Below are 95,129 nucleotides of genomic sequence, written 5' to 3'. Positions count from 1 at the left end.
GTATATTTATTCACTAACTCCAAGCTTTATTATATTTTCCTCTTTTAATTTATTGTTTAATTTACTTTTAGGGTTTTTTGTTGGTTCTGTTCTTTGTGGTTATAAATATCGAGATTTCATTGATTTTATAACGTCAATTCTAGTTTTTATTTTTTGTATTTGTCTTTTCATTTTTAGATCTTACGTTGCTGAATTAATAGGTTATGAGTTAAAGAGCTTTATTCTTATTGTTTGGGGTATCATGCTCTCAGTATTAATATTTATTTACTTTAGATTGTATCTAATTGTGGGTGGATTTAGTAACTTTTTTTCTAGATTATGCTTGATTGCTGTATGTGCTATGTGGATATTAATGGCTGTAAGAATTGCATCCTCTGAATCACTTAAGTTAATCAATAATATTTATTCAAATGGAGTGGTATTGTTAAAAGATTCTAAAAATGATTGGGGTATTGTTGAGATGAATGGAGATAAAATTCTATTAATTGGTAAAGCAGAAAAAGGTTTAAAATATAAACTAGTTGAGTATAAAGAGGTTTTGGAAATAAAAGCTGTGAAATAAGTATATGTAAATTTTATGAGGCTATATTTTAGAGTTGAATTTGGAAGCATAAGTTATGTGGGGCTATTTAGTTAGTTTTTCGACGTGGGCTGAGGGTAACTCAGGACAGATTCAGATAGTCATTGCTGTGGTAGCATTGATACTTGCAATTTTCGGTTATAAACAATTAATCCAACAAAGATCTTTCGAACTGAGAATAATGTTAAGCACAAGAATTTCTTCTAATTTTATTGAGTTAAGAGAAATTTTGGATTCATGTAATAAATTGAGTCAAAGGCTCTATGCATTCTCACTAGATGTTCAGAAGAATCATCCTGAAAGCTTTGCAGCAATTGATAGTATGGTAACTGCTAACAGAGAACCAATAGCTAAGTGGTGGGAATTTATAAACGATGAGTTTAATAAGAATAAAGAATATAAAAAAGTCAAAACTGATTTCAAGGAGATGGAAATGATAATAGAGCAGCTTGAGTCAAAACAGAATGAATATAATGTAATTTGGAATGGGATTAAGAATATTAACAAAACAATTGATTCCCTCTGGATACCATTGAATAGTGCTGATCTGTATGAAGCTAATAGACGATTGAACGAACTCAATTAATCACCCAACAAACCGCTACACGAAACCCTGCACATTAGCCCTATCAACCAATGATGGGGCTTTTTTATGGCTACTACACCACGCAAGACACAAACACCGGGTGCAAAAAAAGAAACAACGACCACGGCGCAGACCTCAACAGATGACGTAATGGATGCTGTGCTGGGGAAAGCTGATGAATCTAAGACGACAGAGCCAACGGGTGATGATGCCGCGTTAGGCGAAACCCAAGACGGTCAAGATCCAACAGTCGAAGCACCTGAAGGTTTTATTTCTGTAGAGCAATTTGATGCAGTTGCCGCACAACTTGCCACTAAGGAAGAAGAACTAAAAAGCGTAACGGCTGAGCTTGTTGCTGCACGTAAGCAAGTCGTAAAGCTTACTGGTGGTCAAACACAGCAACCAACAACCCAAGCAGTAGCACCAGTGCGTAAAAAGCCTGTACTTACCGCTAAAGGCTGGTCAGTGGAGGATTAACCATGTGCGGCAAACCAAAAATCGTTCAACAAGATCCTGAAGGTGATGCACTTAAAGCTGCTGAAAAAGCGACTGCTGAAGCAAACGCTAAACGTGCTGGTCGACGTACTGCAAATACAGACAGCCGAAGTGTTCTTGGTTCCAAAACTGAAAGCAAAACAACTCTAGGCGGTGGCTAATGGAAAATGACGCTCGTATCTATTGTGCTCGCTTAGGTCAGCTTAAATCTGCGCGTGCGTTACATGAATCACATTGGGCAGAATGCTATCGATACGGAGCGCCTGAGCGTCAACAAAGCTTTAGTGGTTCAGATGTGAAGAATCAGCGCGAGACTGAACGTGCTGATAGCGCATGGCAGAAGCTACAGAACATGCTGAAACAAGCACGTGCTATCAATGGTCAAGAACGTCCAGCACAAGACTTTGCAGCAGATTACACCCCTAATTTGATGGGGGTACGCTACTAATGAAGCAAGTCATCACTAAAAATAACTTCAGTGCTGGGGAGCTATCACCAACGCTGTATACACGCACAGACATTCAACAGTATGGCAATGGGGCGAAGACACTTAAGAATGTGATTCCACTTGTTGAAGGTGGGGTACGAAAAAGACCAGGCACACTGTTTTTATCGGAACAGGTTGGTGCAGTACGTCTCATTCCGTTTGTGGTCAATTCAGACAATGCATTTCTAATTGTTTTTAAGCCGAATTTGGTCGAGATTGTTAACCCGAAAACACTTGAAGTACTTGAAAGTATTGTTTCTCCATACACAGAGAGTCAGATACATGACATCCAGTTTGTGCAGTATCGGTATGAAATGTATCTCACACATAGTGAAGTGCCAGTACATCGCCTTTTATGTGATACAGCCTTTGATAACTGGCAGTTGAATCCGTTTGTTTACACCCATTTGCCGACCGACTCTGAAAATGCACGGTTTCCATTCCGAAAAGGAAAGCCCTCAGGTAAAGACATTGGTGCACTGGTATCTTTCACGCTGAGCTCATATAACAACTGGGTGAGCACACAGGCTTATTTAGCAGCAGATGTAGTTATTTATGCTGGTAATTACTATCAGGCATTACGTGACAATACAGACAAGCAACCGAACGAAAGTGAACTAGATTGGGCACAGGTTTGGGATGTTATGCGTTTAGCTGATCCTGTTGTCGATCGCAAAGGCAATCAGTTGATGTCTGCACGTTCAATCTATGAAATTCCAGATGAAAAGTTATTAGCCTTTGGTGATCCGCAAAGAGTGCGTGATGAAGTAGCTTCAAGCTTTCAGGCTCACTTACTGGATGAACAAGGCATGGCAGTGGTTGAGGCTGGGTTGCGTGAAAGAACGTTCATGAGTGCAGGGCAAAAGAAAGGCACGGCCATGGGGGAAATTACCAAGTCCATGCTTCAATTTAAATCTTTTCCTGCAGCTTTCTTAATGCGGCACGGAAGCCGTGCAATGTCATTTGAGAAAGGCACTTCTAAGGCGGCTTATGGTGGTTTGCTTATTGCTATGACAACTTTGCTTGGTGGGCTAGTAGTTCAGCTAAAAGAACTAGCCAATGGCAATGATCCAGCAGAAATGTGGGATGGTGAGAAATGGTACACATTAGGTGCAGATTCTGACTTTTTAAAACGCTCATTTGTTGCAGGCGGGGGCCTATAGCTGTATTAAAAATGGAAAATGGAGCTGAATTATCAAAAACTATAGAGCTTACTAGGATTTTCCCTGGTGTAGATACAGAAACACTTAAAGAATTTCTTTCGGAATTTAAAACTAAATCTGATGTAAACGAACAAAGCGTGTTAGATAAAATAACAAAGTATGGATTTAATGCGTGGGTGATCTACTGCTGGCCTAACACTCAAATCTTGCACCAAGGTACTACAGATGCGGATGCTTATAAGTGTTCAAAAGGTACACGTGATGTTCTTGAGAGACATCCTTTGTGTACTGGTAATCCTAATGTTGCTATTCGCCAAGGCGAGATTGAACGTTGGTTTGTAGAAGGCACACCAGACGTTCGTTACGGTACTATGCTGGCAAAAGGCATCTTGTCAGGTGTTACAGGACATCGTGCGCACTTCATCCAAAACGATGACGTTGAGACACCACAGACCACGGCAAACCCTGAGCAAAGAGAGAAGCTACCTAAAAAGCTATCTGAACAAACGCACATTGCTATTCCTGGTGCAAAACGGCTTTGGATCGGTACACCACACACCCATGATTCGCTTTATGAAAAAATTAAGAAGCAGCGAAAAGTTAGTAAGCTGATTCTTAAAATGTTTGAGCATGAGAAACGTGTTGAGGACAGTGTCAAAGGTCAAAAAGTATTACTCGACTTCGAACCAATACATGCATTCTCAGGCATTGGTGTAGGTGCGAAATATCTAAGAAAGGGTGAAAACTACGAATGTAGAAAATTAAAGAATGCTTGGGAAGTAACGTTTTTAGAATCAAATTACATTGTCGATTTTTATTCTAAGGGTATTTGGGAAGAACGCTTTACGCCTGAAGAAATGGAGTTCCGCCGTGAAGAATGTAAAACACTGAACGAATGGGATTCACAGTATCAGATGCATGCCAAGCCAATTGGGGATGTTCGTCTTGATCCTGACAAAATCCTTGCCTATGACTGTGAGCCCGTGCTGAGACGTGCAAATGGTCAATATCTCATGATGCTAGGTGAGCGCCGTATCGTGGGTATGTCGGCGAAATGGGATCCATCTAGCGGCAAGCTTAAATCTGATATTTCATCTGTAGCTTTATTTTTACATGACGATTTAGGAACGAAGTACTGGCATCGATCAATTGCTTTAACAGGCCCTGACATTATTACCAACGATGATGGTGAAATTGTTGGGGGGCAAGTTTGGCAACTTTGTGATCTTGTTGAAAAATACTATGTGCCTAAAATTGTGATAGAAACTAATGGTATTGGTGGCTTTGCTGGATCTTCACTCAAGGCAGCTTTGAAAAAGAGAAAGTTACGTTGTGGTGTAGAAGAAAGGCCTTCGACATCGAATAAAAATAAACGGATTCTTGATGCTCTTGAGGGGCCGTTAATGTCTGGGCTTTTATGGGCGCATATATCAGTACTTGTTAAGACTGGTGTGAACGGTGACGAAGAAGATTCGGTAGTTGCAAAGCAAATGCGGGAATGGAACCCTGCGGTTTCAAGTCAACCCGATGACTACCTAGACTCAGCAGCAGGTGCAATTACTGATCAACCTGAACGTGTCGGAAAAATACACAGAACTAATGAAGTGAATGAGCGTCCTAATTGGAGAACAGACGGTGGTGTTGCAGAAGCCACCTTAGATTTTAACGATTAGGGGGCAACTATGGCTGTACCAGAGCAAATACCGTACAAAGAATATGTAGCTAATGAGGTCACTAAGGTATTTTCATTAGAATTTGATTGTAAAAAACAGGATCATTTAATTGTAAAGGTTGATGATGCTGAACCATCGGTGGGCAGTTGGTCATTGAGCAGTGGTGCTGTGGTTTTTAATACTGCACCAGCCAATGGCAAAAAAATTAATATTCAGCGAAGTACACCAGTTTTACGTTCAACTAATTTCCAATCATTTAATAACTCATTTCGGCCTGAAACCCTTAATGAGGATTTGGATAGTGTTTGGTTGAGACTTCAGGAAGAAGAAGTTTCTAAATTCCTTCTGAACCAATTAATTAACATGAATTATGAAGATTTGGATGAGAAAGGGAGAAATATTCGAACAGAGCTTATTAGTGAATTAACGACTCAAGCTAATAGTTTTGATCAAAAAATTCAAACTACGGCTAACGAGCTTAACAGTCAAATTATTCAACAAGGCGTATCACAGCAACAATTGCAAAATTACTATTCATTCTTACAAAGCCAAATGGCTAATTTGAGTAGTAATAAAAATTGGGTAGCTAGTCTTATTGCGGATGCGAGTGGTAAAAATCAGCAGGAAGTTAATGACGGTTTTGATTCAAAACTAAAGCGTGAAAATACATCTGTGTGGGATTTTTTCACTGGTCCAGAGATGCTGACTTATAGTATTGCAGAGGCGAGCGGCTCTTTGCAGAACTTTGATGCGTATCGACCTTTGCAAGCGTTTGCTGATTATATTGCAGCTAAGGATGTTGGAACCGCATATTGCAGCGGTACACTCTATACTACTAGGGGCATCTTGTTGGGTGGTGCAGAAGGGTGCGCGACAAAAGCGGTAATAGGTAGGCTTAACATTCGAGCAAAAGAAGGGTCTGCAGGTCATACGCTTTTCGCAATGCAATGTGGTACGGATTTTAAATGGGTTGGGTCAATAAATCCAACTGGGTTAGGCGGTGGTGTCTTTAACAACCGTACATGGCGCAGAGGATTGGTGCTGGGTGGTGAATATCAGTGTGCGCACACCTATATTAACAGCGCATATGGGTATGGGTTTTTAGAATACGGTGTTTTAATCGACAATCTAACAACAAGCTCAGATATCGCAGACATTCGTGTTTCGCGTTGTGGTTCGGGATACAAGTTGCCTTCTCAGACTGAAGAGAATAATACATGGTCAGATAAAACCAAATTTACTCTCGTTTCCGAAAATATCACAACTGGAACAACTCAAAGCTCGACTATTCAAGTTGAAAAATTACCGCTAACCGACTTGCGATTTAATCCGACTCTGTATATTGCTGGCGATCTGTATCATGTAAGTAATATTGACTATGAAGCATCACAGATTACGTTCTTCCCGCTCTTGAATAGAAACCTAACATCCGGCATAGCTCGTTATGTTTTTGGTGGTGGCGTTTGTACAGCAGGAAGTGACGCATCAACAGTTCGGATTGGGAAAATTAACGCAACAAACTGTAGTGTTATCTATCATTCTGGCGCTCTCTACCCAGCAACAATTTATGGGACGCAGACCGGGCAGTCTAATTTCATTGATGTCCTTCTAGGTGGAAACTCCGTTTCCCAAGCGCATGTTGGCGGTGCTGTAATTAGTCTTTACTGTGAGGATTCTACATTTAACATTGTACGTAGAACTCGTGCGCAACTAAGCTATGCAAATCTTACAAATGTGGCACTAAATCTGGCCAAAATTTATGATTTGACACGGGTTCGAAATCCAACAACGAACGAATTGGATAAAACATCTGTTGGTTTAGAAGGGATCATGCTTTCTGAAAATGGCCGATGGCTAATTAAAGAAAACCGAGGAATTGCTGCAAATGACGTTAAGAATATTGATGTTACTGATACAAATCGCAGCGAATACTGGCATTACGGAATTTCAAAAACTTTCAATATTTTAGCTCCAGATATGCCACGTTTGGAATTACTAGGCTATAACCGCAAATCGTGCATCGTCATGGGCCCAACCAACGCTGGAAATCCGACAGGGGATATTATTTTTAATGCACCCGCTGGATATACGGTGAACGGGCAATCTAGCGTTACGTTTAAAGGCTTTATGCAAGCTGCAAAGTTTGATGTCTATTTGCAATATGAGAGAAGTAATTTTGTTGTTTTCTGTGCAACACTCGACCCATCAATCCTTTCAACATCTGTAACTTACGACCCTGAATCATTGTCAGCAAATGAAATAAAGTATTGGAACGTTACATTAACAGGCGCAAAACTTGGCGATATGGTTGCTTGTTCATTCGATAAAGCACTAAATGGAACAAGAATATGGGCAGAGGTAACTTCTGCAAATTTAGTGACTGTTTATCATCAGAATCCAACTTCTAGCGTAGTTGATTTGGTAGTTGGAATCTTAAAAGTCAAACTACTATAAACAAAAAAGCGTTTAACACCCAACAAACCACTACCAACCCTAATCTCTAATAAAGATCAGGGTTTCTTATTATGAACAGAAAATGATACTTAAAAAGTTAGGAGTGGTCTATGAATGACCCATTAAGCATTAAGGGCCTACCATGGCTTTTTAAAATTATAGCTGCAGTGGTTGGGGCAATCTTTGCCCTGACATTATCGGGGGATATCGACACTGAGGGGCGAATTAAAATCACTATAGGGGTGATTATGAAGTTCACCTTTAGCGTAGCAATTAGTTTGTATGGAGGATCAGCGTTCATTGAATATTATGGTTGGCATGTCTATTCACATATGACACAAGGCTTTGTGATGTTAATTTTTGCGATCTTCGGAATGCTGTTAATTGGCATCTGGTATCAAGCGATTCAGCTGCTACGTGGTAAAACCATTGGTGAATTGATCTTTGAAATTCGATCAGCTTTTAAAGCAATGTTTAAGTGAGTAAGTGAAAATGAAACAGATATTTGATTTTTTAAGAAAGATCAGCGGCGGGACACTTACTCAAAAACAAGTTGATGCTGCGAATCAAGTAATTGCCACAGCTACAGATGCAACAGTGGCTGATATGTTGGGGCTTGCGTTCGACCAGATGGTGGTTAGTCTTTTTGGTGTAGATCTCATTTGTAGTTTTGAGGGAAAGCGACTTACTGCCTATGACGACGGTGTGGGAGTGTGGACGATTGCTTTCGGTACCACGGTTTATCCGAACGGCATTAAGGTCAAGAAAGGTGATACCTGTACTGAAGCACAGGCTAAGGCATACATGGCGCACGATTTAAAGAAATTTGAAGCTTCTGTAAATAATGCGGTAAAGGTGCCACTGAACCAAAATCAGTTTGATGCACTGGTATCACTTGCCTACAACATCGGGGCTAATGCATTTAGTGAATCAACTTTAGTGAAAAAGTTGAATGCTAATAATATTCGTGGTGCCGCGGATCAGTTTGATGTATGGATTAATGCAGGTGGTAAACGTATGCAAGGGCTTGTTAATCGGCGTGCTAAAGAAAAGGCTTTGTTTCTATCATGATCAAAGTCTTAATGCTGTGTATCCTGCTTTCAGGCTGCACAGCACATTCGATTTCGACAAGGGTGCATGTCACTGTTTGTGTGCAATGTGTGAATTGAAAAAGTCCTCACAATGAGGACTTTTTAATACTTATATTGAGTTTCAATGTGCCTTGAACACCTCATCATAAATTGGTGAAATTAGTTTTGATCCAAAAATGCTTAAATGATCATCATCAAAATAAAGAGGTATACCTTTAGAATCTCCATAACAATAATTCTCATCACATAAGTATGGTGTAGGATCTAGAATTCTGACACCACATTTCCTTTTAGCTTCATCTTGCATTCCGTATGCTAATTTTTGTCTATTTAAAAATTCGTCTTTAGTAATTTTAATTGTAATTAAATTACCAGTAACTGTTCTATGCCTAAACATTCTAAGAGGTACGTTTTCTTTCAATTCAGGGGTGGGTCTAACCATATACACTGGGTTGTTTTTAGAAAAAGCACAAGCTGTATCAATCATATGGCCAATTATATTGTTTTGATATGCTTCATTTCTTTCATCAAAAGTCATATCAACGAATACAGTAGGTTTATTACTCGCTTTGGGGTTATTCTCATTTAAACCATGTAAGTGCTGTGAAATTCGATTAATTATAATTACAGGAATATTGGGGTACTCTTCTTTTGCTAATTTAATTGCATTTGATACTAACTTACCGCAATTGTAATCCGCATTTAAGGTATGAGGGTTTTTCCTATATACATTTTCGATAGTTTGGCAACCAGATAGACCCAAGCTTAGTATGCTGCCTCCATACATTTCGGCTCTTTTCCCAATTGCTATGTTTTGTGCTTGAGAGTGACTATCTCCAATTACTATGGCTTTTACTGGTCCTGATCCATATAGACACTTTGGTGACACACCATTGATGACTAGACCGCATTTAGGCTCTCTAGGATCTCGGTTTTGTTGCTTTTGAATTAGAAAGGCTTCATTCGAGAGCCTAAAAGAAGTTAGATTGCTTGAGAAAGACTGAATAGCGGTTCCCATTAAAGCCACTATGCCAGCAAAGTACAGAGGTTTACACTTTAAATAGCTGATTAAATTAGGAAAATTATTTGAAAACTTAATTTTCTCAATATATTTATAACTCAAAAATCCGAGAGCTACAGAAAGTAAGATTCCAAAATAGCTGTAGATTGGGTTGAGTGCGAATATATAAATAGCCACAACTATTGGCCAGTGCCAAAGATAAATAGAATATGACCAACTACCTATTTTTTGTGAAATTATATTGCCTGTAATGAAGCTATTATTTCTTTGTGCTTGAAGAATAAGGTAAGAGCCGATTACTGGAAAAATAGCAAGATAACCCGGCCAAGGATTATCATCCGATATCAAGAAGTAGGAAGTAATGATAAGGAGTAAACCAAGCCATTCTACTAGTCTTTTTCTATTTTCTTTTATGCTGAGAGGGTATAGATACGCAACGCCACCCAACATCATTTCCCAAGCTCTTGCTGGAATTAAATAATAAGAAGGGTCTGGCCATTTGTAAGTGGCAAAGGCACTAAAAACAAAGCCAATTACTGTGCTTATTAGAAGAATTGGTTTTAAGCGTCTTAAAGGAAGAAACTTGCTTAAAAGTACTAAAAGGATTGGATAAATTATATAAAACTGCCACTCAACAGAAAGTGACCAAGTATGTAACAACCATTTTTCATGTGAAGCTGCGTCAAAATAGCCAGATTCTGTCCAATATGTAAAATTTGAAAAAAAGCCAACACTACTAGCGACATGCTTGCCCAAACTTACATACTCATTTGGGGTTAAGCAAAACCATCCAATGACTAATAAAACAGAGCATAGTATTGCTAGGGCAGGAATAATTCGATTGGCGCGGGCAACATAGAAGTTAAGAATTGAAAAATTATTTTGTTCTAACCCTCTAAAAATAATGCCTGTCATTAAAAAACCAGAAATTACAAAGAAGACATCAACACCAGCAAAACCGCCTGGAACCCAAGAAGGGTTAAAATGGAAGAGTACGACTGCTGCAACAGCTATTGCTCTGAGTCCATTTATATCTTTTCTGAAAGTCATCAATGCGTACCAAGTCGTAAGAATAGGTTTCTTTTTAGTTTTTCGGGGGGGAGATACTAAAAAAGAAGCATTATAGTGATCTTTAAAAAAAATCAAATCAACAAAGCTTTATTTTTGAAAATTCTTCCTGACTGATAAAGTATTATTTGCTTTCATAAACAACATACAGTTCATAGGTATAACTGCAACACATACAATATTCCGAAGCTATAATATGGTGGTATAGTGCTCTTGCAGATTAGCCGACCCAAGAGAATTTTTGAGTCGGTTTTTTGCGTTTAAGATCTGTGGATAACTCATTTGTAACACCAAAAATACACCAATAAGATGCAACTTGCTGATTATTATAAGGAGTATCTATACAATGATTTTAGTGACTGGTGGTTTAGGCTTTATAGGCTCTCATATTGCTTTGAGCTTTATGGCGCATGGGCAAGAGGTCATTATTGTAGACAATTTATCCAATGCGAACTTACAAACTCTTGAACGATTAGAATTTATTAGTGGCATGTACGTGCCTTTTGTCAAAATTGATATACGAAATACGCCTGCTTTAAACAAAGTTTTTGAGCAGTATTCCATCGATGCGGTGGTGCATGCTGCAAGTTTTAAATCGCTTGAAGAATCTGTACTGAAGCCTTTGGAATACTATAACGATAATGTCAGTTGTATCATGAGTTTACTGCGTGCCATGCAGCGCACAGGTGTCCGAACTTTGGTTCATCTTTCAAGTCTTGCGGTCTATGGTGAATCCAGCCTACATTTAGAAGAAGATTTAGAACTGAATTACGGCTATCCAAACCCGTATATCAAATCGCAGCAAATGGTCGAAGAAATTATTCGAGATACAGCAAAAACGGATAATGAATGGAAAATTGCAATTTTAAGAATGGGCAATGTTGCTGGTGCATTTGAAAATGCGATGCTCGGAGAACTGTTCCCGCCTTTACCGAAAAATATTATTCCACTGTTGATGCAAGTCGCTGCAAAACAGCGTGATCATATTGAACTTAGAAAAAGTGCACAAACCACAGATCATACCGTAGAGCGTAGTTTTTTACATATACTCGATGCCTGTGATGCGATTGCTGCTTCGTTACAATGGTTAAGTACTCAACAGTTTGCTTGTGATGCTTTTAATATTGCAGGTCAAAGTGTGTCGATACAGCAGTTGGTTGAAAAAGTTGAAAATGTGACGCAAAGTGATATTGCTACAGTCGATGTGAAGGATTCGAACATCGTGGAATTAGATCAGGTCGCAGCCGAGTGTAGTAAAGCGAAAAACGTTTTACACTGGCAAGCGAAGCGCAGTTTAGAACAAACCCTTGAAGATGGATGGCGTTTCTACCGACAAAGTCTAGATGGTCGTTAATTAATTTAATGATAATAATTATCATTTACATATTTTTGCTTAATCATTAAGATAAGGAAAACAAGCGCAAAATAATCATTTTGCAATTCACTTAAAAAGGAAGAGGTTAAAATGCAAACACGTATTGAACATGACACGATGGGCGAAGTTGAAGTACCGAGTGAAGCACTTTGGGGTGCTCAAACTCAGCGTAGTTTGCAAAACTTTAAAATTGGTAGTGAACGTCTACCACGTCCAATGATTCGTGCCATGGGCTTAGTGAAAAAAGCAGCAGCATTGACCAATGCTGAGCTCAACCAAATTCCACAAGAATTGGCGCAATACATCGTCGGTGCTGCGGATGAAGTGATTGCAGGGCAGTGGGATAGTCAGTTTCCTTTGGTGGTATGGCAAACTGGTTCAGGCACACAAAGCAACATGAACTGTAATGAAGTGATTGCCAATATCGCCAATCAGAAACTTGGCAATCCCTTAGGTGCACAAAAACCTGTACACCCGAACGATCACGTGAACCGTGCTCAGTCGACCAATGACTCCTTCCCAACGGCGATTCATGTCGCAGCAAGTATTCAGATCAATGAATTACTGATTCCTGCGGTGACACAGCTTCGAGATACTTTAGAGGCAAAGTCTCAAGCATTTGCTGACATCGTCAAAATTGGCCGAACTCATTTACAAGATGCGACACCCTTAACCTTAGGCCAAGAATTTAGCGGGTATGTTTCTCAGCTCGATCACGGCTTAAAGCGTTTACAACAAGCACTTTCAGGCTTGTATGAGCTGCCTTTAGGTGGAACCGCTGTAGGTACAGGATTGAATGCTCATCCTGATTATGCAGAAAAATCAGCGGAGCAACTGGCACAGTTGACAGGACTGCCTTTTGTGACTGCACCAAATAAATTTGAAGCATTGGCTGGGCGTGATGCAGCAGTGTTTGCTTCAGGCGCATTAAAAACGCTTGCGGTAAGCTTGAACAAAATAGCCAATGACATTCGCTGGTTGGCAAGTGGTCCACGTTGTGGTTTTGGCGAGTTACGTATTCCTGAAAATGAGCCAGGCTCAAGTATTATGCCGGGGAAAGTGAACCCGACTCAAAGTGAAGCGATGACCATGGTGGTGGCTCAAGTCTTAGGCAATGACACCACGATTAATGTTGCGGGTGCATCGGGTAACTTTGAGTTGAATGTATTCATGCCAGTGATTGCGTTTAATTTGTTGCAGTCGATTCAGCTTTTGGGTGACGCATGTAATAGCTTTAATGATCACTGTGCAGTGGGTATTGAGCCAAACCGCGAAAAAATTGACCACTTCTTACATGACTCATTGATGTTAGTTACGGCTTTAAACCCAGTGATTGGCTATGAAAATGCAGCGAAAGTTGCCAAAACAGCGTATAAAGAAGGCAAAACCCTAAAACAAGTGGCTGTGGAGTTGAACTTGGTCACTGCTGAGCAGTTTGATGAAGTGGTACGTCCAGAGCAAATGATTTCCCCAAATGTAAAATAGCCCTTGACCCAGATGCTCAACTAAAGAGCAAATGAACATCAGCGGTTTTTATCTTTGGGCGAAGTCGGTACAATGGTCGACTAAAGATAAACTGCTGATGAGTTACCATGCTTGATATTTATTTGACAGATGTTCAGAAAAACGTGCAATTTAACGATTATCCGGGTGAACATCCAGTTAAATTTGTTTTAAATTTCAAAAAGATTTTCCCAAGTGTTATGGAGTTATTGCTTCCTGTACTACCTGAAAATGAAAATCTTGAAGAAATGACATGGGAATCAACCACGACTGACTTTGAACTTTTCAAACTGTTGTTGAGTGGTTGGGGCGTGATTGAATTACGCTTAAACGCGATCAAACAGTTTAAAGATAAAGATTTTGCAGATGCTCTAGTGAAACGTGCACAACAAAAGCGCAAAGACTTTGCAAAAGCACAGCAACAGTTGAAAACAGTTGAACTTGATTATTTATTTATGCATGAGATTCATGCATTGATCGATGCAGAATTGGTTGAACTGGGTGAAAAGTTCTATTTACCCGTTCTTCGTGACTTATGGAAAAATAAAATTCCAACTCAAGTCTTAGAAGCCAAATTTTAAGTCATTCAAAAAATCCTCCAAATGGAGGATTTTTTATATCGATAGCAAAACTATGTATTTGCGAGCATAAGAAAGTATTTAAACTGCATCTAAAGCACTAAATTTTATTATTTGGTCAAATATTGGAATTAATATTGCTTGATACATTGCGTCATCATTCACCGTATAGTCTTAAGGATTTTATAATATGTCAAATCAGTTCATCGACTTAATCACAAAGCGTCGTACCATTTATGCCATTGGTAAAAAGGTCGAGCACAGCCCTGAATTTTTAACTGATTTGATTCAAACTGCCATTAAACAAAGCCCATCATCGTTCAATTCACAGTCATCTCGGGCGGTAATTTTATTTAATGCGGAACATGAAAAGTTCTGGACTTTTGTGGCTGAAAAACTGAAGTCTTATGCTAAAGATGCAGAAAACGCGGCTAAAACAACGACAAAAATGGCCAGTTTTGCAGCAGGTATAGGTACAGTTTTATTTTTTGAAGATTTAGATGTAATTCAGAACCTACAAGAGCAATTTCCATCTTATGCTGAAAATTTCCCAGTATGGGCAGAGCATTCAACTGCAATAGCACAGTTTGCAACTTGGACTGCATTACATACCTTAGGTTTAGGTGCATCTTTACAGCATTACAATCCAATTGTAGATGAAGAAGTCCATGCTGAGTGGAATGTGACTGCAAGTTGGAAACTGCGTGCACAACTGGTCTTCGGCTCGGTTGAGGGGGAAGCTAAAGAAAAAGGCTTTGTGGATGATGCTGTACGCTTTAAAGTCTTCAAATAATCAATCAAAAAGCTGCTTCATATGGAGCGGCTTTTTAGACTTAGTTTTTACAGATCGGCTACTTCTTCATTTTTCGGTAGTCACTCGGGCGAATAGGGCGAGTGCCGCGCCATAAACCTTTCTTATGTTTTTTCGCATGACTTTGTAAAGCATTCATATGTTTCAAATGCTTTTTATCCTTAATATAGTCCTCATAGACCCATGCTGCACCACGTTTGACCATTTCTTCATTCATACTTCTCCGAAAACGGTAGATTTCACCTACACAGCGACCATAACGGTCAATGTCTGTAATGCGAACACGAACCACTTTCCGATAAACCATTTTTTTGATTAAGCGTTTTGATTCAGGCCCATAGCTTTGAGTCGACTCAGGCGCATCAATATAGGCAAAGCGTAATTTGGTTTCAGAGCGTCGAAAGTTAAAGCGATAACATGTCAGTGTATCACCATCACTTATAGCCGTAATTCGACACCAATAGGTTTTACCTTTTTTAAAAGGATGGAGAAATTGGCTGAGAGCATTTTGTATTTTATAAAAAGTAAATACCAGTATCAGGCAAAGGACGAAGCCAATACCGATGAGCCAGCTATTGGACAGGTGATCAAACATAGAGGAGATCAATAGAAAATAAAAATATCAAAAAGACATTGTATGGCAGATACGCTATTTAAAATGCTTTAAGTGATCTCAAGTGTTTATTTTTCATAAGAAAGTAGATGTTTAATTAAACAAGTAAACAGGAACAAAGTTCTGGCGAAATAAAAAAAGAAAATAGCTAGTTTATTTAGAAATAGCCTAAGCAAATTTATGAGATATAAAAATAGCCTAAGCAAAAATTTTATAAATTTCACTCCTTAAAAAATGGTGTCTTTTATTTTCCATTAAATTTTTATGCCAATAAATTCCAATATTCATTTGCGGCAGTTTCACAGGAACATCAAAAATATTGAGTAAAGGGGAAACATGTAAATGGCTCAAAATATTTTGAGGAATCGTTAAAATTGCATTTGGATATTGCTCTAAAATTTGTAGCGCAGTGGAATAGTGCTGACAACGCAAAAAAACCTGTCTAGACAGTTGCTTACGATTTAAATGAACATCTTCAACCAAAACACCAGTACGCCGCGAAGATACACCAATATGCGGTGCAGCCAAATACAATTCAGCATTGATTTGCTCGAGCTGAGTACAAGCCACAAACTGGTCTTTGACTAAGCTCTCAAATTGAATTTTATCGCCAAAATTTTGTTCCAAATCAATCACAAAATCAATTTGTTGAGAAACTAAATCGGCATCTACTGTTTTACGGTCCAGCTTACTACTCATGAACTGAATACTTAATCCAAGTTTCTGAAAGTGAGCGACTAACTTTGGGAAAACAATTGGTTCGATTTCATCATGAATCGCAATTTTTAGGCTTTGAACCATGTTCGGGTCGAAGCTTTGCTGCTGCATAGAAATACTTTGGATTGCAATTAAAGCATTTTTAATAATCAGATAATTTTGTTCTGCAAAAGGTGTTGGAAGCATTTGGCTGCCAGAGCGAACAAATAAATCATCCTTTAAATGGCTACGTAGACGCTGCAAGGCATGACTGGCAGCAGACTGCGTAATCGACAAGATTTGAGCTGCTTTTGAAATACTTTTTTGCTCATAAATTGCAATAAAAAGCGGGTATAAATTGATATCGATGCGATGAAAAAGGCCCATATCAATGGGTGACTTACTATGAATGTTGTTCATGCTGATCTATAAAATAAAATCATTTTGTTCATATTAGTTTTCAGGTTATGTTGATGTAAAGCGAAAATATCAAAATAGATCGAAGGAAGTAGCCATGTTTGAACTCTCAGCACGTGCTCAAGATTATGTAGAACGTACCAAACAATTTATTCAAAACGAAATTGAGCCTATCGAAACTGACTTTTGGCATGAGGTACATGAACTGAACCAAGGTGGTGACTGGACCAAATGGCGGTGGCCCGCACAACTTGAAACGCTAAAAGCCAAAGCAAAAGCTGCGGGTTTATGGAATATGTTTTTGCCTTGTCCTGAATTGGGTCAAGGTCTATCGGTTCAAGAGTATGCTCATATTGCAGAACTCACAGGTCGTAGTCTTCTTGCGCCGACCGTATTTAACTCTAATGCGCCTGACAGTGGCAACATGGAAGTATTGTGGCGTTATGGCTCTGAAGCTCAAAGGCAAGAGTGGCTTACGCAGCTTTTAGATGGAAAAATTCGCTCTGTTTTCTGCATGACAGAACCAGCTGTTGCTTCATCCGATGCGACCAATATGCAAGCAACAGCCGTGATCGAAGGCGATGAAATTGTGTTAAATGGCCGTAAATGGTGGTCTTCAGGCTTAGGTGACCCCAATGCCAAAATTATTATTTTTATGGCACATACACCAGATGAAACCAAAGATCGCCACCATCAACACTCGATGGTTTTAGTGCCTGTTGAAACGGCTGGAGTCAAAATAGAACGAATGTTACCAGTCTTTGGTGACTACGATGCACCCCATGGTCACGGTGAAATTAGCTTTAGTAATGTTCGTGTTCCTGTTTCCAACTTTATTGGTGGTGCAGGTCAAGGTTTTGAAATTGCCCAAGGTCGTTTAGGCCCGGGTCGTATTCATCACTGTATGCGCTGCATTGGTGCTGCGGAAAAATCTTTAGAGTTGATGATCGATCGTGGTATGAGTCGTACTGCATTTGGCAAAGAAATTTTAAAATTAGGTGGGAACCTAGAGCGCGTGGCTGATGCACGTGTTGCAATTGATCAAGCACGTTTATTAACCTTGTATGCTGCGTATAAAATGGATACTTTAGGGAATATGGCAGCGTTAACTGAAATCTCTGCCATTAAAGTCGTTGCGCCAAGTGTGCTTGAAAAAGTGGTCGATATGGCGATTCAAATTCACGGCGGAGCAGGTGTGTCGCGTGATACGCCTTTGACAGGTTTCTTCGCTCAAGCACGTTCACTGCGTTTGGCCGATGGACCAGATGAAGTGCATAAAGGCATGATTGCAAAATTAGAACTGGCAAAACGTGGCTATAGTACGCGTCGTAAAAAATAATAGAGGAGAAGATCATCTCTTTAATTCATCGTGTTGAAATAAGAATAGATGATCTTCTAAGTTATAAAGAAAAGATTGATAGTTTGGGAAAAAAGAATGTCAGCGATTGATGTAGGTGGAACAGTTCGGGCGGGTGAAGAACTGGATGCTGTAGCTGTAGAAAACTGGCTCAAAGCACAAGGAGTCGACCTACAAGGGCAGGTTGAAGTCACGCAATACTCAGGCGGTGCATCTAACTGGACGTATAGATTGAAATACGACAATGTCGATCTAATTCTACGCCGCCCACCCAAAGGTACCAAAGCTAAATCTGCACATGACATGGCACGTGAATATCATGTGCAAAAAAATTTAACCCCTTTTTATCCTGTACTTCCCAAAATGGTTGCATTGTGTCAGGACGAGTCTGTTCTTGGCTGTGACTTCTACGTGATGAAACGTGTAGAAGGCATTATTCCACGGGCCAATTTACCGAGAGAGTTAGATTTTAAAGAAGCCCAAGTTCGTGAGTTGTGTATCAATGTGATTGATAAACTGATCGAACTTCATCAAGTCCCGTACCAAGGCACGGAGCTTGAGAACCTTGGTAAAGGTGAGGGTTACTGCCGTCGTCAAGTGGAAGGTTGGGACGCTCGTTTTGAAAAAGCCAAAACCATTAATGTCCCTTCATTTAAATATGTGCGAAAGTGGCTGAAAGATAATATTCCAGCAGACTCAAAAACCTGTGTAATTCATAACGATTGGCGGTTTGATAATGTCATTTTAGATCCGAATCATCCGACACAAATTATTGGTGTCTTGGATTGGGAAATGGCAACGCTCGGTGACCCACTGATGGATTTAGGTTCGGCTTTGGCATATTGGGTTGAAGAGTCAGATAGTGCACTTTTTAAGGCGACACGTCGTCAACCGACAAATCTTAAAGGCATGTTCACACGTAAAGAAGTGGTCGATTATTATTTAGAACAAATGGGTTTAGAAGTCGAGAATTGGACCTTTTATGAAGTCTTTGGCATTTTCCGTTTAGCCGTGATTGCCCAACAAATTTATTATCGCTATCACCATAAACAGACCAATAACCCAGCTTTCAAAGATTTTTGGATTTTAATTCATGCTCTCCATATTCGCGCACTTAAATTGATTGGTTTACAGAAAATTGAAGCCAATGAAGTCGCTCAAAAATACATTGTTAAAATGAAGGAAATATTAGGCAAATGACCACTATTTATTTCATTCGCCACGGGCAAGCATCTTTTGGTGCAGAAAGTTATGATCAACTCTCTCCCAATGGCGAACTCCAAGCCAAAATTTTGGGTCAATATTTTGATCAGATCTTAAAAGAAGCGCCTGTGGTGGTGTCAGGCTCCATGCAGCGACATCAGCAAACGGCATGTATTTCTTTGGCTGAATGCTTTCCTGAAGTAGATGTCTTAACAGATTCTGCATGGAATGAGTTCAATCATCAGCAAGTCTTTGCCCATTACGAACCGCGTTTTAACGAGCCACATTTACTAAAAGCCGATGTGGCTAAAGAATCCAATCCACGTGCATATTTGGCCAAGATATTTGAAGGGGCAATTGAACGCTGGACGGGGGGTGACTATCACCATGAATACGATGAATCATGGCCTGAGTTTAAAAGTCGAATTGAAGTCGCTTTACAAGATTTGTGTGATGAACTGGCTCAAAGCAAACCTCGTTATGCTGTGGTGTTTACTTCAGGCGGTGTGATTTCAGTGGTTGCAGGCAAACTTTTGGGTTTAAGTCCGAATAAAACCTTTGCGCTTAATTGGGCTATTGCTAACAGCAGCATGACCACATTACGACTGGTGGGCAATGAACCGCAGCTTTTAAGTCTCAATGAACATCATTTTATTAAAGCCGAAAACTCAAACTTACTGACATGGATCTAAGGACAGGATTAAGACATGGCTAAAACAATTTTAATTACAGGGGCAAGTTCTGGCATTGGTGCAGGTATGGCGCGCGAATTTGCACAAAAAGGCTATAACTTGGCAATTTGTGCAAGACGCATAGATCGCCTTGAAAGCCTAAAAGAGGAACTTGAGAGCAAGTACGGCATAAAAGTCATCCCTAAAGTTTTAGATGTGACCAATTACGATCAAGTGTTTGAAGTCTTTCGTGCATTTAAACAAGAATTTGGCCATTTAGACCGTGTGATTGTAAATGCTGGAATTGGAGATGGACGTCGAATTGGTAAAGGCAGTTTTGCGATTAATAAAGCCACGGTTGAAACCAACTTTATTTCAGCTCTAGCGCAGTGTGAAGCTGCAGTTGAAATTTTCCGTGAGAAAAATGCAGGGCATTTGGTTGTTATCTCGTCTATGAGTGCAGTCCGCGGTATGCCAAAACATTTGACAGCGTACGGTGCAAGTAAAGCGGGTGTTGCACATTTGGCCGAAGGTATTCGTGCAGAACTTCTCAATACCCCAATCAAAGTTACCACGATTTTCCCTGGCTATATTCGTACAGAAATCAATGAGGGTGCAAAACCACTACCTTTTGAAGTGGATGAAAAAACAGGTTCACGACTGTTGGCAGCAGAAATTGAAAAAGCCCCTGTAAAAGCCTATGTCCCTAAATGGCCGTGGTTACCACTAGGTTTAGCAATGAAAATTTTACCGCTGAAATTGGTCAATAAACTGGGCTAATGATTGAAATAAAAAGGCTATCAATCAGCCTTTTTATTTTTAACTATGTGAGTGCCTTCTAAACATACGTTGCTGTTTACAGATGATCATTTGAGTGCATTCATGAGTTGGTCATAAACCCGAGGTAGCATTGAAGAAAAAGGTGATTAAGATGTCCACACAATTCGACTTTGTTTCAGTTAGAAAAAAGCCCAATGTCCATTTTGGTGGGCGCTCAATTAGCCATGTTATTCAATGTGAAGATGGTTCACAAAAGACCCTTGGCGTTATTTTGCCTACAGATCAACCACTGACTTTTGAAACGCATGTCGCGGAGCATATTGAAATTGTTTCAGGTCAATGCCAAGTTAAAATTGGGCTACAGACTGAAATGAGGCTGTATCATGCAGGTGAAAGTTTTGATGTTCCTGCCAACAGCCGCTTTAGTATGATGGCAAGTGAAGTCGTAGATTATATTTGTCACTTGGAAAAATAGCCGAAGACAAAGACTAAAAATGGCTAGAATAACATTAACTCTTGTAACTTTATGATTATATGTATTTTTTATCATTAACTTTGAAGCAATATTTCTGAAGACTATTTAAGTCAGTGTATAGACGCAATTCAACGTATACTATTTTCATCTCTCAGCTAGCTTAGACCCAGTCACTGAATATGCGATTAAAAATTTATACGCTGGCTTTGATTCCAGTCATTCTTTTTCAAGGTTATGCCGTCAAAAAAAATACACCAAGATTGGCTGAACCCGAAGGAGAGCGCATTGGACAAAAGGGCGTGGGTAAGTCGCTTGCTTTGCTCATTTTGGGGGATTCAGCAGCTGCAGGTGTCGGTGTAAATGCTCAAGATGATGCGTTATTGGGTTCAATTTTAAAAGAACTGTCATCTGAATTTAGTATTCAATTTTATTTACACGCAACGACGGGATTCACCACAGATCAGGTCATTCAGTCCATCCAAATGCTTGAGACACAGCATTTTGATGTCATCATTACTTCTGTGGGCGTAAATGACATTACAAAATTCACATCGCCGCAGGCTTGGATCGCAAAACAGAAGCAGCTTTATGACATACTCAAACATAAGTTTAGTCCACAACTAACGATTGCATCTGGTGTCCCCCCGATGGATCAGTTTCCCGCACTTCCAAACCCACTTGCATGGTTGTTCGGTCAATATGCTAAAGCGATGAACTTAGAATTAGGCCAATTTGTCGCACAGCACAATCAGATGGAGTGGATAGAGTACGATCTAAAGAAGTTTTTGGCTTTAAACTTAGCTATGGCCAAAGACGGTTTCCACCCCAGCAAAGAAATTTATCAGTATTGGGGTAAACAAGTGGCTGAAAAAATACGCCAATCTTTTTAAAATGCAATAAAGACAAATTTTTTATAGCTTATGACACATTCAGTTGAAATTGAAAAACATCCACTTGAACCGTTCCTGCCATCTAATGCCAAATTATTGATGCTGGGCAGCTTTCCACCGCCCAAGGCCCGCTGGAAAATGGACTTTTACTATCCAAATTTTCAAAATGATATGTGGAAAATATTTGGCTTGTGTTTTTTCCAAGATAAAAATTATTTTCTCAATATCGAGCAGAAGACATTTAAAGAACAACAGATCCGTACATTTTTAAATGAACGGGGCATTGCGATTTTTGATACGGCCTATGAAGTGATTCGCCAAAAGGGCAATGCTTCAGATAAGTTTTTGCACATTATTACCCCAACCAATGTGCAACATTTACTTGAACAAATGCCCAGATGTCATAGTGTGATGACCACGGGCGATAAAGCCACTGATACGCTTATGCTGTCTATGCCTACAGGTACGTTAAAACCACAAATTGGCATGAAGTCCGAGACACATTTTGCTGGGCGAGACCTGAGGCTTTATCGGATGCCATCTTCTTCTCGTGCCTATCCTTTGGCTTTAGAGAAAAAAGCCGAAGCTTATTACAACTTATTTTCTGAAATAGGCTTACTTTAGGTTACTATTTGGATTATCCACATGACTGAATATTCCAGCCATTCGTAGATGGTTGGTCTGCTTTAGTCTTCGTACTCAACATAGTCCCAGAGATTAAGCCGCGCTTTAATCTGTTTACGTAGTTGTGGCAGCATAGGAAATAATGTTCCATCAATCCATAGGCTGAGTGCACCTGCCGAAAGTGGCTGTTGCGATTCATCGATCAATTGTGCACCTTTCACCAAAACAAAAGTCTCTTCGCTTGCAGCTGTTTCGATCCCTTTAAACTGAACCAAAAGTTCATGGCCTGTATCTTGGATTAGCCACTCCAGTTCAATTTGGATATTTTGATTGGATTTTAAAACGACTTGCCCTTCAACCATGTCATTGTCACTCAAGCAGTCATGCTCAACACGCACTTTACTTAGAAACCATTCTTGTCGAGCAAGATCTTCTAGTGTTTTGTAAGGGGGTAAAATATTACTGAGATTAAACTGACGACTTAAATCAAAAAATTGCATTACTAAACTTTGTAAAGGGGAAATAAAAAAGAAGGGCTGCATGTTAAATCAAAGTGTCTACTGAGTAAAACCTTTCAAGCCCTTGAATGAATTTAGGTATCAGATCCAATTATTCTGTTCGAGTCTTATATTCAACGGTGTTTATTAAAAATAGCAATAGATAAAGTATTTTTAAGCTGAGCCTAAAAAACAAAGCACTCAGCCTAAACAGAAAGCTATCATACATTAGAGAATATGGATAACGTCATTCACCTGTAATTACATCATCCATTCAATGGGTAGGTATGACACGGCTTTCATCATAAAACGCTGAAATTTTGTAGTTTCGGGTTCTTTTTGATGTTCAATGACAGTTCCATCTTTTTGATGTTCAAGCCAAATGATATCGCCTTGAGGATTAAGCTTTAACTCATATGCAATATGCGGGAGAAATTCATCTAACTTGTGTGAGATTGCATTTTGCAATTGATCTGACTCCACCACTAAGCCGACTTCTGTATTTAAATGGGCTGAGCGTGGGTCAAAGTTAAACGAACCGACAAAGACTTTTCCGTCTATATCAAAAAATTTGGCATGGAGCCGTGAGGAACTTCGACCTTTAGCTGGAATCACATGCCCAGTTGCTACTTCATACCATGTGTATTTTTCTCGTTCGATATAGGGTTTAAATTCATATAATTTGACGCCATTTTCGAGTAAGCCACGGCGATATTTTTTATAAAATGCATGCACAATGGCAACATCATTAGCTAATAACGAATTGGTTAAGACCCGAACTCGAGTTCCATTTTTTGCCAAATTGGAAAGGTAGTCAGCACCTGCTGTGGTTGGAACAAAATATGCGGAGACCAACTCCATATGCTTTTCAGGCTTGCCCATCAAATCGAACATTTGTTTGACAATGATTTCATCAGGCTTTGCTTCGCCGCGAATTTTATTGGGAGAATCGGCAATGAAATGAGCCTTTGCCCAGTTAACAGGATGTTTAGTTAGTTCTGAATCGACTTGTATCCGAGCCAAATCAATTTTCCGTTCAATCACATTTTTATCTAAGGCATCCGCTTCATAGTGCTGTTTTAATTGAGCCAGTTCTTCTTTTGTTCCACGACCCACTAATTGGGGAATTGTATAACTGAGATCATCATTCCAGAAATTTAGAAATACACTGTTAGCATGTTCTACAGCTTTCCCATAAAACAAAATGTCCAAATCGGTAAATTGGAATTTTTCACTGGCATCAAAGTATTCACTGCTGATGTTACGACCACCAGTTACCGCAATTGCACCATCAGCAATGATCAGTTTGTTATGCATACGATGGTTAATATGATTGAAGCGAAAAGCATAATCAATCACACGTAAATGACGGTATTTGTAAGGGTTAAATAATTTGATTTCAAAATTGGGGTGAGCGCTCAGTTTTTTGAGAGTTTCATCAAGTGCCGTGCCGTTTTGGTCATCAATTAATAAACGTACTTTCACCCCACGATCCGCAGCATTCAGCAGTTCGTGCAACATCATATGGCCTATAAAGTCATCTCCCCAAATATAGTATTGGACATCTAGACTGTGCTTGGCCTCTCGTATCAAGTGTAAGCGTGAGGCAATGCTCATAAATGCTTCGTCCAACGCCAAATAAGCCGTAAGTCCCTGTTTTTGCTGTGCAGATACATCTTGACCCTTGAGCCAATGTTCTGCATATACCTCTACAGGGGCTGAAGGCTTAGCCTGATTGGGGGCGAGCTGGCATCCCGCGAGTGTTAAAACGGTGCTCAGCAAAATCAGGGGTCGACAATGAGTTGGTATCGCCATATTTCTTTTAAAGACCTAATTTTTATAAGTTATATATTTCACATGTTATAGGTTGAAACAGAGAATAAAAAGCGGTTACTGTAGCGCATCTGTTAAAGACCTGTTAAGGATAGCGAAAATGAAATCACGTGCAGCTGTTGCCTTTGGACCTGGACAACCTCTGGAAATTGTAGAAATTGATGTTGCTCCACCGCAAAAAGGTGAAGTTTTAGTCAAGATTACCCATACAGGTGTATGCCATACCGACGCATTTACTTTATCTGGTGATGATCCTGAAGGTGTTTTTCCAGCAGTTTTAGGTCATGAAGGTGCGGGTATCGTAGTTCAGGTCGGTGAAGGTGTAACCAGCGTTCAGCCGGGTGATCATGTTATTCCACTGTATACGGCTGAGTGTGGCGAGTGTTTATTCTGCCAGTCAGGCAAGACCAATCTATGTGTTGCAGTTCGAGCTACGCAGGGCAAAGGTCTGATGCCAGATGGTACAACGCGTTTTTCTTATAATGGACAACCGATTTATCACTACATGGGCTGTTCAACCTTTTCTGAATATACCGTTGTCGCAGAAGTGTCTTTGGCTAAAATCAATCCAGAGGCTAACCCTGAACACGTCTGTCTATTGGGTTGCGGCGTGACCACTGGTTTAGGTGCAGTCAAAAATACAGCTAAAGTACAAGAGGGTGATACCGTTGCAGTCTTTGGTTTAGGCGGTATTGGTCTAGCTGTTGTACAAGGTGCAAAAAAAGCCAAAGCCAGCCGTATTATTGCGGTTGATACGAACCCTGACAAATATAAATTAGCAGCAGAATTCGGAGCAACTGATTTTGTAAACCCAAAAGATCATGACCGTCCTGTACAAGAAGTCATTGTTGAAATGACTGGTTGGGGGGTTGATCACTCATTTGAATGTATTGGTAACACCAATGTCATGCGCTCAGCACTTGAATGTGCACACCGTGGTTGGGGGCAGTCGGTGATTATTGGTGTGGCAGGTGCAGGCCAAGAGATTTCAACGCGTCCATTCCAACTGGTCACTGGCCGTACCTGGAAAGGGACAGCTTTTGGCGGTGTAAAAGGTCGTTCACAACTGCCAGGTATGGTTGAAGAAGCAATGACTGGCGACATTCGTTTAGCTCCATTTGTTACGCATACCATGGGTCTCGACAAAATCAATGAAGCCTTTGACTTAATGCATGATGGGAAATCAATCCGTACTGTGATTCATTTTGAAGACTAATTCGCTGTAATATGTTTAAAAAACCAAGCTGCGGCTTGGTTTTTTGTTTTTGATTAGAAGAAAAGTGAATTGGCAAAACCGTTCATGTTGTTAGACAAAAATGATAAAAAATGTCAATTCGTTAGATTTTGTCCTTTTATGACATAGTCGAAAATAGGTTCTCACCTTATCTTGATGTCTCAATAATGCACACTTGTATAAAAATAAACTAAAGCAGAGGGTGACTATGGGAAAGCATGTTGAATACCGTCCTGAATGGGTGCGTGAAGATTTCATCGATTTTCTGGCTGAAAAAGTCAATCCGCTATGGGCATGGAAAAAAGCCAAAGCGCGGATTGTTGCAAAACATCACTTGTCAGATGACTTCCTGTACATGCAGTTACAGCCAAATCATCATTTTAAAGCAACCGACTATCAAGCTGGGCAAAGTATCTTAGTGACAGTACTCATTGCTGGTGTACGTTGGCAGCGCAGCTATTCGATTGTCGAGATTTTAGAAAATGGCAATCTTGTGATTGCTGTCAAACAACAGGGCAAAGTCTCAAATGCGCTCACTCAACAGCCTGTAAAAAGTGTAGTTGAAATTTCCCAAACGCAGGGCGAATTTGTTTTGAAAACTCAGCCTCACTCTGCACTGATGATTGCCTCGGGAAGTGGTATTACCGCAATTTACGCATTGATTAAGGCTGTATTAAAACGCCCACAAACAGTTTCCAATATCGATTTAATTTACTTTACGCGGGATGATAGCTTTCATGCAGAACTGCAACAACTTACTGAACATTATCCGCAGTTTAAATACCATCATGTCAATACACGGACTCATAAACAACATCTGAGCCAAGAGTTGCTTAGCCAAAAGATTGAAGGTTTTGAACAACGTGAATGCTATGCTTGTGGTGCTACCAATATGATGCAAAGCCTGACAGAAATTTATCAGGCTTTAGACCTAGTTGACCATCTCAATACCGAATACTTTCAAATTGTTGTCGATCATACTCAGAGCGCTCAACTGGTCACGTTTCAACGTTCGCAGCAACAGTTTCAAGCTCAAAGTAATTTATTAGACAGTGCAGAACAGGCGGGTTTACGTCCCGCGCATGGCTGCCGTATGGGCATTTGTAATACTTGTTCATGTACCAAAGTTCAGGGTGTGGTGCGGAATCTGCTCACAGGCGAGCTTGATCAAAACAATAACACACAAATTAAATTATGCATTTCACAGGCGGTTAGTCCTGTTGTGATCAACCTTTAAGAAGGTATAGATATGAATCTTCCCGTTTATTTTAGTGAAAGCAGTAAATCCAAATATTTAAGTGCTGCACAAATTGAAGAGTTTGGTGCGAAAGTTGAAGCGATCCGTCGTGAAGTGATGGAAAACCTCAATGAAAAAGATGCTCAGTATATTTACAAAATCCGAAATTTTGTGCGTTATAGCGAAATAAGCGCACGTGCAATGCTGATGTTTGCAGGATGGCTGCCTCCAGTATGGCTTTTGGGCACAGGTTTATTAGGGGTATCTAAAATCGTAGAAAATATGGAGCTTGGGCATAATGTCATGCATGGTCAGTTTGACTGGTTAAATGACCCGAGTCTCAATGGGACAAATTATGACTGGGATACTATGGCCACAGGCCCCGACTGGAAACATACGCATAATTATATCCACCATACCTACACCAATATTGTTGGTATGGATCATGATGTCGGCTATGGCTTAGTCCGTGTGAGCAATGCACAGGTCTGGGAACCTCGCTTTTTGTTGAATCTACCTTTAGCTGCACAATTGATGGTGTTTTTTGAGTGGTATGTTGGTATACAAAATCTGCATATAGAGGATGTGGTCGCCTATAAAACAAAAACTTGGCGCGAAGTTTGGGCAGAGTCATATGATTTTAGGCAGAAAATGAAACGCCAAGTGATTAAGGACTATGTCTTTTTCCCAATCATTGCTGGGCCAAATGCACTGCCAGTTTTTGCAGGAAATGCGGTAGCCAATGTTATTCGTAGTTTATGGGCATCCGCGGTGATTTTTAATGGTCACTTTACCGAAGACGCTGAAAACTTTGAAATGGACAATATCGACAATGAAAAACGGGCCGAGTGGTATCTGCGCCAAATTAGAGGCTCAAGTAATTTTAGTGGGACACAGGGCTTACATATTTTAAGCGGGAACTTGAGTCATCAAATCGAACATCATCTTTTCCCAGACATGCCAGCCAATCGCTATGCACAAGTCGCGCCCAAAATTAAAGCATTGTGTGCAGAGTATGGAATTCATTACAATGAAGCGAGTTTTATCAAACAGTTTTCATCTGTTTGGGTGAAATTGGCTAAATACTCGCTGCCAAATGAATGTTATGAAAAAAGTGACCCTACACAGTCTTTTCTGAAACACAATCTGAGTTTATTGAAAAAAAGAATCTTTAAATCATAGCTCACTAGTATGTACCAGAGCAGAAACATTATTGGATAATATTTACCAATCACGCTTCTGCTTTTTTTTGCACAAAAGTAGGGCGTAAACCCCCTCTATATGATGTCTTTGTGTAAGTATGATTAAATTTAATCATTATGTGAATAGTCGGTATTTACTTAAAATAAATTATTGTTAATATTAGTTTTTCACTGAAAGTTGTTTAGCTTTGCAGTGTTGCTCAAATGAATGCTCATTTGCTATTGAAAACAGCTCTCAGTTATTTGTCTAATTTGTGTAATAGTTGCAATTTTTCATTGGTATACGCTTATATAAGTTGTATATGATGCATATTGTGATGGTAATCACGCAGCGTCATTATACTTATTATTTACTTTTTGTTTTTTTATTGTTTTTCATGACTTTGCTTGATTTCTTTTTTAAACAATATGTCTGGTTATGGACTAAACCAGCAAGTTTAAGTTGCAGATAATTATTATGTCGCGAATCCATTCACAGCCTAAGAATAAATCTAAAAATATTGCTTATGATCAACAGGCAGGAAAGCGTTCTACTTTAAAAAAAGACCACCATCTGATTGATACTATTCCTCAGCTTTTTTGGATTCATAATGACGTCTGCAAATATATAAATTTACCCTTACGTCAGTATGTGGGAGGAATGGATTTATCCGCAGATAGCTTCAATTTGGTCGAATATATTCATCCAGAAGATGTGCCAGCATTAGATGAATTTTTGCATCACCCGATAATTGCCGAGCTCACATTTGAAAAAACCTGCCGTATTCGTAATCATCAGGGCCAGTATCATTGGTTCTTAGTCCAAGGTGAAATGGATCGCTCTACGGCTGGATTTCAACTGAGTTGCACTGATATTCATCAGGGCATGAAAATTTATATCGAGTCTTTGGCGCTGTTACGTGCCCATTCGGATATGTTAAATGCCAGTGTAGACTGCATTATTGTGGTTGAGCCAGATGGTACGGTCACACATATGAATAAGTCTGCATGTGTCATGTTATTAGGAAGTGCAGATGTTAAAGACTTTGGTATGTCTTGGGTCGAACTTTTGCCTCCTGCTGTGCGTAAAAAAGCCAAAAAAGCATTGCATGATGCGGGCCAAGGCCAAATTTCGCGTTTTAATGGCACGAGTTTATCGGACGGTAAAGTTTATTATTGGGATAATGTTCTGACACCTGTACTTGATGTTGACGGAAAAACCCAGAGTATTTTATGTGTTTCACGTGATATCACGCTGCAATATCTGACCGAACAAAAATTAAAACAAGGCAGTGAACGTGATGAATTAACCGGTTTAAATAACCGGCGTGCGTTTAAAGAAAAAATCAGAAAACTGTATAACAGCGCACGTGATAAAAAACAAAAGTTAGCCGTCATGCTGATGGATTTAGATCACTTTAAAACTATCAATGACACACTGGGTTATGCTGCAGGCGACCACCTTCTGAGAATTTTATCGAAACGCTTAAAACAAATTCTAGAAGGACGTGCTTTCTTGGCTCGTCTTGGTGGGGATGAGTTTGGTGTGATTGTTCCGCATGTGCAAGATATAGGTGAGCTCAATCAAATTGCCCAGCAGATTTTGCAACAGCTCGAGATTCCCATCACATTTTCAGGGAACTACATCAATGGTGGCATGAGCATTGGATGTGGCCTCTATCCAGATGATGCTAATGACCTCAGTGAGCTACTCAAGTGTGCCGACACAGCCCTTAATGATGTTAAAGCACAAGGGCGCGGTGGTATGCGCATGTTTGATCAGGATATGTTTAATGCGGTACGGGAGCAATCGGAACAACTTAATTGTGCACATCAAATTATCCGTAATGTTGCCATCGAGGCTTTCTTTCAACCGAAAGTCTGTTTAGATTCAGAAAGAATTATCGGTTATGAAGCGCTATTACGCTGGCGTGATGATCAAAATAACATTCAAAGCCCTGCACGAATCGCAGCAGCTTTTAATGATTATGAGTTATCCAGCCGTATTGGTGAGATTATGCAGCATCAGGTTTTCAAGCAGATTACTGAATGGCGGGCAAAAGGCTTACAGATTGTACCCATTTCAATTAATGCAGCACCTGTTGAGTTTATGCGTGATAATTTTGCAGAGATCTTTTTAAAACGTCTCAAAGCCTACCGCATCCCCTCGAAATTTGTTGAAATCGAGGTTACTGAATATCATTTGGCTGAACGCGGCTATGAATACGTGGTTCGCGCCTTAAAAAAACTCAAAGCAAATGGTGTGCGAATAGCACTGGATGATTTTGGTACAGGGCATTCTTCTCTGACTCATTTACGTGACTACCCTGTTGATATTATTAAAGTTGACTGCTCTTTTGTACAACGTTTAAGTGATGATAAATCGATTTATGCCATTGTCGAAGGGTTAGCCAAACTTGGCCCGATTTTATCAATGGATATCGTTGCTGAAGGGATTGAAACTGAAACGCAATTGCAACTTTTAAGAGATATGGGCTGTCATATTGGGCAAGGCTATCTGTTTAGTCCGCCTGTTTGTGCTCAGCAGGCAGAAATGCAGTTGCTAAAATTACACTAGGTATGGCTCTATAGAGTGTTCGTTCTCATGAACTCAAATATGATGAGGCAATTGAGCTAAAGGCGAAGACAGCAACTTAAACAGGGTGGAACTGAATTTTTGCATAAAAAAGTGTTGTAAAAGCAAAAAAATCAGCGTATTTTAAATTTCAGATAACATATTTTTGAAGATATAAAAATGTTAAAGCAACCTGTAATTTCTAACGCAAATTATTACTTTTGGCAATTTAGATAATTGCCTGAACGCGTTCGGGCATCAAAAGGTTGCCCACCTAGTTAATACCTGATCGGCAACCCTGGTCAGGTTTTTTTTATATCTGCTGTTTTAATAAATTTTGGAGTACTTCATGAAAACAACTAACTATTCATACTTTAGCAACTTTTATTGGTTTTACTTTAGTCAATTTATGACTTTAGCCCAGCAATCCATTAGACCCATAACGCTCAAATAAAAGATCGGACTGAAGACCACAGTCCAAAGGATACAAACCAATGAATGCTCTAAATACTGCACTACAAAGTCCTCAAACGACAGTTCAAGAAACACTTTTAAGTTTGCCACAGCAACTCAAAGCACAGTTGCCACTTTCAGCGCCATTAAAACTACAAATTGCTGAACAGCGTCAAACCATTCAAAATATATTAGAAGGCAAAGACCATCGTTTAATGGTCATTACTGGCCCGTGTTCCATTCATGACCCTATTGCGGTTTTAGAATACGCTGAAAAATTAAAACAACTACAAGCCAAAGTTTCAGATCAGATTTTCTTCGTGATGCGTGCTTATATTGAAAAACCACGGACTACAGTGGGTTGGAAAGGTTTTCTATACGATCCTCTACTCGATGGATCCTCCAATATGCAGTTGGGATTAGAGCAGTCTCGAGCATTGTATTTAGCGATTCTTGACATGGGCCTACCGATTGCTACAGAAATTTTAAGCCCAATGGCGACTGCTTATTTCGATGATCTGTTGGCATGGGGAGCCATCGGTGCGCGTACCAGCGAGTCGCAGATTCACCGTGAAATTTCGAGTCATATGCCGTTCAGCATTGGTTTCAAAAATGGTACAGATGGTTCAATTCAAATTGCTCTGGATGCGATTCAGTCTGCATCAAACCCTCACCAGTTCATGGGAATTGGGCAGCAAGGCATGGCATGTATGCTTCAGTCCCAAGGAAATCCGAAGCCACACTTGATTTTACGTGGTGCAAACTCGGGGCCTAACTATGCTTTAGCCGATATTCGTCATATGCAAGATAAAGTCAAAGGTGAATTACCTGCTTTGGTGATTGACTGTAGTCATGGTAACAGTAGTAAAAATCCACTCAATCAACCTAATGTATTGCGTAGCATTGTTGCAGAACGTACGCAAAGCAATGTGTGTGGTGTCATGCTTGAAAGTCACTTGGTTGATGGTAATCAGAAAATTTCAGATGACATGGTCTATGGTCAGTCTGTTACCGATGGTTGTTTAGGTTGGGAAAAAACCGAGCAAGTCCTTTTAGAGGTTGCCGACACATTACGCAGTCACGCCGTTCAACGTAGTGCTTAATCAACGCAGCCAAAAAGACCTTTCAATGAAAGGTCTTTTTTTTGTGATGTAGTTCAATAAATGAAGATAATAAATTGAAAAATAAGCTAAAAGTTATTTATCAAACGATAAATTAGGTTGAGATAGAGCAAAAACTTATGCAAAATCAGAAGCCTGAAAGAACACGATAAAAAATTGTATTTTGAATAAAAGAAATGCTTTTTAAGTCAGCTATTTGCACTAATTTTTAGAGAACACTATGTATTCTGCAGAACTTTTAGAAGAAGCCCGTCGGATGATGTTTCACATGCTCAGCAAAGTGGTTGAGTATGGTGGTTCAGACTTATTTATATCTGCAGACTTTCCGCCAAGTATTAAGCATCAGGGCCTTATGAAGCCATTGGGTCAACAAAATTTGCCATCTGATCAGACCAAACTCTTTGCTTATAGTTTAATGAACGAAAAGCAACGATTGGAGTTCGAAACCGAGCTTGAGTGTAATTTTGCAATTAGCGTTCCCAATGTTTCGCGTTTTCGTGTCAATGTTTTTCAGCAGCAACTGCATGTGGGGATGGTGATTCGTACGATTACCGCTGAAATTCCTAACTTCACCAAGTTACAACTTCCAACGTCTTTAAAAGACGTGATTATGGAAAAACGTGGTTTAGTATTGGTTGTTGGGGGTACAGGGTCGGGTAAATCGACGTCTTTGGCAGCCATGATTGATCATCGAAATGAAAACTCAGCAGGGCACATTATTACGGTTGAAGATCCTGTGGAGTATGTACATAAACATAAGAAATCGATGATTACTCATCGGGAAGTGGGTGTGGACTGTCATTCGTGGCACAATGCTTTGAAAAATACTCTGCGCCAAGCACCCGATGTCATTTTAATTGGTGAGATTCGTGACACGGAGACTATGGAGCAAGCCATAGCTTTTGCAGAAACAGGTCACTTATGCCTAGGCACATTACATGCTAATAATGCAAATCAGGCTTTAGATCGAATTATTAACTTTTTCCCAGACGAACGTCGCAATCAACTTTTGATGGACTTATCTTCTAATATGAAGGCGATAATTTCACAGCGTCTGGTGCGAACTGAAGATGGGCGAGGTCGCCGAGCAGCAGTGGAAATCATGCTCAATACACCGTTGATGTCAGACTTGATACTTAAAGGGAATTTCCATGAACTCAAAGAAGTGATGTCGAAATCACGAGAGCTCGGTATGCAGACTTTTGATCAGGCTTTGTTTGATTTATACAATCAAGGTGCAATCGCTTATGAAGAAGCACTACGAAATGCAGACTCGGTCAATGAATTACGTCTACAGATTAAATTAAAGAGTAGTCGTGCCAACCCGCAGTTAAGCTCAAATAGTGCTTTGTCTTTTGATCAAGCGGTTGCTGAAAAAGCCAAAGACGCTGAAGAAGAGAAGGCCAACGCCTAATTTTCTGAGTCCGTATGTTCATTGCTATGCGCATACGGGCTGATATTTTAAGCGGTTTTCTTTCTAGTCGCGATAACGGCATAGAACAATAAACTTAAAATGGTTGTCAGTGCACAGAATAAATAGGTGAAGCTATAACCTTGCTTAGAAATGAGTAGACCCAACAATACAGAGCCAAGAGCAATACCTAAGTCATACATGGTAAAGAACGTGGAGGTCGCATGGCCAATCCGATGCTTTTGCGCACCTTGAATAGCTAAAGTTTGTAGACAAGGCTGTGCAGAACCAAAGCCCATGCCAACGCATACTGCCGCAACCAATAAACCCGTCAGAGATTGAATCTGACTGAGAATCACAAGTCCTAAGCTAAATAATATAATCGCTGGGTAAATCACATAACTTGCCCCATGACGGTCATAAATTCTACCTGTAATTGGGCGTAGACTCATCATGGAAATCGCAAAGACGATAAAAAACAAGCTCGCATAGTTCAGCAGATGTTTAGACTCTGCATAAGTTGAAATGAACGACATGATACTGGCATAGGAAAAAGAAACCATCATGCCCATAATTGAAATATTCAAGGCTTTGGTTTCAATGAAGTCATGGATACTGAGCTTGCGCTTCACGGGTGGTGTCAATTTTTGAGTGGTCTGCTGAATTGGGATAAAGAAACAAAACAAGAAACCGAGACAGACACTAAACGCTAAAATCCCTGCGACCATTGGATAGGATACAGACTGGATCAGGGTTAAACCGAGGAATGGCCCAAGTACAATCCCAAGATTAATGGACATGACAAAATAGCCCATGCCTTCGCCTTTACGTTTTTCTGGAATAAACTCATTGACGATAGGTACGGCAACTGTGGTGACGATGCTGAACCAAATGCCATGTAGAAAACGAATCAGTAACAGCAGTTGTAAATTATCGGCAAACAAATAAGCCAAGGAAAACAAACAAAATAGAGCTTCCGCGATAAAAAGCGTTTTCTTATTGCCAAATTTTTCAATAATGAGTCCGCTAAAAGGACGAACTGCGATAGACGATGCCATGAACAAAGTCATGGCTAAGCCTGCTTGAGCAAGGCTTCCACCCAAATCATTCAAAATATAGATTGGAAGGATTGAGGTCTGTGCAAAGTAAAAGATGAACAAAAACAGATTGTTCGCTAAGCAAAGAATAAAAGACTTATTCCATAGTGATGATGTATTGAGAGCAGACATGCAGAACCCTTGGCTCGAAGATGAGGCTACAGGACGTAAACTGTTGTTATTATTTTATACAGAAGCTAGGTTACGGCTGTGAAATTGAAACAATCAAATTATAAGATAATGCACGTGAAAAGTATAATTATAGTAATAAATGCTGGTGTTAAAGCGAGATGAATATGTAAATATCGAGTTAATTTATCAGAATAAGAGTATGGGTGTAAAAAATCAGTCCGCAGACTGATTTTTTTTGAGCCGTAAATATGAATACTAGGCTTATAGACCCGCTTCATAGGCTGTGCTTGAAAGGAGTTGTTCTACATCTGCGATATTGTCTGGTTTGATTTTATAAATCCAACCTTTACCATAAGGGTCATCATTGACGAAGTCAGGATCATCTTCCAGATTGGCATTGATTTCTACTACGGTGCCAGAAACTGGTGCATGAATATCAGAAGCCGTTTTTACAGATTCAACCACACCCGCTTGTTCGCCCGCAGTGATTTGTTGACCAACTTCTGGTGTTTCAACGTAGACTAAATCGCCTAAGGCATCCTGTGCATGGTCTGAAATACCAGTTACAACAAGATCACCTTCAATACGCACCCATTCATGTGTACTTGCATACTTCAATTCTGAAGGATGATTCATGAATAACTCCTTAAAATACAAAAATCATTTTTCGCATGATTTATACATGCTTTTCTATCAAAACAAAAGATCTATAAATACGGATCTTTACGCCAATTACTCGGGCTGCGTCCACTCCAACGCTTAAATGCTCGGCTGAAATTTGCCACATCACTATATCCCAGTTCATCCGCGATTTGCTCTAAGCTATAGTCTGTACGTGACAAAAGTGACGTGGCATGACGGTAACGCACTTCATCCACAATGGTTGAAAAAGACGTGCTTTCAGCAGCCAATTGGCGCTTCAGTGTTCGATCAGACATGTGTAAGAGGTCAGCCACATGCTCGATGCTTAAATAGTGTTGTTCTGAGCGCGTTAAAATGTCACGAACACGCATCGATAATCTTCGGCGTTCGCCCATAGCTGAGAGCTCAGCTTCACATTGATTAATGGCTATTTGGCTTGCAAGTGGGTCAGCATTGACCATTTTAAAGCCGAGATAATGCTTATCAAAACTCAAAAGTAAATGTGGTTGATCAAAGCGAACACTATGGTTAGGTAGCTTTGCACGATAGCGATCAAAGCCTTCGGGTTCTGGAAAATCGAAATCAATTTCCCCAGCCAGATTTTCAATGCCAGTGAGCGCCTTACTCATCGAAACAATGCCAAAAATAATACTGATCGCAATATCGGTACGCAACGGTTCTATATCGACATCACAGCGTAATTGTAAAGTCGCTTTTTCGCCAAAGGTGGAAAAGAAAAGCTGCAAAAAAGGCATGCGCAGTTGAATAAAGCGGTTAGCAAGTACCAAGGCTTCGCCAATATCATGAGTTGTCATAATGGCATAGCCAATGAAGCCATGAATTGAAATACGCATTTGCGTGCCTAGATGGTAGCCAAGCGTGGGCTCACCAGTGAGACGGCTGGCCAACTTCACAAGTTCATTAGCAGTATGAACAGGTATGCGAAAGTCAGGCTCTGCGAGTTGTTCGCTCGTGAGTTGAAAAGGGGAAAATAGGGTCTCTGCGTTATAGCCCCAACGAGACACAACATCTAACAACAATAAGCCATAAACACCAGGAATTCCTTGATCTTGGCGAAGTGAAACTGTTTTCATGCGCGATCCATTGCATTTTTCTTTCTTTTCTGACTGAAGTTATATTGGCATGAATATTTCAAATTCATGGAGCATATTGTTGGACAATATGTTCCGAGCCTATAGCAATTCAGTATCCTTTACATTTTTGATTTAGTGGAACGATATTATAAATATCATAAATTTCTGAGCAAAAATATAAGACTCTCGATAAAAATCAAGGCTCAGCAAATGATGCTAAAAGTTAAGTAAAATCTTTTCAAAATCAGCACGCTAAAATCATTGATGATAATGATCTAAGCGTGCTGAGGACGGGAAGTAAAATTAGGCTTCTTTCTTTTTAATTGGATGTTGTTCCGTTAAAAATCCACCTGTTTGACGCTGCCAAAGGTGCGCATAGATACCATTTTTTTGAATCAGCTCTTCATGTGTCCCTTGTTCTGCAATACGACCTTCATCAAGCACAATCAAACGATCCATTTGAGCAATGGTTGAAAGACGGTGAGCAATCGCAATCACCGTTTTATCTTGCATTAAGTCATCAAGGCTAGATTGAATTGCAGCTTCAACTTCTGAGTCTAGGGCACTGGTGGCTTCATCTAAAATTAAGATTGGTGCATCTTTCAAGAACACACGAGCAATGGCGATACGCTGGCGTTGGCCACCTGAAAGTTTCACTCCACGTTCACCAACATAGGCTTCATAACCTGATTTACCACGTAAGTCAGTCAGCTGAGGAATAAACTCTTCGGCTTTGGCTTTACGTACAGCAGCATACATTTCTTCATCACTGGCATTGGGACGGCCATATTTGATATTTTCTGCGACACTACGGTGTAGCAGGGAGGTGTCTTGAGTCACTAAGGCAATATTACGACGTAAACTGTCTTGGGTGACATCTTCAATATTCTGTCCATCAATTAAAATTTCACCCTGTTTCAATTGATAAAAATGCAGCAATAGTTGAATCAGTGTTGATTTCCCTGCACCAGAGCGACCAACGATCCCAATTTTTTCACCAGCTCGGATGCGTAGGTTTAAATTGTCGATGACATTTTTACTGTTGTACGCAAAAGTTACGTCTTTAAATTCAATCACGCCTTGTTTAACCTCAAGGTCTTTGGCATCAGGTTTGTCTTGAATCGTGATCGAACGACCGAGGGTTTTCATGCCGTCTTGAATGGTGCCGACACTTTCAAAAAGTGCTGAGGTTTGCCACATGATAAATTCAGCAATACTGCTCAGTTTTAAAATCATAGCCGTTGCAGCAGCAATAACACCGAGTTCAACTCGCCCATTCATCCATAACCAAACTGCAGTGCCCAATACGCCTGCGTAGAGCACTATATTTAAAAACAGGATGCTGATTTCATACTTAGCACCTAAACGCATTTGTTTATAAACGGTGACCATGAACTCTTGCATCGAGGATTTGGCATATAAGCTTTCTCGTCCTGCATGGGCAAAAAGCTTTACTGTTTGAATATTGGTATAAGCATCGGTAACACGGCCAGTCATCACAGCTCGGGCATCGGCTTGTTCATTTGAAACTTTGCTCAAACGTGGAATGAAGTAATACGCTGCACAGATAAACAACGCTAACCAGACCAGTAAAGGTAATATTAGGAGCGGGGAGATAGCGGCAAGCACCAGATTGACCGTGACAAAATAAATCAGCACATAAGCCAACATGTCACCCAAAATAACCCAGAACTCACGTATTGCCAGTGCAGTTTGCATGACTTTTGCGGAGAGTCTTCCTGCAAAATCATTGTGAAAAAAGTCGAGACTTTGCTTCAACAGTAAATTATGAAAGCGCCAGCGCAGACGCATGGGAAAAGTGCTAAATAATATTTGGTGCTTAATAATCGACTGTAAACTGGCAAATAAAATATTGGCCAATAAAATACAGAATAACAGGACTAAATTTGAACCATGTTCTGCTAAAAATGTTTCTGGCTGGCTTTTACTGAGCCAGTTTACTAAGTCACCAATTTTGGCATAAAACAAGGCTTCAAAGCTAGCAGCACCAGCCGTGAATAAAATCAAAATCAACAAATAGCCACGTACACCTTTAGCGGCCTGCCATACAAACGGAAAGAACGTGGTCGGTAAAGGTTGGTTTAAACCTTCTTCTGGATAGGGATCAACACGTTTTTCAAACCATTTGAACATGAATAAAACCTTCTAAAAATAAGTCATTTATGAGGTAATGACTTGTTTTATAAATAAGTAGAATTTGAAAATTTTAGCATGAAAAGACCTTAGTGGTCTGTGTAAATTGAGAGAGACTAAACGTTGTTGTAGCAGTATTGATAGCAAGAAATGCAGATGAATAGATATAAAAGTCTGATATAGAGAAGAGTGATAAAAGGGAATCCAAGCAAATGAATCCCCCAAGATGCTTAAAGCATTAGTTTGCTTGAGTTTCTGATGTCGCAACCGCATCAGATGCAGCAGCTTCTGAAGCAGGTGTTGCATTTTCAGTTGCAACAGCAGCTTGAGTGGTTTCTACAGCTTGAGTTTCTGCTGCAAAAGAAGATGTCGCTGCTACAGCTAAAAGGGCAGCACATAAAGATTTATTTAAAGTATTCATTTTAGAAAGTCTTACAAAGTGAAAAGGAGTGGCTAATTTAATGAAGAGAAAAGGTTGATATTGTGATATTGCGGTATGTTTCATGTAAATAATCACATAATTAACTTACATAATACACAACGTAAATAACACAGTTGTTGAGAAACTAATGTTATGTATTTTTATAATTTTTATTCTAGAGTGGGTAATTTAGAACGTATATTAAAATGCCTATTCTGCGTTTTTAAGACCTTAGTATGCTAAAACTAGAGTGGTTTTAGCATACCAAAGTGAAAAAATTACGGGTTTGATAGTGCGATTTGCATGTCATACCCCGATGGTGCTTGGTAAACTTTGAGACCAAATTCGGGAAGAATGGCGATTAAATGATCGAAAATATCCGACTGAATCGCTTCATAGTCTTTCCATGCAATTTGATTGCTAAATGCATAAATTTCCAGTGGCAAACCTTTTTCAGTCGGTTGTAGCTGACGCACGATTAAAGACTGATGTTTTGAAATGTTCGGATGCTGATTAAGGTACAGCTCAACATACGCACGGAAGGTCCCAATATTGGTTAAACGTCGCTGATTACAAGGAGATGTATTGCTCAATTTCTGATTAAACTCAACCAGCTCTGTACTTTTGTGATCCAGATATTGGTCTAATAATAAGAACTCTTTAAGTTTGCTTTGTTCTGCTTCAGACATAAAGTGAACGCTACTTTGGTCAATATAAAGTGAGCGTTTGATACGACGTACGCCTGCCTGTGACATACCACGCCAGTTTTTAAAAGTATCAGTGACCAATTTGTTGGTTGGAATCGTGGTAAAGGTTTTATCAAAGTTTTGTACGGTGATGGTATGTAATGACATATCAATGACATCACCGTCTGCATTCAGGGATGGCATTTCAATCCAATCTCCAATACGGACCATGTCATAGGATGAAATCTGAACAGAAGCCACCAAAGACAAAATGGTGTTTTGGAAGACCAACATCAGCACTGCTGCCATAGCACCGAAGCCCGCTAGCAAGGTGAAGACGTCTTTTTTCAGGAAAGTTCCTAAGATCATCAAACCACAAACGATGAAAATAATCAGTTTGATTAGCTGTAAATAGCCTTTAATGGGTTTATTTCTAGACTTCGGATTGCGTTGATAAACCAAATTGAAGATATTCAGTAATTCACCAATCGCGAGCGCAATGGTTAAGAAAATAAAGGCCTGTGCCGCCATTTGGACAAAGCTGACCATTTTCGCAGACAGGTGAGGAACGGTAACGATACCATTCATAATGACGATTGCTGGGACAATGTTCGCAATTCGACGAATCACACTATGCTGCGACATGATGTCGTGATTGGCAAATTTTAGCTTAGTGATGAGATGCCGAATACCACGAACGACAACATGCTTGGCAATAATATACGCTAGTATAGCCACTAAAATGAGTATGCAGAATCCTGTCAGCATTTCGATCCAAGGATACTGATCTGACCAGTCTTTTAAACTCTGTATGAAATGAAAATTATCCAAAATGCGATCTTCTTTTGATTAAAACACTGCAAATAGTGTAATCAGCTATACGAATTAAGCAAATTGTGTCACTAAGTTTATACATGTTATCAACGACTTGTTTATTTACTCTCTTAGATTCAGCTTTTAAATCATTATTTGGATGTCGTGAAGTATAGCTCGTTGATGGTCGCGGGATATGTCAGATCAGTGGAATGGTAAATTAGTTTTATAATGAACTAGGAAAAAAGAAGCTTCCTATATGGAAGCTTCTGATGGTTCAAATTACCACATGAGATCATCAGGGATCACATACGCAGCGTATGGATCTTCCTCATCGGTGACTGCTTCATTTTTCTCTGAGGTATTTACGATAATAAAGCCTTCAAGTTTGGCATTAATACGATCAGCTAAAGCTTTAGGTAAGAAGGCATAACTTTCATGATCACGTGCAATCACGAGGCTACCAGCAACCAAGGCATTATAAATTTGTTGATTGATATATTGTTTTTTGATTTTGCCATCGTCAATAAACTGATAGGCCACGTCACCATCGGTATCCCTAATTTTATGCTGCGTGATCATTTGAATGATCGTCGCTTTGAGCTCTTTTTCTTGCAATATCGCTTTCTTTTCAAGTTCAATGGCTTGATCTTTGGCCTGTTTTTGCTCTTTGTCTTGTGCAATTTTTGCCTTGATCTCAGCTTCACTGCTTTGACCTGTTCTTTGCTCATGCACTGCTTGTTTAGAAAGTTTTTTGGCCTTTTTGTTGTCAACTAAACCGGCTTTGAGTAACTGAGCCTGTAATGCATTTTTTACCATAGCGAATTCCACAACTGCGTTTAAAAACGACGATAACGAAAGTAAATGATCCAATATACAACACTAAGGATCAAGCTTAATGCTGTTGGAACTAAAAAAGAATTGAGTTTTAAATAGGGATACATCCAACTTGCACAGAGTCCGCCGATCAAAAAGCCACTTAAAATCAAAAGATGTAAAACTACACGTCGACGCTCAACCACAAGTCCGCGCACACGATAACCAAGCGCTAAACCGAGATCGGTAAGGACACCTGATAAATGTGTAGTGCGAATGATGGTGCCTTTATAATGGCTCACCATGGCATTTTGGACACCCATTGCGACGCAGGCCCAGAGTAAAGCATAACGTGGAAAATAAGGCAGAAAGAACCAACACAGAAAAATAAAAAAAGCCACTAAACTAAGTGGTACGCCATAGCGGCGTCCCAATCGAAAGTGACTATTTCCCAGAATTACACCGCTATAAAATGAACCGATGACATAGCAGACAGTTACTAATAGCAAATATAAAATGCTTTCGGGTTGCCAATGTACAAGCGACATCGCCAAAACACTTACATTTCCAGTCATATGAGAGACGGACTGGTGTAAAACAGTCACCAGTCCTAAGACATTAATCATTCCTGCATTGACTGCAAGAAAGAATGCCCCCAGTTGAATCCAAAGTGGTAAGTGTTGAAATGGCATAACTTAAAAAAAGAAATAATATACTGATTCTACAATATATTATTTTGAAGCGCGGTCAACTGCTGCAGTAAATAATACGTCAGTTGATGAGTTCAATGCGGTTTCAGTAGAGTCCTGTAGTACGCTAATCACCATACCAATTGCAACGACTTGCATTGAAATATCAGATGAAATACCAAATAGGCCACACGCCACTGGAATCAAGAGTAGAGAACCACCCGCAACACCTGAAGCACCACATGCTGAAACTGTTGCAAGCACAGATAAAATCATCATGGTGGTAAAGTCAACATTAAGACCTAGCGTATTGACTGCTGCCAGTGTAAGCACAGTAATAGTCACTGAGGCGCCGGCCATGTTAATGGTCGCACCGAGTGGAATGGCTACACTCGCTGTAGATTCAGCAACACCCAAACGTTTTGCAAGATCTAAGTTCACAGGAATGTTCGCAGCAGAACTACGCGTGAAGAAAGCAGTGATACCACTTTCACGTAAACATTGAAATACCAATGGATACGGATTGCTACGTGTTACCACAGCAACCATAAGCGGGTTGATGACTAAGGCAACGAAAGCCATTGTGCCGAGTAAGACGGCCAATAAATGTGCATAGCTTGCTAATGTGCTTAAACCTGTTTCTGCAAAGGTTACCGCCACTAGACCGAAAATACCGATAGGTGCAAAGTTAATCACCAAACGAATCACGCTATTTACTGCGTGTGCAGTATCATTGAGTAAGTCTTTGGTTGAGTCTTTGGCATGACGGAATGCAGCACCCAAGGCTACAGCCCACGCTAAAATACCAATGAAGTTTGCTTCACTAATGGCAGTTACAGGGTTAGCAATAAAGCTCAGCAGCAGGTTCTTAAAGATTTCAATCAAACTACTTGGCGGTTGCAAGTCAGTATTTGCAGGTAAATTTAAGAATAAAGTACTTGGGAAAGCGATGCTGACAGCAACTGCTGAAAAAGCAGCCAGTAGCATACCCACGGCATACATGATGATGATAGGACGTAGATTCGCACTATGACCTACTTTAAAATTTGCAATAGAAGCAAGAACCAAGACAAATACAAGTACAGGCGCGACAGATTTTAACGCTTTAATAAATAAGTCGCCTAGCAGGCTCAAATAAGGTGCCACGCCTGGGAAAACAAGGGCTACACCAATACCCAAAATAATGGCAATAATAATTCGAGTAACTAGACTCATTCGCGCTAAAACAGAAAACATAGAGGCGCCTTGTTGAAATTACGAGGACAAAATACGGATTTTAAGTGCGCCATTTTATACCTAATTTGCTAACTGACTGAAAAATATTTAAATATAAAAATTAAGTTATTGTAATTCCAGTTTTTATTATTCATTTTAATTCATAAAAATGACATATTTAATGGATTTTTATCATAAATGCCTGCTTGATATTTCTCACTATATTGAAAAAGTGCAAGCAGACATTCGGTCTCTTATGAAGTTTTAAGCAGCTGAGGTGAAAGGGTTTGAATGGCTTGATAGTGAGTTAAAAAGACATTCCCACTCAAATGTTTCAATAGTTTTGAGCTTTGCAGTCGATCCATCACAGGGCCTTTAACTTCGGACAAATGCAGTTGAATGTTTTGCTTGGCCAATTCTAGATTAATATCTTCCAGCATTTCTAGAGCACTCAAGTCGATACTACTCACACTGGAACAATTAATCACCACATGAGCTAACTCAGGTTGTTGGCTCACGGCATTGATCAGCTCGCCTTTGAATATATTGGCATTTAAGAAGGTTAGGCTTTCATCTATACGCATCGATAGCACTTGTGCCGTTGTTTGGACTTGATGTCGTTCAACATTCCGAAAATGTTGCGTCCCCTCGACCAAGCCAATCACAGCAATATGTGGTCGACTAATCCGCCAAAGCAACAAAATAAAGGTCGAAACCATGCCAATGATCAGGCCAGTTGAAATATCGATACAGACAACACCAAAAAAGGTAATCCACATCGCGATACCATCTGCTTTGGAATACTTCCATGCTTCGATGAAGGGTTTAAAGTCCACAAGTTTCCATATCGAGACGATAATTGTTGCAGCCAAAATAGCTAAAGGAAGGTCCTGAAAGAAACCTGTAAAGTATAAGCTCACTACAATAATCAACAGCGAAGAGAGCACACCCGCCATAGGGGTCTGAGCGCCTGCATCTGCATTAACGACAGTACGAGAAAGGCTGCCTGTTACAGGAAAGGCCGAACTGAAACCTGCACTGATATTGGCTAACCCCAAAGCGATAAGTTCTTGGTTGCTATTGAGTTGACTTCGGTTTTGTAAAGCAGTGGCTTGAGCAATGGAAAGTGATTCAACAAAACTGATCATCGCGATCATGGTTGCGCCTGGCAAAAGTTGCAGAACTAAAGTCCAGTTCCAATATGGCATATCGAGTGGAGGCATACCAGATGGAATGATTCCGACGGTTTTGATTCCAAGCGTTTGCAGTTGGAAAAAATAGACCAAGGCAATCGAGGCAACCACTAAAAATAAAGGAATGGTACGCGAAAGTAATACGGTCGATCCGAACCAACCTTTTAAGGTATTAGTATTCAGCAGCTTTGGTACATAAATTAAAAATACGATTGCGCACAGTCCAAACAGCAGCGTACCTATATGAGTCAAACTGATGTATTGCCAAATACTTATCACAAACTCGGGGATATTATTGGCTTTTAAAGGCAGATCGACAATAAACTTCAACTGACCCAACGCAATCAGCAAAGCAGATGCAATAATGAAACTTTGGATGACGGGGTGGCTAATCAGTTGGATGAGGAAACCAAAGCGAAATAAACCCAACAGCAGGGAAATGATACCGACCATCAGGGCTAATAAACATGCTGCTTGTATATAAACTGGTGAACCAACTTCAAACATCGAGTTCAAAGTCGCAAAGGTCATCATCGAAATGATGGCAACAGGGCCAATAGAAAGCGTCGGACTGCCACCAACGATGGCATAAATAATCATTGGGATAATGCTGGCATATAGCCCAGTGATTGGTGGTAAGCCTGCCAACATGGCATAGGCCATGCCTTGAGGAACCAACATGGCAATGACGATAAAAGATGCAAGTAAATCTGACTTAAACGTAGGCGTGTCATAGTGCTTGAGCCATTGCCATGCGGGTAGATAATGGCTTAGACGACGATTCCAATCAGACATAAAAAAATCTAAATCACAAATTTAGATATATTATGCATAAAAAATGCTAAGAAGTCTTAGCATTCGTTTTCATAGCACAGAAAATATAGCAGTGATTGGTTTAGAGACGTGGTTTTGGGCAGTACAAGCTATACAAAGTATTTAAGACTTCAATCATGCGTTCATCTTTAATGGAGTAATAAATTTGTTTACCATCACGGCGCGTATTTACCACATCACTTTTACGTAACATCATTAATTGTTGAGAAAGAGTCGGCTGTTTGATGTCGGTAATTTCTTCAATTTGAGAAACATTAAGTTCTTGTTGCGACAAATGACACAAAATTAATAAACGATCAGTATTGGCTAGAGATTTTAAAATACTCACAACAACTTCAGCAGAGTCGCGCATAGACGTTATTTCAAGTCCTGTGTTCATTTAAAACCTACTCATAAAACAAAACAACTGTGCGCTTAGTATAAAACCAAGCCGTTCATAATGCTGTCTTTTCAAGTCCAATATGCATGGCTTTTAGTGAAATAAAATATTAGCTAAAGTTATATATACTTAATATTTACATCAAAATTAGTTATTCAAAATGTTACTTAAGTTCTCGATATTTATATAATTTAAGCCGATTTTTTAAATCAAAAACTCATTCTTTATGATTATTTATAATAAGCTTTGAATATTTTATCATATAGAGAGCATTAAAATCATAACTACAGAGCTTTTTAAAAAATATCATTATAAATTTAAAAAATACAAACATTTATTAAAAGGCATAATTATTGCTTGATAATATTTTTGACCAATAAGTAAACTTTGAGATGAATGTACAAATTTTTCCATCCCATATCGAAGATGCCGAATATGTGGTTTTGTCGTCGGGTTTAGGTGGACATGCGCAGTTTTGGCAGCCACAAATTCAAGACCTACAAACCAAATTTCATGTCCTAACTTACGATCAAGAAGGTTGCCATGAAAACAGTACATTATTAAAACCAGATTATTGCATACGCGATTTGGGGCAGCAGCTTTTGCAGATTTTAAAGCAACAACATATTCAACGCTTTCATTTTATCGGCCATGCACTGGGTGGTTTTATTGGTGCGGAGTTGGCCTACTTGTGCCAATCGAGCGAGTATAAGATGTTATCAATCACGATTTTAAATGGTTGGGACACGTTAGATGCACATACGTATAAATGCTTTGAAACCCGAATTAACCTTTTAACATGTGCAGGCACTAAGGCTTATGTCAAAGCACAGGCTTTGTTTTTATATCCACCAGCTTGGATTTCAGCAAATATAGAAAGTATTCAAAAGCAAGAACAGTTTCAAATTCAAAACTTTCCACCGCATGAAAATGTATTGCGACGGCTAAGTGCATTAATGAACTTTCAACTGAACGAGGAGATAAAAAAGGCTTTGCAAAACATACCGATGCATTTGATTGCGAACCAAGATGATTTCCTTGTGCCTTACGAACGCTCACAAAACCTAAAACAGTTGTTTCCGCATGCACAGTTGACTCTTTTAAAGCAGGGCGCTCATGCAGCGACTGTAACCGAAACAGTACTGATGAATAAGGAAATGTTGGGCTTTTTAACCGTACAGGAAAGTTTAGTTTAGATTATTGATTGTTTAATTGGGCTTTATAAAGTGAAGGTGTATAGGTTTTAAAATCTATACACTTTTTTTATTTGGGCTAAAAATATAAAAACTCTAGTTTGGATCATTTACCGCACAATCATTGATCATCCCTCACAGAGATAGTGCATAAAATNACTGTCGTGGCAGGAACTTCAACGGGTAAGCCTGCAAGGAGTGCTGACATACGCCCCACATTACGGTTATCTTCACCCGCTTGGTTGGCACAACCATAAATCACGTCATCGACTTGGGTCCAATCTACACTTGGATTACGTTGCATTAAGGCTTGAATTGGCACTGCACCCAAGTCATCGGCACGGATCGGAGCGAGTCCACCTGCATAACGTCCGAATGGGGTACGAATGGCATCGATAATGTAAGCGTTTTTCATATTTAATTTTCCCTTTGAATCCCCCTTAATACCCCTTTACTAAAGGGGACTTTCTCTGGGAGTATTCTTTCATTTCTTCAATCCCTCCCAACCTCCCTTTTAAAAAGGGAAGAGTTCCCCCTCTTTTTCAAAGAGGGGTTAGGGGAGATTTATTATCCTTGTGTCGCATCCACTAAAGTTGCACCCGTCATTGCCTGCAATTCTGCAAAGCTTAGACCGTCGACTTTTTCAATCACTTTTAAACCTTCAGCAGTGACATCAATCACACACAGGTCAGTGTAGATACGATCGACACATTTCAAACCTGTCGCTGGATAGCTCAGTTCAGCCACGATCTTCGGTTCACCCTGTTTGGTGACATGGTCGGTGGTGATAAAGACTTTCTTGGCACCGACGGCTAAGTCCATCGCACCACCGACGGCAGGAATCGCATCGGGTGCACCGGTATGCCAGTTGGCCAAGTCACCATTGGCTGCCACTTGAAAGGCACCTAATACTGCAATATCTAAGTGACCACCACGCATCATGGCAAAAGAATCGCCATGGTGGAAAAAAGCACCGCCTTCGAGCATGGTCACATATTCTTTACCCGCATTAATCAACTCAGGGTCTTCTTGACCTTTTTCAGGTGGTGGACCAAAAGCCAATAAGCCATTTTCAGAATGTAAGAACACGTCTTTGTCACTTGGTAAGTAACTGGCAATCTTGGTCGGTAAGCCAATCCCGAGATTGACATACGCACCATCTGGAATATCTTGTGCGACACGTTCTGCAATTTGGTTACGGCTGAGTTTTTGATAGCTCATGAAAGTCTCCCGATTACACAGCAACTGGTTCAGGCTGAACCTGCACCACATGTTGAACAAAAATACCTGCGGTGATGATGTGTTCAGGGTCTAAAGCCCCCAGTTCCACCACTTCAGACACTTGTGCAATAGTCACGCCTGCGGCCATGGCCATAATCGGGCCGAAGTTACGTGCTGATTTGCGGTAGACCAAGTTACCCCAACGGTCGCCTTTCTGTGCTTTAATCAGAGCAAAGTCAGCTTTGATTGGATATTCCAGTACATAATCTTTCCCGTCGATGTGACGGGTTTCTTTGCCTTCGGCCAATAAGGTGCCGTAGCCAGTTGGGGTGAACACTGCACCGAGTCCCATACCTGCGGCTTGGATACGACAAGCCAAGTTGCCTTGAGGAACCAGTTCCAATTCAATTTTGCCTGCACGATAGAGTTCATCGAAGACCCAAGAGTCGGACTGACGCGGGAACGAACAGATGACTTTTTTCACGGCACCTGCTTTGAGGAGCTTGGCTAAACCATAGTCACCATTACCAGCATTGTTACTGACGATGGTAAGGTCTTTAATACCGAGTTGAATTAACCCATCGATCAGTTCAGCAGGTTGTCCTGCTGTACCAAAACCACCAATCATGATGGTTGAGCCATCCTTTATTTGTGAAAGTGCTTCTGTTAAAGAAGCTGAACTTTTATCAATCATAATATTGTCCTAGGCACAGCGTACCTATTAACTTTTAGAACTTGGATTGGAGCTTGGAGTTGAAGCTAAAGCTGAAATTTCAGGACTACGTTTGGTTAAAATCAGATGCGCAGTTAAACCAATAACGATGCCCCAAAAAACGGAACTTAGACCCAAAAAGTGCATACCTGAAGCTGTAGCTAAAAAAGTAATGAGGGCAGAATCTCGTTGAGATTCATCTTTCATGGCTACAGCAATATTGGTTGAAATTGCACCCAATAAGGCCAAGCCAGCCAATGCGGCAACAAGCTCTTTTGGTAGCAAGCTGAAGAGCAGAACGATACTGCCTGCAAACAAACCACCTAAAATATAGAAAATGCCGTTAGCAACGCCTGCGATATAACGCTTTTCTTTTAACTCATGCGCATCTTTGCCCATACACAGTGCAGCCGTAATTGACGCCAAAACGATGGTAATGCCACCTACACATGCAACAGCTAAAGACGCAATACTGGTGGTGGTGATAATCGGCTTGGCAGGCATGTCATAACCACTCAGTTTCATGATGGCCATGCCCGGTAAAAACTGTCCCGTCAGACTGACTAAAATCAAAGGCAGGGCAAGGTTTAAGGTTGAGTGCCAAGTCCATTCAGGGCTGATGAACTGAGGAATAGCAAGTTGGACATCTAAGCTCACCGCATTCATTTCACCAAGCCCAAAGCTCAAGGCCACACCTGAAAGCAGTACCCAAAGCATGCTATAACGTGGTGAAATTCGTTTTGCGACTAAAAAGACAAACAGCATGCTAAACACAATAATCGGCATACTGTTAGTTGCGCTAAACAGACCTAAACCAAACTGAAATAGAATACCTGCCATCATCCCAGCAGCCACCGACTGCGGAATCCATTTCAACAATTTATCGAAGTAACCACTGATCCCGATCAGGAAAATCACCACAGCTGAGGTGATATAAGCGGCTACTGCTTCATTCAGGCTAATATTCGGGAACAGCGTGACCAATAAAGCCGTACCTGGCGCAGACCATGCGGTAATTACAGGGACTTTAAACTTAATGGAAAGAAAGATCCCTGCCACGGCTGCTCCAATAGAAATACCCCAAATCCATGAAATCATCATGGTCGGGGAAACCTGAGCTTGTTGCGCAGCCTGAAAGAAGATAATGAGTGGTCCTGAATAGGAAATCAGCACTGCCAAAAATCCTGCGACAGTGGCTGAAATAGACCAATCTTCTTTCAAAGTTTTAAACAGGGTAGCCATTCATTTGCCTCCATGCAGACATGATCCTGTATATAAAAGTAATAACGATCAATTAGCCTTGATCGCCACCGCCTACAGGAACAACTGTACCTGTCATATATGACGAATCATCTGAAGCAAGGAATACAATCGCATTCACTTGTTCCTGAATCGTGCCATAACGGTTCATAAAACTACGATCAATAGTTTGATCGACCACTTGTTGCATCCACGACTTTTCATTTTCAGACAGTGGATTTGCATTACGCGGCACTTTACGCGGCGGTGCTTCGGTTCCACCTGTCGCAACTGCATTCACTCGGATCCCATCTTTAGCATGCTCAAAAGCAAGTGATGCAGTAAGGGTATTGACCCCACCTTTGGAAGCCGAATAGGGCACACGGTTAATACCTCGGGTTGCAATAGAAGATACATTTACAATCGTACCTTTCTGATTTTTAATCATTTCAGGTAAAACAGCGCGACAACACCACAGCGTTGGGAATAATGAGCGATTGACTTCTTTGATAATTTCTTCTTCAGAAAACTCTTCAAAAGGTTTCATCCAAATTGCACCGCCGACGTTGTTGATGAGCACATCGACACGGCCATAGACTTCAAGTGCTTTGTCTACAACACTTTGAGCACCTGCAAAGGTTTCAAGGTTGGCTTTGACTGTTATTGCATCACCTTGTTTTGCTTCAATTTCTGCTAATGTTTCATCGACATAGTCAGATAAGTCAGCTAAGACAACTTGCGCACCTTCATCAGCGACTTGGAGTGCAACACCGCGACCAATGCCCTGAGCGGCACCAGTCACAATCACGACTTTGTTTAAAAATCTTTGACGATCAGACATGATAAGTGGCCCCAATCAGTTTGCTGAGAATTTTTCAAACAGGAAGTTTGCAGGTTTTACACCTTCGCTATCTAACCAACCACGAACAGCATCAACCATAGGTACAGGACCACAAAGGTAGACATCGACGTCACCGCCATTGAGCCATTCATTGTCGATGTGACCCGTCACATAACCTTTACGCTCATGTGCAGAGTCTGGACTTGCAACAACGGTACGGTATTCAAACCATGGCAGTTTGGCTTGAAGTGCATCCAGTTGTTCTAAAGCAACTAAGTCGAAGTCATTGGTCACGCCAAAGACTAAACGCACAGGGTGTTCTGCGCCTTTTTCTTCTAAGACTTGCAGCATGGACATAAATGGGGCAATGCCTGTACCGCCTGCGAGCATAACCACAGGACGAACAACATTACGCAAATAGAAGCTACCAAATGGACCTGTAAAAGTCATTTTGTCGCCCGCTTTGGCAGCACCACTTAAAAAGCTACTCATTTTGCCATTCGGCACATTACGTACAACAAAGCCAGTTAAACGGTTGCCTGGTTTCGAGCTAAATGAATAGGAACGAGTTTCTGCTGTCTCTGGGATGCCGACGTTGACATATTGACCAGCAAGAAAGTGAATGTCAGGTTGACCTTCATCGAGTTGAATATCAAAAGTAATGGTCGACTCTGATAGGTTTTCAACAGCGACTAAAGTCCCTTGGTACTGGTGAATTTCGGTTTTGCAGACTTCAGATGATGCTTGAATTTGGAACACTGCATCCGAGGTTGGACGGCATTGGCAAGCCAAAATATAGCCTTGTTCCGCTTCTTCAGGGGTGAGTGCATCTTCAATGTAGGTTTCTTCAGGCATGTCATAACTTCCTGATTCACAGAAAGCTCGGCACGTTCCACAAGCACCATCACGGCAATCTAGCGGAATGTTAATTTTTTGGCGGTAAGCGGCATCTGATAAAGACTCACCTTGAGTCACGGTAATAAAACGCGTTACGCCATCTTCAAATTGAAGTGCAACATTGTGGTTTGACATGGCTGAATATCCTTTAAAAACGTTGAAACTTGGAACTCTCAGCCAAAACTCCATTTGGCTGAAAGCATACTAAGGATGTGTGGCTAAAACTTAGAGGTGATAAACATCAATCACTTGGTTGATGTAATCGTTTTTCAGTACTACGTATTTGCTTAAAATTTGTGGTTTTTCACCTGAAAAATCGATTTCATAGCGTGACATACCAAAGTAGCTATAACTGGTTTTGTAGCGGAAGCTCAGCGTATTCCAGTTAAAACGGACGGTAACTTTATCGCCATCACGCTCAATCACTTCGATATTGTTCACATTGTGACAAGTACGTGTGTCTGGCATGGTCGCAGAAGAGCGTTCAGTTTTAATGCGGAACACACGGTCTTCTAAACCTTGGCGGTCTGGGTAGTAAATCAGTGAAATTTCAGACTGCGGATCCGTAGTCAGGGTATCGTCGTCATCCCATGCAGGCATCCAAAACGATGCTGAAGGGGCATAACATGCAAGCCAATCGTCCCATTGTTCATCATCTAAAAAGCGTGCTTCTTGATACAGAAACTGACTGATTTGTTCGATGCTAACGGTATTAAGTGTTGTAGGAGCATTCATGCCACTTCTCCTTGTTCATTTGCAGTTTCAACAGCCAGTGCTTTTTCATTGGCTATTGCAATTTTCATCATGTCTAACCAGTGTTGGTGCTGAGCAAGGTAGAGGCCTTCATCTTCAGTTTTTACACCTGAAAGTTTTGGTTTTAGACCAATTTCATTAGCAGCATCATCTGGGCCATGAATCCAATGTTTTGAACCGCGGCACATATCGTTCCATTCCAGTTCAATGCCTGCGTAGCCCGCTTGGCATGCACGGAATTCTTCTAAATCATCTGGTGTTGCCATGCCTGAGGCATTGAAGAAGTCTTCGTACTGGCGAATACGGCGCGTACGAGCTTCCGCGTTTTCACCTACAGGTGCGATACAGTAAATCGTGACTTCAGTTTTATTAACTGAAATTGGGCGAAGTACGCGAATTTGTGAACCGAATTGATCCATCAAATAGACGTTTGGATAAAGACAAAGGTTGCGTGAGCGCTCAATCATCCACTTCGACATTGCTTCGCCAAATTTTTCAGAATATTCGTCGGCTTTCGGGAAGTTTGGACGGTCTTCTGGATTCGCCCACTGTGTCCAAAGCAGCATGTGACCATTGTCAAAACCGTATGAACCACCGCCTTGTTTGCCCCAAGCGCCTGCACTCATGGCACGGATGTTGTCACCCGCTTGTTTTTCTTTACGCTGTTGCGTAGTCGCTGCATAGTTCCAGTGCACCGCAGAGACGTGATAACCATCTGCGCCATTTTCTGCAGTCAGTTTCCAGTTGCCTTCATAGGTGTAGGTAGATGCGCCACGTAAAACTTCAAGACCTTGCTCAGACTGATCCACAATCATGTCAATGATTTTGCTGGTTTCGCCTAAGTATTCTTCTAAAGAGGGAACATCCGGATTTAAGCTACCGAACAAGAAACCTTTGTAGTTACCAAAACGTGCGACTTTTTTCAGATCGTGTGAACCTTCGTGGTTAAAACAGTCTGAATAACCTGCATCTGCTGGATCTTTAACTTTTAAAAGCTTGCCTGAGTTGTTAAATGTCCAACCATGGAAAGGACATGTATAAGTTGCTTTGTTGCCACGTTTATTACGACAAAGCTGCGCACCGCGGTGTGAACAGGCATTGATCATGGCATTGAGTTCACCATTACGGTTACGTGCAATCAGAATCGGCTGACGGCCAATATACGTCGTGTAATAGTCGTTGTTATTTGGAATTTGGCTTTCGTGTGCCAAGTAAACCCAGTTACCCTCGAAGATATACTTCATTTCTAGGTCAAAAAGGGCTTGATCAGTAAACACTGAACGATGAAGTTTGAATTCGCCTGTTTCAAAGTTGTCGACAAGTAATTCGTCGATACGATCGAGATGGCTAGTATTAATAACTGGGATACGTGGCATGTCCGTTCTCCGACTTTCCAAAAGTGAGGAAGTCCCCGAAATGCGACTTTGCAGTGGCTATTTCGGTTCCAAGGGTAATTAAGCGCTAGCGCGACGACGTTCAACTTCAGTTGATGGTGCAGCCGCTTGGTCTTTCACCAGTTCAACATTGAATTGAATGTGTTTGAATGGACCTGTTAAACCGCGGCGTGCAATTTCAGCTTCATCGGTAATATCGACAGCGGTAGCCACCAAGCCTTCACGTGTTGCAAATGCAAAGTCATCCCACAGGTATTGGTCACCCTCAATGTTGAATTGGGTGGTTAACTTACGGTAGCCTGGCGCAGATACGAAGTAATGTACGTGCGAAGGGCGGTTACCGTGACGGCCTAACTTGTTCAATACAAATTGAGTTGTCCCTTCTGGTGGGCAACCATAACCAACAGGCATCGTGGTGAGAGCAACGTATTTACCATCTTGGTCACTCATGATTGAACGACGTAGATTGAAGTCTGATTGTGACTTATCGAAGAAAGAGTAGTTGCCTAAGCTATTGGCATGCCACACTTCAACTTTTGCACCTTCAATAATCTGACCATCAGTGTCAGTCACTGTCCCTTCAATAATTAAAGTCGGAATTTTGCCTTCTTCAGAACCATCGTCCATACGTGCAAAACCAACCGATTCAGGTGCACCAGCTACGTATAAAGGACCCTCGATGGTACGTGGCGTTCCGCCTGTAATGCCTGCTTTGGCATCGGCTTCATCTGCACGTAAGTCGAGGTAATGCTCAAGACCAAGACCAGCCGCAAGTAAACCAAGTTCATTGGCTTGACCTGCATCCGTAAAGTATTCAAGACCTTTCCAAACTTCAGTTTGGCTCAAATCTAAGTCTTCAATCGCTTGGAATAAGTCACCCAATAGGCGAACCACAATTTGTTGAGTACGTGCGTCTACAGAACCGGTTGCTGTATCCACATTCATTGTTTTGACTAATGCATCAATCTGTTGACGATTCATACTATTGCTCCTTAAGTATGTTTGCTGTGTGGTGGCTAGCTTTATGAATAGGTTGAAAAGCTTAGCTGCCACGTTCCTTGTTAATTTCTTTCACTGGATTAACGTTCCAGTGATTAAATTGCATAAAATCTTTTTTCAATTAACGATCATCTTCGCGAATAGACGATGGATGTCGGTTCAAAGGCATCACTTCAATGTTCATATACGGGTACAGGGGTAAACCTTGCAAAATGTTGTGTAGCTCTTCATTGCTGTCTACATCAAAAATGCTGATGTTTGAGTACTGACCTGTAATGCGCCAAATATGTCGCCATTTGCCTTGAGTTTGTAGCTCTTGCGAATATGCTTTTTCGACTGCTTTAATTTCACTGGCAGTTTCAGCAGGCATATCCAGTGGAATGTTTACATCCATACGTACGTGAAAAAGCATGTATAACTCCTAAACGGTTAAGACGTCGCTTAAGCGCGGCGCAGCTGATCAATCTTGTTTTCATCCAGTTCAATACCGAGTCCTTTGCCTTGAGGTAGATGCAAAGCGAAGTCAGTGTATTGAAGTGGGGTTTTTAAAATATCTTGGGTTAAGAGCAGTGGGCCGAATAGCTCGGTGCCATAAGCTAAATTTTCAAAAGTCGAGAACAAATGTGCCGAAGCAATTGTGCCGACTGCACCTTCAAGCATGGTTCCGCCATACAAATCTATGCCTGCTAAGTTGGCAATCTTCGCCACTTCATGACCTTCGATTAGTCCACCAGACTGAGCCACTTTGACTGCAAAAACAGAGGCAGCATTGGTTTTGGCTAAACGGTAGGCTGAGCTTGGTCCCATGAGCGATTCATCCGCCATGATGGCAAGATCAAAACGTCGTGTTAAACGCTGCATCGCATCAATGTTATCGATCGCACACGGCTGTTCAATTAAGTCAACACCACCATTTTGTAAAAGTTGAATACCCTTAATCGCATCTAGCTCAGACCATGCACGGTTCACATCGACACGGATGGAAATGTCTGAACCCAGTGCTTGTTTAATCGCAAGAACATGTTCAACATCTTCTTCTACACGGCGTGAACCGATTTTAAGTTTGAAAATATTGTGGCGTTTTGCCTCAATCATTTTTCGGCCTTCAGCAATATCTTTTTCAGTGTCGCCAGATGCCAACACCCAAAGTACAGGTAAGCTGTCACGTAAACGGCCACCCAATACTTCAGAAAGGGGTAAATCTAAACGTTGCGCTTGAATGTCGAGTAGAGCGGTTTGAATTGCACATTTGGCAAAACGGTTACCATTAATATTCTTTTTCAAAGCACGCATGGTTTGTGCGATGTTTTGAGCTTTAAGGGACTTCAATAAAGGTGCAAAATAAGTTTCAATATTGGTCTTAATACTTTCTGGGCTTTCTTCACCATAGCCCAGTCCGCCAATTGTTGTCGCTTCACCCCAACCGACAAAGCCATCTTCAGTGCTGATTTTCACCAAGACAAGCGTTTGCGTTTGCATAGTCGCTACCGCCATTTTGTGTGGGCGAATAGTGGGGATTTCGACGAGTAAGGTTTCTATAGATTTATACATCTTAACTCTGCGCAGCCTTGCGTTGTGTACCTGATTTGATATACCTTAAAAGAATAAATATGAACTGTCGAAGATCAAATTAGCATTTTAATATATCTTAAAGGTATAAATAGTCATGGAATTGAGACACCTCCGCTACTACGTAGCTGTTGTAGAAGAGCAGAGTTTTACCAAAGCTGCTGAAAAATTATTCATTGCACAGCCTCCTTTAAGCCGCCAGATACAAAACCTGGAGGCTGAATTGGGGGTGCAATTATTTGAACGTGGCAGCCGTCCACTCAAAACCACGGAAGCAGGACAATTCTTCTATCAACACGCTGTTAAACTTTTGTCTAATGCCGAAGAAGTCAAAGCCATGACACAACGTGTAGGTTTGGTTGAAAAAACGGTGACCATGGGCTTTGTGGGATCGTTGTTATATGGGTTGTTGCCTAAAATTGTGTATTTATTTCGCCAACAGCAGCCACATTTAAAAATAGAACTGATTGAAATGAGTACCAAAGACCAAATTCAGGCCTTAAAAGAAGGGCGGATTGATGTTGGTTTTGGACGCTTACGTATTTCAGATCCTGCTGTGCGTCGGGTTTTACTGCGTGAAGAACCGTTGATGTTGGCGGCACATTCTAGTCATCCTTTGACGGCGCAGAAACAAGGCGTGTACCTGTCGGACTTGGTCGATCAAAACTTATTTCTTTATCCAAGTCATCCCAAGCCAAACTTTTCTACCCAAGTCCAAGGGCTATTTTCAGAATATGGACTGGAACCTAAACATTTAAAAGAAGTCCGTGAAATACAGTTGGCACTGGGGTTGGTTGCCGCAGGGGAAGGAATCTGTGTAGTTCCAGAAAGTGCGCGAACCATTCAACTGCCGCATTTGAACTATATTCCAATCTTAGATGATGCAGCGACTAGCCCCATTTTTCTGGCGATTCGTTCCATGGATGAAAGTGAAGATATTCGTTCGTTATTTGATTGTATTTATCAGGTCTATGACCTTGAAGCGATCAAATATGACCGTGCGTTTATATAAACTTGGGGATTTAAATTTCACGATACTTTTAAAGTCTACATTTTAAAACGAGCCATTTCAGCCATCCTTGGGGGGATGGCTTTTTTATAGTCATTTTCGCTTGGTTTTGCTTATTTTCTGTCTCTCACTGAAATTATGGCTTATATAAGCTATTTATTTAAAACAATAAAAACCTTAACCGACCTTAAAGGTATAAATATAGAGTTATTCGGTTTTGGACAAGAAAGCTACTTTTGCTGCAATGTGCACAGCAACAAACATTCGCAAGCAGGAGGCTTAAAGTGAATACAAATCCAGTTAACATCAACACGGTGGTCGATGAAGCCAAATTTACGCCCTTTCATTGGAGTGTACTCATTTGGTGTCTACTGATTATTATTTTTGACGGTTATGATTTAGTCATCTATGGCGTGGCACTGCCACTTCTGATGCAAGAGTGGGGACTCAGTGCAGTACAAGCAGGCTTACTTGCGAGTACAGCATTGTTTGGCATGATGTTCGGAGCGATGAGCTTTGGTACGTTATCTGACAAATTGGGCCGTAAAAAGACCATTATGATTTGTGTGGCTATTTTTAGTGGCTTCACCTTTCTAGGCGCATTTGCAAGCAATCCTATCGAGTTTGGTATTTTACGTTTTCTTGCGGGCCTTGGCATTGGTGGGGTGATGCCAAACGTGGTCGCACTCATGACTGAATATGCCCCGAAGCGTATTCGTAGCACACTCGTGGCGGTTATGTTCAGTGGTTATGCGATTGGTGGCATGACGTCAGCTTTACTGGGTGCATGGTTGGTAACAGACTATGGTTGGAAAATCATGTTCTATATCGCCATCATTCCATTTTTGGCTTTACCGATTCTTTGGAAGTTTTTACCTGAGTCTTTAATGTTCCTTACTAAAAAAGGCGAAACTGAAAAAGTCCGTGAAATTGTGCAAAAAATTGCACCTGAGCAAGCTATTCAGCCTGAAACGACATTTAAGCTTAATGAACCTGTTGCTGGTGATGACGCTCCATTAAAAGCATTGTTCCAACAAGGTCGTACCTTTAGCACCATGATGTTTTGGGTGGCATTCTTTATGTGCTTACTCATGGTCTATGCGCTTGGAAGCTGGTTACCAAAACTGATGATTCAAGCAGGCTATTCGCTTGGTGCAAGTATGATTTTCTTATTTGCTTTAAATATTGGCGGTATGGTTGGAGCGATTGGCGGTGGTGCGCTCGCAGACCGTTTCCACTTAAAACCAGTTTTGACGACAATGTTCACCGTGGGTGCTATTGCGCTGATTTTACTTGGCTTCAATAGCCCGCAAATGGTGCTGTACGGTTTAATTGCAATTGCAGGCGCAGCAACCATTGGTTCACAAATTCTACTGTATACCTTTGTCGCACAGTTCTATCCAACTGCTGTGCGCTCTACAGGTATGGGCTGGGCTTCAGGCATTGGACGCATTGGCGCAATTGTTGGACCAGTATTAACAGGTGCATTGTTAACTTTTGAGTTGGCACATCAAATGAATTTTCTCGTGATTGCGATACCTGGTGTAATTGCGGCTTTGGCAGTGTTTATGGTCAACTTGAAAGTGTCTGTAGATGGTGAAAAAACCAAATCAAAACAAGTGTTTGATGCAGTTAAATCCACAGCCAATTAAATAATACTGAACCCATGAGTCTAGTGCATTAGTAGTAGGCTCATTTCAAAAACTGTATGAACTGTTAAAATCAATTTGCTTTTTATAAGTTGTTTTTTAACGCGATTTTTAATGCGATAAAAAGTTTCATTTTAAAGTATTAAAAGAAATGCATTGCGTTAGAAAACAGCGATGAAAAAGAGAGCTAAATATTAAAGAGTAAAAGTCAGGACAGACTTAAATACACAGGACCCGTGTTAAATGAAACAATTTCAGAAGAACGTTTTAGTTGTCACTTTATCCATGTTAAGTAGTGCAGCATTACATGCACAAACCAATACAACGGCAGAGATTGAGCAACTTAGAAATGAAATTAATGCGTTAAAACAAATACTTCAACAGAATACGCAGCAACAACAGCAGCAAGCTGTTCAATTGAGCGCTGTTGAACGTCAAGTGTTGACGACGCCAAAAACGGTTGAAAAAACGGGGTTAGGTTTGACCAAAGGTGGGGCAGAGTTCAACTTATACGGTAATGTTCGAATGGACGCATCGTATCAGGCTGAAGGTGGTGCTCGTGATATGCCCTATAACCAAATCAATAGCGTGCCTTTAGAAGGAAATGCTGAAAATAGCGATCGTTTAAGATCAACCCTTTCAGCAACGCGATTAGGTTTGGACTTTAAAGCGCCAGTCGCCGATCAGAACTTAAATGCCAAAATTGAGGTCGACTTTTTAGGCGGTGCAAACCTTGATAATTTACGTATTCGTCATGCGTATTTAAACTATGGTAACTGGCTAATTGGTCAAACGTGGTCAAACTTTGCGACTCCAGATTATATCCCTGAAACGATTGACGCTTTGGCTTATGTGGGTGCTTCAATTAAACGTACACCTCAAGTACGTTATACCCATAAATTCACGCCAAATACCAACTTAGTCGCGGCAGTGGAAGACCCGAAAGATGCCAGCATGAGCCAACGTATGCCAGCATTTACAGGACGACTAAATCATAAGTTCAATGATGCACTTTCAGTCAGTGGACGTGCAATGGCGCATGAAAAACGCATTCAAAATCAAGAAGAGTGGGCGTATGGCGTAGGCGTTGGTGCCAAATTTGACATCACCCCAGTAACTTCTGTAAAAGCCGACTACTACCATGTCAAAGGTGATAGCAGCTTTGTATCCTTTACAAACCCTGGCGTAGTTGCAACAGGCACAAGTATTGAACAAAGTGAGTTTGACTCAATTACTGTCGGTTTAACACAAAAGTTTAATGACAAATTACGTGGCACTTTGGCTTATGGTTATATGACTTTTGATAAAAATCAGGACTACCTTGATGCTGTAGCTGATGATACCAAAATCAATAAAAACTTATGGCAAGCATGGGGTAATTTATTTTATAGCCCAGTTCAGCCTGTTAGCCTTGGGGTAGAGTATGTCTACGGTGAGCGTGAAGCGTTTGCACCTGCGGCAAATGGCAGTAAGAAAGGTGAAGATAACCGTGTGAACTTGGTTGCGATTTATAACTTCTAATACTTGAAGTGAAATTTCACATAGAAGCCGAAGGATAACCCCTTCGGTTTTTTATGCTTTGTTGTTTAATGTACTCGATACTCAGTTTTGAGAAGATGTTACACATGTAATGCAATAGTCGAATTTTCATCAGAACTTAAGTTATTTGTCACATAAGAATAAGTCATGAAAATAAAGCACATGTGTTGCCATCAACGGGTTACATTATGTGAGGTAAGTAACTGTATATAGAGTACTTGATGACAATAACATGGATTCTTTTTACGCTTATGGCCGCTTTCATGCAGGCTTGGCGCAACGCTTTTCAAAAGCAACTCAGTACTACTGTAGATGTTTATGGAGTGACTCTAGCGCGGTTCATTTTTGCTTTACCTTTAGCACTGATTTACATCAGTTGCCTTTACCATTTCCAACCGATAACAGAGTCCGTCCATTTCAATCTCCGTTTTGCTATTTATGTGCTTATTGCGGCATTGAGCCAAATTGCAGCAACAGCCTTGATGGTGCAACTTTTTAAGCAAAAAAATTATGCAATTGGAGTGGGTCTTGCTAAAAGTGAAGCAGTACTTGCTGCGATTATTGCTGTAGTCTTTTTATCCGATCATTTAAGCCTTTTAGGCTGGTTCGGGGTTGCTGTCGGAGGCTTCGCAGTATTTTTAATGTCCAAAGGGCGGGACTTTTCTGATTTTTCCGTACAAACCTTATGTATAGGTATCGGTAGTGGTTTATGTTTTGCCATTACTTCGCTCTTGGTACGTGAGGCCAGTTTAGAACTAGATAATTTACCGTTTATTCACCGTGCAGCTTGGGTGCTCTTAATGGTGATTGGGACACAGTGCTTTTTACTTTTAATGTATTTAGGTATATTTCGCCGTGCAACATTATGGGCCATGTGGCAGCGTATTGGACTTACATTTCGTGTCAGCTTATGTAGTTTTTTGGCGTCACTGGGTTGGTTTAGTGCCATGAGTATGCAGTCCGTGCCCATTGTAAAAACCTTGGGGCAGGTTGAGATTATTTTTAGTATGTTTATTTCAGCCTACTTCTTTAAAGAAAAGCTGGCACGTGCTGAACATCTCGGTATTGTATTGGTAGTGATCGCTGCATTTTTAGTGATTTGGGCTTGAAGTCTGATCTTTACACAGCTGCTGTCATTCATTTGTAATGACATTAACCATTCAAAATATAATTTAACTGCCGTTTTACTAGCCTTCAACTCAAAAAAATAGAGATTAAACCCATGTCTAGGTTTAATCTCCAAAGTCTGTTCTTCTCGTGGAATTCAATTCTGAGGCCAATATTTAGATGTTGATATCAGTGCAGCCAGCTTCAGATTTTTACTGAAGAAGGTAGTTTTGATCTGCACCGACAAAGAAAATCACACCTATGCAAAAAAGCCCACAGTAAATCGCAAACCAGATAATCATGTTTTTAAATGCTTTATCTGAAATTGAACTATCTGCATATTTTGCTGGTTTTTTTGAGTCTAGATCTTTCATGGTTACTGCACTCAACTGAGGTGATGAGTACATTATGTAAAGCAAACGACTGATGAAACAGATACAAAACAAGATTAAAAAAATATAACAGATGAAGCAGAATTGCTCATGACTGTTATATTTTAAACCTGTGGGGGACACAGTATGCAGATATCATTAACTTGCGTTAGTTTTTAGAGTCCTATCACTTAAAAATACAAAAAAAATAAAAATAATCTTATATTTAAAATACCACTCATGAATTGTATACATACTGAATCATTAGAAATGATCATTTCATTCATGGCTGTAATTTTTGTACATTAACTAAAATAGCACCTTGTCTGCGTAGACTAGAGTACTTGAACCTTCAGCATGACGTTTAAGTGCAAAACGATATTTAGAACACTATATTTAGAGAGTATTATGAAAAATTTTGAAAATAAAGTGGCAGCGATCACAGGCGCAGGTTCAGGCATTGGGCAGCAGTTGGCGATTCAACTGGCTAAACAAGGTACACATTTGGCACTCAGTGATGTCAATGAACAAGGTTTGGCTGAAACCTTAAATCACGTCAAAGATTATCCTGTTTCAGTCACGCTCACAAAACTGGATGTTTCAGACCGTAAGGCAGTAGAGGATTGGGCAAAGCAGTGTCAGCAAGACTTTGGGCAGGTCAATTTCGTTTTTAATAATGCAGGGGTCGCGTTAGCGAGTACTGTTGAAGGCTTAAGCTATGAAGATGCCGAGTGGATTTTCAACATCAACTTTTGGGGTGTGGTATATGGAACCAAAGCTTTTTTACCCTACTTAAAACAAAGTGGATCTGGGCATATTGTGAATATCTCAAGTCTATTTGGGCTCACTGCTCAACCTACTCAGAGTGTCTATAATGCGACAAAGTTTGCTGTCCGTGGTTTTACCGAAGCACTGCGTCAAGAGTTAGATTTGCAAGACTGTGGCGTTAGCGCAACTTGTGTTCATCCGGGTGGTATACGTACCAATATCGCCAATAGTGCACGAATGAGTGACAGTATTCGTGCATTAGGTATGAACCCTGAGCGTGCTAGCCGTTCTTTCAATAAAATGCTTAAAACTCCGCCAGATGTGGCAGCACAGGCCATTTTAAAGGCTGTGAAAAAAGATGAGCGCCGTGTCTTAATTGGAACAGATGCCAAAATTATCGATCTGGTACAGCGTATTACACCAACAGGCTATACACAGGCCATGAACTTTTTGACAGGAAAAAAACGCCGCAAATAAAGACGTATTCACATGAAAGATGATTTTATTGTTTTAACCGAGTATGCTAAATCGAGTAATTTTTAAATTAAAAAAAGCTTCGATTTCAATGCTGAAGCATTCCGTTAAATAAAATGATAAGGAGTCCTACATGAGTGGTTCTCATAACCATGATCACAGCCATGTTGAAGTGACCGCAAAAAATGCCAAAAAATTAACCATTGCACTTGCTCTGACGTTTACCTTCTTAATTGTGGAAGTGGTTGCAGGATTTATCACGCAAAGTTTGGCTTTATTGTCCGATGCAGCACATATGTTTACCGATGCCGCTGCTTTAGCGATTGCTTTAGCAGCCATCAAAATTGGGCAAAAACCTGCCGATGATAAACGTACTTTTGGCTATCAACGGTTTGAAATCTTGGCAGCTTTGTTTAATGCCATGATGTTGTTTGTGGTAGCCATTTACATTTTATATGAAGCCTATCAGCGTTTTAGTCAGCCACCCGAAATTCAAAGCTTGGGCATGTTGGTTGTTGCTGTTTTCGGTCTAATCATTAACCTGATTTCAATGAAGATTTTGGTGTCGAGCAGCCAAGACAGCTTAAATGTGAAAGGGGCTTATCTTGAGGTGCTCAGTGATGCCTTGGGTTCTGTGGGTGTAATCATTGGCGCATTGGTGATTTATTTCACAGGTTGGATGTGGGTAGATACCGTTATTGCGGTGTTGATCGGCTTTTGGGTCTTACCTCGAACTTGGGTGCTACTGAAACAAAGTATCAATATTTTGCTCGAAGGTGTGCCAAGTGAAATTGATATCGAATCTTTACGCAATGACTTGCTGGCTTTAGATGGTGTACAAGGAATTCATCAGCTTAAAGTTTGGGCCATTACTTCTAAAAATGTGCATTTAACAGCGCATTTGATTGCCCCTGATGTAGATCAGAGAGCTTTATACCACCAAGCCGTGGAGTTATTGGGGCATGAGCATGGGATTACGCAAGTGACTTTGCAGATTGAAGAGGATGAATGCCATCCACATGAACATAGTCATTAAAAAGACTTGACCTTAGACTTAGTCTAGGCTTTACAATAGCGTCACTTTATTTCAGTACGACATTATGCGTTCTACCACATGGATTAGCGTCTTAGTTGCTTTATTCATGTTCCAAAGTCTTTGGAACGTGGCGGCAGCTTTTTGCGTCCATGAAGAACAAAAAGCTCAAGTCGTGACACAACAAAGTTTTCATTTTGGCCACCATCAAACCACCTTGTGTGTGTCTGATGATAAGGCACACCAGCAAAGCAGTGTTGATGACCATACTCAAACGGCAAATGATCAGTTTGAATTGGGTGAAGACCATCAAGATCATTTGCCCTCAATGGCACATTTGATTATTCCGAAAGAAAAAAACTATCAACTGCCACTCGCGCTTGAACTTCGTGAGCGTCCGCAGTTTTTTTGGCACAATGCCTATCAAGCCCCTGATTTATTGGGGCAACATCCTCCTCCTGAACATTCCCCGCTAATGGTGGGGTAGCCTAAAACATTTCCCACCACTTCTTCTAAAAATTAGTGGGAAAAAGTATGTCAAATCAATTTAAGGCGTTTATGCGCCAAGCCCTTGCTGTAGGCATAACAACAGCTGCGATGCAATGGAGTTTTGCCGAACCGATCAAGACTTTGGATGAAGCTTTAGCAAAAGTAGAGCGCTATCAAAACCAAAGTGACATTGGGCAACAGCGACAAAGGATTACAGAGCTGAACATCAAAAACAGTGGTCTATGGCAAAACCCTAGCTTAAATATCAATCAAGATGGTTTTGGTTCAAATACTGATCGTGAGCTCAGTATTGCCATCAGTCAGCCCTTAGATGTTTTTGGACAGCGTAAGCTCAATCAAAAACTCGCAGAAACAGCGCAGCAACAAGGACAGTTACAGCAACAACTGTGGACAGCACAAAGTCAATTGGTGGTGAAATTTGCATGGTCTCAGTTGGCTTTGGCACAAGTTGAAAAATCGCTGTACGCAGCACAACTCAAAGTGAGTCAAAACAATTTAGACAGTGCCAAAAAGCGTTATCAGGCGGGCAGTATTGCTTTGGTTGACTATGAACGTGCGCAAATCGAAAGTTTGGATATGCAGCGCTTATACCAACAAGCGGTACTGGCAGAACAAGTCGCACAGCGTCAACTCTCAAACCTTTGGGGCGAAACCAAAGTCGATATTCAACTCAATGCGACCTCAATGCCATGGCCAGATCAAAGCGATGCCACAGTACAGCGCTATATTGCTGAAGGTTGGTTGGAAAAGCTGTATGCACTGAACATTCAACAGTCCAATTTAAACATTGAAAGTTTAAAAGTGCAGGCACGTCCCAATCCGACCTTAAATGTCGGCATGAAACGGAGCCAAGCACCGAATGAAAGTAGCGATACCACATTAGGTGTCGGCGTGGATATTCCGCTGAATATTTTTAACCGTCAGCAATACAGCATTCCGATGGCCCAGCGTCAGCAAAGCCTGTTGAATCAGCAGCAACAGCGTGAGTTAAAACAGCAGATTTTAGATATCGCCAATGCCATGCATGAGCTCAATGGACTAAATAAACAGTTCAGTTCGATGAGCCAACAAATCACTTTGGCAGAACAAGTTCAAGTCCGTACGTTGCAAGGTTTTAAAGCGGGGAAGCTGTCCATTACCGACATCCAACAAGCTAACTCACAACTGCAAAGCATACGCCTTGGGCAGTTACAGTTATTACGTCAAGCTTGGCAGACTGCATTGAGCGCAGAAGCACTCAGCCTCGGCACTAGCTACGAACAGATCAGTAGTTCAGATGCTTATAGCCAAATCAATAAAAATTCGATCGCACAAATACAAGACCTCATCCTTGGCGGAGCACAATAATATGCAACTAAAAAACCAATTTGGAAAAATATCACAGCCATTGATGATTGGGCTTTTGCTCCTCATTACATTTCTCATCGCTTTAGGAATCTGGTTTAGCTCAAAAGATAAAACCACTGATGAACATGCGCATGCAGAACATGAAGAATCTGAACATGCGGATGAACCCGAGGCAGAAAAAGGACATGCCGAGGAAGGTGAAATTCAACTGACGGCACAGCAACTGACAGAGCAAGGCATTCAAATCGCTTCAGCTCAACAAGGCGTGGTATCTCAAGTTACCGTTCTGCCTGGAAAGCTTGTGGTTAATACTGATCAGCAAGCACATATTTCGCCAAACTTTGGTGGGCATGTGGAACAGGTGAATGTTGAGCTTGGTCAAAACGTACAAAAAGGACAAACTTTGGCTGTACTGTCTGTACCCGAACTGATCGATCAACAAGCCAATTTGCGGATGGCTCAAGCCAGTTTGGATTTGGCACGTCAAGATTATCAACGTGAACAGCAGTTATGGTCACAGGGCATTTCTGCCAAGCAAGACTACCAACGGGCAGAAAATGCTTACCGACAAGCGCAGATTACTGTGCAGTCCGTGCAAAGCCGTTTAAACGCTCTAGGGGCAACAGGTGGGGTAAATGGTCGTTTTGCCATTAAAGCCCCCATTTCAGGTGTGATTAGCCAAAAAGATATCGTGGTAGGTGAAAACGTACAATTGGCCGATCAACTTTTTGTGATTGAACAATTTAAAGAGTTATGGCTTGAGTTTAATCTGCCTGCTCAATACTCAGGCCAGTTACAAGCCAATCAGAGTCTGACATTTAAGCCGAATGCTTCTGAGCAAAAATATGAAGCCGTCATCCAAAGCTTAACTTCTCAAGCCGATGCGCAAACAGGACGTTTGGTGGTACGTGCTAAATTAAAAAGCCAAGCGGCTGAACTACGTCCAAATGTTTTGGTGAATATCTTTTTAGACAATACCAGTTCAAAAACAGCGCTTCGCGTCCATAAAAGTGCTATTCAAAACATTGAAGGTCAAACTTCGGTATTTGTGGTCGACGCTGAGGAAAAAGGGCTAGTGCATTTAAAAGCGCAGCCCGTTCAACTTGGGCAAGCTTCAAATGACGCTCAATGGGTGGAAGTGATTTCAGGCCTAACAGCAGGACAACGCTATGTCAGTCAAGGTAGCTTTGTGCTTAAGTCTGAACTAGAAAAAGGCGAGGCTGATCATGCACACTAATCATGATTTACCCAAGCCTGAGGGTTTGTTTGAACGAATTATTCAATTCTCTATTCAAAATGCAATTTGGGTTATGCTCTTTGTCTGTACATGGATTGCGGTCGGAGTTTATAGCTATCAAAAACTGCCGATTGATGCAGTGCCCGATATTACCAATACGCAAGTACAAATTAATACACAAGCCAATGGTTTTACCGCACTGGAGGTTGAGCAGCGGATTACCTATCCGATTGAAACTGCAATGGCGGGTATTCCAGATTTACAGTTGACTCGTTCGATTTCACGTTATGGTTTGTCGCAAGTCACTATTGTATTTGAGGATGGCACAGACATCTATTGGGCACGTCAACAGATTAATCAGCGGGTACAAGAGGTCAAAGCAGATTTACCTAGCGATGTTTCCCCGACCATGTCACCAGTTTCGACAGGTTTAGGTGAAATTTATCAATGGGTGATTAAAGCCGAAACGAATGCCAAAAAAGCCGATGGTACCGCTTATAGCGCGATGGACTTGCGGGAGATCCAAGATTGGATCGTTCGTCCACAACTTCAACGTGTTGCGGGGGTGGCCGAGGTCAACAGTATTGGCGGGTTTAATAAAACCTATGTGGTTGCTCCCGATTTAAACCGTATGCAGCAGTTGAATATTTCCTTAAGCCAGCTACAAACAGCTTTACAGGAAAATAATGAAAACCGTGGTGCCGGCTATATTGAGGAAAATGGTCAGCAGCTTACAGTGCGTGTTCCAGGGACACTCAACAGTCTTGCAGACATTGAAAATACAACGGTTTCCAGCCCAAATGGAAACCCCATTCGTGTGGGGGATATTGCGCAGGTTTCAATTGACCATGACCTCCGAACAGGAGGCGCAACCTATAATGGAGAAGAAACTGTACTCGGCATTGCTATGATGATGATGGGGGAAAACAGCCGAACGGTGTCTAAAGCTGTAGATGCCAAAATTCAAGAGGTGCAAAGCAGTTTACCGCAAGGTGTCAAAATAGAAACCGTTTATGACCGCACGACTTTGGTGGCAAAAGCCATTAAAACAGTGCAAAAGAACTTGGTTGAAGGCGCAATCTTGGTGATTGTGATCCTGTTTTTATTCTTAGGTAATATTCGTGCGGCGTTAATTACAGCCTGTGTGATTCCACTGTCTATGCTGTTTACTTTAACGGGTATGGCACAGCAGAATATCAGTGCCAACCTGATGAGTTTGGGTGCATTGGATTTCGGTATTATTGTCGATGGCGCAGTGGTGATTGTTGAAAACTGTATTCGCCGTTTAGCCCATGCGCAGCAGTTACTCAAACGACCCTTGACTCAGTCGGAACGTTTTAAAGAAGTGTTTTTTGCAGCGCGCCAAGCCCGCCGTCCACTCATTTTTGGTCAGCTGATTATTTTGGTGGTGTACTTACCGATTTTTGCACTGACTGGTGTAGAAGCAAAAATGTTCCACCCAATGGCTTTGACTGTTGTACTTGCACTCGTTGCAGCCATTATTTTATCAATCAGCTTTGTACCTGCGGCTGTCGCACTTTTTGTAAAAGGTGACATCAAAGAAACTGAAAGCCGTTGGATGCTGTGGCTAAAGGATCGTTATCAGCGGGTATTGGACTGTGCCTATCAGTATAAAGCGGTGGTTTTAACCTTTGCACTGTGCTTATTGATATTGACAGGAATACTTGCAACGCGTATCGGCAGTGAGTTTGCGCCACAGTTGAGTGAAGGTGACTTTGCTGTACAGCAACTGCGCTCTCCAAGCACAGGCTTAGAAGAATCACTTCGTATTCAGGAAAATACGGAAAAGCTACTTCTGAAGAAATTCCCTGAAATACATGCTATTTTTGCGCGAACAGGCACGGCTGAAGTGGCGACCGATGTGATGCCACCGAATATTTCAGATGGTTACGTCATGCTGAAACCCCGTGATGCATGGCCAAATCCAAAAGAAACACTCGATGAACTGCGTAGCCGTATGCAGGCCTATTTAGCAACATTGCCCGGTAACAACAGTGAGTTTTCTCAGCCAATTGAACTGCGTTTCAATGAGTTAATATCGGGTGTGCGTAGTGATGTCGGTGTCAAAATCTTTGGCGATGACATGCAAGTATTAAATGCGGAAGCTGAAAAAATCAGTAAATTGATTCAGCAAGTTTCAGGCAGTACCGCCGTTAAAGTTGAACAAACGTCGGGTTTACCTTTGCTCAATGTGGAAATTGATAAAAGCTTGGCAGCGCAATATGGCCTAAGTGTCAAAACCGTACAAGACTATGTGGCAGCAAGCATTGGCGGGCAAAATGTTGGTGAAATTTTACAGGGAGATCGCCGTTTTGACTTTGTGATTCGAATGAGGGAACAAGACCGTAGTGTCAGTGGGATCGCGCAACTGCCAATACATCTTCCAAATGGTGGCAGTATTTTACTCACCGATATTGCCACTGTAAAAATGATGGATGGCATCAACCAAGTCAGCCGTGAAAATGGCAAACGTCGTGTGATTGTCACGGCGAATGTCGAAGGGCGCGATTTAGGTTCTTTTGTCACAGAAGTACAAAGTCAGCTTAAACAATACCCACTTCCAAGTGGCTACTGGATTGAATATGGTGGTCAGTTTGAAAATTTGGCCTCGGCACAGGCTCGAATGCAGATTGTGATTCCACTGGCGTTACTGACGATCTTTATTTTGCTGATGGCTGTTTTCCATAACATCAAAGAAAGCTTGCTGGTGTTCACGGGTGTTCCATTTGCCCTAACTGGTGGTGTGCTTTTCTTGTGGTTAAGAGACATTCCTTTATCCATGTCGGCGGGCATTGGTTTCATTGCCTTGTCTGGCGTTGCCGTTTTAAATGGTTTGGTCATGCTGACCTTCATTAAAGAGTTAAGAGGGCAATACCGCTTACATGAAGCCGTTTGGCAGGGAGCGATTTTGCGATTAAGGCCTGTTTTAATGACCGCTTGTGTGGCGTCCTTAGGTTTTGTGCCGATGGCGCTTGCCACAGGCACAGGAGCAGAGGTTCAACGTCCACTGGCGACCGTGGTGATTGGTGGAATTATTTCTTCGACGTTATTGACCTTGGTGCTATTGCCAGTGTTATATCGTTGGATGAATGCAAAAAAAGAAACGAAAGTTTAATCCCTTAATCAGTTGAAGCATGGGGAGGCAAAATAGTCTGCTCATACTTTTTTATACTACTTGATATCAGTCTGATCGCTTTGGAGCGTTTAAAATGGCAAATCTGTTATAGTCTGTTATATTTTTTTCACAAAGAACTGTATCTGTCCTTTCGTATAGGAAACCTTAGAATAATGAATATAGATAGAGCGTTGAGGTATTGAAAATGAACTTTTTACTGAAGAAAAATAGAGCTTGGTTTGTATTCTTTATCATTACTTTATATTCGTTTCTTGGATTTTTTCTTGGATTTATCATTTGGGAATACTTTTTGAAGTAAGTAAATAGTAACTCTAAAGAAAACTATGGCAGCTAGCTAATACTTCAGAAACTAATCAGAATCTTACTTTTCTAACACCAGACTTGACTCCTAACGAGACAAGTCTGGTTGTATAAACCTTAAAACTTCCATTGTACCGAGATAGATGCATTTAACGGGTCGCCAGGTTGAATCCACATATCGCTATAGCTTGCAACATAGTACGTTTCGTCTAAGAGATTGTGCACATTGAACTGATAACGTAGCTGATCTGTTGGCGCATAATAAGCATTTAGATTCAACAACGTGTACTCAGGTAAGTTGAAGCCATTATCTGTACTGTGTCCACTACGTTTGCCCACATAGATTGCCGTTGCACCAAGTCCAACTTTGTCTGCATTAGCAAGGTTCCATTCATAGTTGCTGCTAACAGAACCACTATGTTTTGGTACATTGCTGAGTCGTGAACCTTTAGCAAGACTCTGGTCTTTTTCCACTTGAGCGTCTGTATAGCTATAATTGGCACGTATAGAAAATTGATCATTGAGCTGTGTCTCTAGATCGAACTCTAGCCCCTTACTTGAGACTTCTCCAGCGGTAATTTGATAGTTACTATCTGCTGGATCTGTGGTTAAAACATTCTCTTTATCCATTTTAAAGAGGGCTAAGCTCAGCAAACTCTGTGAGGTAATCCGATATTTCCCACCAATCTCATAGCTTCTGCCTTTTTCAGGATTAAACACATCGCCGTTTCGGTCCATGCCACTGTTGAGCGCAAAGGATTCTCCATAGTTGGCGTACCATGACCAACTATCATTCAGTCGGTAGTTTAAACCCAAGCGTGGACTGGTTTGTTGTAAATCCTTTTTATTGGATGTACCTGCAAGTTTATTTTGAAAGTCTTGGGTGACGTGATCAAAGCGCGCTCCAAACAGTACACTCCATTGATCATTGAGGAAAATTTGATCTTGTAGATTCAGTGCAAAATAGCGTTGCTGTTCTTCGGTGTTAATGAAAAGTGGAAGCTCTGGTAAGTATTGTCCATAAATAGGAGCATAGATATCAATGCTATTTGGCACGCTACTGCTGTGGTTTCGACGCAGTTGTAATTGATGATACTTCATCTGCCCAAGTTCAGTGCTCAACAGTACTTCATGACGGGCCCAGTCTTGTTGGATCGTCCCAAGAACTTCTGTTTGAAAGAGAATGTCATCACTTTTATTGTCACGGTAGCGACGCTGGCGCTCTAATGTCTGTCCATCACTTTGAATACGACGAGGTTCACTGGAAAAGCCTTTGAGCTGAGTATCTTTCACACTAAGAGCATTATTCATTTTCCAGTCATCATTAAACTGATGTGCAAGTCGAAGCTGATAGAAATGATCTTTTTGAATATGATCACCATCATCAGGTTCGCCTGTAAATGTTTTAGGGTCCATCACGAATTGTTTTTGATAACTACTTACGCCACGGTCGAAGGTTCCATCTTGTCGGGTAAATTCGCTGTCAAAATCTAATTGGGTTGAATCTGAAATTTTCCATGTGAGTTGAGGTGAGAAAAACCAACGCTCACTCTGCACATGATCACGAAAACTTTGGTTATCTTCATGTGCGACCGCAATACGATAAGCCACAGCATCACTGATTGGGGCAGTATGTTCAAAACTAGCACGGTATTTTTCTAAACTATTGGCACGTAAATTGACTTCTGAAGAACTTTCCCATTCAGGCTTTTTAGTGTTGATATTCAGTAGACCGCCAGCTTCCCCGCGGCCATAGAGCGCAGCCATTGGGCCTTTTAAAAAGTCGAGAGATTCAATATTCACCATATCTCGCGGAGCGCTGAGACCACGGTTGACACTCAGACCATTTCTGATGATTTGTGCCCCAATATTGGGGTCTGTACTAAAACCTCTAAATGAAAAGTTATCCCAAAAGCCGCCACCATAATTGGTTTGACTATAGACCCCGCTCACTTGCGTGAGTGCATCGTCAATACGTTGCACATCTTGTTGCTGAATTAACGCTTTAGATAACACACTTCGACTAAATGGCACGTCTAAAATGTCATGTGAAAACTTAGTCATTGCGGTGCTTTGTTGAAGGTTTTCACCCTCAGTTTCGGCTTGTAATTGGATGGTCTGGAGTACTTCTGTTGAAGTTTCGGCCCAAGTGAAAGAACTCAGCAGACTTAAATATATGCTTGAGGAAAAAAGAGAGAATTTATTCATCATGAAGGAGAGTAGGTTAGATTTTGTATTGTTATGTTATAACATTTTAATGAGTTTGTAGTTAAAAAATCACTCTAAAGTTGAAAAAATGGCTTAAAAAAATGAAATAAATCAACCTAAGCTTTTAGGTTCCAATCTACAATACACTGCTTCAAGTCAGCTAAAGTCCCAATACCATATGCTGTATCAAATACGAATGAAGATATGGAACGCAGATCAAAGTTATAATTTAAAAGCAAGCGGTTAAACTATAAACTCAATTTCTAAACCTACACACTCAAAGCTATCTCCCAATAATTTAAAAAAAGCTGAGATATGTTGAATAATGTGCTTGTTCATTCTACAAAAATTGTGAATACTCATGCCGCAAAATTCAGGCTGTAAATTTATCTTTTGGGGTTAGCAACGACTGTGAAAACGTATCCATTTTCTCGTTTACAAAAAGCATTATTGGCGGTTGGTTCATTTTCATGTCTAGGGCTAAACTCGGTATGGGTACATGCGGCAGAAGAGAGTGATGTGGAACAACTTGCAACCATTACAACCACTGCTCAGACTGAACAACTGGCTTATTATCAGCCCAAAGTTAATTTGTCTGGGTTTGGTCAGCAAAACCTTGCAGCCATTCCTGCATCTATTCACACTGTTACTGCTGAACTGATCGCAGATCAACATGCGAAAACACTGGGCGATGTGGTAAAGAACGATGCGTCCGTTGGGGATGGTTATGCACCCATTGGTTACTATGCAAACTTTGTGATGCGTGGATTTAGCTTAAATGCGGGATCAAGTTATTTACTGAACGGTAATTTGCTACGCGGTGAGCAAAATGTAGCGCTTGAAAATAAAGAGCAAGTTGAAATCCTAAAAGGCATGAGTGCGATTCAAAGTGGGATGTCAACGCCGGGCGGTGTGGTGAACTATGTGAGCAAACGCCCCAAAGATGTCCAATCTTTAACCATCGAAGCAGACAGTCATGGCGGCAGCCGTGTGGCGACTGACCTTGGTGGATGGTTTGGTGACAATCAACAGTTTGGTTATCGTGTGAATGCAGCTTATGAAGACATTCACCCCTATGTTGAACATGCCGATGGAAAACGTTTGTTTGGTTCCTTGGCTTTAGACTGGAAAATTTCAGATCGTTCAAAACTCGAATTTGATCTTGAATCACAGCGTCAAAAACAGCGTTCGGTACCAGGTTATCAGCTACTTGATGGTAAAACTGTACCGACAGGAGTGAAATGGGATCGTTTACTGGGCTATCAAAGCTGGAGCAAACCTGTCACAAATGAAAGTCTAAATACGAGTCTGAAATACAGCTATCAAATCAATGATAACTGGAGCGGCAATATGTCTGCTTCGCAAAGTCGTGTAGTTGTAGATGATTACTCAGCCTTTGCTTGGGGGTGTTACAGCAGTGTGTGTCAAACTTCTGGTCTAGGTAATAGTTTTGACCAAAATGGGAACTATGACATTTATGACTTCCGCAGCCCAGATGATAGCTATTTAACCAATCAATTTAAAACAGGCTTGAACGGGAAGTTTAACACTGGAGCATGGCAACATAACCTGAGTTTAGAGCTATCCCATGCTTATAAACGCCATACTCAATATGATGCTATATACTTACCAGTAGTTAAGGACTCTGAATCTACAGGAAATATTTATGATGATCCTATTAGCTATACGCCTACGGATAAAGCCTTAGGTAATCATTACAAATCGTTAGATAGTCAACAAACGGCTCTCAATGTGTTGGATCAAATTGAATTTAATGATGCTTGGTCAGTTTTGTTGGGTGGTAAACTTTTACATTTAAATGAAAGTGCCTATTCTGCAGATGGCAACAGTATTCGTGACACCGACTTTAATCGTTTCTTGCCACAGCTTGCGTTAATGTATCAGCCTTGGCAGAACACTCATCTGTATGCTTCGTATGCAAAAGGAATCAGCGACGGCAGTCAAGCGCCTGCATATACAGATAACGCTTATGTTACCTTAGCACCAAGACGCTCAACTCAATATGAGTTAGGTCTTAAACAGCAATGGCAAGAGCTACTGTTTACTGCCGCTTTGTTTGACTTAACACAAGATCATCAATATACCAACTTAGACAATTACTATGTCACCGATGGTGAACAGCATAATCTAGGTTTGGAATTGGGCTTGCAAGGTCGTGTTGCTGAAAATCTGGATATGACATCAAGTTTGGCACTGACCCGTTCACGTTTGGAAGATATACAGGTAGATGCTTATAAAGGGCATCAAACTCAAAATGTACCGACGGTTCGTTTTGCTAGTCATGTGTCTTATCAAATGCCTCAAGTAGAAGGGTTACGTTTACTCGCAGGTATGCAATACAGCAGCAGTAAACACGCCAACAAAACGGGGACGGTTAAAGTTTCAGGCTATACCGTATTCGATGCAGGTGCAGCTTATAACTTCCGTGCTTATGGTTATGACAATATGCTTCGCCTGAATGTGGACAACTTGTTCAATAAAAAATATTGGCGAGATGCAGGAAGCTTCTTCGGGGATGATTACTTATTTCTTGGTAAACCACGTACAGCACAATTTTCGTGGACTGTGAACTTCTAAACAGAAATCGCTAGGTTTTAGGTTTTCTAAATTCTCCAATGTTGGGTCGTCGGAAAACCTATTACTAGTGTGATTGATGTTAGATGTGGACTTATTCATTGACATAATGATGACGGTTGAATAAGTCTACAGAAATAGGTTTGTATAGAAAACTTTTACTGGACTATGATCAAAGCGAATTCTTAAGTTTGTGAATCAATATCCCAAAGCACTCTTTGAGGGTTTGATCTCAAGCGTTTTTTACACCTTGAGTTATCGTGATAGAGAGACATTTTATGTTTAATAAGAATAAACGCGCAATCGTGGTTGGTACTTCAAGAGGGATTGGTCTAGGTCTAGTTAGAGAGTTGCTCAAGCAGCACTGGCAGGTTATCGCGACCATCCGAGACATAGAGCAAGTCTCTACAGGCTTAAATCAACTGCTTTCTGAGTATCCCGACCGACTTGAATTATCCGAATTAGATTTAAGCTATGTACAAACGGCAGACCGTTTACTCAGTAAATATCATGAAAAATCCATCGACCTACTGTTGGTTTCTGCGGGCATTCTTGGGCCAGAACATCAACGCGTTGAGCAGTGCACGCCCAATGAGATTACCAATCTGTTTTGGGTAAATAGTATTGCACCCGTGACGATTGCGAGAAAACTTCTTCCTTTGATGAAAGGAAAGAGTGTCATTGCATTTATGAGTTCTCGCATGGGAAGCGTTGCTTTAAACGATGATGGAAGTATGGAGCTGTATCGCGCAAGCAAGGCTGCTCTCAACAGTATCACACGTGGCTTTGCAATAAATGAGGCAATTCCTGCCCAAATAGGCGTGCTGAACTTACATCCAGGTTGGGTGCAAACTGAAATGGGCGGAAACCATGCACCTATCAGTGTAAAAGAAAGCACATCGGGCATTGTACGTGTGGTTGAAGATTTTATTGGTAAAAATGAACAACAGTTTGTCGACTTTCAAGGTCATGAAATAACGTGGTAATAAATAGCCACCGCCTAAATAATACGGTGCAGTTTTTCATTCTTGGAGGGACTGCATATTGCTTTCATCCTAAATAAAATTAACAACTTGCTAAAAAGTGCGATAACCATTTAAAAATAGTCGTACCGTATTTTGAATATTTTCTTGCAACTGTTCTGTATTGGGTAAATAGGACTCATCTCAAAACTACAAGAGATGCACCATGATTAATTGTATTTAAGAAATGTGATGGACAAAAAATACAATTTCTACACCTATACAATCCTATCTTTTTCCAGTAATTTTACTATGGTATGAAAAATGCTAAGAATAAAATGACTCAAAAAGGATGACCTATGAAAAAAACGATTTCAGCTTTGACATTAAGTTTAAGCCTATTACTTCCATGTGCAGCATTTGCCAAAAATAATGTCGTTGTTGTCGCTACTGGTGGAACGATTGCAGGTGCTGGAGCAAGCTCTACCAATAGTGCAACCTATACTGCGGCAAAAGTTCCTGTGGATGCATTATTAAATGCGGTTCCCCAGATTCAAAACCTTGCCAATGTGACTGGTGTGCAGGCCATGCAAGTTGCATCAGAAAGTATTACGGATAAAGAATTATTATCCCTTGCACGTCAAGTCAATGACTTACTTAAAAAGTCTGATGTTAATGGTGTCGTGATTACACATGGAACAGACACCCTAGAAGAAACAGCTTTCTTTTTAAATTTAGTGATTCATTCAGATAAGCCGATTGTATTGGTCGGGTCAATGCGTCCAAGTACTGCACTTTCTGCTGATGGCCCGTTGAACCTTTATAGTGCGGTTGCACTTGCTGCCGATGATAGTGCAAAAGGTAAAGGAACTTTTGTGCTCATGAATGACGACATTTTTGCAGCACGAGATGTTTCAAAAACAATTAATATCCATACCAATGCATTTATGAGCCAATGGGGAGCGCTCGGAACCTTAGTCGAAGGAAAACCATATTGGTTTAGAAATACAGCGAAACGTCATAATAAGAGCTCAGAATTTAATATTGAAAATATTAAAGGCGATAGCTTACCGCTGGTACAAATTGTTTATGGTTCAGGCAATATGTTGCCGGATGCATACACGGCTTATGCTAAAGCAGGGGCAAAAGCTATTATTCATGCAGGTACAGGCAATGGTTCTGTAGCCAATTATATTGTCCCAACTTTAACTGACTTACAAAAACAAGGTGTGCAAATTATTCGTTCATCTCGCGTACCTCAAGGTTTTGTTCTTAGAAATGCAGAACAACCAGATGACAAATATGGTTGGGTCGTCGCACATGATCTTAACCCGCAAAAAGCTAAATTACTTGCTGCACTTGCTTTAACAAAAACAAAAGATGCCAAGGAAATTCAACGCATTTTTTGGGATTACTAAACTCAAGAACTGTGAACTCGCACAGTAATGCTTTTCAGCTAAGCACCTTAAAAATTTAAGGTGCTTTTTTACCGTCTATAAATAGATTAAATTCATCAACTCTATATCGAATAAATATTTAACAAATCAATAGCAACCTATACTCACCATCTTTTTCGACAGGCGCTCTATGCACACAAGGCAAGACCTGTTGTGTAGGATGATCTACCGCCAAACGCCAAAGATGGCCTAAGCCTAAATTGACAGGTTTTGCATTGGGTTTAGGCTGATAATGTAAATCAAAGAAATATTCTTCTAGGAAATTTTCAAATTCAGCTTCTGGGCCATTATGTAATTCCTTGAGTTTTTCCCTGATCTCGGGAACCAAAACTTTTTGTTCTACCTGATCATTGGGCACGATATCACTTGCAGCGCCATGATAGGTACATAAGAAAGTATCTGTTTCTATGGGTGAGCGATCAATATGAAACGAGTATACATCTGTTGAAATGAAGTCCAGCTCTTCATCTCGTTCGTAATTTTTTAGTAAATTAAGCGTAGGGGATGCACCGAAATCAGTTAAGAGCTGAATATCATTTAAGATAATTTCTCTTGCTAAATTACCATGTTCTGAAAGTTGTAATGCTAAAAGATCTTTAATGAAAACTTCTGTAATATTTTCTTTTAATTCAAGTTTAGCTACAATTTCTTTAAAATCACCAATCAAATCTCTATGCCAGCAAAGTGCATTCATCTCTCCTTGAAATTTGGAATTTACAAGTTCAGAGAAAGTAGAAACTACACTAATGTGGGCGTTATTAGAAAACAGATTTTTCATAGCAGACTTAAATAATAAACCATACGCAATATTATACGCTTAGCATCAAAAATGAGGGAGAATGATTAGGCTTCTTGCGAAAATCGAGTTGTCGTGAACATTTATTTACAATGGAAGTTCCCTCTCCTTTAAAAGGAGAGGGCTAGGGAGAGGATTTACATGATAAATCTTCCTCATTTCAACTTTCTCTACGAAGACTCAAAGAAAGCTCATCCCAACGTTGTATCGCTGTGTCCATCGTTTGCATTTTGACATGACCAAAACCACGTACATCTGCTGGTAATTGAGCGATTTGCTCAGCAACAGATAGGTCATAACTTTCAGGTGCAGAGCTAATGGCTTTAACAAATGCGATATAACGATCACGCCAAGCATGTTCTTTTTGACGTTCTTGCTGCAAAGCAAATGGATCAAGAAAAGTTTCTCTGAGCCACTGTAGGCGAGCAAGAATCATCATCGGAATACGCATCCAATATCCGAAAGCACGTTTGCGTATGGTGCCATGAGCACCCAAAGCTGGTGGTGCTAAGTGATAGGTTAAACGTAAACCTTGACCAAACTGGGTTTCAATCGATTGTTTAAAACTTTTCCCTGTAAGTAAGCGTGCAACTTCATATTCATCTTTATACGCCATGACTCTATATAACTGTGTCGCAATGGTTCCAGCTAATTCTTCAGGCAGCACTTTAACAGCTTGTTCAACAAGCGTTTGATACTGAGTTGCATAATCTTGATTCCAATACTCGACCAGACGAGCAGAACGATCATCCACTAATTCAGCCAATGTGGTTGGTTTATTCGTTGTTGGTATCGTTGCAATAATGCGTTTGGCTAAGTCAAGATCACTCATCAGATGACAACCGATACGGAAAGCTTCAAGGTTTTTTTCAGTAGCCGTACCATTCAAATGAATTGCCTTTTCAATACTTTCACGTTTCAACGGAATTTGACCTGCTTGCCAAGCCATACCAAGTAAGATTTGATTTGCAAAGATTGCATCACCTAAAACCTGTGTGGCAATACGTGTTACAGGTAAAGATGTGAGTTTTCCTTGAGTCGTTCGACCACGAAGTCGGTGAATCAAATCTGTAATTGGCGCATACCAATCACGAGACTCAAGGAAAGCCGAAGTAGGGGAGCTATCTTCATTCACGATGACAACAGCATCAGCTTTTAAACGAGAAAGTGCAGCATTACTGCCTGCAACAATCGCATCTGCACCAATTAAAACATCACATTGTCCCGCAGGGATTTTGGTTGCGGAGATTTGCTCATCTTCTGTAGCGAGTTGTATGTAGGAATAAACTGTACCACCTTTTTGAGCAAGTCCAGCCATATCCATGATACGTGCAGCTTTACCCTCCAAATGAGCAGCCATTCCCAATAAAGCGCCTGCTGTCACCACACCTGTACCGCCAACACCACCAACCATGATCCGAATGGGTTGTTGATCTAGTTCTGGAAGGATTGGTTTTTCTGGCCAGCCAGCTTCTATACCTTTGAATATTTCTGGACGTTTCATATCGCGGGTATGGACTGTGACAAAACTTGGACAAAAACCATCCACACAAGAGAAGTCTTTGTTGCAACTGCTTTGATTAATTTGACGTTTAGTTCCTAATATGGTTTCAACAGGTTCGATAGATAAGCAGTTCGATTGTTTAGAACAGTCACCGCAACCTTCACAAATCTCACTATTGATAAAAACCCGTTCAGCAACATCTGGATATGCATTGCGTTTACGACGGCGACGTTTTTCACTGGCACAGGTTTGAACATAAATTAACGCCGTAACGCCAGAAATCTCACGTAATTTGCGTTGGACATCATCTAGCTCATTTCTGTGGTAAATTTCGACGTGAGACGCAATACCTTCTTCGGCATGAATCAGCTCAGGTTCATCCGTGACGATGACTTGTTTTGTGATGCCTTCAGCATCCAATTGTCGTGTTAATTGTGCCACGCTGAGATGACCATCGACATGTTGTCCACCTGTCATCGCAACTGCATCGTTATAGAGAATTTTGTAGGTCATATTGAGTTTTGCAGCGATCGCTTGACGTATTGCAAGATAACCTGAATGAAAATAGGTTCCATCGCCTAGATTGGCAAAAATATGCTTTTCATTGGTGAAATGTGAAGCGCCAGCCCAACTTACGCCTTCGCCACCCATTTGCGTGAACGTTTCTGTTTCATGATTCTGTAACACGGCAATATAATGACAACCGATCCCGCCCAGTGCACGACTGCCTTCGGGTAACTTAGTTGATGAGTTGTGAGGGCAGCCGCTACAAAAGAAAGGTTTACGTTCTGCAATATCCAGAACTCGCCGTGATTCATGTTCTGCTTTTTGTAGCAACTCAACTCTATTTTCAATCTGTGTTTTTAAACTTTCTGGAAGATTTAATTTTAAGAATCGAGCTGCCAACATTTTTGCAATCGGTTCAGGTTGGAACTCATAGTGACCAATCAAAGGCGCTTCATTAATCGATGTACTCCATTCACCTTTTCCATCACTCGCCTTACCAATGATACGAGGTCGTTTGCCATCTGGAAGCGCATAAAGTTCATCTTTAATTTGAGCTTCAAGAATAGGGCGTTTTTCTTCTACAACAATCAGCTCTTCTAAACCTTCGGCAAATTCACGCAGACCTTGCGGTTCTAAAGGCCAAATTAAAGCAACTTGATATACTCTCAATCCGAGCTGTTGGGCCGTTTCACCTTCAATTCCGAGAATGCGTAAAGCCTCAATCGTATCTAAATAACCTTTACCACTGGCTGCAATACCAATACGCGCATCAGGACAGTCCCAAGTTACCTGATTCAATTCATTTTCACGTGCATAAGCCAATACAGCGGGTAATCGATATTGATAAAGACGTTGTTCTTGTTGAATGCCATGATCTGGCCAACGAATGTTGACACCATCTTCAGGCATTTGAATATTTTGGGGTAAAACAGGAGTAACTCGATCTAAATCCACATGAACAGAAGCCGAGGTTTCGACAATTTCACTGACCAACTTCATCGAAGTCCATACACCCGCAAAGCGTGACATGGCGACCGCATGTACACCTAAATCAAGAATTTGCTGTATTGAAGTCGGGTAAAAAATTGGAATGCCACAACCAATCATCACGTGTTCTGACTGGTGTGGAATACTTGACGATTTACAAGAGTGGTCATCACCAAAGAAGGCAACCACACCACCTCGTTCTGATGTTCCTGCAAGATTGGCATGACGCAGAACATCTCCAGAACGATCTACCCCCGGGCCTTTGCCATACCACCAAGACGTTACACCATCATATTTACCTTGCCCTGCGAGATTGGCTTGTTGGGTACCCCAAATTGCAGTAGCAGCGAGATCTTCATTTACACCGGGTTGAAAAACAACATGATGGTCTTTGAGTATGCCTTCAACTTGCCAGAGAAAATTATCATAGTTTCCTACAGGGGAACCACGATAACCTGAAATAAAACCAGCAGTATGATAACCGTTTATAGTATCCCGCCGTGTTTGTGCGAGTGGTAAACGCACCATGGCCTGAATACCTGTCATGTAAGCAGTACCGTCATCACTGAGATATTTATCTTCAAGTGATACATCCTTGGTTGGAATTTTATTTGGAGTAAATTTTGTCGCTATATTCATTTATATCTCCTTTGAATTTTGTAGATCGAGCTACTTTCTTTTCTCAACATCCCGTTGAATATTTGGAGTAAATGACATACTCGAAAAAAGATTGATCAGTTCAACTTAAGACAATGAAACTGTTCAATGTATGTACATTAATGTCATTGTGGGTGATCCAGACTGGTGCAACAATGCGTAATTAAGAAAAATATATTTACGTTATGCGCAAAAATCTTGATGGTGGATTACTCCATGCAATGCATGCTTTCCTAAAAGTCATTGATAGTGGAAGCTTTACGGCTGCCGCAGAGCAGATGGAACTGACAACAGCACAAGTGTCTCGACTCATTAGCGAGTTAGAAGGACGTTTAGGTACAAAATTACTACAACGATCGACCAGACAGCATGCGTTGACCGATATTGGTGCAGCTTATGCAGAGCAATGTCGTCAAGTACTCGCAATGGTGGAAGAAGCAGAAGCTCAAGCCATGGGAATGGCAAGCAAACCGCAGGGCAAGTTACGTGTTTTGAGTATGGCTAGTTTTGGTCATCATTATGTGTCTCCGATGCTGGCCGAGTTCTGTCAAACCTATCCAGAGCTTACGGTTGAATACCGTACTTCGCAGAATGTACCAGACCTTTTAGCCAAAGGAATTGATGTCAGTTTATATCTCACTGAATCTTTGGCCGACTCCAGATTTGTTGCTCGCAGAATTGGAACAATATTTTCATTACTTTGCGCATCACCAGCCTATTTAGAAAAATATGGCGAACCAAAATCATTAGATGATCTACAAAAACATGCCTGTTTAAGATTGGTGAATCCATCTATTACACCGCAATGGCATCTAGTCAGTGAAAATAGTTGTTCGTATCAAATCGATATTACAGGACAATTGATTGCAGACACACCAGAACTATTATTAGACATGGTGCAGCAAGATATGGGCATAGCATTACTTCCAACTTTTGCTGTGATTGAGGCTATACGTACTGGGCGATTGCGCCGTGTTTTAGCAGATTGGAGATCACCTGATATTGGTGTTTATACCTTACTGCCATCGCGTCATTTTATTGATGCTAAAACAAGAGCATGGTTAACCTGGGTTGAGCAGCATATTTCACCTAAAATTCAGAGTGATACAGAGTATTTTTTATAATGCATGCTGTCCATAATCTTCAATTTATTCTTTCACTTCTTGTTGTATCCATCCAACAAATTTTTCAATAAGTGGTGAGTTTTCCTGACTGGAATGTATTAAATAATAAGCTCGCTTTTTTTCTAGTTTTTTAGTCGAAACCATAACTAATTCCTTTTTTTGTAATTCTTTTTTGATAAGCATTTGTGGAATTAACGCCATTCCCATACCATGATTAGCAGCAACGGCTAACATTGAAAATAATTCATGACGTTGACCATGCTTAGGGTTAGGGTGCTTTATTGGATGGAGATTAAACCATTCCTCCCAAATATGAGGTCTTGTTGTTTGTTGTAACAACGGAAGCTCTATTAATTGTTGTGCACTTAAATCAAAACTATTGATATTAATCATAGTAGCATCAGGAAAATAGTGTGTAATTAAGCTAGGTGCGCATACGGCAACCACATCTTCATGCATTAAAAAGTGGCTACATGTGCCAGGCCATTGTTCAACTTGTTGAGGTGTACCTGCATAAATAGCAGCATCTAGAATATGGTCATTAAATAAAAAAGGTCGTGTACTAGTTTCTAAATGGACAGTAATTTCAGGATAGAGCTGATTAAAGGTTTGTAACTTTGGCAACAACCAGCGTGTAGCAAATGTAGGCACCACTCCTAGTTTTAAAGTACCTCCTTGTCCTTTGTGCGCAATAACATCTAGTGTGGTCTGTTCTAATCCCTTTAGATAGGGCGTAATACTTTTGAAATATTGTTGGCCGACATATGTTAGTTCTACTCCATGGCGTGTTCGGGTAAATAAGGGAACATCTAAATAATTTTCTAACTGCTGTATTTGTCTAGAAACAGCACTTTGAGTTAAAAACAGTTCTTGGGATGCATGCGTATAGCTAGCATGACGTGCTGCCGATTCAAAACATAAAAGTGCTTGCAAAGAAGGAATTTTGCGGCGCATAGATCATCCTTGAAAATGTTAAGATATCAATAAATTACATATCATTATGTTATGACTATACAATTTAAGTGTAAAAACCTTCAATCATCCTGATAATTTAAGTTTAAGAATTTTAAATTAAATAAAGTATGCGGAAAACGCATAACTGCATGCATATTTATTGTTTGAAAGAAAGGCTATTCACGCATACAGTCAATCCAAGAATAATACAACACATGGATTTAAAGGCTGGTGAGGACACTATGAATCAAATGGTAAATTCTAAGAAAGTAAGTAAATCAAATTTTAACTGGCAAGACCCGTTCCTGATAGAACAGCAACTCAGTTCAGAAGAGCGCATGATTCGTGATGCAGCAGCTGCTTACTGTCAAGACAAGTTGATGCCACGGGTATTAGAGCAGTTCCGCCATGAAAAAACCGATCCAGCTATTTTTCGTGAAATGGGTGAATTAGGGTTACTGGGTCCAACCATTCCTGAACAGTACGGTGGTGCTGGTTTAAATTATGTGAGCTATGGCCTGATTGCACGTGAAGTCGAGCGAGTCGATTCAGGTTATCGTTCAATGGCCAGCGTACAAAGTTCACTGGTCATGGTGCCGATTCATGAATTTGGTTCTGAAGAACAAAAACAGAAGTATTTACCAAAATTAGCCACAGGGGAATATATTGGCTGTTTCGGCTTGACTGAACCAGATCATGGTTCTGATCCGGGCAGCATGATTACCCGTGCCAAAAAAGTCTATGGCGGTTACCGCTTAACTGGCGCAAAAATTTGGATTACTAATAGTCCGATAGCAGATGTATTCGTGGTCTGGGCCAAAGAAGTATCCGCTGAGGGTAATGTTGGTGACATTCGCGGATTTATCTTGGAAAAAGGCTGGGAAGGGCTTTCAGCGCCTGCGATTCATGGCAAGGTCGGCCTACGTGCATCGATCACCGGTGAAATTGTGATGGATAACGTGTTTGTACCGGAAGAGAATGCATTTCCAGAAGTACGTGGCTTAAAAGGTCCATTTACCTGTCTGAACAGTGCGCGTTACGGGATTGCTTGGGGGGTCATGGGCGCAGCAGAGTTCTGCTGGCATACGGCACATCAATACACTATGGATCGTAAACAGTTTGGCCGACCACTTGCTGCTAATCAGTTGATCCAGAAAAAACTGGCCGATATGCAAACTGAAATTGCACTCGGTTTACAGGTAGCTTTACGTTTTGGTCGTATGAAAGATGAAGGTATTGCATCAGTCGAAGGTACATCTTTAATTAAGCGTAATAACTGTGGTAAAGCCCTAGATATTGCACGTCTGGCACGTGACATGATGGGTGGTAATGGGATCTCTGATGAGTTTGGCGTAGCACGGCATTTGGTTAATCTGGAAGTAGTTAATACCTATGAAGGTACCCATGATGTGCATGCGTTAATTTTAGGACGCGCACAAACCGGAATTGCCGCTTTCGGTAACTAATTTAGTTTTTCAATTCAGGATGTTTATTTATAGGCATCCTTGAGACTTTTTTGTCTCAAAAAAATCAACAATTAACTTAAATTAAAGGATTCATCGTGAAACATTCTTGTAAATCTGTGCGTTTGCAAGCTTAAAGTTCAAATGGAACGATAGAAAAATAATAAAGAACCTAAGGCAAATGTAGAGAAATAATAGGACTGCCGATGACTCATTTGGGAAAATGAGGGATATGGAAATGAATAATGATATACAAGCCGAAGCAGGATCGCTCAGCAGAAAATTACCATCTAATATAGGTACAGTGCGCCGTATTCATAAAAACACCTGGAAAATTGCATTTGTTTTTGCATTTATTTCTCTGGTAATTGATGGTGTCGACATCATGCTGTTGTCATTCAGCTTAACCAGTTTAAAGGCTGAGTTCGGTCTAACTTCATTTCAAGCCGGTATGCTGGGAAGTTCATCACTAGCAGGGATGGCGCTTGGTGGAATTACAGGTGGATGGGCATGTGACAAATTCGGTCGTGTCAAAACTATCGCCTGGTCTGTGGTTTTCTTTTCAATTATGACCTGTATTCTAGGCTTCACTCAAAGTTATGAGCAGTTCATGATTTTGCGGTTTATTGGTGCATTTGGATTAGGTTCGTTATACATGGCGTGTAATACGCTGATGGCTGAATATGTACCAACAAAATATCGCACCACCGTTTTAGGCACATTACAGACAAGTCAAACCATTGGTTATATTGTGGCGACGTTGTTGGCGGGCGCAATTATTCCTGACCATGGCTGGCGTATGTTGTTTTATGTCACGATTGTTCCAGCAGCATTTGCACTTATTTTCATGCGTTTTGTACCTGAACCTGCATCTTGGCAGGAAGCAAAAATAGAACAATTTAAACGTAAAGAATTGAAAATTGAGCCTACAGCTGAAGCAATCACTGCAAAGGCTCCCTCTGAAAGTGTGTATAAACGTATTTTTGGCCATACTCAGCACCGCAAAATGTTTTTGCTGTGGATGACTACGGCTGCTTTCTTACAGTTTGGTTACTACGGTGTCAATAACTGGATGCCAACCTATTTAGAAACAGAACTGAATATGAACTTCAAAGCTTTAACAGGCTATATGGTAGGTGCATATACAGCAATGATTCTAGGGAAAATTATTGCAGGCTATGCCGCAGATAAATTGGGTCGTCGGGTAACTTTTGTCTTTGGTACAGTTGCGACAGCCGCATTTTTACCAGTGATTATTTTCTACAATACACCAAGCAATATTGCTTATTTATTAATTACCTTTGGTTTCCTCTATGGAATTCCATACGGTGTAAATGCAACCTATATGGCGGAAACCTTCGCGACCGATGTTCGTGGTACAGCCATTGGCGGTGCGTATAACATGGGACGTTTAGGTGCTGCGATTGCACCTGCTACCATCGGGATTATTGCGGCAGGTGGTTCATTCACTATGGCATTTATTGTAATGGGTACAGCCTACTTTATTGCGGGTGTTATTCCAGGCTTGTTTATCCGTGAACGGCAGTATGATCCACAGCAATCTTCATTAGTGACGGTCACAAATACGGAAGAGAAAACGTCGAGTAGCGTGGAAGTAATCAACAAAACTATTACCGCTAAATAATAAAAATGGCCAGCAGCTTCCTCTGCTGGCTTTTGGAGTAGAACATGGGTGCATTACAAGGAATACGGGTACTGGATTTAAGCCGCGTACTAGCAGGTCCATGGTGTGGACAGATTTTGGCTGATCTAGGTGCTGAAGTGATTAAAATTGAACGTCCAAAAGTGGGAGATGACACCCGTATGTGGGGACCACCGTGGATGCTGGATAATCAGGGTGCTGCCACCCGTGAATCGGGCTATTACCAGTGTACCAACCGCAACAAATATTCAGTTGCTATCGATATTGCAACTGAACAAGGGCAGGAACTGATTCGTGAAATTGCTAAAACTGCCGATGTAGTGATTGAAAACTATAAAGCAGGCTCATTGGAAAAATACGGTTTAGATTATGCATCTTTAAATCAGCTTAATCCAAACTTGGTCTATTGCTCAATTACTGGATTCGGCCAAACTGGACCGCGTGCAGAAGAGCCGGGGTATGACTTTATTATTCAAGGTATGTCCGGATTAATGAGTATTACAGGTGAAAAGGATGAGTTACCCGGTGGCGGTGCACAAAAAGTCGGTGTAGCTGTGGTCGATATTCAAACGGGGCTGTATGCAACCGTTGCCATTCAGGCGGCTTTACTGGCACGCCAACACACTGGTTGTGGGCAATATATCGATTTATCCTTATTAGACGTACAGGTGGCTACACTGGCCAATCAGGGCATGAATTATTTAACTTCTGGTATTGCTCCAAAGCGCATGGGGAATAATCATCCGAATATTGTTCCTTATCAAACATTCAAAGCCAAAGATAAAGAGTTTATTATCGCCTGTGGCAATGATAAGCAGTTTAAAGATTTGTGCATTGCCATTGAACTTCCTAAATTATTAGAAGATAAAAGGTTTCAACATAATCAGGATCGGGTTAAGCATCGTGATGAATTGATTCCATTGCTGTCAGAGTACTTCTTGACTAAAAATGCACAAGATTGGGTAGCGGCAATTCATGCAGTAAAAGTACCGGTCGGGGTGATTAACTCAATAGAAGATGCATTGAATGAGCCGCAAATTCAATCGCGTGACATGGTGGTGGATGTTGCACATCCGTTGAATGATCAATTTAAAATGATTGGTTCACCGATAAAGTTATCCAATACACCGGTTGAATATAAGCATGCTGCGCCGCAGTTAGGGGAACATACACTAAAGATTTTATTACAGTATAAATCCCGAGAAGAACTCGCTTTTTTACAAGCTAAAGGTGTTATTGATAGTTCAATAAATATTTTACTTGATAATTCGGTTGCTTGAATGTGTATTCAATAGATAAATGTAGCCAATTAAATTTGGCTGCTCCAATTCGTACTCTAATGGAGAACGCTGACCGTTAAAACCTTGTCTGCGTTTTGAATTGTAGAACAGCTCAATATATTCAAAGATATCTGTCCTCGCTTCAGACCTAGTTGTGTAAATTTTCTTTTTAATTCATTCCCGCTTTAATAACTGGAAGAAACTTTCTGCGACATTAACTGCTTCAATTTTGAACTCTTCTGGGTATCTTTTACTGCTCATAAGCACCTTGTTTATTAGCCATTTTATCTAACTTCAAGGTGTCTATAAAATTGTTAACTATTCAGTTCATTCACAATTGAATGACAAGAATGGTTACTTCACAGAATCGCTCGCCAGCAACGTGGCTTCATTTTTCACCATGGATCGCGCTCGTATAAACCATTACCAGATCAAGTCTACTATTAGAGATCTTAAGGCACATGTTTTGTTTACTGTCTGATTTGGACGAGCTTTATATTTGTAGTATTGGAAGAAATTTTAGCTATTTATCGAGCAAATATTTGCTCATTTAATTTAAATTATCATAGAAATGCGCAAATATATTCGCATTTTTTTTATTTTATGATATTTTTGAGAAAATATTTGCTTATTAATATTTATGGAAAAATTAACGATTCAAGCTCTTCTCGATACAGAATGGCTAGATATAGCAGAACTCAAGATATTAGAACCACATAAAGGTTCTGCAAGTGCGAGTGAGTTATCCTACGAATTAGAATATGCCATTTCTTATCTAGATAAGAGAGATGAACATGCATGTAGCTTAGCACTTCCTGTTCAGATTCTTATTCAACATGAATCGAAAGTCTGGTTTAGTTTTTTAGATGATATTGTTCCATCTGGTGCTGCTCGACGTTATTTAGTGCAATATCTAGGTCTGCAAAAACTTTCGCCAGCAGAACAAGATTTTACTTTATTAGAAAAGGGCACAATTGCTCCTGTAGGGAATCTAAGAGTTAAGGAGTCAGTTCCTCCGATCAATCCAGAATCAACATTACACTTACGCAAGTTCACTACTGGTGATGTTACAGAACGAAATGTTGATTTTCTCGAATACGCACAACAAATGGGTGCAATTAGTGGCGGTGCAACTGGTGCAGGAGGTGAGGCTCCAAAACTATTAATTCGCGTGTCAAAGGATCAGCAAGTTTGGATTGATACCTATCAAAATTCTTTTGATGAACCAGATCAGCATTATCTAGTTAAATTCCCTCGAAATAAGCGTAGTGCAATAGATTGCGACATATTGAGAGCAGAATATCATTTTTATCATGTCCTGAATGAACTTGGATTTACAACAATTGAAACTTCTCAGATGAAGCTGATTGAAGGTCAGAAATACCCTTCGTTATGGTTGCCGAGATTTGACACAGAGTGGCGTAATCAACAATGGCATCGACTCGGGCTTGAGTCAGTTTATTCCGTATTGAATAAAACATCAGGGAGCCATTTGAATCATTTTGAGGTCATAGACACGCTTTGTACCTTATTAAAATCTGTGGACAAAAACTTTGATTCTTCGCAATTCGTTTGTGAGTGGTTACAAAGGGATTTGCTGAATATCATTTTTGGTAACTCAGATAATCACGGCCGTAATACGTCATTCTTAAAAAAATCAGGACGAATATTTCTTGCTCCAATTTACGACTTTGCCCCAATGAAAGCCGATCCAGAAGTTGTCACGAGATCAACAACATGGGGAAGTCCGTATGAAGAAGGAGGGGAATACCGCTGGGAAAGTATTAGCCGAAATCTTGCACATTGGTGTGAACCACATATCTCTTTAAGTACATTGAAAACATTGGCGAGCAAACTTATTGGTCTCAAACAGCAATTAATCAATAAAGGTGTTCCCCAAACGATTATAGATATGCCAGGTCTAGGATATGACTTTATTGAAGCCAAATTGAGTCGATGGGAGCTATTATGAAAAAGGAAAATCAGCCACTTGACCGTCAGCAATTGCTCATTGATTTATATACGCAATATTTATTCGGTAAAATTACCTTGGGGCAACTGCTGAACCACTTGCGCAAAAATGTATTGGGGCTATCTCAAGAAAAATATGCAACAATGGTTGGAATCAGTCGGCGTACTTTAACCGACATTGAACAGGACAAAGGTCAACTGACTCAGGTCGTGTTAGATAAGGTGTTTAAACCACTTGGCTTAAAAGCCGGCCTCGTACCGACACATGAGCATATTGTTCACAAGATTATTCAGCCATCTAGTGATTAAAAGCTTAAGATTGAAGCTATTTTGACCATCTAGGCAGGACACTATGGAAAAAATGGTCACGCTGTGGATCAAGTTATTAGGCGATAAACTCAGTTCAAGGAATTTTGAAAGTCAATTCAACGAGATTGATCTGCCTGAGAACAAAAAACAATCGAATACAGCGAGTTTACAGTGGGGATTGAAAACCCCCTCTAATAAGATGCCGGTAAAGATTTATGCGTGTAAACCCACATTTGTACAAAACTGGAAGCTATGACAGATCAAAGGGTGTTTTAACCAAGGCTGACTATGAGTACATGCGCGATCTACTGGAGACCGTGCTAGAACAACTGCAAAATTCAGAATTAGACAACGATAGAGAAATAGATCAGCTCAAACAGTTTTTTATCAAGTTAGATCATCACATTGATAGGTTGCGTGCGTAGATTTCGGCATAACGTATATTATGTTCATTAGCGTACTCGGCATTGTGAATATAATTTTACTGAGATTCACAATGTCGAGCTGTAGCACCAACTGAGGTTGCGTAGGCTACAGTCTTGGATATGCTATTTAACTTATGTTTACCTAAAGTCTAACTCATCTTTTGTTTAAAAAAAATACTATGAAAAACAATAATATATTTTGTTTTTCTCTTTAGTTTTTTAATTAACTTCATGAACTTGCTTTATTCATAGGTTTATTTTTGTAAATAATAAAGTTACACTGTTCGTATGTTGCTAATTTGAAAAAAGATTATGCTGAAACTTCATGTAATCGATGCAGGGCATGGAGACTGTATTCTTCTTGACTTTGAACACACCAGAATACTAATTGATTGTGGTCCTAAAAAAATTAAAACTAGAAAAGTAGTTCTTTCTACTTTAGATCAATTATTTACCTCTAATAAAAAAATTGATGTCGCTATAGTTACACATAATGACGATGATCATATCGGGGGGTTTAAGTATCTACTAGATAAAGACATCATAATTGAAAAAATAATTTTTAATAGTTTATATGATATACCCAATATTATTAGTTCAGAGATTCCTCAAATTTCTTTCAAACAAGATAATGAACTTAGAAAAACATTATTAGAAGATAAATCAATAGAAGTGGGAACACTAACTAGACTAAACAACACTCTAGAAATCAATGGGATTAAAATTATTGCAATAACACCTACATTAGATGCTTTGGAAGGTCTTATTCAAGCTTACGAGACTAATGAAATAAAAAAAGGTGAAAAAGAAGCAGGAACAGAACAAATTTCAAGTCATAAGGTAAATGAGACTCCATTAAAGCAATGCATAACAAATATTGAAAAAGGTAATGATATTTTTGTAAAAGATACTTCTAAGCCTAATAAATCAAGTATATCAATTATAGTGACATACAAAAAATTTAATGGACTATTCTTAGCTGATGCTCATGTAGAAGATATTATTGCTGGAATTAGAGAAATTGGTTATGAAAATACAAAATTTAATGTAACCAAATTATCTCATCATGGTAGCGAGAAAAATACAAACACGGAGCTTTTAGAGCTTATAGGGAAGACTGAATATATATTATGTGCGGATAAATCTAAACATAATCATCCAAACAATCTTACACTCGCAAGATTAATATGTTTTGATAATAATCCAACTATTCATTTTAGTACTACAGAAGAGAGATTATCGTTTTTATTAAATGAGTTAGCAACTCTCGATGTCTCAATAAAAAGTACTTTTTCTACAAATAATCTGAATACTATACTTTATGAATACAAATAATTTGATAAAAGTAAGGTCAATCAATGATGCTTCAACAGGCTATTTTTTTCAATCATATGATGCGTCAAAATCATTTATTATTGCCACTAAACACGGAATTTGTGACAGAAAAGTTAATTGTGAACCATATAATAATAAACAAAGTAATTGTTGTAGAAAATGTTTAATTGAATTTGATTTCTCTAAATTAGAGCTTTCAAATAATGAAAAAAAACATAAAATAAAAAAAATTTACTATGAAAATAATAAAGATATAGTATTTATTGAGGTTAGTGAAAATGCAACAATAAAATTAAATATAAATAAAAAAATTACCAGCGATAAATATTTTGCTTTAGGGTTTATGAAAGATGATGTAAAAGTTACTAGATTAATTTTAGACTATCCTCAACTCATAGATACTAAAGTTAATTACAATCTATATTCAGATCCAGCTCCAGAGCTAGAAGAAAAAAAAGAAAGTTATTATGGAATTTCTGGTACCTTAATTTTTACTTCTCATGAAGTCAAACCAGTTGTAAAAGGTATAATAATTGAAAACGGAAATCATAATGATTTGATTGCCGAGGATCTATCAAGCTTAGACTTTGAAAGATTAAATAGTTTTTTTGAATGTATGGTTTTTGATAGAACATTATTTGAAATAAAACTTAAAACTGATTTAAATGAACATTTTGAAATTATCCATAAAAACAAGCTATCAAATGAACTTGATTTGGTTTTATATTCACCCAAAAAGAAAGGTTTCCCTCATTATGATCTTACAGATATTTGCAATACAATATCGCATGAATTTTATCAGATATTTATGCCCAAAGATGGTAAAAAAGATTTTTTACCACACAAAGCCATACAGTTAATACTAAGTAATAATGATTCAAATCCAATAAATAAACTTTTAAGTGCTAGAATTGCTGAAACATATCTAAAAGCTCCACATTTATATTCAACCAGTTTAAATGATGAGTTATATCATCATACTCATTATTTATTTATTAATGATGGTCTTGATATGGCCATTTCACTCTATTGTGGGCATAATTTATTAGATATTAATCTTGCATTAAATATAGAAAAATTAATTTTAAATGCTAATAATTATCAGTTTAATCAAAAGTTATTACTGGAAAGATCTTTTTTAGATCAAAATCTTGAACAAGAAATATGTGATCAAATATTTGATATTATTTTTAATTTTGATGAGAGAATAAGTAATTTTTGTTTAGTTTTTACATTATCAATGGAATATTTTTATGATTCAGTATTTTCTGAAATAAATGATTATATTGTAGATG

General features: G+C 40.3%; 78 protein-coding genes and 4 pseudogenes. 50 read left to right on the top strand and 32 right to left on the bottom strand.

All coding sequences use genetic code 11. From position 1 onward, the window contains the following. The 10 genes and pseudogenes from GVX98_RS06535 to GVX98_RS06490 form a co-directional block, all read left to right on the top strand. A partial coding sequence (locus tag GVX98_RS06535; RefSeq protein ID WP_159127576.1) for a hypothetical protein occupies positions 1-562 on the top strand: 562 nt, incomplete at its 5' end. 55 nt (positions 563-617) lie between these two features. After that, positions 618-1,166, top strand: coding sequence for a hypothetical protein (locus GVX98_RS06530; RefSeq protein ID WP_159127575.1), 549 nt, complete (start codon positions 618-620; stop codon positions 1,164-1,166). A 66-nt stretch (positions 1,167-1,232) separates the two neighbouring features. Further along, the gene (locus tag GVX98_RS06525) at positions 1,233-1,643 is read left to right on the top strand and encodes a hypothetical protein (RefSeq protein WP_159127574.1); all 411 of its coding nucleotides are present in this window, start codon (positions 1,233-1,235) and stop codon (positions 1,641-1,643) included. 2 nt (positions 1,644-1,645) lie between these two features. After that, a complete protein-coding gene (locus GVX98_RS16745; protein WP_171503305.1) occupies positions 1,646-1,822 on the top strand; it encodes a hypothetical protein in 177 nt (58 codons plus the stop codon). Beyond that, positions 1,822-2,109, top strand: a complete 288-nt coding sequence (locus GVX98_RS16895) for a hypothetical protein (RefSeq protein WP_159127573.1) — start codon at positions 1,822-1,824, stop codon at positions 2,107-2,109. Before GVX98_RS16745 ends, GVX98_RS16895 begins: the two co-directional genes overlap by 1 nt. A 674-nt stretch (positions 2,110-2,783) precedes the next feature. Continuing rightward, positions 2,784-3,242 (top strand): annotated as a pseudogene (locus tag GVX98_RS06510) (hypothetical protein); the annotation flags it as partial. 233 nt (positions 3,243-3,475) lie between these two features. Further along, a pseudogene (terL, locus tag GVX98_RS06505) lies at positions 3,476-4,984 on the top strand (phage terminase large subunit); the annotation flags it as partial. Positions 4,985-4,993: 9 nt separating this feature from the next. Then, positions 4,994-7,438 carry a hypothetical protein gene (locus GVX98_RS06500; RefSeq protein ID WP_159127572.1) on the top strand — a complete coding sequence of 815 codons (2,445 nt, stop codon included), beginning with the start codon at positions 4,994-4,996 and terminating at the stop codon, positions 7,436-7,438. 110 nt (positions 7,439-7,548) lie between these two features. Then, positions 7,549-7,920, top strand: a complete 372-nt coding sequence (locus tag GVX98_RS06495) for a hypothetical protein (RefSeq protein ID WP_159127571.1) — start codon at positions 7,549-7,551, stop codon at positions 7,918-7,920. A gap of 10 nt (positions 7,921-7,930) precedes the next feature. After that, complete coding sequence (locus GVX98_RS06490) at positions 7,931-8,509, top strand: lysozyme (protein ID WP_159127570.1); 579 nt, start codon at positions 7,931-7,933, stop codon at positions 8,507-8,509. A 141-nt stretch (positions 8,510-8,650) separates the two neighbouring features. Here the strand turns inward: GVX98_RS06490 and GVX98_RS06485 are convergent, their stop codons facing one another. Next, positions 8,651-10,600, bottom strand: coding sequence for an acyltransferase family protein (locus GVX98_RS06485; RefSeq protein ID WP_159127569.1), 1,950 nt, complete (start codon positions 10,598-10,600; stop codon positions 8,651-8,653). A gap of 364 nt (positions 10,601-10,964) precedes the next feature. Between GVX98_RS06485 and GVX98_RS06480 the strand changes: the two genes are divergently transcribed. From GVX98_RS06480 to GVX98_RS06465, 4 genes are all read left to right on the top strand, one after another. After that, a complete protein-coding gene (locus GVX98_RS06480) occupies positions 10,965-11,972 on the top strand; it encodes an NAD-dependent epimerase/dehydratase family protein (RefSeq protein WP_159127568.1) in 1,008 nt (335 codons plus the stop codon). A 111-nt stretch (positions 11,973-12,083) separates the two neighbouring features. After that, positions 12,084-13,478, top strand: coding sequence for a class II fumarate hydratase (gene fumC / locus GVX98_RS06475; protein WP_004979849.1), 1,395 nt, complete (start codon positions 12,084-12,086; stop codon positions 13,476-13,478). Between the two features lie 107 nt (positions 13,479-13,585). After that, a complete protein-coding gene (locus GVX98_RS06470; protein WP_004693302.1) occupies positions 13,586-14,077 on the top strand; it encodes a hypothetical protein in 492 nt (163 codons plus the stop codon). A 187-nt stretch (positions 14,078-14,264) separates the two neighbouring features. Then, positions 14,265-14,867: a nitroreductase family protein gene (locus GVX98_RS06465; RefSeq protein ID WP_159127567.1), complete on the top strand. Its 603-nt coding sequence runs from the start codon at positions 14,265-14,267 to the stop codon at positions 14,865-14,867. 58 nt (positions 14,868-14,925) lie between these two features. On the opposite strand, the gene GVX98_RS06460 is transcribed toward GVX98_RS06465, so the two are convergent. Continuing rightward, the gene (locus tag GVX98_RS06460; RefSeq protein ID WP_004979847.1) at positions 14,926-15,480 is read right to left on the bottom strand and encodes a thermonuclease family protein; all 555 of its coding nucleotides are present in this window, start codon (positions 15,478-15,480) and stop codon (positions 14,926-14,928) included. Positions 15,481-15,696: 216 nt separating this feature from the next. After that, a complete protein-coding gene (locus GVX98_RS06455; protein ID WP_004979846.1) occupies positions 15,697-16,614 on the bottom strand; it encodes a LysR family transcriptional regulator in 918 nt (305 codons plus the stop codon). A gap of 94 nt (positions 16,615-16,708) precedes the next feature. Between GVX98_RS06455 and GVX98_RS06450 the strand changes: the two genes are divergently transcribed. From GVX98_RS06450 to GVX98_RS06420, 7 genes are all read left to right on the top strand, one after another. Further along, positions 16,709-17,950 (top strand): acyl-CoA dehydrogenase family protein, encoded by a 1,242-nt coding sequence (locus tag GVX98_RS06450; protein WP_159127566.1) that lies wholly within the window; start codon positions 16,709-16,711, stop codon positions 17,948-17,950. A 96-nt stretch (positions 17,951-18,046) separates the two neighbouring features. Beyond that, on the top strand, positions 18,047-19,168 hold the full coding sequence (locus tag GVX98_RS06445; RefSeq protein WP_159127565.1) for a phosphotransferase family protein: 1,122 nt from the start codon (positions 18,047-18,049) through the stop codon (positions 19,166-19,168). Beyond that, a complete protein-coding gene (locus GVX98_RS06440; protein WP_010326632.1) occupies positions 19,165-19,863 on the top strand; it encodes a histidine phosphatase family protein in 699 nt (232 codons plus the stop codon). Before GVX98_RS06445 ends, GVX98_RS06440 begins: the two co-directional genes overlap by 4 nt. A gap of 15 nt (positions 19,864-19,878) precedes the next feature. Continuing rightward, positions 19,879-20,622 (top strand): SDR family oxidoreductase, encoded by a 744-nt coding sequence (locus GVX98_RS06435; RefSeq protein ID WP_004979839.1) that lies wholly within the window; start codon positions 19,879-19,881, stop codon positions 20,620-20,622. 151 nt (positions 20,623-20,773) lie between these two features. Further along, the gene (locus tag GVX98_RS06430; protein ID WP_004693265.1) at positions 20,774-21,097 is read left to right on the top strand and encodes a pyrimidine/purine nucleoside phosphorylase; all 324 of its coding nucleotides are present in this window, start codon (positions 20,774-20,776) and stop codon (positions 21,095-21,097) included. Positions 21,098-21,276: 179 nt separating this feature from the next. After that, positions 21,277-21,987 carry an SGNH/GDSL hydrolase family protein gene (locus tag GVX98_RS06425; protein ID WP_004979832.1) on the top strand — a complete coding sequence of 237 codons (711 nt, stop codon included), beginning with the start codon at positions 21,277-21,279 and terminating at the stop codon, positions 21,985-21,987. A 30-nt stretch (positions 21,988-22,017) separates the two neighbouring features. Continuing rightward, the gene (locus GVX98_RS06420; protein WP_004979831.1) at positions 22,018-22,611 is read left to right on the top strand and encodes a uracil-DNA glycosylase family protein; all 594 of its coding nucleotides are present in this window, start codon (positions 22,018-22,020) and stop codon (positions 22,609-22,611) included. A gap of 62 nt (positions 22,612-22,673) precedes the next feature. Here the strand turns inward: GVX98_RS06420 and GVX98_RS06415 are convergent, their stop codons facing one another. Together GVX98_RS06415 and GVX98_RS06410 are read right to left on the bottom strand one after the other, a co-directional pair. Next, on the bottom strand, positions 22,674-23,111 hold the full coding sequence (locus GVX98_RS06415) for a hypothetical protein (RefSeq protein WP_004693260.1): 438 nt from the start codon (positions 23,109-23,111) through the stop codon (positions 22,674-22,676). A 258-nt stretch (positions 23,112-23,369) separates the two neighbouring features. Continuing rightward, positions 23,370-24,923, bottom strand: a complete 1,554-nt coding sequence (locus tag GVX98_RS06410; RefSeq protein WP_159127564.1) for a phospholipase D family protein — start codon at positions 24,921-24,923, stop codon at positions 23,370-23,372. A 118-nt stretch (positions 24,924-25,041) separates the two neighbouring features. Here GVX98_RS06410 and GVX98_RS06405 point away from each other — a divergent pair, with 118 nt between their 5' ends. The 6 genes from GVX98_RS06405 to GVX98_RS06380 all read left to right on the top strand — a co-directional run bounded on the left by GVX98_RS06405 (position 25,042) and on the right by GVX98_RS06380 (position 34,156). Continuing rightward, entirely contained in the window at positions 25,042-26,157 is a 1,116-nt protein-coding gene (locus GVX98_RS06405; RefSeq protein ID WP_004693257.1) for an S-(hydroxymethyl)glutathione dehydrogenase/class III alcohol dehydrogenase, read from the top strand. A gap of 226 nt (positions 26,158-26,383) precedes the next feature. After that, positions 26,384-27,412 carry a flavin reductase family protein gene (locus GVX98_RS06400; RefSeq protein WP_159127563.1) on the top strand — a complete coding sequence of 343 codons (1,029 nt, stop codon included), beginning with the start codon at positions 26,384-26,386 and terminating at the stop codon, positions 27,410-27,412. A 12-nt stretch (positions 27,413-27,424) separates the two neighbouring features. Next, positions 27,425-28,594 carry an acyl-CoA desaturase gene (locus GVX98_RS06395; protein ID WP_004979818.1) on the top strand — a complete coding sequence of 390 codons (1,170 nt, stop codon included), beginning with the start codon at positions 27,425-27,427 and terminating at the stop codon, positions 28,592-28,594. A gap of 477 nt (positions 28,595-29,071) precedes the next feature. Then, positions 29,072-31,171, top strand: coding sequence for an EAL domain-containing protein (locus GVX98_RS06390; protein WP_159127562.1), 2,100 nt, complete (start codon positions 29,072-29,074; stop codon positions 31,169-31,171). Positions 31,172-31,662: 491 nt separating this feature from the next. Beyond that, positions 31,663-32,724 carry a 3-deoxy-7-phosphoheptulonate synthase gene (locus tag GVX98_RS06385; protein WP_159127561.1) on the top strand — a complete coding sequence of 354 codons (1,062 nt, stop codon included), beginning with the start codon at positions 31,663-31,665 and terminating at the stop codon, positions 32,722-32,724. Positions 32,725-32,962: 238 nt separating this feature from the next. Continuing rightward, complete coding sequence (locus GVX98_RS06380) at positions 32,963-34,156, top strand: PilT/PilU family type 4a pilus ATPase (protein ID WP_159127560.1); 1,194 nt, start codon at positions 32,963-32,965, stop codon at positions 34,154-34,156. Between the two features lie 47 nt (positions 34,157-34,203). On the opposite strand, the gene GVX98_RS06375 is transcribed toward GVX98_RS06380, so the two are convergent. From GVX98_RS06375 to GVX98_RS06325, 11 genes are all read right to left on the bottom strand, one after another. Further along, positions 34,204-35,382: an MFS transporter gene (locus GVX98_RS06375; RefSeq protein WP_159127559.1), complete on the bottom strand. Its 1,179-nt coding sequence runs from the start codon at positions 35,380-35,382 to the stop codon at positions 34,204-34,206. Positions 35,383-35,643: 261 nt separating this feature from the next. After that, positions 35,644-36,018 carry a glycine cleavage system protein GcvH gene (gene gcvH / locus GVX98_RS06370; protein WP_004693240.1) on the bottom strand — a complete coding sequence of 125 codons (375 nt, stop codon included), beginning with the start codon at positions 36,016-36,018 and terminating at the stop codon, positions 35,644-35,646. Positions 36,019-36,089: 71 nt separating this feature from the next. Then, the gene (locus GVX98_RS06365) at positions 36,090-37,118 is read right to left on the bottom strand and encodes an AraC family transcriptional regulator (RefSeq protein WP_004979806.1); all 1,029 of its coding nucleotides are present in this window, start codon (positions 37,116-37,118) and stop codon (positions 36,090-36,092) included. A gap of 303 nt (positions 37,119-37,421) precedes the next feature. Further along, positions 37,422-39,272, bottom strand: coding sequence for an ABC transporter ATP-binding protein (locus GVX98_RS06360; protein ID WP_159127558.1), 1,851 nt, complete (start codon positions 39,270-39,272; stop codon positions 37,422-37,424). Positions 39,273-39,510: 238 nt separating this feature from the next. Beyond that, entirely contained in the window at positions 39,511-39,693 is a 183-nt protein-coding gene (locus GVX98_RS16740) for a hypothetical protein (RefSeq protein WP_162494659.1), read from the bottom strand. A 278-nt stretch (positions 39,694-39,971) separates the two neighbouring features. Continuing rightward, positions 39,972-41,210, bottom strand: a complete 1,239-nt coding sequence (locus GVX98_RS06350) for a mechanosensitive ion channel family protein (RefSeq protein WP_026056495.1) — start codon at positions 41,208-41,210, stop codon at positions 39,972-39,974. 264 nt (positions 41,211-41,474) lie between these two features. Continuing rightward, positions 41,475-42,011 carry a DUF2058 domain-containing protein gene (locus GVX98_RS06345; RefSeq protein WP_004979801.1) on the bottom strand — a complete coding sequence of 179 codons (537 nt, stop codon included), beginning with the start codon at positions 42,009-42,011 and terminating at the stop codon, positions 41,475-41,477. Positions 42,012-42,031: 20 nt separating this feature from the next. Continuing rightward, the gene (locus tag GVX98_RS06340; RefSeq protein ID WP_004979799.1) at positions 42,032-42,700 is read right to left on the bottom strand and encodes a YoaK family protein; all 669 of its coding nucleotides are present in this window, start codon (positions 42,698-42,700) and stop codon (positions 42,032-42,034) included. 39 nt (positions 42,701-42,739) lie between these two features. Beyond that, positions 42,740-43,933, bottom strand: a complete 1,194-nt coding sequence (sstT, locus tag GVX98_RS06335; protein ID WP_004979798.1) for a serine/threonine transporter SstT — start codon at positions 43,931-43,933, stop codon at positions 42,740-42,742. A gap of 233 nt (positions 43,934-44,166) precedes the next feature. Next, on the bottom strand, positions 44,167-45,900 hold the full coding sequence (locus GVX98_RS06330) for a SulP family inorganic anion transporter (protein ID WP_159127557.1): 1,734 nt from the start codon (positions 45,898-45,900) through the stop codon (positions 44,167-44,169). A gap of 100 nt (positions 45,901-46,000) precedes the next feature. Then, on the bottom strand, positions 46,001-46,318 hold the full coding sequence (locus GVX98_RS06325; RefSeq protein ID WP_004693230.1) for a helix-turn-helix transcriptional regulator: 318 nt from the start codon (positions 46,316-46,318) through the stop codon (positions 46,001-46,003). Between the two features lie 392 nt (positions 46,319-46,710). Between GVX98_RS06325 and rutD the strand changes: the two genes are divergently transcribed. Next, a complete protein-coding gene (gene rutD / locus GVX98_RS06320) occupies positions 46,711-47,514 on the top strand; it encodes a pyrimidine utilization protein D (protein ID WP_159127556.1) in 804 nt (267 codons plus the stop codon). Between the two features lie 155 nt (positions 47,515-47,669). Here rutD and GVX98_RS17030 read toward each other — a convergent pair. The 11 genes and pseudogenes from GVX98_RS17030 to GVX98_RS06265 form a co-directional block, all read right to left on the bottom strand. Further along, a pseudogene (locus GVX98_RS17030) lies at positions 47,670-47,926 on the bottom strand (acetyl-CoA C-acyltransferase); the annotation flags it as partial. A 152-nt stretch (positions 47,927-48,078) separates the two neighbouring features. Further along, entirely contained in the window at positions 48,079-48,732 is a 654-nt protein-coding gene (locus tag GVX98_RS06310) for a 3-oxoacid CoA-transferase subunit B (RefSeq protein ID WP_159127555.1), read from the bottom strand. Between the two features lie 13 nt (positions 48,733-48,745). Then, positions 48,746-49,426: a 3-oxoacid CoA-transferase subunit A gene (locus GVX98_RS06305; RefSeq protein WP_078425588.1), complete on the bottom strand. Its 681-nt coding sequence runs from the start codon at positions 49,424-49,426 to the stop codon at positions 48,746-48,748. A gap of 27 nt (positions 49,427-49,453) precedes the next feature. Beyond that, complete coding sequence (benE, locus tag GVX98_RS06300) at positions 49,454-50,686, bottom strand: benzoate/H(+) symporter BenE (protein WP_159127554.1); 1,233 nt, start codon at positions 50,684-50,686, stop codon at positions 49,454-49,456. A 52-nt stretch (positions 50,687-50,738) separates the two neighbouring features. Then, positions 50,739-51,524, bottom strand: coding sequence for a benzoate diol dehydrogenase BenD (gene benD / locus GVX98_RS06295; RefSeq protein ID WP_159127553.1), 786 nt, complete (start codon positions 51,522-51,524; stop codon positions 50,739-50,741). Between the two features lie 15 nt (positions 51,525-51,539). After that, complete coding sequence (gene benC, locus GVX98_RS06290; RefSeq protein ID WP_159127552.1) at positions 51,540-52,556, bottom strand: benzoate 1,2-dioxygenase electron transfer component BenC; 1,017 nt, start codon at positions 52,554-52,556, stop codon at positions 51,540-51,542. Positions 52,557-52,646: 90 nt separating this feature from the next. Then, complete coding sequence (benB, locus tag GVX98_RS06285; RefSeq protein ID WP_004979732.1) at positions 52,647-53,156, bottom strand: benzoate 1,2-dioxygenase small subunit; 510 nt, start codon at positions 53,154-53,156, stop codon at positions 52,647-52,649. After that, on the bottom strand, positions 53,153-54,550 hold the full coding sequence (gene benA / locus GVX98_RS06280) for a benzoate 1,2-dioxygenase large subunit (RefSeq protein ID WP_004693190.1): 1,398 nt from the start codon (positions 54,548-54,550) through the stop codon (positions 53,153-53,155). Before benA ends, benB begins: the two co-directional genes overlap by 4 nt. 78 nt (positions 54,551-54,628) lie before the next feature. Then, positions 54,629-55,549 carry a catechol 1,2-dioxygenase gene (gene catA / locus GVX98_RS06275; RefSeq protein WP_004979728.1) on the bottom strand — a complete coding sequence of 307 codons (921 nt, stop codon included), beginning with the start codon at positions 55,547-55,549 and terminating at the stop codon, positions 54,629-54,631. A 139-nt stretch (positions 55,550-55,688) separates the two neighbouring features. Further along, the gene (gene catC / locus GVX98_RS06270; protein WP_151836563.1) at positions 55,689-55,979 is read right to left on the bottom strand and encodes a muconolactone Delta-isomerase; all 291 of its coding nucleotides are present in this window, start codon (positions 55,977-55,979) and stop codon (positions 55,689-55,691) included. A 29-nt stretch (positions 55,980-56,008) separates the two neighbouring features. Continuing rightward, positions 56,009-57,118 carry a muconate/chloromuconate family cycloisomerase gene (locus GVX98_RS06265; RefSeq protein ID WP_010326681.1) on the bottom strand — a complete coding sequence of 370 codons (1,110 nt, stop codon included), beginning with the start codon at positions 57,116-57,118 and terminating at the stop codon, positions 56,009-56,011. A gap of 115 nt (positions 57,119-57,233) precedes the next feature. Between GVX98_RS06265 and GVX98_RS06260 the strand changes: the two genes are divergently transcribed. The 11 genes from GVX98_RS06260 (at position 57,234) to GVX98_RS06210 (ending at position 71,635) form a co-directional block, all read left to right on the top strand. Next, positions 57,234-58,148: a LysR family transcriptional regulator gene (locus GVX98_RS06260; protein WP_005399482.1), complete on the top strand. Its 915-nt coding sequence runs from the start codon at positions 57,234-57,236 to the stop codon at positions 58,146-58,148. A gap of 281 nt (positions 58,149-58,429) precedes the next feature. Beyond that, the gene (locus GVX98_RS06255) at positions 58,430-59,797 is read left to right on the top strand and encodes an MFS transporter (RefSeq protein WP_159127551.1); all 1,368 of its coding nucleotides are present in this window, start codon (positions 58,430-58,432) and stop codon (positions 59,795-59,797) included. Between the two features lie 240 nt (positions 59,798-60,037). Beyond that, entirely contained in the window at positions 60,038-61,315 is a 1,278-nt protein-coding gene (locus GVX98_RS06250) for a DcaP family trimeric outer membrane transporter (RefSeq protein ID WP_159127550.1), read from the top strand. 239 nt (positions 61,316-61,554) lie between these two features. Further along, positions 61,555-62,442 (top strand): DMT family transporter, encoded by an 888-nt coding sequence (locus GVX98_RS06245; RefSeq protein WP_159127549.1) that lies wholly within the window; start codon positions 61,555-61,557, stop codon positions 62,440-62,442. A gap of 777 nt (positions 62,443-63,219) precedes the next feature. Continuing rightward, on the top strand, positions 63,220-64,056 hold the full coding sequence (locus GVX98_RS06240) for an SDR family oxidoreductase (RefSeq protein ID WP_159127548.1): 837 nt from the start codon (positions 63,220-63,222) through the stop codon (positions 64,054-64,056). 130 nt (positions 64,057-64,186) lie between these two features. After that, on the top strand, positions 64,187-65,089 hold the full coding sequence (locus GVX98_RS06235; RefSeq protein ID WP_159127547.1) for a cation diffusion facilitator family transporter: 903 nt from the start codon (positions 64,187-64,189) through the stop codon (positions 65,087-65,089). Between the two features lie 64 nt (positions 65,090-65,153). Further along, entirely contained in the window at positions 65,154-65,573 is a 420-nt protein-coding gene (locus GVX98_RS06230) for a cation efflux protein, CzcI-like (RefSeq protein WP_062034793.1), read from the top strand. Between the two features lie 47 nt (positions 65,574-65,620). Beyond that, positions 65,621-66,943, top strand: coding sequence for a TolC family protein (locus tag GVX98_RS06225; RefSeq protein ID WP_159127546.1), 1,323 nt, complete (start codon positions 65,621-65,623; stop codon positions 66,941-66,943). A 1-nt stretch (position 66,944) separates the two neighbouring features. After that, positions 66,945-68,180, top strand: coding sequence for an efflux RND transporter periplasmic adaptor subunit (locus tag GVX98_RS06220; protein WP_159127545.1), 1,236 nt, complete (start codon positions 66,945-66,947; stop codon positions 68,178-68,180). Then, positions 68,170-71,316, top strand: coding sequence for an efflux RND transporter permease subunit (locus tag GVX98_RS06215; protein ID WP_159127544.1), 3,147 nt, complete (start codon positions 68,170-68,172; stop codon positions 71,314-71,316). Before GVX98_RS06220 ends, GVX98_RS06215 begins: the two co-directional genes overlap by 11 nt. Before the next feature lie 205 nt (positions 71,317-71,521). After that, a complete protein-coding gene (locus GVX98_RS06210; RefSeq protein ID WP_010326689.1) occupies positions 71,522-71,635 on the top strand; it encodes a hypothetical protein in 114 nt (37 codons plus the stop codon). Between the two features lie 119 nt (positions 71,636-71,754). Here the strand turns inward: GVX98_RS06210 and GVX98_RS06205 are convergent, their stop codons facing one another. Then, positions 71,755-73,848: a TonB-dependent siderophore receptor gene (locus GVX98_RS06205; protein WP_159127543.1), complete on the bottom strand. Its 2,094-nt coding sequence runs from the start codon at positions 73,846-73,848 to the stop codon at positions 71,755-71,757. 408 nt (positions 73,849-74,256) lie between these two features. Here GVX98_RS06205 and GVX98_RS06200 point away from each other — a divergent pair, with 408 nt between their 5' ends. The 3 genes from GVX98_RS06200 (at position 74,257) to GVX98_RS06190 (ending at position 78,820) form a co-directional block, all read left to right on the top strand. Beyond that, positions 74,257-76,443: a TonB-dependent siderophore receptor gene (locus GVX98_RS06200; protein WP_159127542.1), complete on the top strand. Its 2,187-nt coding sequence runs from the start codon at positions 74,257-74,259 to the stop codon at positions 76,441-76,443. Positions 76,444-76,718: 275 nt separating this feature from the next. Further along, a complete protein-coding gene (locus tag GVX98_RS06195) occupies positions 76,719-77,426 on the top strand; it encodes an SDR family oxidoreductase (RefSeq protein ID WP_159127541.1) in 708 nt (235 codons plus the stop codon). A 335-nt stretch (positions 77,427-77,761) separates the two neighbouring features. Next, a complete protein-coding gene (locus tag GVX98_RS06190; RefSeq protein ID WP_159127540.1) occupies positions 77,762-78,820 on the top strand; it encodes an asparaginase in 1,059 nt (352 codons plus the stop codon). Positions 78,821-78,938: 118 nt separating this feature from the next. On the opposite strand, the gene GVX98_RS06185 is transcribed toward GVX98_RS06190, so the two are convergent. Further along, positions 78,939-79,637 carry a DUF1826 domain-containing protein gene (locus GVX98_RS06185; RefSeq protein WP_159127539.1) on the bottom strand — a complete coding sequence of 233 codons (699 nt, stop codon included), beginning with the start codon at positions 79,635-79,637 and terminating at the stop codon, positions 78,939-78,941. A gap of 178 nt (positions 79,638-79,815) precedes the next feature. Further along, a complete protein-coding gene (locus tag GVX98_RS06180) occupies positions 79,816-83,292 on the bottom strand; it encodes an indolepyruvate ferredoxin oxidoreductase family protein (RefSeq protein ID WP_159127538.1) in 3,477 nt (1,158 codons plus the stop codon). Positions 83,293-83,495: 203 nt separating this feature from the next. Here GVX98_RS06180 and GVX98_RS06175 point away from each other — a divergent pair, with 203 nt between their 5' ends. After that, a complete protein-coding gene (locus GVX98_RS06175) occupies positions 83,496-84,434 on the top strand; it encodes a LysR family transcriptional regulator (RefSeq protein ID WP_159127537.1) in 939 nt (312 codons plus the stop codon). Positions 84,435-84,458: 24 nt separating this feature from the next. On the opposite strand, the gene GVX98_RS06170 is transcribed toward GVX98_RS06175, so the two are convergent. Then, positions 84,459-85,388 carry a LysR substrate-binding domain-containing protein gene (locus GVX98_RS06170; protein WP_159127536.1) on the bottom strand — a complete coding sequence of 310 codons (930 nt, stop codon included), beginning with the start codon at positions 85,386-85,388 and terminating at the stop codon, positions 84,459-84,461. A gap of 242 nt (positions 85,389-85,630) precedes the next feature. Here GVX98_RS06170 and GVX98_RS06165 point away from each other — a divergent pair, with 242 nt between their 5' ends. From GVX98_RS06165 to GVX98_RS06155, 3 genes are all read left to right on the top strand, one after another. Beyond that, on the top strand, positions 85,631-86,854 hold the full coding sequence (locus GVX98_RS06165; RefSeq protein ID WP_159127535.1) for an acyl-CoA dehydrogenase: 1,224 nt from the start codon (positions 85,631-85,633) through the stop codon (positions 86,852-86,854). Between the two features lie 235 nt (positions 86,855-87,089). Further along, positions 87,090-88,496 carry an MFS transporter gene (locus GVX98_RS06160; RefSeq protein ID WP_159127534.1) on the top strand — a complete coding sequence of 469 codons (1,407 nt, stop codon included), beginning with the start codon at positions 87,090-87,092 and terminating at the stop codon, positions 88,494-88,496. 44 nt (positions 88,497-88,540) lie between these two features. Beyond that, positions 88,541-89,794, top strand: a complete 1,254-nt coding sequence (locus GVX98_RS06155; RefSeq protein ID WP_159127533.1) for a CaiB/BaiF CoA-transferase family protein — start codon at positions 88,541-88,543, stop codon at positions 89,792-89,794. On the opposite strand, the pseudogene GVX98_RS06150 reads toward GVX98_RS06155, so the two are convergent. Beyond that, positions 89,771-90,007: pseudogene (locus GVX98_RS06150) on the bottom strand (IS3 family transposase); the annotation flags it as partial. The gene GVX98_RS06155 and the pseudogene GVX98_RS06150 sit on opposite strands and share 24 nt — an antisense overlap. Positions 90,008-90,434: 427 nt before the next feature. Between GVX98_RS06150 and GVX98_RS06145 the strand changes: the two are divergent. From GVX98_RS06145 to GVX98_RS06125, 4 genes are all read left to right on the top strand, one after another. After that, on the top strand, positions 90,435-91,766 hold the full coding sequence (locus tag GVX98_RS06145; RefSeq protein ID WP_159127532.1) for a type II toxin-antitoxin system HipA family toxin: 1,332 nt from the start codon (positions 90,435-90,437) through the stop codon (positions 91,764-91,766). After that, the gene (locus GVX98_RS06140) at positions 91,763-92,074 is read left to right on the top strand and encodes a helix-turn-helix domain-containing protein (protein ID WP_171263864.1); all 312 of its coding nucleotides are present in this window, start codon (positions 91,763-91,765) and stop codon (positions 92,072-92,074) included. The genes GVX98_RS06145 and GVX98_RS06140 overlap by 4 nt, the downstream gene beginning before the upstream one ends. A 737-nt stretch (positions 92,075-92,811) precedes the next feature. Continuing rightward, complete coding sequence (locus GVX98_RS06130) at positions 92,812-93,834, top strand: ComEC/Rec2 family competence protein (protein WP_159127531.1); 1,023 nt, start codon at positions 92,812-92,814, stop codon at positions 93,832-93,834. Then, positions 93,821-95,129, top strand: a 1,309-nt coding sequence (locus GVX98_RS06125; RefSeq protein ID WP_159127530.1) for a hypothetical protein, incomplete at its 3' end; no start/stop codon positions are given. The genes GVX98_RS06130 and GVX98_RS06125, both read left to right, overlap by 14 nt.

The sequence above is a fragment of the Acinetobacter sp. 8I-beige genome, from assembly GCF_902505955.1.
In the GTDB taxonomy this organism is placed as follows: Bacteria; Pseudomonadota; Gammaproteobacteria; order Pseudomonadales; family Moraxellaceae; genus Acinetobacter; species Acinetobacter johnsonii.
The sequence above is the reverse complement of the archived record's forward strand: the minus strand, read 5'-3'. Positions and strand labels throughout refer to the sequence as shown.

Coding starts and splice junctions, on each gene's coding strand:
- GVX98_RS06325 (WP_004693230.1), bottom strand. CDS start 46,318: ATGAACACAGGACTTGAAATAACGTCTATGCGCGACTCTGCTGAAGTT.
- GVX98_RS06440 (WP_010326632.1), top strand. CDS start 19,165: ATGACCACTATTTATTTCATTCGCCACGGGCAAGCATCTTTTGGTGCA.
- GVX98_RS06425 (WP_004979832.1), top strand. CDS start 21,277: ATGCGATTAAAAATTTATACGCTGGCTTTGATTCCAGTCATTCTTTTT.
- GVX98_RS06180 (WP_159127538.1), bottom strand. CDS start 83,292: ATGAATATAGCGACAAAATTTACTCCAAATAAAATTCCAACCAAGGAT.
- GVX98_RS06240 (WP_159127548.1), top strand. CDS start 63,220: ATGAAAAATTTTGAAAATAAAGTGGCAGCGATCACAGGCGCAGGTTCA.
- GVX98_RS06235 (WP_159127547.1), top strand. CDS start 64,187: ATGAGTGGTTCTCATAACCATGATCACAGCCATGTTGAAGTGACCGCA.
- GVX98_RS06175 (WP_159127537.1), top strand. CDS start 83,496: ATGCGCAAAAATCTTGATGGTGGATTACTCCATGCAATGCATGCTTTC.
- GVX98_RS06465 (WP_159127567.1), top strand. CDS start 14,265: ATGTCAAATCAGTTCATCGACTTAATCACAAAGCGTCGTACCATTTAT.
- GVX98_RS06385 (WP_159127561.1), top strand. CDS start 31,663: ATGAATGCTCTAAATACTGCACTACAAAGTCCTCAAACGACAGTTCAA.
- GVX98_RS06485 (WP_159127569.1), bottom strand. CDS start 10,600: ATGACTTTCAGAAAAGATATAAATGGACTCAGAGCAATAGCTGTTGCA.
- GVX98_RS06395 (WP_004979818.1), top strand. CDS start 27,425: ATGAATCTTCCCGTTTATTTTAGTGAAAGCAGTAAATCCAAATATTTA.
- GVX98_RS06260 (WP_005399482.1), top strand. CDS start 57,234: ATGGAATTGAGACACCTCCGCTACTACGTAGCTGTTGTAGAAGAGCAG.
- GVX98_RS06380 (WP_159127560.1), top strand. CDS start 32,963: ATGTATTCTGCAGAACTTTTAGAAGAAGCCCGTCGGATGATGTTTCAC.
- GVX98_RS06310 (WP_159127555.1), bottom strand. CDS start 48,732: ATGAGCTATCAAAAACTCAGCCGTAACCAAATTGCAGAACGTGTCGCA.
- GVX98_RS06220 (WP_159127545.1), top strand. CDS start 66,945: ATGCAACTAAAAAACCAATTTGGAAAAATATCACAGCCATTGATGATT.
- GVX98_RS16745 (WP_171503305.1), top strand. CDS start 1,646: ATGTGCGGCAAACCAAAAATCGTTCAACAAGATCCTGAAGGTGATGCA.
- GVX98_RS06415 (WP_004693260.1), bottom strand. CDS start 23,111: ATGCAATTTTTTGATTTAAGTCGTCAGTTTAATCTCAGTAATATTTTA.
- GVX98_RS06450 (WP_159127566.1), top strand. CDS start 16,709: ATGTTTGAACTCTCAGCACGTGCTCAAGATTATGTAGAACGTACCAAA.
- GVX98_RS06155 (WP_159127533.1), top strand. CDS start 88,541: ATGGGTGCATTACAAGGAATACGGGTACTGGATTTAAGCCGCGTACTA.
- GVX98_RS06525 (WP_159127574.1), top strand. CDS start 1,233: ATGGCTACTACACCACGCAAGACACAAACACCGGGTGCAAAAAAAGAA.
- GVX98_RS06455 (WP_004979846.1), bottom strand. CDS start 16,614: ATGAACAACATTCATAGTAAGTCACCCATTGATATGGGCCTTTTTCAT.
- GVX98_RS06480 (WP_159127568.1), top strand. CDS start 10,965: ATGATTTTAGTGACTGGTGGTTTAGGCTTTATAGGCTCTCATATTGCT.
- GVX98_RS06340 (WP_004979799.1), bottom strand. CDS start 42,700: ATGCCATTTCAACACTTACCACTTTGGATTCAACTGGGGGCATTCTTT.
- GVX98_RS06215 (WP_159127544.1), top strand. CDS start 68,170: ATGCACACTAATCATGATTTACCCAAGCCTGAGGGTTTGTTTGAACGA.
- GVX98_RS06170 (WP_159127536.1), bottom strand. CDS start 85,388: ATGCGCCGCAAAATTCCTTCTTTGCAAGCACTTTTATGTTTTGAATCG.
- GVX98_RS06250 (WP_159127550.1), top strand. CDS start 60,038: ATGAAACAATTTCAGAAGAACGTTTTAGTTGTCACTTTATCCATGTTA.
- GVX98_RS06365 (WP_004979806.1), bottom strand. CDS start 37,118: ATGAAAACAGTTTCACTTCGCCAAGATCAAGGAATTCCTGGTGTTTAT.
- GVX98_RS06435 (WP_004979839.1), top strand. CDS start 19,879: ATGGCTAAAACAATTTTAATTACAGGGGCAAGTTCTGGCATTGGTGCA.
- GVX98_RS06460 (WP_004979847.1), bottom strand. CDS start 15,480: ATGTTTGATCACCTGTCCAATAGCTGGCTCATCGGTATTGGCTTCGTC.
- GVX98_RS06430 (WP_004693265.1), top strand. CDS start 20,774: ATGTCCACACAATTCGACTTTGTTTCAGTTAGAAAAAAGCCCAATGTC.
- GVX98_RS06345 (WP_004979801.1), bottom strand. CDS start 42,011: ATGGTAAAAAATGCATTACAGGCTCAGTTACTCAAAGCCGGTTTAGTT.
- benC (WP_159127552.1), bottom strand. CDS start 52,556: ATGTCAAACCACAATGTTGCACTTCAATTTGAAGATGGCGTAACGCGT.
- rutD (WP_159127556.1), top strand. CDS start 46,711: ATGAATGTACAAATTTTTCCATCCCATATCGAAGATGCCGAATATGTG.
- GVX98_RS06130 (WP_159127531.1), top strand. CDS start 92,812: ATGCTGAAACTTCATGTAATCGATGCAGGGCATGGAGACTGTATTCTT.
- sstT (WP_004979798.1), bottom strand. CDS start 43,933: ATGTTTTCTGTTTTAGCGCGAATGAGTCTAGTTACTCGAATTATTATT.
- catA (WP_004979728.1), bottom strand. CDS start 55,549: ATGAATCGTCAACAGATTGATGCATTAGTCAAAACAATGAATGTGGAT.
- GVX98_RS06470 (WP_004693302.1), top strand. CDS start 13,586: ATGCTTGATATTTATTTGACAGATGTTCAGAAAAACGTGCAATTTAAC.
- GVX98_RS16895 (WP_159127573.1), top strand. CDS start 1,822: ATGGAAAATGACGCTCGTATCTATTGTGCTCGCTTAGGTCAGCTTAAA.
- GVX98_RS06165 (WP_159127535.1), top strand. CDS start 85,631: ATGAATCAAATGGTAAATTCTAAGAAAGTAAGTAAATCAAATTTTAAC.
- GVX98_RS06405 (WP_004693257.1), top strand. CDS start 25,042: ATGAAATCACGTGCAGCTGTTGCCTTTGGACCTGGACAACCTCTGGAA.
- GVX98_RS06205 (WP_159127543.1), bottom strand. CDS start 73,848: ATGATGAATAAATTCTCTCTTTTTTCCTCAAGCATATATTTAAGTCTG.
- benA (WP_004693190.1), bottom strand. CDS start 54,550: ATGCCACGTATCCCAGTTATTAATACTAGCCATCTCGATCGTATCGAC.
- GVX98_RS06245 (WP_159127549.1), top strand. CDS start 61,555: ATGACAATAACATGGATTCTTTTTACGCTTATGGCCGCTTTCATGCAG.
- GVX98_RS06190 (WP_159127540.1), top strand. CDS start 77,762: ATGAAAAAAACGATTTCAGCTTTGACATTAAGTTTAAGCCTATTACTT.
- GVX98_RS06530 (WP_159127575.1), top strand. CDS start 618: ATGTGGGGCTATTTAGTTAGTTTTTCGACGTGGGCTGAGGGTAACTCA.
- GVX98_RS06305 (WP_078425588.1), bottom strand. CDS start 49,426: ATGATTGATAAAAGTTCAGCTTCTTTAACAGAAGCACTTTCACAAATA.
- GVX98_RS06420 (WP_004979831.1), top strand. CDS start 22,018: ATGACACATTCAGTTGAAATTGAAAAACATCCACTTGAACCGTTCCTG.
- GVX98_RS06445 (WP_159127565.1), top strand. CDS start 18,047: ATGTCAGCGATTGATGTAGGTGGAACAGTTCGGGCGGGTGAAGAACTG.
- benE (WP_159127554.1), bottom strand. CDS start 50,686: ATGGCTACCCTGTTTAAAACTTTGAAAGAAGATTGGTCTATTTCAGCC.
- GVX98_RS06360 (WP_159127558.1), bottom strand. CDS start 39,272: ATGTTCAAATGGTTTGAAAAACGTGTTGATCCCTATCCAGAAGAAGGT.
- GVX98_RS06160 (WP_159127534.1), top strand. CDS start 87,090: ATGAATAATGATATACAAGCCGAAGCAGGATCGCTCAGCAGAAAATTA.
- GVX98_RS06140 (WP_171263864.1), top strand. CDS start 91,763: ATGAAAAAGGAAAATCAGCCACTTGACCGTCAGCAATTGCTCATTGAT.
- GVX98_RS06225 (WP_159127546.1), top strand. CDS start 65,621: ATGTCAAATCAATTTAAGGCGTTTATGCGCCAAGCCCTTGCTGTAGGC.
- GVX98_RS06230 (WP_062034793.1), top strand. CDS start 65,154: ATGCGTTCTACCACATGGATTAGCGTCTTAGTTGCTTTATTCATGTTC.
- gcvH (WP_004693240.1), bottom strand. CDS start 36,018: ATGAATCATCCTTCAGAATTGAAGTATGCAAGTACACATGAATGGGTG.
- GVX98_RS06500 (WP_159127572.1), top strand. CDS start 4,994: ATGGCTGTACCAGAGCAAATACCGTACAAAGAATATGTAGCTAATGAG.
- GVX98_RS06185 (WP_159127539.1), bottom strand. CDS start 79,637: ATGAAAAATCTGTTTTCTAATAACGCCCACATTAGTGTAGTTTCTACT.
- GVX98_RS16740 (WP_162494659.1), bottom strand. CDS start 39,693: ATGAATACTTTAAATAAATCTTTATGTGCTGCCCTTTTAGCTGTAGCA.
- GVX98_RS06375 (WP_159127559.1), bottom strand. CDS start 35,382: ATGTCTGCTCTCAATACATCATCACTATGGAATAAGTCTTTTATTCTT.
- GVX98_RS06495 (WP_159127571.1), top strand. CDS start 7,549: ATGAATGACCCATTAAGCATTAAGGGCCTACCATGGCTTTTTAAAATT.
- catC (WP_151836563.1), bottom strand. CDS start 55,979: ATGCTTTTTCACGTACGTATGGATGTAAACATTCCACTGGATATGCCT.
- GVX98_RS06490 (WP_159127570.1), top strand. CDS start 7,931: ATGAAACAGATATTTGATTTTTTAAGAAAGATCAGCGGCGGGACACTT.
- GVX98_RS06410 (WP_159127564.1), bottom strand. CDS start 24,923: ATGGCGATACCAACTCATTGTCGACCCCTGATTTTGCTGAGCACCGTT.
- GVX98_RS06210 (WP_010326689.1), top strand. CDS start 71,522: ATGAACTTTTTACTGAAGAAAAATAGAGCTTGGTTTGTATTCTTTATC.
- GVX98_RS06330 (WP_159127557.1), bottom strand. CDS start 45,900: ATGTCTGATTGGAATCGTCGTCTAAGCCATTATCTACCCGCATGGCAA.
- fumC (WP_004979849.1), top strand. CDS start 12,084: ATGCAAACACGTATTGAACATGACACGATGGGCGAAGTTGAAGTACCG.
- GVX98_RS06400 (WP_159127563.1), top strand. CDS start 26,384: ATGGGAAAGCATGTTGAATACCGTCCTGAATGGGTGCGTGAAGATTTC.
- GVX98_RS06265 (WP_010326681.1), bottom strand. CDS start 57,118: ATGTATAAATCTATAGAAACCTTACTCGTCGAAATCCCCACTATTCGC.
- benD (WP_159127553.1), bottom strand. CDS start 51,524: ATGTCTGATCGTCAAAGATTTTTAAACAAAGTCGTGATTGTGACTGGT.
- benB (WP_004979732.1), bottom strand. CDS start 53,156: ATGAATGCTCCTACAACACTTAATACCGTTAGCATCGAACAAATCAGT.
- GVX98_RS06195 (WP_159127541.1), top strand. CDS start 76,719: ATGTTTAATAAGAATAAACGCGCAATCGTGGTTGGTACTTCAAGAGGG.
- GVX98_RS06390 (WP_159127562.1), top strand. CDS start 29,072: ATGTCGCGAATCCATTCACAGCCTAAGAATAAATCTAAAAATATTGCT.
- GVX98_RS06145 (WP_159127532.1), top strand. CDS start 90,435: ATGGAAAAATTAACGATTCAAGCTCTTCTCGATACAGAATGGCTAGAT.